Source organism: Flavobacterium odoriferum, from assembly GCF_025499515.1.
GTDB classification, from domain to species: Bacteria; Bacteroidota; Bacteroidia; order Flavobacteriales; family Flavobacteriaceae; genus Flavobacterium; species Flavobacterium odoriferum.
The window spans coordinates 57,672-173,014 of record NZ_JAMKFA010000012.1 but is presented as its reverse complement, the minus strand read 5'-3'; the positions used below and the strand labels follow the sequence as shown (position 1 = coordinate 173,014).

Genomic DNA, 115,343 nt, shown 5'->3' with positions numbered 1-115,343 from the left:
AGCAATGGGAGTTCGTAAAAGAGAAGTTGCGGATGCAAGAAAAGAGGCTAATAAGTCTATTGCATTTGCTAAATTAAATAACTGTCCAACTTCACCTAGAAAAATGCGTTTAGTTGCAGATTTAGTAAGAGGTCAGAAAGTTGAACTAGCTCTTAATATTTTAAGATTTAGTCAAAAAGAAGCTTCAAGAAAATTAGAGAAATTGTTGTTATCTGCCATAAATAATTATGTACAGAAAAACGAAGATGCTAATTTAGAAGAAGCAGGCTTATTTGTAAAAACGATTACAGTTGATGGCGGAATGATGTTAAAAAGACTTCGTCCAGCACCACAAGGTCGTGCACACAGAATTAGAAAACGTTCTAACCACGTAACAATCGTGTTAGGATCAAATAATAACACACAAAGCAATTAATAAACAGTATGGGACAAAAGACAAATCCAATAGGAAATAGACTTGGTATCATCAGAGGATGGGACTCAAACTGGTATGGTGGAAATGATTACGGTGATAAAATCGCTGAAGATTATAAAATCAGAAAGTATATCCATGCTCGTTTATCTAAAGCAAGTGTATCAAAAATAATTATCGAGAGAACTTTAAAACTTGTAACCGTTACTATCACTACTGCTAGACCTGGTATCATTATCGGAAAAGGTGGACAAGAGGTAGACAAGTTAAAAGAAGAACTTAAGAAAATTACTGACAAAGAAGTTCAAATCAACATCTTTGAAATTAAAAGACCTGAACTTGATGCTTATTTAGTAGCTACAAGTATCGCTCGTCAAATTGAAAGTAGAATTTCTTACAGACGTGCAATTAAAATGGCTATTGCTGCTGCAATGCGTATGAACGCAGAAGGTATCAAAGTACAAATTTCTGGTCGTTTGAATGGAGCTGAAATGGCACGTTCAGAAAACTTCAAAGAAGGTAGAATTCCTTTATCAACTTTCAGAGCTGATATTGATTATTCATTAGGTGAAGCACATACTACTTATGGTAGAATGGGTATCAAAGTATGGATAATGAAAGGTGAGGTTTATGGAAAAAGAGATCTTTCTCCGTTAGTAGGAATGGACAAACAAAAGTCTAAACCTTCAGGATCTTCTGCTCCAAAAAGAGATGGAAATAAGCCAAACGCACGCAAAAGAAAGTAATTATTTAAACTAAAGAAAAATGTTACAGCCTAAAAGAACAAAATACCGTAAGGTACAGAAAGGTAGAATGAAAGGCGTTTCTCAAAGAGGACACGAGCTTTCAAATGGAATGTTTGGTATCAAATCTTTAGATTCTTCATTTATTACTTCTCGTCAAATTGAAGCAGCTCGTATTGCAGCAACACGTTTCATGAAAAGAGAAGGTCAATTATGGATCAAAATATTTCCAGATAAACCTATTACAAAGAAACCATTAGAAGTACGTATGGGTAAAGGTAAAGGTGCAGTTGAGTATTGGGCTGCAGTTGTTAAACCTGGTAAAATTATGTTTGAAGTTGGAGGAGTTCCTCTATCAGTTGCAAAAGAAGCTTTACGCTTAGCAGCTCAAAAACTTCCTGTTAAAACTAAGTTTATCGTTGCTAGAGATTTCGAAGCATAATCAAAATTTATTATGAAACAATCAGAAATTAAAAATCTATCTGCAGCTGAGTTACAAGAACAACTTAGTCAGTTAAAGAAAACGTATACCGACCTAAAAAATGCTCATGCAATTTCGCCAATCCAAAATCCTCTTCAATTAAGAGGTTTAAGAAGATCAGTTGCGAGATTACATACAGAGTTAACTAAAAGAGAGTTACAATAATTGTAGACTAGCTGAAAGATGGAAAAAAGAAATTTAAGAAAAGAGAGAATAGGTGTGGTGACTTCAAACAAAATGGAGAAATCTATTGTTGTGTCACAAACTACAAAAGTGAAACACCCATTATACGGTAAGTTCGTGTTAAAAACTAAAAAATACGTTGCACACGACGAAACAAACGATTGTAACATTGGAGATACAGTAAAGATCATGGAAACAAGACCTTTATCTAAATCAAAATGTTGGAGATTAGTTGAAATCATTGAAAGAGCTAAGTAATTATGGTACAACAAGAGTCAAGATTAAAAGTAGCAGATAATACGGGAGCTAAAGAAGTTTTAACTATCCGTGTTTTAGGAGGAACGAAACGTCGTTATGCCTCTGTTGGTGACAAAATTGTAGTTTCAATTAAAGATGCAACTCCAAACGGAAACGTTAAAAAAGGAGCGGTATCAACTGCAGTGGTTGTACGTACCAAAAAAGAAGTGAGAAGAGCTGATGGATCTTACATCCGTTTTGACGATAACGCATGTGTATTGTTAAACGCTGCAGGAGAAATGAGAGGAACTCGTGTTTTTGGTCCAGTTGCCAGAGAACTTCGTGAAAAACAATTCATGAAAATTGTATCATTAGCACCAGAAGTGCTTTAATTCTTATACAAATGATAAAGCTAAAAATAAAATCAGGAGATATCGTAAGAGTTATTGCTGGAGACCACAAAGGTTCTGAAGGTAAAATTGTACGTGTTCTTCGTGAGAAAAACAAAGCGATTGTTGAAGGAGTTAACATGGTTTCGAAACATACAAAACCAAGTGCAAAAAACCCTCAAGGAGGAATCGTTAAGAAAGAAGCTCCTATCCATGTGTCTAACTTGTCTTTAATTGACCCAAAGTCAAAAGAAGCAACTAAAGTTGGTTTCAAACAAGAAGGAGACAAGAAAGTGAGATTTTCAAAAAAATCTAATCAAGTACTATAGTTATGGCATATATTCCTAGACTAAAAGAAGAATATAAGAGCAGAGTAATTGCTGCTCTTACAGAAGAATTCGGTTACAAAAACGTAATGCAAGTTCCAAAACTTGAAAAAATCGTTGTAAGCCGTGGAGTTGGTGCAGCAGTATCTGACAAAAAGTTAGTAGACTACGCTGTTGAAGAAATGACAAAAATTACTGGGCAAAAAGCAGTTGCTACTATCTCTAAAAAAGACGTTGCGTCTTTCAAATTGAGAAAAGGTATGCCAATTGGTGCTAAAGTAACTTTACGTGGAGAAAGAATGTATGAATTCTTAGATAGATTGATTACTTCATCTTTACCACGTGTTAGAGATTTCAGCGGAATTAAATCTACTGGATTTGACGGAAGAGGAAATTATAACTTAGGTGTACTTGAGCAAATCATTTTCCCAGAAATTGATATTGATAAAGTAAACAAAATCTCAGGATTTGACATTACCTTCGTAACTTCTGCAGAAACAGACAAAGAAGCAAAAGCATTATTAGCGGAATTAGGATTACCTTTTAAAAAGAATTAAGATATGGCTAAAGAATCAATGAAAGCCCGTGAGGTAAAGAGACAAGCAGTTGTTGACAAATATGCAGAGAAAAGAAAAGCGCTTAAAGCTGCTGGAGATTTTGAAGCATTACAAAAATTACCAAAAAATGCATCACCAGTACGTTTACACAATCGTTGTAAATTGACAGGTAGACCAAGAGGGTATATGCGTCAATTCGGTCTTTCTCGTGTTACATTCCGTGAAATGGCTAACCAAGGATTAATTCCAGGTGTTAAAAAAGCATCTTGGTAATTTAAAAAAAAGTTATTACTTTTGCAATCCAAAAAATAATTTAACTGGTTAAAGGTTCAATCCGCTGAGGGCGGATTGAAAACCATAACCGCAAATATATACATATGTATACAGATCCAATTGCCGATTATCTTACGAGAGTTAGAAATGCAGTGAGAGCTAACCACAAAGTGGTTGAAATTCCAGCTTCTAACATGAAAAAAGAAATCACAAAGATTTTATTCGATCAAGGATATATCTTAAGTTATAAATTTGATGATAGTTCTGTTCAAGGAACAATCAAAATTGCACTTAAATATGATAAAGACACAAAAGAGTCTGTTATCAAAGATATCCAAAGAATTAGTAAACCAGGTTTACGTAAATATGCTGGTTCATCAGACTTACCTAGAATCTTAAATGGTTTAGGTATTGCTATTGTTTCTACATCAAAAGGATTGATGACAGGAAAACAAGCTAAGCAATTAAATGTTGGTGGCGAAGTTGTTTGTTACGTATATTAATTATAAAGACGAGACAATGTCAAGAATAGGTAAAAATCCAATTGCAATTCCAGCAGGAGTAACTGTAGAAGTTAAAGAAGCTGTAGTTACAGTAAAAGGAAAATTAGGCGAGCTTACTCAAGAATTTTCTGATGTAACCGTTAAAATCGAAGATAACCAAGTTATCGTTGAGCGTTCATCAGATCATAAAGATGAGAGAGCGAAACACGGACTTTATCGTTCATTAATCAACAATATGATTGTTGGTGTTTCTGAAGGCTTTACAAAAGAATTAGAACTAGTTGGAGTAGGTTATAGAGCATCTAATCAAGGTCAAAAACTTGATTTAGCTTTAGGATTCTCTCATAACATTGTTTTAGATGTTGTAAGTGAAGTTACTGTTGAAACAGTATCAGAAAAAGGTAAAAATCCGATAGTGAAATTATCATCATTCGACAAACAATTATTAGGTCAAGTAGCTGCGAAGATCAGAGGTTTCCGCAAACCTGAGCCATATAAAGGAAAAGGAGTTAAGTTTGTAGGAGAAGAACTAAGAAGAAAAGCAGGTAAATCAGCTTAAAAATTAAGACTATGTCATTAACGAAATCTGAAAGAAGACAAAGAATTAAGTTCAGAATCAGAAAGATTGTAAGCGGAACTGCTGCTCAACCAAGACTTTCTGTATTCAGAAGTAATAAAGAAATCTATGCGCAAATCATAGACGACGTAAACGGTACAACTTTAGTTGCTGCTTCATCGAGAGATAAAGAAGTTGCTCAAGGAACTGCTGTTGAAACTGCAAAAGCAGTTGGTAAATTAGTTGCTGAAAAAGCACTTAAAGCAGGTATTTCAACAATCTCTTTTGATAGAGGTGGGTATTTATACCATGGACGTGTGAAATCATTAGCTGAAGGAGCTAGAGAAGCTGGACTTAAATTCTAAGAAATTATGTATCATAATTATAAAAACGTAGAGATTGTAAAACCAGGAGGTCTTGAATTAAAAGACCGTTTGGTGAGTGTAAATCGTGTTACTAAAGTTACTAAAGGAGGTAGAGCATTTGGTTTCTCTGCTATCGTAGTAGTTGGTGATGAAAACGGTGTGGTTGGTCATGGATTAGGAAAATCTAAAGATGTTTCTGAAGCAATCGCTAAAGCGGTCGAAGATGCTAAGAAAAACTTAGTTAGAATTCCTTTACAGGGACAATCTGTTCCTCATGAGCAAAAAGGTAAATTTGGTGGTGCTAGAGTATTTTTAATGCCTGCTTCACACGGTACTGGAGTTATTGCTGGTGGTGCTGTTCGTGCGGTATTAGAATCTGTAGGTGTTCACGATGTATTATCTAAATCACAAGGTTCTTCAAACCCTCATAACGTAGTTAAAGCAACTTTTGATGCTTTATTACAAATGAGAAGCGCTTTAACGGTAGCTAAACAAAGAGGAGTATCTTTAGAAAAAGTATTCAAAGGTTAATCAACAGGAAATCATGGCAAAATTAAAAGTAAAACAAGTAAGAAGTAAAATCAATTGTCCTCTTGATCAAAAGAGAACTTTGGAAGCTTTAGGTCTTCGTAAAATGGGACAAGTTGTTGAGCATGATGCAAATCCTGCTATCCTTGGAATGGTAAATAAAGTTAAACACTTAGTTTCTGTAGAAGAAACTAAATAACACTATACAGTTATGAATTTAAGTAACTTACAACCAGCTGAAGGTTCTACGCACAATCAAAATAAAAGAGTAGGTAGAGGAGAAGGTTCTGGAAAAGGTGGTACCGCTGCACGTGGACACAAAGGAGCAAAATCTCGTTCTGGTTATTCTAAGAAAATTGGTTTTGAAGGTGGTCAAATGCCACTTCAAAGACGTGTACCTAAGTTTGGTTTCAAGAACATTAATAGAGTAGAATATCAAGGTATCAATCTTGATTCGTTACAATTATTAGTAGATAACGGTGTAGTTACCGATACAGTAGACTTTACTGTATTTGTAGATACTCGTTTAGCTACAAAAAATAGCTTAGTAAAGATTTTAGGAAGAGGTGAGCTAAAAACAAAACTTAAAGTTAGTGCTCACAAATTTACTGCATCTGCTAAAGCGGCTATAGAGGCTGCTGGTGGAGAAGCTGTAACTTTATAATCTTTTAGTAAAATGAAGAAATTTATAGATTCATTCATCAACGTTTGGAAAATCGAAGAGTTAAAAAATAGAATTTTATTAACTCTTGGATTATTATTAGTGTACCGTTTCGGTGCTCAAGTAACCCTTCCAGGGATTGATGCTACTAAATTGACAAATCTTACAAACCAAACTGATGAAGGTATTGGATGGTTAATTAATGTATTTACAGGAGGCGCGTTTTCGCAGGCTTCTGTATTTGCATTAGGTATCATGCCTTACATATCAGCTTCTATCGTAGTTCAATTAATGGGAATTGCGGTGCCATATTTACAAAAACTGCAAAAAGACGGTGAAAGTGGTAGAAAGAAAATTAACCAAATTACAAGATGGTTAACAATCTTAATTACCTTAGTTCAAGGTCCAGGTTATATCTATAACTTATATAAAACATTACCAAGTGATGCGTTTATGTTAGGAGCTGGTTCTTTTCCATTCTTATTTTCTTCTGTTCTAATTTTAGTTACAGGGACTATTTTTGCAATGTGGTTAGGAGAGAAAATCACTGATAAAGGTATCGGTAACGGTATTTCATTATTGATTATGGTTGGTATTATTGCTAGAATGCCTCAAGCATTTATTCAAGAATTTTCTTCAAGAACAGCACAGGCAAATGGTGGTGTTATGATGATTGTAATTGAATTAATCTTATGGTTCTTAGTAATTATAGCATGTATTTTATTAGTAATGGCTGTAAGAAAAATTCCAGTACAATACGCAAGACGTACAGTTTCTGGAGATTTTGAACAAGACATGAATGGTGCAAACAGACAGTTTATACCATTGAAGTTAAATGCATCAGGTGTAATGCCGATCATTTTTGCTCAAGCGATTATGTTTATTCCAGCTGCAGTTTCAGGTTTATCTAAATCTGATAGCGCAGTATCATTAGCATCAATGTTTAATGATCCATTTGGATTAGTATATAATATAGTTTTTGCTTTGTTAATCGTAATTTTTACGTACTTTTACACCGCAATTACTGTACCAACTAATAAAATGGCCGATGATTTAAAAAGAAGTGGTGGTTTTATTCCAGGTGTTAAGCCAGGAGTTGAAACAGGAGATTACCTAGATAAAATAATGTCATTAATAACTTTCCCAGGTTCGTTATTTCTTGCTTTAATTGCTGTGTTCCCAGCTATAGCAGTAAGTTTACTTGGTGTTCAAGGTGCATGGGGTTATTTTTATGGTGGTACTTCTTTGTTAATCATGGTTGGAGTTGCAATAGATACTATTCAACAAATAAATTCTTATTTATTGAATAAACACTATGATGGTTTGATGAAAAGTGGTAAAAATAGAAAAGCGGTAGCTTAATTTTTATGGCAAAACAATCAGCAATAGAACAAGACGGAACAATTATAGAAGCATTATCAAATGCTATGTTTCGTGTGGAGTTAGAGAACGGACACGTTGTAATTGCTCATATTTCTGGAAAAATGCGTATGCATTACATTAAATTGTTACCAGGAGACAAGGTAAAACTTGAAATGAGCCCTTATGATTTGTCTAAAGCAAGAATTACTTATAGATACTAAAGCTATTAAAATGAAAGTAAGAGCATCAGTTAAAAAGAGAAGTGCCGAGTGCATTATTGTACGTAGAAAAGGAAGATTATACGTTATTAACAAAAAGAATCCTAGATTTAAACAAAGACAAGGATAATTATGGCAAGAATTGCAGGGGTAGATATACCTAAACAAAAAAGAGGAATCATTGCTTTAACATACATATTTGGTATAGGTAGAAGCAGAGCTAAAGATATATTAGCTAAAGCTCAAGTGAGCGAAGACAAGAAAGTTCAAGATTGGAATGATGACGAGATCGGAGCAATTCGTGAAGCGGTGTCATACTTTAAAATTGAAGGAGAATTGCGTTCAGAAGTTCAATTAAACATCAAACGTTTAATGGACATCGGATGTCAAAGAGGTATTCGTCACAGAGCTGGACTTCCATTAAGAGGTCAAAGAACTAAAAACAATTCTAGAACTAGAAAAGGTAAGAGAAAAACTGTTGCTAACAAGAAAAAAGCAACTAAATAATAAGTAATAATATGGCTAAAGCAACTGCAAAAAAACGTAAAGTTATCGTTGAATCTTCGGGTGAAGCGCATATTAATGCTACTTTTAACAACATCATCATTTCTTTAACCAATAAGAAAGGTGAAGTAATTTCTTGGTCTTCAGCTGGTAAAATGGGCTTTAGAGGTTCTAAAAAGAATACTCCTTATGCAGCTCAAATGGCAGCAGAAGATTGTAGTAAAGTAGCTCTTGAAGCTGGACTAAAGAAAGTAAAAGTTTATGTGAAAGGACCAGGAAACGGAAGAGAGTCTGCAATCAGATCTATTCACAATTCTGGAGTTGAAGTTACAGAAATTATTGATGTAACTCCAATGCCACATAACGGATGTCGTCCTCCGAAAAGAAGAAGAGTATAATTTAAGTATAACACAGGTAGGTTTAAAATTATCGAAGGATATAGACCTGAATTCATAATTCCTACCTTTTTTAATTTTTTAAAATGGCAAGATATACTGGTCCAAAAACTAAGATTGCTCGTAAATTTGGCGAAGCAATATTCGGAGAAGACAAAGCCTTCGAAAAAAGAAATTACCCTCCAGGGCAACATGGTTTAGCTAAAAAGAGAGGTAAAAAATCTGAATATGCAGTTCAGTTAATGGAAAAGCAAAAAGCGAAGTACACTTACGGAATTCTTGAAAAACAATTCAGAAATTTATTTAAAAAAGCATCTGCTGCTTCTGGAGTAACAGGTGAAATTTTACTTCAATTATGTGAAGCTCGTTTAGATAATGTTGTTTACAGAATGGGTATTGCTCCTTCTCGTAGAGCAGCACGTCAAATCGTTGTTCACAGACACATCACTGTAAACGGTGAATTAGTAAACGTTCCTTCTTATCACTTAAAAGCTGGTGATAAAGTAGCTGTTCGTGAAAAATCTAAATCTCTTGAAGCTATCGACCGTTCTTTATCTAGTGCTTCTCAGGTTTATGAGTGGATTACTTGGAACAATGATACTAAAGAAGGTACTTTCGTTTCTGTACCTCAAAGACTTCAGATTCCAGAAAATATTAAAGAACAACTAATCGTTGAGTTGTATAACAAATAATAATTGACTTTAGTCGAAAGTATGGCAATATTTAATTTTCAAAAGCCCGATAAAGTTATCATGATCGATTCAACCGATTTTGAAGGTAAATTTGAATTTAGACCTTTAGAACCTGGTTACGGATTGACTGTTGGTAATGCACTTAGAAGAGTTTTGCTTTCTTCTCTTGAAGGATACGCAATTACATCAGTAAGAATTGAAGGTGTAGAACATGAGTTCTCTACAATTTCTGGTGTGGTTGAAGATGTTACAGAAATTATCTTAAATCTTAAACAAGTGCGTTTCAAACGTCAAATTGAAGATATTGATAATGAATCTGTTTCTATCTCTCTTTCAGGAAAAGATAAGATTACTGCAGGTGATTTTCAAAAATTCATCTCTGGTTTTCAAGTTTTAAATCCAGATTTAGTTATCTGTAATTTAGATAGCAAAACAACTTTAAACATGGAACTTTCTATCGAAAAGGGTAGAGGTTATGTTCCTGCAGAAGAGAACAAAAAATCAAATGCTCCAATTGGTACTATTTACACAGATTCTATTTACACACCAGTAAAGAATGTGAAATATTCAATTGAGAATTTCCGTGTGGAACAAAAAACGGATTATGAAAAATTAGTTTTTGAAATCATTACAGATGGTTCAATCCATCCTAAAGATGCATTAACTGAGGCAGCTAAAACGTTGATTCACCACTTTATGTTGTTTTCTGATGAAAGAATCACGCTTGAGGCAGATGAAATTGCTCAAACTGAGTCTTACGATGAAGAATCTCTTCACATGAGACAGTTATTAAAAACTAAATTAGTAGATATGGACTTGTCTGTTAGAGCATTAAATTGTTTAAAAGCAGCTGAAGTTGATACGCTTGGTGATTTAGTTTCTTTCAACAAAAACGACTTAATGAAGTTCCGTAATTTTGGTAAAAAATCATTAACTGAATTAGATGAGTTAGTGGCTAATAAAAACCTAACTTTTGGAATGGATCTTACTAAATATAAATTAGATAAAGAGTAATTGCTTCATATTTTGCGCTCCATTTTATGGATTGATGCAAGATGAAGATAAATAAAACACGTCATGAGACACGGAAAAAAATTCAATCATTTAAGTAGACAAAAAGGACATAGAAGAGCTATGTTAGCTAATATGGCTTGTTCTTTAATCGAACATAAGCGTATCAATACAACTGTTGCTAAAGCAAAAGCTTTAAAACAATTTGTTGAGCCGTTAGTAACAAAATCAAAAGAAGATACTACTCACAATCGTCGTACAGTTTTCGCTTATTTAAGAGATAAATATGCTGTTACTGAATTGTTCAGAGAAGTTGCTGCTAAAGTTGGTGACCGTCCAGGAGGATACACTCGTATCATCAAGTTAGGTAATCGTTTAGGAGATAACGCTGACATGGCAATGATTGAATTAGTAGATTTCAACACCTTGTACAACGGTGGTAAAAAAGAAGTTAAGAAAACGACTCGTCGTGGAAAAGCTAAAAAAGCAGAAGGTACTCCTGAAGCTCCAGCAGCTGAAACTTCTGAAAATACTGAAGCTACAGAATAATCATGAAACCATTCATGTAAAAATAATAAGGATAGACTTTTTTAAGTTTATCCTTTTTTTTGGTTTTACGAATCAAACAGTTGAAAAAAACAACTTTTATAACTAAATTTGCAACCACAACAACACAACACAACGCAATGAAATACAACAATCGTTCTAAAGCCGTTTTACTTCTTAAAGACGGTACTATTTTTCACGGAAAATCAATCGGAATTGAAGGTGTAACTTTTGGAGAAGTCGCTTTTAATACGGGAACAACAGGTTATCAAGAAATTTTTACAGACCCTTCTTACTTCGGACAAATCATGGTTACTACCAATGCACACATAGGAAACTATGGTGTAAATGATAAAGAAGTTGAATCTGATTCAGTTAAAATTTCAGGATTGGTTTGTAAAAATTTCAGCTTTAATTATTCGCGAGAAGATGCAACTGAAAGTTTGTTTGACTATTTAAGTAAACAAAATCTTATCGTAATTTCGGATGTAGATACAAGAGCATTGGTAAGTTATATCAGAGATAACGGTGCAATGAATGCAGTTATTTGTACGGACGGAACTCCAATCGAAGAATTAAAAGAAAGATTAGCGCAAGTTCCAGATATGAATGGCTTGGAATTAGCTTCAAAAGTTTCTACAAAAGAACCTTATTTCTTTGGTGAAGAAAAAGCAAAATATAAAATTTCAGCTTTGGATTTAGGAATTAAAACCAATATCCTTAGAAACTTAGCAAAGAGAGATTGTTACATCAAAGTTTTTCCTTACAACGCTTCATTTGAAGATTTGAAAGCATTCAATCCTGACGGTTATTTCTTATCAAATGGTCCTGGTGATCCAGAACCTTTAGAAACAGCTCAAGAAGTAGCAAAACAAATTCTTAATGAAAATAAGCCGTTATTTGGAATCTGTTTAGGTCACCAAATTATTGGTTTAGCTAACGGAATTTCAACTTATAAAATGTTCAACGGTCACCGCGGAATAAATCACCCAGTTAAAAATGTGATTACAGGTAAAGGTGAAATTACATCTCAAAATCATGGTTTTGCTATCGTAAGAGAAGAGTTAGACAAGCATCCAGATTTCGAATTAACACACGAACATTTAAATGATGGAACTGTGGCTGGAATGCGAATGAAATCTAAAAACTGTTTCTCAGTTCAATATCACCCAGAAGCAAGTCCTGGGCCACACGATTCAAGTTATTTATTTGACCAATTTATCGAAAACATAAAAACGGCAAGCAACTAAAACGTTATCGTTTATAAATTTTTTGAGTTTTTCAATATCATTATAGTTTAAATTATAAATTTGTTATTATTCACAAGATAGTAACTTAAAAAAATATAAAATGAGTATAATTATCAAAGTTCACGCAAGACAAATTTTAGATTCGCGTGGGAATCCAACAATCGAAGTTGATGTAGTTACAGATAACGGTATTTTAGGAAGGGCAGCTGTGCCAAGTGGTGCTTCTACTGGCGAGCATGAAGCAGTTGAGCTTCGTGATGGTGGTAAAGCTTTCATGGGAAAAGGTGTTTTAAAAGCGGCCGAAAATGTAAATACAAAAATTGCTGAAGCGATTGTAGGAATGTCGGTTTTCGAACAAAATTTAATCGACAAAATGATGATTGAATTAGACGGAACAGCAAACAAATCGAACTTAGGTGCTAATGCTATTTTAGGAGTTTCTTTAGCAGTGGCAAAAGCTGCGGCTAACGAATTAGGAATGCCATTGTATCGTTATGTTGGTGGTGTTTCTGCGAATACGTTACCAGTTCCAATGATGAACATTATCAATGGAGGTTCGCATTCAGATGCTCCAATTGCTTTTCAAGAGTTTATGATTATGCCAGTTAAGGCAAAAGATTTTACTCATGCTATGCAGATGGGTACTGAAATCTTTCATAATTTGAAAAAAGTATTACACGATAGAAATTTATCTACTGCTGTTGGTGATGAAGGAGGATTTGCTCCAAATTTAGCAGGCGGAACAGAAGATGCTTTAGATTCAATCAAATTAGCCGTTACAAATGCAGGTTATGTTTTTGGAGAAGATGTAATGATTGCTTTAGACTGTGCTGCTTCTGAATTTTATGTAAACGGAAAATACGATTATACTAAATTTGAAGGTGAAACAGGAAAAATCAGAACTTCCCAAGAGCAAGCGGAATATTTAGCAGAATTAGCAGCTAATTATCCAATTATTTCAATCGAAGACGGAATGTACGAAGACGATTGGGAAGGTTGGAAATTATTAACAGAGAAAATCGGAGATAAAGTACAATTAGTTGGTGATGATTTATTTGTAACCAATGTAGAAAGATTATCTCGTGGAATTAGCCAAGGTATTGCAAATTCAATTTTGATTAAAGTAAACCAAATAGGAACTTTAACCGAAACTATTGCTGCTGTAAATATGGCGCACAACGCTGGATATACTTCGGTAATGTCCCACCGTTCTGGAGAAACAGAAGACAATACGATTGCTGATTTAGCTGTGGCTTTAAATTGTGGACAAATTAAAACAGGTTCAGCTTCTCGTTCAGACCGTATGGCAAAATACAATCAATTACTAAGAATTGAAGAAGAATTAGCAGATGTAGCTTATTTTCCTGGTGCAAATGCTTTTAAAGTAAAAAAATAGTTACAATAAAAATGATAAAAAACCCTTTCAGAATGTAAATTTTGAAAGGGTTTTCTGTTTTCTATAAATTCTAATTCAAAAGCGTCAAATTCTCATTCAATCTCATTTTAATAAAACTAAAGCTTATTTTTGTTTATCAATTTATAAAGAATGAACAAAATCAGATTTCTGTATAGTATAGTATTACTCTCTTTTTTAGGTTTTGCCCAACAAAAATCTGCTGATAGTTTGATGCAAGTTTTGGGTAAAACCAAAAATGATATTGATAAAACTAACTTATTAAATGCTATTTCGGATAGTTATAAAGTTGTTGATCCAAAAAAAATGTTTGTTTTTGGTAATCAAGCTTTGGATTTAGCCAAGAAAATAAACTACACTATTGCTCAAGGAAATGCTTATTTGAATCTTGGGAACTCTAAAATTATTGAAGGAGATTACAAAGCAGCAATCAATTATTTTCAGCAAGCTCAGGAAATTTTCGAAAATGAAAACCCAACGCCAAATACAAAAGACGAAATTGCCTCAGGTTTAGCAAAATCGTATGGAAGTATCGGAATTGTTTTATCGGAACAAAGCAATTATGCAAAAGCACTTCAGTTTTATTTGAAATCGGTAAAAATTTATGAAAAATTAGATGACCAAGTACGTTGTGCAAAATTGTATAACAATATCGGTGTAATTTACAAATCTCAAAAATCTGACTTTAAAGCGTTGGAGTTTTTTGTAAAAGCCGAAAAAATTCAATCTAAATTAAAAGATGAAAATATTTCGATAACATTAACCAATATTGCAAATTGTTATTTGAATCAAAACAATCTTGAAAAAGCTAATTTTTACTATAACGAAGCAAAAAAAGTTTTAGACAAACATCCAAATCCAAGAGCTTTAGGTGAATGGTACAACAACAAAGGTTTGTTGAAAAAAGCAGAAAAGAATATTGTTGAAGCGATTGAAAATTGGCAAAATGCAATTATAACGTTTCAAAGTATTGATGATAAATTTGGTTTGGCCGATACATATTTGTATTTAGGTCAGTTGTATTTTGAACAGCAAAATTTAGATAAAGCACTTGAAAGCACAAATCAAGCATTGCAAATTGCAAAACAAATTGAAGTAGTTGAGCAACAAATGTTATGCGAAAAATTAATTAGTGAAATTTACAACAAGAAAGGAAACGCATCACAAGCTTTATTGCACTTTCAAAATTATAGCGCGTTAAAAGATAAATTGATTAATGAAGAAAATATCAGAAAATCTGTTGAATCTTCTATGAATTATGAATTTGAAAAGAAAGAATTACTTCAAAAAGAAGCGCAAGAAAAAAGAGAATTTCTAATTCAGGAAGAAGCAAAAAGTTTTAAACTCAAAATGCTTTTTGGAACTTTAATTGGTTTGTTAGTTTTAGGAATTATTTTCTTGATTTATAATCGAAACCAACTTAAAAAAACGCTTACACTTCAAAAAGAATTAGCAGAGTACGAACAAAAAGCGCTGCATTTACAAATGAATCCACATTTTGTATTCAACTGTTTAGGTTCAATTTCGAGTTTTATCGTGCAAAACGGAACCGATTCTGCGATTAAATATTTGGCAAAATTTTCAAAGTTAATGCGTCTAACATTAGAATATTCAAAAGAATCTCTTATTCCGATTGATAAAGAAATCGAAAGTTTGCAAAACTATTTAGAATTAGAACAATTGCGATTCAATAATAATTTTGATTTTTCGATTACAAAAAGTACTGAAATTGAAGATGATGTTGCTTTGCCACCGCTTTTATTACAACCATTTGTTGAAAATGCAATAATTCATGGGGTGATTCCTAAAAAGACAAAAGGCAAAATCAAAGTAGATTTTCAAATTGATAAAGAGAGCTTAGTTTGTACCATTGAAGACGATGGAGTAGGTTGTGAAACTTCGAAAAAAGTAAAGGAAAATTCGGTTTCTGTTCACAAATCAATGGCGATAGATATTATTAAAAAGCGATTAGAAATGATTGCTTCATCAACTCATAAAAATGCAACAATTTCTATCGAAGAAATAAATGCAAACAATAATAATTCGGGAACAAAAGTGGTTTTAAAATTACCAATTCAATACATACAATAATGATTTCAGCAATACTAATAGACGACGATATAAATTTAAGAAACGGCATGAAGGGTTTGCTTCAATTGTATGCGCCACAAATTACAATTATTGGTGAAGCCGATAGCGTGGTTTCTGGTGTTGAAGCAATAGAATCATTACAACCGCAAGTTGTTTTTTTAGATATTCAATTGAATGACGGAACTGGATTTGATATTTTAGAAAAAATTACAGCGTTAAACGGAACTACAAAAGCACACATTGTTTTTATTACAGCTCATGAGCAATATGCTATTAAAGCATTTCGATTTAGTGCTTTGGATTTTTTGCTTAAGCCAGTTGATCCTGATGAATTGCAGAAAGTAATTCAGAAAATTAAAGCTGAGATTGAAAAAAACGATAGTTCATCGCACATTGATTTATTGTTAGAAAATATTAGAAAAAAGGTAGATAATTTTAAACGAATTGCATTATCAACTTCAGATGGAATTCATCTTTTTGATGTGAGTGATATCATTAGATGTGAAAGTGAAGATAATTATACCAAGTTTTTTATCAAAAACTCAAAACCAATTTTGATTTCTAAAACATTAAAAGAATATGAGGAATTGTTAACCGAACACGGTTTTGAACGCATTCATCAATCGCATTTGATTAATTTGAATTATTTAAAATCCTATATAAAGAAAGATGGAGGTTATGTAGTAATGGCAGATGATAGTCATTTGCCAATTTCGCAAAGAAAAAAGGAAAGATTACAAGAAATATTAAAGAGTTTTTAGCGAATTCTAAGTTAGAATATAGCTTTACTCAATTGCTGAAAATTTAAGATTAATAGTTTTTTACTTTTATATCGTATTAAAGAAAAACAAAAAACAAACACTATGAAAAAAATATTTTTACTATTGTTATTTATATCAACAATTGCTCAATCCCAAATTGTAAATATTCCAGATGCAAATTTTAAAGCTAAATTAATTGATCTTGGAGTTGACACAAATTCTGATGGGAATATACAATTTAGTGAAGCTATAGCTATAAATTCGTTATCAATTTCGAATTCAAATATTGGAGATTTAACTGGGATTGAAGCTTTTTTAAATTTAGATTTTTTAGATTGTACGTTTAATAATTTGCAAATATTGGATTGTATGGCAAATTCAAATTTAACTGCAATTTATTTTATTGGTAATCCTCTACTGCATACGGTTTTAATTAAAAATGGGAGTAATGAATCTTTGAATATGGATTACGGAAGTTGGACAGAAAACTGGATGCCTTTTAATAATCCAAGTATTCAGTATGTTTGTGTTGATGAAAATCAGTATAGCAATGTACTTTCTTTAGTTGGTCCAGGTGTTCAAGTAACAGATTACTGCTCTTTCACACCAGGAGGAGATTATAATACAATTACAGGAGCAATAATTTACGACCAAGCAAATGATGGTTGTAATGCATTTGATTTAACACAAAATTATATCAGAGTAGATATTAATGATGGAACTAATACTGGGGCTTCCTTTACAAACGCCACTGGAAATTATTCTTTTTATACTCAAGCTGGTAATTTCACATTAACACCTAATATTGAAAATCCTACTTGGTTTAACTTTTCTCCTATATCGGCTACAATTCCTTTTGCGGATAATAATAACAATATAGCTACTCAAAACTTCTGCATTACAGCAAACGGAGTGCATCCAGATTTAGAAATTGTAATTGCTCCAATAGTTCCAGCAAGACCCGGTTTTACAGCGGAATATCAAATTGTGTATCGCAATAAAGGAAATCAAGTAATGTCCCAATTATATGGAGTTAACTTCTTCTATAATCAAAATTTAATGTCTTTTGTTTCTGCTACACAAGTACCAAGTAGTATTGTTTCTGGAGGAATGTCTTGGGATTTTGCAAACTTAATGCCATTTGAAAGTCGTTCAATTAACGTGATAATGCAAATAAATGCTCCAACCGATACTAATCCTGTAAATATTGGTGATGTTTTACAATTTACTTCTTCAATTATGCCAATGGCTGGCGATGAATCTACAGTTGATAATTTGTTTCAATTAAATCAAACCGTTGTAGGTTCGTATGATCCAAATGATATTACTTGTATTGAAGGCGATGTAGTTGCACCAAGTTACATAGGTGATTTTTTACATTATGTAATTAATTTTGAAAATACAGGAACAGCTCCAGCTGAAAATGTTGTAGTTAAAATTGAAGTAAATCCAAGTGATTTCGATATTAATTCGTTGCGCATTTTAGAAGCATCACATAATGCTACAATTAAAATTACCAATAATATCTTAGAAATTATTTTTCAAACCATTATGTTGGATACTGGCGGTCATGGTAATGTACTTTTGAAAGTGAAGTCTAAAGAAAATTTGGTTACTAATGATATTGTTACAAAAAACGCAAAAATATATTTCGATTATAATTTTCCAATTTTAACAAATGATGCCAATACAACTTTTCAAGTGTTAAGTAATTCAATTCCAACGAAAGATTTAGCAATTAGTTTGTATCCAAATCCAACTTCTTTGTTGATAAATATTAAAGCTGAAAATGTAGTGAAATCTATTGAAATATACGATGTGCAAGGAAGAGTAATACAAGTTAACAAAACAGATTCTAAAGAAGTTGTTTTGGATGTATCTACTTATAATTCAGGAATTTATTTTGTAAAAGTTAGTACAGATTTTGGAAGTCATATAGAAAAAATAGTTAAAGATTAAGTTAAATAATTTTTTTTAAGCGAAGAAACTCAAAAAAGTAAAATTTTTTGGGTTTTTTTTATGTATATTATTTAACCATAAATTATAATAAATTTCTTTATTGTTAAAGGATAATTTGTTAAATTCGCAAAATACATAAATATTTATCAAAAAATACATTATAATAATATGTCAAAAACTGCAATATTAGAGCTTGATGGCAAAAAGTATGAGTTTCCAGTTATCGTAGGAACTGAAAATGAGGTTGCTATCGACATCGACGCCTTACGTAGTGCTTCTGGCGCTATCACAATTGATCCGGGATATAAAAACTCGGGTTCATGTAAAAGTGAAATTACTTTTTTAGATGGTGAAGAAGGAATTTTACGTTACAGAGGATATTCAATCGAAGATTTAGCAGATAAAGCTGATTTCTTAGAAGTTTCTTATTTGTTGATTTTTGGAGAACTTCCAACAGCAGCACAATTAGAAAAATTCGAAAACGATATTCGTAAATATACATTGGTTAATGAGGAAATGAAAAACATCATTGATGGTTTCCCAAAAACAGCTCACCCAATGGGCGTTTTAGCTTCGTTAACAAGTGCTTTAACTGCTTTTAATCCTAAGTCTGTGAATCCTCACAACGAAAAAGAAATGTATGAAGCAGTTTGTAAAACTATGGGTAAATTCTTAGTAATTGCTACATGGACTTACAGAAAAACTATGGGTTATCCTTTAAACTATTACGATAATACAAAAGGGTATGTTGAAAATTTCATGCGTTTAATGTTTGAATTACCTACCGGGCCATACAAAGCAGATAAAAAAGTTATTGATGCATTGGATAAATTATTTATTCTTCACGCCGATCACGAACAAAACTGTTCTACTTCTACGGTAAGAATCGTTGGTTCTTCTCATGCAGGTTTGTTTGCTTCAATTTCTGCAGGTGTTTCTGCACTATGGGGACCACTTCATGGAGGTGCTAATCAAGCAGTTTTAGAAATGTTACAAGAAATCCATGATAATGGTGGTGATGTTGCTAAATTCGTTTTAAAAGCAAAAGACAAAGACGATCCATTCCGTTTAATGGGATTTGGTCATAGAGTTTACAAAAACTTTGATCCAAGAGCAACAATCATTAAAAAAGCAGCTGATGATGTTTTAGCAGCTTTAGGTGTTGATGATCCATTATTAGATATTGCAAAACAATTAGAAAAAGTAGCTTTAGAAGACGAGTATTTCAAAGCAAGAAATTTATATCCAAACGTAGATTTCTATTCAGGAATTATTTATCGTGCGATGGGAATTCCGGTTGAAATGTTTACCGTTTTATTTGCTATTGGTCGTTTGCCAGGTTGGATTGCGCAATGGAAAGAAATGCGTATCAATAAAGAGCCAATAGGACGTCCAAGACAAGTGTATACAGGTTATACTTTACGCGATTTTAAAGAAGTTAAAGACAGATAATCATAAAAAAATCCCACTAAATTTTAGTGGGATTTTTATTTTTTGTTGATTCGCGATTTATTCAGCAGGTTTTTCAGCAGCTTCGTCATTAGCTACATCCTCAACTTTATCGTCAGCTTTTTCAACTACATTTTCTACAGCTTCTTTAGCTTGATGTGCTTTTTCTTCAACCCATTCTGTTGCATCTGCTACTTTTTCTTTTGCAGTTTCAACAAAATCAGCTACTTTTTCAGAAACGCCCATTTCATCTAATTTTTGAGAAGCCGTTTCAGCAACATTTTCTACAGTTTCTTTAACTTCAGTAGCAACTTCTGTTACTTTTTCCATTGCATTATCAGCAACTTCACTTAAATTTTCTTTTGCATTTTCAGCAGTTTGTTTGGCTTTTCCAAAAAGTGAGCTAAAAAAATTTGATAATCCCATGATATTTTATTTTTAAGTTTTATCAAATGTAGTAAAATATTGTGAAATAGATAGTTGGATTTGATAAATTATACGACACCACGCAATTACTATATCGTTTGCTTTTGCTATATTTGTCTTTATAGCATAAAACCAATAAACGTAAATAAAAACTAAAGTTATGTTGCAATTAAATGTAAAAAACGAAACAGCACGTTTGAGGGCAGTGGTGTTAGGAACTGCTGTTAGCAATGGTCCAACACCTACAATCGAAGAAGCTTATGATCCAAAATCATTGGAGCACATAAAAGCTGGAACTTACCCTGTGGAAGCAGATATGGTAAAAGAAATGGAAGCATTTAATGCGGTTTTTCAAAAGTATGATGTCAAAGTTTTTAGACCAGAAATCATTGAAAATTACAACCAAATTTTCGCAAGAGACATTGGATTTGTAATCGATGATATTTTTATCAAAGCCAACATTTTACCAGATAGAGAGCGCGAATTAGACGCCATTCAATACGTAATCGATCAAATTGACCCAAAAAAAGTAGTGCGTCCGCCTGAAGAAGTACACATTGAAGGTGGTGATGTAATGCCTTGGAATGATTATATCTTCATTGGAACATACAAAGGTTCAGATTACAAAGATTACATTACTGCAAGAACCAATTGGCAAGGTGTAGATTATATTAAAGACTTGTTCCCAAATAAGATTGTGAAAGCATTTGATTTAGTAAAATCGAAAATTGAGCCTCGTGATAACGCTTTGCATTTAGATTGCTGTTTTCAACCAATAGGTACCAATAAAGGGATTATTTACAAAAGCGGTTTTCGTGAAGAAGCAGATTATATGTTTTTAGTGAATTTATTCGGAAAAGAAAATTTATTCCATATCGAAAGAGAAGAAATGTATCACATGAATTCAAACGTGTTTTCAATTGCTCCTGATGTTGTAGTTTCTGAAAAGAATTTTACCAGATTAAATAATTGGCTTCGCGAAAACGGATTTACAGTTGAAGAAATTCCGTATGCTGAAATTGCAAAACAAGAAGGATTGTTGAGATGTTCAACTTTACCATTAATTAGAGATTAAATAAAAAGTTGTCTGTTTTCAGTTTTTTAGTGTTGTGTAAAAAGTTGCTTATGAAGAGTTATGAAGATTTGGATATATACAAGATGAGTTTGTCTTTGTTTTATGAAGTTCATCCTGCATCACTTTTGTTACCAAAGTATGAATTATATGAATTAGGTAGTCAATTAAGAAGGTCGTCAGATTCAGTTAATTCTAATATAGTAGAAGGTTATGGAAGAAAACGATATAAAGCAGATTTCATTAAGTTTTTAGTTTATTCACATTCAAGTTGTTTAGAAACGAAAGGACATTTGTTAAAAATAAAGAATTTATATGCTGGTTTGATTCCAGAAATTGAAAGATTTATTAATGATTATGATGTTTTAGGAGCTAAGATTTTTAACTTTATAAAATATGTTGAAAAGAATTGGCAAACCTAACAACAATAATTTACATACAACCATTAGCACAGAGCTGAAAACCGATAACAAATAACGGATAACCGATAACATAAATAAAACATGAACCAAACAACTAATTCCATATTGATGATTCGTCCGGTAGCATTCCGTATGAACGAACAAACAGCGGTGAATAATTACTACCAAAAAGTGTTGGATAATTTAACACCAACTTCGGTTAATGCAAAAGCACAAGAAGAATTTGATACTTTCGTTCAAAAGTTAAGAATGATTGGATTAAATGTTGTGGTGGTAGAAGATACATTAAGTCCAGATACACCAGATAGTATTTTTCCAAACAACTGGATTTCATTTCATGAAAATGGTGATGTAGTTTTATATCCAATGTTTGCCGAAAATCGCCGATTAGAACGAAGAGAAGATGTTTTAGAACGATTAGAAGATGAAGGTTTTGTAATCAACGAAATCATGGATTACACTTCAGCTGAAGAAGACGAAGTTTTCTTGGAAGGAACAGGAAGTATCGTTTTAGATAGAGCTAATGGAAAAGCATATTGTGCTTTATCGCCAAGAGCAGACGAAGAATTATTCATTGAATTTTGTGAAGATTTTGAATTTACACCTGTAATTTTTGAAGCATTTCAAACCGTTAACGGAGAAAGAAAACACATTTATCATACCAATGTAATTATGTGTGTTGGCGAAACATTTGCAGTTATTTGCGCAGATTGTATCGACGACAAAAAAGAACGCAAAATGGTCTTAGATAGTCTAAAAGGTGATGAAAAAGAGATTGTTTTAATTACTGAAGACCAAGTAAATAATTTTGCAGGAAATATGTTAGAAGTAAAAGGAACTGATGACAGAAGATATTTAATAATGAGTGCATCGGCACATCAAAGTTTGACTAAAAAGCAAATTGCACAATTAGAAGAACATGTAACCATTGTAAGTTCAAGTTTAGATACAATTGAAGCTTGCGGTGGTGGAAGTGCACGTTGTATGATGGCAGAAGTTTTCTTGCCGAAAGAATAATTTACAACTATAAAATAGAAATCCCAAATTCCGAATCAAATTGGAATTTGGGATTTTTTATGTTTTTAGATTCAAAATTAAATACCTCTTATAATACTCAACACTGCACTAATAATATATTGAATACCAATAGCAATCGTTAAAAAGCCAATAATTCTCGAAATAGCTACAATTCCCGAAGCTCCTAAAATATTAGCTAAATAATGCGCACTTCTTAAAATTAGATAAATTGTTGCAGCTACCACTAAAATAGCTATGGAAGAAATGATGATTTCATTAGTAGTGTTGTGATCCTGATAAAAAGCAATTAATAACGAAATTGATCCTGGACCAGCTAACATAGGCATTGCTAAAGGTGTTAATGCAATATCATGACGATTTTCAACATCTTTTTGTACTTTTTTGTTGATTCCTTTATTTTTGCTAAAGTTTCCATTTAGTAACCCAAAGCCCGAACTTGTAATAATAATTCCTCCTGCAATTCGTAACGCAGTAATTGTAATTCCAAAAAATTGCAACACATATTGACCAATAAAAAACGAAATTATCAAAATGATAAATACATTAAAAGAAGTCAATAACGATACTTTTGAGCGTTCAGCTTTTGAGTAACCTTGGGTTAGCCCAACAAAAATAGGAACTGTTCCAATAGGATTTAGTACAGAAAATAAGGCTGCGAATAGATAAATAAATAATTCCATGTTTTTTTACAAAGGTATTTGAGCTTTTCTTTAAATACATTAAAATAATGTAAACTCAAAGTTATACTTATTATTTTAATTTACTAAATTTATAGAAAATATTATTCACATGAAAACATTAGTCATAGGCGCTTCAACCAATAAAGAACGTTATTCGTATAAAGCTATTCATAGTTTAGTAGATAAAAGTCATCAAGTTGTAGCCATTGGAGCAAAAAAAGGAATGGCATTTGATATTCCAATCGAAACTGAAAAAACAGATTTTCATGCAATTGATACAGTTACTTTATATCTAAATCCAAATGCCCAACAAGAGTATTACGATTATATTTTATCGTTGAAACCAAGACGAGTAATTTTTAATCCTGGAACAGAAAATCCTGAACTTTATAAAATATTACAAGTAAATAATATCAAATATGAAGTGGCTTGTACGCTAGTTTTACTTGCGACGAATCAATACTAAACCAATAAAAGTTAGTAATCCGTTTACGATTAAAATTTCAAATCCAAAGGCGAAACCAAACCAGGCTTCGCTTTTTAGGTTTAAAATAATAGAGGTAATAACAGATAATATCGCTACAATTGGAGTGAATTTGTCTTTTATTTGCCATTTTGTAAACAATCCAAAACTATACAATCCTAATAATGGTCCATAGGTAAATCCAGCAAATTTTAATACTTTATCAATAATACTTGAGTCGTTGAATGCGTACTTAAAGAAAAGTATTACTAAAATTGAAACAAAAACAAAACTCAAATGAATTCGTTTTCGAACAGCAACTTGTTTGGCAACATCATATTTTTTTTCAATTTCTAAAATATCAATGCTAAATGATGTGGTTAATGATGTTAAAGCACTATCAGCACTTGAATAAGCCGCAGCGATTAAGCCAAGAAGAAAACTGAAAGCAACAAAAATTCCTAAATGTTCATTGGCTAAAATGGGAAATAATTTATCTTGATGTGCGTCGATATTGTGTTTCAAAGCATATTCTGTAAATAAAAGCCCAAGAACTAAAAACATAAAATTCACAAAAGTTAAAACGACGGTAAACCAAAACATGTTTTTCTGCGCATCTTTTAAACTTCTACATGTTAGGTTTTTTTGCATCATATCTTGGTCTAAACCTGTCATTACAATCGCAATAAAAGCTCCTGAAATAAATTGTTTCCAAAAATAACTTGGCAAACTAGCATCTTCAAAAAAGAAGGTTTTTGAAAAATCACTATCAGCAATAAAACCAGAAATTGTATTGATGTTTAAGCCTAAATCTTGCGAAACAATCACAATGCAAATTCCAACCGATAAAAGCATGAAGAATGTTTGTAATGTATCGGTCCAAATAATAGTTTTAATTCCCGATTTAAAAGTATACACCCAAATTAATAAAATGGTAACCGAAACAGTAACCCAATACGGAATTCCTAGTGGTTGAAAAACTAAAGTTTGTAACACATCAGCAACCAAAAGCAATCGTAAATTTGAGCCAACAGTTCTTGAAAGAATAAAAAACCAAGCACCTGTTTTATAAGAATAGCGTCCAAATCGGTCACCCAAATAACTATAAATCGACGTTAAATTCAATTTATAATATAATGGCAATAAAACAGTTCCAATAACTAAATAACCAACAATATAGCCTAAGACCAATTGAAAATATACAAATTGTGAGCCTTCAACTTTTCCAGGAACTGAAATAAAAGTTACACCAGATAACGAAGCGCCAATCATTCCAAAAGCCACTAAATACCAAGGAGCTTGCTTGTTGGCTTTAAAAAAAGATTCGTTTGAATTATCGTCTTTTCTTCCAATAAAGTAAGAAAATAAGATAAGCATTGAGAAATAACCTAAAATTAATAATAGTATCGAAGATGGCTCCATAAATATATTCTTTAATCGCAAAGATAAAAGAAATCTTAAATGAATATAGAATTAGAGTTTGTTTTGTAATTTTGTCAAATGGAATTGCCTTCAAAATTAGTTGAAAATGCTGTAAACGAAATGTCCCAGCTGCCAGGAATTGGTAAACGTACTGCATTACGTTTGGTTTTGCATTTGTTAAAACAACCACTTGAACAAACAGAAGAATTAGCAACTGCTTTGGCTTCAATGCGAAAAGATATTCAGTTTTGCGCTACTTGCCATACGATTTCAGATGCTGAAATTTGCACTATTTGTTCCAATTCGTCGCGAGATAAATCAATTATCTGTGTGGTGGAAGATGTGCGTGATGTAATGGCAATTGAAAATACCAATATGTTTAAAGGTGTTTATCACGTACTTGGTGGGAAAATTTCGCCTATTGAAGGAATTGGGCCAAGTCAATTAAAAATTACTTCATTAGTTGAAAAAGTAAAAAAAGGGACTATTTCTGAAATAATTTTTGCGTTAAGTTCCACCATGGAAGGCGACACCACTAATTTTTACATCTATAAACAAATAAAAGAGTATCAAATAAAAACTTCTACAATTGCTCGTGGAATTGCAGTTGGCGACGAATTAGAATATGCTGATGAAGTTACTTTAGGCAGAAGTTTACTAAATAGAATTCCTTTTGAGACTTCAATCAAGCAATAAAAGATGAAATTTACATCAAATTAGATGAATAACTTCGTTTTTTTAATTGTAAAAACTATATTTGTTTCCTAAAATAGGTTAGTTTTTATTTTTATAAGTTTTATAAGATAATCTTACTAACTTTTATGTTATTTATCCGATGAAAAAAATATTTTTTATAGCAATAATTGCCTCTTTGTTTGTTTCGTGTATTCCAAATAAGGATTTAATATATCTTCAAAATAAAGATAATAAAACCAATTCTATTGAAGTAGCTCAAGAAGCTTCGAAACCTTATAGAGTTCAAACCAATGATATTATTTCAATCTCAATAAAATCATTGGATCAAAAATTGGTTGAAATGTTTAACCCTTCTCAAAGTGTTGGACAAGAAACAACTCAAGAGGGTCTTTATTTTTCTGGATTTACTGTAAATGATCATGGAAATATTCGTGTGCCAGTTTTAGGAGAAATAAACGTGCTTGGTTATACTTTAGATGAAATTAGACTTAAAGTTGAAAAGCAATTACTTGACGATTATTTTAAAGTTGAGGCAAATATTTTTGTAACGGTTAAGTTAGCAGGACTTCGATATACCATAAATGGTGAAATTGGTTCACCTGGAACTAATGTTTTGTTTCAAGATAAGGTTACAATTATGGAAGCTATAGCAAATTCTGGTGATATTACGATAACTGGAAACAGAAAAGATGTGCAAATTATAAGAAAATTCCCTCATGGTTTTGAGTCATATTCTTTAGATTTAACTGATGCAAAAGCAATGAACTCACCTTATTTTTACATTCAACCAAACGACTATATTGTTGTTAAACCACTAAAACAAAAATCTTGGGGAACAGGAACTACTGGTTTTCAAACGGTTACAACAATTATTTCTGCGTTGTCTATTGTTACCACCGCTCTTTTATTAAGTAAAAATCTATAAAACAATATGTTAGATACAAAAGATTTTAATTTTTTTGAATCACAAAATAGTTTTGATTTTAAAGGGTTTCTTTTAAAAATTTTAAGCTATTGGAAATGGTTTGTTTTGTCATTGGCAATTACTTTTTTTATTGCTTACAACGTTAATATTAGAAAAGAAAAAATTTACGGAATGGAATCTTTGATTGTAGTTGAAGATCAAAATAATCCATTGTTTACTTCAAATACAAGTCTAATTTTTAATTGGGGAGGAACTTCCGACAAAGTACAAACTATAATTACAGCTTTAAAATCTCGTTCTCACAATGAAATTGTTGTTGATAAATTACAGTATTATATAAAATATTTAAAACAAGGAGAATATTTTTTTCAAGACGCATATGGTGAAACACCATTTGTTGTAGAAATTGATAAAACAAAAGGACAATTATTTGGACAATTAATTAAGATAAAATTTGTTAGTCCAACACAATATGAATTAAGTGTTGATTTTGATGAAGCAACTACTATGTCATTAATGCACTATTCTGATTTATCTGTTTCTGAATATAATGTAAGAGAAAAACAATTTAAAAAAGTTTTTAAAATTAATGAAAGTGTTGAACTTCCGTTCTTGAATTTAAAATTATTAATAAAACCAAATGCAATTGAATATGTAAATTCAGAATATTTTATTCGCTTTGATGATTTTAATCAAACAGTTGCTGCTTACAAAGGAATTGATGTTTCTGCTGATGCAAAAGCGCTTTCTGTAGTTAGATTACAATTAGAGGGCTCTAATAAAAATAGATTGGTTGAATATTTGAATTCAACTGTTGATGTGTTGCGTAAAAATGAATTGGCCAGTAAAAATTTATTTGCCATCAACACTATTCGATTTATTGATAGCACTTTGGTTCAAATGGAAGACCAAATTAAAGATGCTGAAGGAGAATTAAGAGAATTCAGAAAAGGCAAAAATATATATGAATTAGAAGAAGGTGGTGGTGGAATTTTAACTGAAAAATTATCTACTTACGATATTGAAAAAGACGCAATTAGTAGAAAAATTGCTTATTTAAATTTATTAAAATCTTATTTAGAAAAAAGTACAGATTATTCAAAATTACCAGCACCAACAGTTGCAGGAATTGAAGATCCAAATATTATTACCAATGTTTCAAAATTAATTGGATTATCAGCAGAGCGATCAAGAATGGCTTACACAGTAAAAAATAAAGACATGTTCTCTGATTTTGATAGAGAAATGGCAGCTGTTAAAAGTGTATTGTTAGAAAATATATCTAGCTCTAAATCAGCATTAAGTATTGATCTTTCGATTGTAAATAAAAACATTGGAATTGCAGAAGGGCAAGCAAGCCTATTACCAGAACAAAAACAAGAGCATTTAAAAATAACAAGAAAATACAATTTAAAAGACAAAATATACAGTACATTTTTAGAAAAAAGGAGTGAAGCTGAGATTGTAAAAGCTTCTAATATTTCGGATATTAACTTTTTAGACAGAGCAAAAGATGTTGGAGGAGGCTTAAGAGGACCAAAAACCAGTGTCAATTATATTTTAGCCGCTTTATTAGGTTTTTTAATTCCACTTATTATTGTATTTATCATTACACTTTTAGATAACAATATTAATAGTGTCGAAGATATTCAAAAGCTAACAAAAATTCCTGTAATCGGAGTTATTGGTAAAAAGAATACAGATAATAATTTATCAGTTTTTGAAAAGCCAAAATCGCCTTTAGCAGAATCATTTAGAGCAATACGTTCTTCACTTCAGTTTTTGTATAAAAAACAGCAAAAAGAAGGTGCTAAAATTTTAATGTTGACTTCTTCTGTAAGTGGTGAAGGAAAAACATTTTGTTCCATTAATTTAGCAACAGTTTTTGCTTTAAGTGAAAAGAAAACGGTAATTGTTGGTTTAGATTTAAGAAAGCCAAGAATATTTGGAGATTTTAATATTGACAACATTACAGGTGTTGTAAATTATTTAATTGGTCAAAAAACAATTGATGAAGTAGTTCAAAAAACGCATATACCATTTTTAGATGTAATTCCTTCAGGGCCAATTCCGCCAAATCCAGCAGAATTATTAATGGGTGAAGCTATGGCAGAAATGATTGAAGAATTAAAACAAAAATACGATTACATCATTTTAGATACACCACCAGTTGGATTGGTATCTGATGCATTAGAATTGGCACATTTTTGTGATGCAACTTTATATGTAACAAGACAAAGTTTTACCAAAAAAGGAATGTTGAGCGTGGTAAATGAAAAACACAAACGAGGTGAATTACATAATATTAGCATTTTGTTTAATGGTTTTCAAAATAAAGCAAAATATGGTTATGGATATGGTTACGGCTATGGTTATGGATACGGAGCTTATGGAGAAGGATATCACGATGATAAAGTGGAACCAAAGGGTTGGAGAAAAATCCTTGAAAAGTTCAAAAAATAATTTTTTCAGAAAAGTTTCTAATGTCAAAAATTGTAAATAAAAAAATATTAATTACAGGCGGAGCGGGTTTTATCGGTTCCAATCTTTGCGAATATTTTTTAAAACATAATGAAGTCGTTTGTTTGGATAATTTTTCAACAGGATACCATCATAATATTCAATCTTTTCTTTCAAATCCAAATTTTACATTAATAGAAGGTGATATTCGAAATTTTCAAATTTGTGAAAATGCTATTTTAGGAGTTGATTATGTATTGCATCAAGCAGCATTAGGAAGTGTGCCCCGTTCCATAAATGATCCAATTACTTCAAATGAAGTAAACGTTGCTGGATTTTTAAATATGTTAACAGTTGCAAGGAATGCTAATGTAAAAAGATTCATTTATGCTGCAAGTTCGTCAACTTATGGTGATTCAGAAAAGTTGCCAAAAATAGAAGAAGTTATTGGAAAACCACTGTCGCCATATGCTGTTACAAAATATGTTAACGAATTGTATGCAGATGTATTCAGTAAAACTTATGGAATTGAAACTATTGGATTGCGCTATTTTAATGTTTTTGGAAGAAATCAAGATCCAAATGGTGCTTATGCAGCAGTAATTCCTAAATTTGTAGCCCAATTCCTAAATCATGAAAGTCCAGTAATTAATGGAGATGGAAATTTTTCTCGCGATTTTACATATATTGATAACGTGATTCAAATGAATGAGTTGGCAATGTTAACCGAAAATAAAGAAGCTATTAACACGGTTTACAATACTGCTTTTGGCGAAAGAACCACTTTAAATGAGTTGGTCAATTCTTTGAGAGAGTTTTTGTCAACCTATGATAATGAAATAGCTAATGTTCCCATTATTTATGGAGAAAATAGAATAGGAGATATTCCACACTCATTAGCAAGTATAGAAAAAGCAAGCAAACTACTAAATTACCAACCAAAATTTTCTATGAGAGAGGGTTTAAAAGAAGCGGTAAAATGGTATTGGAATAATTTAAAAAAATAAAAGATAATACAATGATTAAAAATATCTGTTGTATCGGTGCAGGATATGTTGGCGGGCCAACAATGGCGGTTATTGCTCAAAAGTGTCCGCATATTAAAGTTACGGTTGTTGACTTAAATGAAAAAAGAATTGCGGCTTGGAACGATAAAGACGTGAATAATATTCCTATTTATGAGCCAGGATTAAGTGATGTTGTGTCAGAAGCTCGTGGAAGAAATTTATTCTTTTCAACCGATGTAGATAAAGCAATCGATGAAGCAGATATGATTTTTATATCGGTAAATACACCAACTAAAACGTATGGTGTTGGAAAAGGTATGGCTGCCGATTTGAAATATATCGAATTATGTGCGCGTCAGATTGCCCGAGTAGCTAAAAATGATAAAATTGTAGTTGAAAAATCAACTTTACCTGTAAGAACTGCAAGTGCCATTAAAGATATTTTAGATAATACAGGAAATGGAGTTAATTTTCAAATTTTATCTAATCCAGAATTTTTAGCTGAAGGAACAGCAGTTGAAGATTTATTTGCACCAGACCGAGTTTTAATAGGTGGAGACACAACTCCAGAAGGTCAAAAAGCAATTCAACAATTAGTAGATATTTACGCTAATTGGGTTCCAAATGACAAAATTTTAACTACAAATGTTTGGTCTTCAGAATTATCAAAATTAACAGCAAATGCTTTTTTAGCACAACGTGTTTCTTCAATTAATGCCTTGAGTGAATTGTGTGAAAAAACAGGTGCAGATGTTAACGAAGTTGCAAAAGCAATTGGTTTAGATAGTAGAATTGGACCTAAGTTTTTAAAAGCATCTGTAGGTTTTGGAGGTTCTTGTTTCCAAAAAGACATTTTAAATTTGGTTTATATCGCTAAATCATATGGTTTAAATGAAGTGGCCGATTATTGGGAACAAGTAATCATTATGAACGATCATCAAAAACGTCGCTTCGCAAAAAATATAATCAAAACCTTATACAACACCGTTTCTGGTAAGAAAATAGCATTTTTAGGTTGGGCTTTCAAAAAAGACACTAATGATACGCGCGAATCAGCAGCAATTTATGTGGCAGATGATTTATTAAGTGAGCAAGCAACAGTAGTTGTATATGACCCTAAAGTAGGAGAAGAACAAATTCAATTTGATTTGAATTATTTAGAATCTCGTTCAGAAATAGATAATGCAAAAGGTGTTCAAGTAGCAATTAACGCTTACGATGCTTGCAATAATGCACATGCAATTGCTGTGTTAACTGAATGGGACGAATTTAAAACATACGATTGGCAAAAAATATATGACAATATGTTAAAACCAGCTTTTGTTTTCGACGGAAGAAATATATTGAATAAAGAAGAGTTAGAAAAAATAGGATTTATTTACCAAGGAATTGGATCAAGATAATGAGCGAAAAAATTGCAATTATAGGATTAGGATATGTTGGCTTGCCATTGGCACGACTTTTTGCTACCAAATTTTCAGTAGTAGGATTTGATATTAATCAACAACGTATTTCCGAACTAAATAATGGGATTGACTTAACGTTAGAAGTGGAAGAAGAGTTATTAAAATCAGTTTTAGTTGCTAAATCTTCAAATGAAATCGGCTTATACTGTTCTAATCAATTAACTGATATTGCCGATTGCAATTATTTTATTGTTACGGTTCCAACACCTGTAGATAAACATAATAAACCCGATTTAACACCACTTTACAAAGCAAGTGAAACTGTTGGTAAAGTGCTAAAGAAGGGCGATATTGTAATTTACGAATCAACAGTTTATCCAGGAGTTACAGAAGAAGAATGTGTACCGGTATTAGAAAAAATATCTGGATTAAAATTCAATGTAGATTTTTTTGCAGGCTATTCACCAGAACGAATTAATCCAGGTGATAAAGAGCATACGGTTGAAAAAATATTAAAAGTAACAGCAGGTTCTACACCGGAAATTGGTAAAAAAGTAGACGCTCTATATAACAGTGTGGTAACTGCAGGAACGCATTTAGCACCAACAATCAAAGTAGCAGAAGCTGCAAAAGTGATTGAAAACTCACAACGTGATATCAATATTGCTTTTGTAAACGAATTAGCTAAAATTTTTAATATTTTAGATATTGATACTAAAGCAGTATTAGAAGCAGCAGGAACCAAATGGAATTTCCTTCCCTTTAAACCGGGTTTAGTGGGCGGTCATTGTATTGGTGTTGACCCTTATTATTTGGCTCAAAAAGCATTAGAAGCTGGTTATCATCCCGAAATTATTTTGGCGGGTCGTCGTATGAATGATAGTATGGGCGAATATGTAGCTTCACAAGTTGTGAAGCTGATGATTAAAAAGGAAATTGTTTTACATGAAGCTGAATTATTGCTTTTAGGAGTTACTTTTAAAGAAAATTGCCCAGATGTTCGTAATACTAAAATTGTAGATATTGTTCATGCATTAAAAGAATATGGAATAAATATCACGATTTATGACCCTTGGGCAAAACCAGAAGAAGTACAACATGAATATGGCATCGAAACTACTCAAAAATTACCTGACTCTAAATTTGATGCGGTTGTATTAGGCGTTGCTCACAAAGAATTTGCAGCTTTAGATGTTACTTCTTTAACTAAAACAGCTAATGTAGTATATGATGTTAAAGGTTTTTTAACTGGAAAAGTAGACGGAAGATTGTAAAAATCTAATTTTGGAAACCAAATCAAATAGTTTATTAAAAAACACTCTGTTATACTCCATTGGGAATTTAGCCTCAAAAGGGCTTAGCTTCATTTTGGTTTTTTTTACTACATTTTATCTTTCAAGAGAAGATGTAGGTGTTTTTGATTTGTTTTTAACAACCATTAGTTTATTAACTCCTATAGTAACACTTCAATTAACGGATGCTGTTTTAAGATGGTTAATAGAAAATAATCAGTTTGAAAATAAAGCAAGGGTATTAACAACTTCGAGTTTTATTTTGCTAATTTCTATTTTTATAGCGATTGTTGGGGTTTTAATTTTCCAGAGCTTCTATCCTTTTTTATTTTATAAAGAGCTTTTGTTTTTATTAGGATTTCAGTCTTTTTTCTTGTTATTTCAACAATTTCAAAGGGCTATTGCAGACAATAAAGGATATGTTTTGTCTAGTGTTTTTTACACTTTTTTATATGTATTTCTTGCCATTCTTTTTTTGGTTTTTTACGATAAAAAAATAGAAGGATTGCTTTATTCTAATATTATTGCGGCTTTTTTTTCAACAGTATTTATTTTATTTAGAAATAAAGTGTTTGGCTACATTCATAGTAAATATTATAGTTTTCAAGTAGCAAAAGAATTACTCTATTATTCTATTCCGTTAGTACCAAATAGTTTGTCTTGGTGGGCAATATCTTCAGCAAATCGCTATTTGATTGTTCTTTTTTTAGGGGTGGCTTCAAACGGAATTTTTGCCATTGCATTTAAGTTTCCTACTATTGTTTTGTTACTTGTAAATGTGTTTTATTTGGCATGGCAAGAAAAAGCAATTGAAAATTATAATAGAGAAGATAAAGATGATTATTACAGTACCATTTTTAAAAAGTACATAAAATATTTATTTGTAATTTCGATTAACTTATTGTGCATTAATCAGCTGTTCTTGACTTATTTTGTTGATATAACGTTTTATGATTCATGGCGCTACACCTCTGTTTTATTGTTGGCTATCTTATTTAACGCATTAAGTGGTTTTTATGGAACCATTTATTTAGGTGCAAAAAAAACAAAAAGTATTTTTTTAAGCAGCCTAATAAGTGGAATAATTGTATTATTACTTTCGTATTTTCTTATACCAGTTTTAGAATTGTTAGGAGCAGCAATAGCAATATTTTTTGGTTATTTTTTCTTATTTCTTTTCCGATTTTTTGAGACCAAAAAGTATATTAAAATAGTATTTCCATTTGCTACATTTTTTGTTTTATTTGGTGTTTTTATGGTTTTATCTGTAATTATGTTTTTGGAATTACCCTACGGAATTTTTTGGCTACCTTTAGTAGCACTTGTAATCAGTTATTTTTTGTTACAATCAGAATTACAAATAGTTTACAATAAGTATTTGAAGAAATGGATGCGTTAAAAAAAATATTATTTATTCATCCCGACTTAAAAGGTGGAGGAGCCGAACGTGTTTTGGTTCATCTCGTTAATGCTTTACCTAAAGATAAATACCAGGTAACTTTATTCACTATTTTTAAAGAAGGAATTAATAAAAAGCTATTACATCCAGTCATCAACCATTTTTATTGGTTCTCAAAAGTGTTTAGAGGTTATTCTGTTTTGCAAAAAATAATTCCTGCTTCGTTTTTGGCAAATAGATTAAAAGTCAATGATTATGATATTGTAGTTGCTTATTTAGAACATGTTCCTACCCGAATTTTATCAGGAATCACAAATCCAAAAGTTAAAAAAATAGCTTGGTTACACACGAAAGCAACTCCCGAATTACTATCCAGAACTTTTAGAACTTTTGAAGAAACTAAAAATGCGTATCAGTCATTTAATCAGATTGTTTGCGTTTCTCAAGAGGTTAAAAATTCTTTGTTGCATATTTTTCCTCAATTAGAAAATAAAACACTTGTTATTGAAAATACGATAGATTTTAGTTTTATTCAGCAAAAATCGCAAGAAGTGAGTTTTGATATTGAATTTGATAGTAAAACCCTAAATATTGTTTCTATTGGCCGACTTATTGAAGTGAAAGGTTACGAGCGATTGATTCAAATTGTAAAACGAATAGCTTCTTCAACAGATATTAATTTCAAATTATATATAATTGGTGATGGAGAATTAGCTTCAAAATTAAATGCAACAATTAAAAAAGAAAATCTTGAGAATTATGTACAGTTGTTAGGGTTTAAAGAAAATCCGTACCCTTATTTGGCTAAAGCAGATTTGTACGTTTGCTCGTCTTTAACCGAAGGATATAACTCTGCAATAATTGAAGCATTAGCGTTAGAAATTCCAGTTTTAACAACCGATTGTCCAGGAATGAACGAAATTTTAGACAATGGAAAGTTTGGTAAAATAGTTCCCAATGCAACAGAAGATTTATACGAAGGATTAATAGAACTTATAACCAAATCTGAGGAATTAAATCAGTTAAAACTAAAGGCAAAAGAGAGAGCTATTTATTTAAAGGCTCAAAATTCAACACGTTCTGTTGAACATTTATTCGATACGATTTAATCATGAACACGAAATTAATTTCCATTATTTTACCCGTTTACAATGTAGAAATTTACATTGAAAAGGCGGTTTTGAGTGTTCTTCAGCAAACCTATGCAAATTTCGAATTGTTAATCATTAATGATGGAACAAAAGATAACAGCATTCAAAAAATTGAAAAATATACTTCAGATTCCAGATTGAAAATTTTTCATAAAGAAAATGGAGGTTTGTCTGATGCTCGTAATTTTGGATTAGAAAGAGCGCAAGGCGATTATGTGTATTTTATGGATAGCGATGATTTCATTGAATCAGATTTATTGGCTTTGTGTATTGATAAAATAGAGAAAGAAAATGCACCTGTTGTTGTTTTTGGTTATTTTTTAGATACAGAAGATAAAAGTGGAAATCTTATTTCTTCTGAATCAATTATTCATGAAAGTGAAGTAATAAATATTGAAAATAAAAATACAACTGTAACCAATAATACTATTGGATTATTAGGTTATGCTTGGAATAAATTTTACGCAATCGATTTTTTAAAGCAACATAATTTTAAATTTGAAAAAGGGGTTTCACTTGTTGAAGATATTTTGTTTAATGTTCCCGTTTTTTCTTCAGTAAATAGCATTCATTTTATAAATAAACCACTGTATCATTACGCAAACCGGCCAACGACAACGTTGATAAAAACATTTCATGCCAATTCATTTGACTTGTATTTGAAAAAGAATGAATGTTTAAAAAAGTTCTTTAATAAGTGGAAAATTAATCATTCTGATGAATTACTGGCGAATAGTTTGCTTTTAGGAATTCGATATTGTGCTAATAATTTGTTTGCATTTAAAAATAATTTAACTAAAAATCAAAAATACAATCATTTAAAAACCATGATTGTACATCCCGAAACGCAAAGATTAATACCGTTTTACAAGCCAAATAGTAAATTGGATTCTGTTTATAAAACTATTATTTCACAAAAAAGAGCTTTACTTTTGTACCTGATTTTAAAAATCATCAAATAAATGTTTTTGAAGAAATACATTCCTTACTATTTAAAAATTAGAATACTTCTTTTTTTACAAAAGTTTAAAAGTGCGACCATTTTCTCGTCTCAAAACTTAAAAAAAGAAGATTCAAAAGTTTTTATTTTTTTAGCAGCAAATTATAGTAATCTTGGCGATGTAGCCATTACTTATGCACAAGAAAAATTTATTCAAAACACGTTGCCCAATCATAAAGTAGTTCTTATTCCAATAAATAAAACTATTGAAGGAATCAGCTTTGCAAAATCTATTTTGAATCCGTCAGATTGTATTACAACTGTTGGTGGCGGAAATTTCGGAGATTTGTATGATCAAATAGAAACTTTACGTCAGTTAGTTATTGCGTCCTTTCCAAACAATAAAATTATTTCGTTTCCACAAACTTTTGATTTTTCAAATTCTCCTAAAGGGAAAAAAAGTCTAGCAAAAGCAATTTCTGTGTACAGTAAACTTTCTAACTTGAGTTTTTTTGTTAGAGAACAGCAATCTTTTGAATTAATGCAACGTCATTTTCCAAAAGTGAAAGTGTTTTTAACACCAGATATTGTGTTGAGTTTAGATAAATCGCAACCTCAAATGATACGCAATGGCGTTACAATAAGTTTAAGAGCAGATGACGAAAAATTATTAACTTCTGAACAGAATGAATCGCTAATTAATTGGGCAAAAGAAACTTTTTCTAATGTTTCATTTTATGATACTCATATTAATAAAGGGAATTTATCTGAGCAACAATTAGATGAAGAATTAAACAAAATTTGGAATCAATACAAATCTTCAGAGCTTGTAATTACAGATAGATTACACGGAATGATTTTTTCTTACATAACGAATACACCTTGTTTGGTTTTTTTAAATAACAACCATAAAATTAGTGCTTCATACGAATGGATCAAAGAGCAAGCGCCAATAATTTTAATTAAGAATTTCGATTTAGAAAGTATTAACGAAGCTTTTGAAAACTTAAATTCATCAAATACAAGTGCATATAAAAATTTGATGGAAAAATATTTACCTTTGAAACAACAGCTATTGTCTTAAATGTTTGATTTCATACCAATAGAACATTATACTTTTTTTTACTATCAAACTTTATTGGTTTTTTTGATAGGCATTTTGCTACACGCTGTTATTTTAGAAATTGATGACTTAAGAAATACACGATTTTTAAAAGTTTTTGGTTATTTGTCTCTGGTTTTTGTTCTGCTTTACATGGGTTTTAGGCCTATTCATAGTGTTTTTGTAGATATGACCATGTATGCCTATTCCTTTGAGCGATATTTAGATGGAAATCCCTTAGAAGTGACCGAAGATTATGGTTTTTATTGGTTTTTAGAGTTTTGCACTAAAGTTATGTCTGTTGAGGCTTTCTTTTTTACTTGTGCTTTAATTTATATCATTCCGCTTTATATTCTTTCTGTTAAATGGTTTAAAGCCTATTGGTTTTATGCGTTTTTTGCTTTAGTGGTTTCCTTTTCTTTTTGGGCTTATGGTACAAATGGAATCAGAAACGGTTTGGCAACGTCTCTTTTTTTATTAGCATTAGCTTTTAAAGACAAGAAAATAGTTTTATATGCCTTGTTACTAGTTGCAATTTCTTTTCATAAAACTATGGTTTTACCCGTTTTTGCATTTATAGTTTCAAGTTTTTATACCAAATCGCAAACCTATATTTTTATTTGGTTAACTACCATTTTAGTTTCACTAGCAGTAGGTAACTTTTTTGTGGAATATATAGAATCGTTAGGAATAAACGATAGAAGATTTGAGCAGTATTTTACAGATGAAATAGATGAAGCCATAACAAAAACAGGATTTCGTTGGGATTTCTTAATTTATAGTGCCACTGGAGTTTTCGCAGGTTGGTATTACCTGTTCAAAAAGAACTTTTCAGATAAGCTGTACGAACAACTTTTTAATATGTATTTGATAACTAATGCGTTTTGGGTTTTGGTTATTAGAGCTAATTTTACCAATAGATTTGCATATTTGTCATGGTTCATGCTAGCTATTATCATTTTTTATCCCATATTAAAAGAACAACTTTTTAAACAACATCATCGAATGGTTGGTACCGTATTATTGCTGTATTTTATGTTTACTTATATTTTTAACGTAATTCTAGTTAAGTAAAATGAAATTAAGTGTCATTATCCCGGTTTATAATGTTGAAAAATATGTAATTCGTTGCATTAATTCTGTCATTCAAAATGATTTGGAATCGTCAGCTTATGAAATTATTATTGTTGATGATGAATCACCCGATGATAGTGTGAAAACCATAAAGTCGTACTTTAAAGATGTTGCTAATTTAAAAGTTATATCCCAAAAAAACAAAGGACTTGGCGGTGCAAGAAATACAGGAATCTCAAAGGCTAAAGGAACTTATTTACTTTTCTTAGATGCAGATGATTATTTAGTTCCTAATACGTTAAGTCAAATTGTAAATCAAGCAATTGCAACTCAAGTTGAGGTTTTAGAATTTGGAGCTCATGGCGTTTTAGAAAATGGAGTCGTTTGTTATACCCTTTCTAATTCTTCAAACAATTTGATTTTTGATGGAATGGACTATTATCAAAAGGTTCGTTATGCTAATTCGGCTTGTAATAAATTATATAGCACAGATTTTTTGCGAAACAATCAACTTTTTTTTGAAGAACAGCTTTATATCGAAGATTTTGAATTTAACACTCGTGTTTTTCTTCAAGCGAAACGAATGTTAGCAGTTGAAACCATTGTTGGGCAATTTTTGCAAACACCCAATTCGATTACTCGAAATGTTAGTCTGGCTAAAAAAGAAAAAATGCAAAACGATATTGAACGCGTTATGGTGATTACCAATCAATTGTATTCAAAATCGGCCAATCAAGATGCTTTTTTTAAAGAGCGTTTGGGTTTTTTAACAGCTACTTTAGTTGTTCAAATGATTAAGAACCAATCAGATTATAAAACTATTCTTTTAAAAATTGAATATTTAAAAGCTAAAAAGTTGTTTTTTGTAAATCACAAACTGTTTGATCGTTCTAAAAATCTATTTCGAATCTTATTGTTAAAGCATTCTATACTTTTAAAATTAGCTTTACCTTTGTACCGATTTTTGAATAGAAAAAGTTAATGAAGAAAAAAATCTGTTTTGTAGTTTCGGCACCCATTACTGCCAAAGCATTTTTAATTAAGCATTTTGAATACCTTTCAAAAGAGTTTGATATTACTTTAGTAGCTAATTTTGAAACACAGGCTGATTTTGAAGTTCCGTTTGTAAAAAACACCAAACATATTGCAATTCACAGAAGCATCAATCCTTTGAAAGATTTCTTAGCTTTAATTCAGTTGTATTTTTTCTTTAAAAAAGAATCGTTTCATGTGGTTCATTCCGTTACGCCAAAAGCAGGTTTGTTGGCTATGATGGCTGCTTGGTTGTCTAGAATTCCAGTTCGAATTCATATTTTTACTGGACAAGTTTGGCACACACAATCAGGTTTAAAAAAACAATTTTTAAAGTTTTTAGACCGACTGTTGGTTTGGTTTACCACTCATATTTTGGTCGATGGTCAGTCGCAACGTCAATTTTTAATTGCTAATAAAATTATAACCGATAAAAATTCTAAGGTTTTAGGAAAAGGTTCCATTAGTGGAGTAGATGTGCAAAAGTTCAATCCTTCTTCAGAAATTAGAAATTTGTATCGCACTCAATTGAACTTTCAAAATAATGATGTTGTATTTGCTTTTCTAGGTAGAATGAATACCGATAAGGGTATTTTAGATTTAGCAAAAGCATTTCAAAAATTACATGCAGATTTTCCGAATGTGAAATTGCTTTTAATTGGATTTGATGAAGAACAGATGCAAGAGAAAATTCGTCAAATTCAAACAGAAAACATCATTTATTTTGGTCCTACTCCAAAGTCACAAGAAGTTTTACAAGCTGCAGATGTGTTTTGTTTACCAAGTTATAGAGAAGGTTTTGGGACAAGTGTTATAGAAGCTTCGTTGTTAGAATTACCAATAATTTGTAGTGATACCTATGGTTTAGCAGAAACTATTATCGAAAATAAAACAGGGTTACGTCATGAAGTTAAAAATGTAGACCAACTTTATGATCAAATGAAATTGTTGGTTCAAAACGAAGAGACAAGAACAGTTTTAGGTAAAAACGGAAGACAATATGTATTGGAACATTTTTCAGCAGATGAAATTTCGTTGCAATGGCTTACTTTTTATAAAGATATTTTAAAATAATGTATAAAAACATAGTAAAACCCATATTAGATTTTATTCTGGCATTGGTTGGATTTATCCTGCTTCTGCCTGTGTTTTTATGCATTACCATTTTGTTGTTTTTTGCTAATCAAGGGAAGCCTTTTTTTATTCAAAGACGACCAGGATTTAATGGTGCCATTTTTAGCATCATTAAGTTTAAAACTATGAATGATAGAAAAGATAAAAAAGGGAATTTGTTATCCGATGCAGAACGATTAACTGCTGTTGGACGTTTTGTTAGAAAAACATCATTGGACGAAATTCCGCAGTTGCTCAATGTTCTAAAAGGCGATATGAGTTTGGTGGGTCCAAGACCTTTATTAACGCAGTACATGCATTTGTATTCGCCTTATCAAAATCGTCGTCACGAAGTAAAACCGGGGATTACAGGTTGGGCACAAATCAATGGACGAAATGCAATTGATTGGGAAACCAAATTTGAATTGGACGTGTTTTATGTAGAACATATTTCTTTTGGTTTGGATTTAAAAATTCTTTTGAAAACAGTAAAAAAGATTTTAATTAAAGAAGGAATAAATGCTCAAAATTCGGCAACCATAGAACCTTTTAGTGGCACTACTTCAGTTTATGTTTTTGGAGCTGGAGGTCACGGAAAGGTGGTTTTAGACGTGCTTTTATCGGAAAATAAATATGTTGTCAAAGGAATTTTAGATGATGCACCCCAATCGGATTCGTTGTTTGAAATTCCTATCAAGAAAAATTTTAATAGAAAAAAATTACAAGCTCGAAATTGTATTGTTGCTATTGGCGATAATGCCATTCGAAAAAGAATAGTTACCACATTAGATACCAATTTTATTATGACCATTCATCCCAATGCTATTGTGTCCAAATTTGCCAAGATTGGACCTGGAACTCAAATTATGGCAGCTGCAGTTGTAAATCCAGCTGCTGTAATTGGAAATCATTGTATCATCAATACAGGAGCAATTGTAGAGCATGATTGTAAATTAGAAGATTATGTTCATGTAGCGCCAAATGCTTGTTTGGGTGGAAATGTTACAGTGGGAGAAAAAACATTAGTAGGTATTGGAGCCACTATTATACCCAATGTTAAAATTGGAAAAAATGTAAGTATTGGAGCAGGAACAGTAGTTTTGCAAGATGTACCAGACAATGCTGTTGTAGTTGGTGTACCAGCACGAATTATTAAATATCAAGAGAATTAAAATGGAAGAGAAAATTTGGCTTTCCTCTCCACACATGGGAGGAACGGAACAAAAATATGTGCAAGAGGCTTTTGATAGCAACTGGGTAGCGCCTTTAGGACCCAATGTAACGGGTTTTGAAAATGATTTGGTTCATTTCTTGGGCAACAATGTTCAAGTTGCTGCTTTGAGCTCTGGAACTGCTGCTTTGCATTTAGGTCTTATTTTGTTAGGAGTACATGCAGGTGATGAGGTTATTTGTCAATCGATGACTTTTTCTGCTTCTGCTAATCCAATTGTTTATTTAGGTGCAACTCCTGTTTTTATAGATAGTGAATTGGATACTTGGAATATGTGTTCTATTGCATTAGAAGAAGCTATTCAAGATAGAATTGCAAAAGGGAAGAAGCCAAAAGCAATTATTCCTGTTCATTTGTATGGAATGCCAGCCAAAATGGATGAAATGTTAGCCATTGCTAATCGTTATGAAATTCCTATTTTAGAAGATAGTGCCGAAGCTTTAGGTAGTTCATACAAAGGACAAAAGTGTGGCACGTTTGGAACGATGGCTGCCTTATCGTTTAATGGAAATAAAATTATAACTACTTCTGGTGGTGGTGCTTTGGTAACAAAATCAGATGTTTTAAAAGAGAAAGCCATATTTTTAGCCACTCAAGCAAGAGACGCCGCTCCACATTATCAACATAGTGAAATTGGTTATAACTATCGATTAAGTAATATTGCTGCTGGAATTGGTCGTGGTCAAATGGAAGTTTTAGAAAATCATGTAACTTTAAGAAGAAAATGGAATCAACGTTATCAAGATTTTTTTAAAGCAATTTCAAGTGTAACTGTTTTTAAAGAACCAACTGCTGATTTCATTTCTAATCATTGGTTAACGGCTATTCTGTTAGATTCTTTTGAAGAAAGAGAAGCCTTACGATTAAAGTTTGAATCTCAAAATATAGAAACACGCCCTTTATGGAAGCCTATGCATTTACAACCTGTTTTCGCATCTTATCCATATTATGGTCGTTCGGTTGCAGCCGATTTATTTGAGAAAGGATTGTGCTTGCCTTCAGGGTCTAACTTGTCTGATAATCAATGGGGAAGAATAATTTTGGTTCTTGAAGATTTTTTTAAATAACAAAAAAGAAACTAAATAAACGATTCTAACTTTAATAAGTTGTTGTATTTTTGTAGCCCCCAATCTGTTAAACAATTTTTAAGTGTCAAATAATCAGAATAATTCTTCAAAAAAATCGGTTATACAAAACATAACCCAAGATTTTTTTGAAAATCGATTTAGTAATTTAGCCTATTTACCAAGATGGGTTATCTTTTGTATTGATATTATTATTGTTTTATTTGCTAGCTTGGTTACCTATTTTATTGTAACTAATTTAACATATAAGTACTTTGATACTTATTCGGTTTCTATTCGTTATGTAATTACCATTTTTACTTACGCCTTTTTTTTCTTCGCTTTTAGAACCTATGCAGGAATTATAAGACATTCTAGTTTTATTGATGGTATGCGATTATTATTGGCTACTTCATTTGCTTTTTTCTCATTAGTAGTTTTAAATTATACCCATTATTTTATTCATGGTACTAAGATTTTCTTGCTGCCCGAATTATTTATTCACAGTGTAATTTCGTTTGTACTTTTATTTCTTTTCCGAATAGTGGTCAAGTTTTTATTTGAAACCTATATCGAATTAGAAAATATAGATAAAATTAAAAAAATTGTAGTTTTTGGAGTAGATGCCAATGCCTTTGCTTTAGCTAAAGCTTTAAATTCTGAACAACCAAAGCGATACAAAGTAGTTGCTTTTATCGAAAAAACATCGGCAAATAAGACCAAACAAGTTCTAGGTTTGCCAATTGTAGGTTTTAAAGGTAATGCGGCTGTTATCATTAGAAAGTTTAATGCTTCGGGAATTATTTTAAGTGATTCTTCTTTAACTAAAAGTGAGCAGTTGAAAATTGTTGATGATTGTTTAGAACACCAATATCAAGTACTATCAACTCAAACGGTAAAAAATTGGGAAGATCAAAAAAACATCACTAAAAGCATTAAGCAATTTGATATTAAAGATTTGTTAGAGCGTCAACCTATTGAGCTTCACAATCAAATTATTTCGGGTCAAATTAGCGGAAAAACCATTATGGTTACGGGTGCAGCAGGTTCTATTGGAAGTGAAATTGTACAACAAGTTTTAGATTTTAAACCATCAAAATTAATAGTTGTTGATCAAGCAGAAACGCCTTTGCATCAATTAGGATTGTTGATTGAGCCTATAATAAAAAATATTCCCTATTTGTCTTTTGTTGCTGATATAAAAGACGCTTTTATGATGGAGCAAATCATAGGAACACATCAACCCGATGTTATTTATCATGCAGCCGCTTATAAACATGTGCCGTTGATGGAATTAAATCCGTATCAGGCGGTTTTAACTAACGTTTATGGAACCAAAATCATTGCCGATTTAGCTTTAAAATACAAAGTGTCTTCTTTTGTGATGGTTTCCACCGATAAAGCCGTAAACCCAAGTAATGTAATGGGAGCTAGTAAGAGAATTGCGGAAATGTACGTGCAGTCTTTGTCGATGAATGCGCAAGCAAAGCAGTTAGAATCAACTAAATTTATTACTACTCGTTTTGGAAATGTACTAGGTTCTAATGGTTCTGTGGTTCCGTTGTTTACTAAGCAAATTCAAGAAGGAGGTCCAATAACCATAACGCATCCCGACATAATTCGTTATTTTATGACAATTCCTGAAGCTTGTCAATTAGTATTAGAAGCAGGTTCTATGGGTAACGGAGGTGAAATTTATATTTTTGATATGGGTGAACCTGTTCGTATAATTGATTTGGCTTATAAAATGATTCGTTTAGCTGGATTTACTCCAGAAGAAGATATTAAAATTGAAGTAGTAGGCTTACGACCTGGTGAAAAATTATATGAAGAATTGTTAAATGATGTAGCTAAAACACTACCAACACATCACGAAAAAATTATGATAGCACAAGAAGTAAGTGTTGCCAATTTTGATGATTTTCTTAATCAATTGCAACGATTAGTTCAAAGTGCTAAAGAAATGAAATCTGAGGAAACCGTTGTGCTAATGAAGAAAATTGTGCCCGAATTTAAGAGTAAAAATTCTGAATTTGAGCGTCTTGACCACTAATTTCTTTGCTTATTAGTAAAGTCCCTTATATTTGCATAAAATTTAGATTATGAAATTTGTAAAAATCACTCTTTTATCGTTGTTATTCGTTTTGTTTTTAACCACTTCTTGTGCTTCAAGAAAAGATTTGGTGTATTTACAAGGCGGTTCTAATGCAAAAGAGTTGGTTTCTTATGAGCCTGTTTTGCAACCTGATGATGTAGTAATGATTGTAGTTTCTTCTGAAAATCCAGAAGTTGCAGCACCTTATAATTTGAAAGTCATAACCGTTCAAGGTGATTCAGAGAATACCATTGGAACACAAAGAATGCAAACCTATATTTTGGATAAGGAAGGAAAAATTGAATTCCCATTACTAGGTTCTATTGCTCTTGGTGGATTAACAAAAACGCAAGCAGTAGCTAAATTAAAGGAGCTATTAAAAGATCATGTTAGTGATGCAGTAATCAATTTTAGAATTTTAAATTTTAAAGTTACGGTTTTAGGAGAAGTTCAAAAACCAGGAACTTATTCGGTTGCGAGTGAAAGAATTACATTGCTAGAGGCTATCGGAATGTCGGGAGATTTAACCATTTACGGAAATAGAACCAATGTTTTATTAATTCGTGAAAAGAATGGAACCAAAACTATGGAACGAATCGATTTAACAAAATCTGATTTTTTGAATTCTTCTGCTTATTATTTATCTCAAAACGATGTGGTTTATGTTGAACCAAATAAAACCAGAATCAATTCTTCAGCTATCGGACCTAATTTAACTGTAGGAATTTCAGCCCTTTCTCTAATTGTTACCATTATAGCTTTAACCGTAAAATAAGATGCAAAAACGCGAATTACATACTCCAACTTTATCCAGCAATTTTAACTTAAAAGAAGAAATTGAAAATTACATTTCGCATTGGAAATGGTTTGTTGTAGGTGTATTTGTTTGCTTTACTGTTGCTTATTTGTATTTGCGATATACAATTCCAAAATATAAAGCTACGTCTACTATTTTAGTGAAAGATGATCGAAAAGGAAGTATGGCTTCTGAATTATCTGCTTTTTCAGATTTGGGATTGCTCTCGGGTGTAAAAAGTAATGTTGATAATGAAATTGAAGTAATCAAATCAAGAACTTTAATTGCATCAACTATTAAAGATTTAGAACTTACTACCGCTTATTTGAATTTGGGAAGAGTAAAATCGGAAGAATTATATAAAGGAAGTCCCATTCAAATTTTCTTTTCTAAAACAAATGAAACTTTTTTAAATTCATTTCATAATTTCCGAATTTCTTCTGTAGATGCTAACCGATTTGATTTTTATGATGCTTCTGGGGTTAAAATAGGAACCTTTTCGTATGGAACCAAGTTTAAAGTTGATGCAGTTGAAGCTATCGTAATGAAATCTGGTGCTGATTTATGGAAAGAGGAGTTTAATATTGCTATTCAAGTTTATCCAATAAAATCGTTAGTTGAAAGTTTTAAAACGAGATTAACAGTGAGTTCGTTTGGAAAAAATACTAGTGTTATCGAATTAACCCTTGTTGATCCTGTACGTCCTAAAGCCGAAGATTTTTTAAATACTTTGGTAAAAAACTATAACCAAGATGCTATTTCTGACAAAAAATATATTGCTGAAAACACGTCAAAGTTTATAGAACAACGACTAAGTATCATCAGTGATGAATTAAAAGGTGTTGAGGCTGATGTAGAGTCGTTTAAGAAAGAAAATAAAGTAACGGATATTGTTTCAGAGGCAGGATTGTTTTTAGAAAATGCTACCGAGTTTGAAAAGAAAGAAATTGAAACCGAAACACAATTAAAAGTTGTAAGTAGTATTTTAGAGTACTTAAACTCGAATACTTCTTCAGAATTGATTCCTGCTAATATTTTACCTGCCGAGGAAGGTGCGAGTGCTTCCATAGCGCAATACAATCAATTGGTTTTAGAGCGCAATAAATTGTTGAAAACAGCTGGGCCAAAAAACAGTTTGGTTTTAAATTTAGAAGCAAAAATCAACACGTTAAAAAGTAGTGTTGCTTCTAGTTTGCTTCAGTTGCAAAGCAATTTAAAAATTAAGAAGAAAGATATTGCACGTCAAAATGCAATTTTGGGTGGAAAAATTTCTCAAATTCCTACTCAAGAAAAGATTTTTAGAGATATCGATAGAAAGCAAAATATCAAAGAAGCTTTGTATTTATACTTGCTGCAAAAAAGAGAAGAAACTCAAATTTCTCTTGCTGTAACAGCACCCAATGCTAAAGTAATTGATGCCGCAATTGCTTCAAAAAATCCGGTTTCGCCTAATCGCCAAGTTATTTATTTGGGAAGTTTGTTTTTAGGATTGTTAATTCCTTTTGCAATTCTTTATATCAGAAGATTATTAGATACAAAAGTTAAATCGCGATTAGATATTGAACAAGCCACTACGATGCCATTCATTGGAGATGTTCCAAAATCAGTTTCAAATGAAGCTATCATTTCAAGCAGCAGCAGAACAAGTACGGCAGAAGCACTTCGAATTGTACGAACAAATTTAGAGTTCTTACTTAATGAAGTTCCAGAAGGAGTTGCTAAGACTATTTTCTTAACATCAACTTTTCCAAAAGAAGGAAAAACCTTTATTTCGGTAAACTTGGCTTCCACTATTGCCTTGTCTGATAAGAAAGTTTTGTTATTAGGATTGGATATCAGAAATCCTAAATTAGAAGAATATTTAGACGTTCCTAAAGTAGGTGTCACTAATTATTTAGCTTCTAAAGACCATAAAAATAGTGCTGATTTTTTAACAAAAGTGGAAGGTTTTTCTAATTTTTATGTTATGCCTGCTGGTGTGATTCCTCCAAATCCTGCCGAATTGCTTATGGGTAAAAAAGTAGGTGAATTGTTTGAAAAATTAAAGCAAGAGTTTGATTACATCATCGTAGATACTGCACCAGTAAGTTTAGTAACCGATACTTTATTGATATCAAAATATGCAGATGCTTTTGTATATGTTACCAGAGCAAATTACTTAGACAAACGAATGTTGACTTTGCCAGAAAAATTATATCAAGAAAAGAAACTGCCTAATATGTCAATCTTAATTAATGATACCGATTCTACAAAAGGGTACGGATATGGCTACGGATATGGATATGGCTACGGAGTTGAGGTTGAAAAAAAATCTTTTTGGAAACGTTTTTTTAAATAGGTTCAGGTTTTAGGGCACTTTTTTGTCATTCCGCGAAAGTAGGAATCTCCTACAAAGTAGGTCAACATTTGAACGAAGCGAAAATAATTACCTATTGTTCTTGAACTTGCTTTTTTTATTTAAAAAACACATTTTTAGTCATGGTTTCCTCTAAGGTTTTGTGATTTTTAATTATCACCTTATTTTGAAAAGCCGCTACGTGATTTTTATGATGAATATCAGAACCCACAAAATCATACAAGTTTTCTTTTAAAAGATAATCGGCTGTTTCGGCAACATTTTTCCCATAATAACCTACAGTCGCTAACAAATTTAACTGAAATAAACACCCTGCTTTTTTTAGTTTTGCAAATTCTTTTTTGTTGGAATGAAAGTAATTGTAACGCTCTGGATGCGCTAAAACCAACTGATATCCTTTAAGTTGCAACTCAAAAAGAAAATCATATAACTGAATGGGTGCATTCAAATACGACATTTCAATTAGAATAAAATTATCTTTCAGTGTAAGTAGTTTTTCTTGTTGAACTAATTGCATTAAATTTTCATCTAAAAAATATTCCGAAGCACAATTAAGAGCTGCTTTTTTAGAAAGTTCAGGTAATTCATCTTGAACTAAATAATGCGCATTTTTTATAGTTTCAGTTGTATTATCCCATACGTTTTTCATAGTATGAGGTGTAGTAATCACTTTTGAAAAACCAAAATCAATCATCGATTCTAATAAAAATTCAGCATCTTTAATTTTTTGTGCGCCATCGTCTATTCCTGGTAAAACATGAGAATGAATATCTACATATCCTAAAGGAATTAATTCGGCTAATTTAGGCTTAGATTTGAAAAGCGATAACATGATTTGGAATTTGTTGCAAAGATAGTTTTTTTTGTGAATAGTATCTTTTGATATAGTTGTTCTGGTATTTTTAGATGGCTTATAAAATGCATTTTTAGGTATTTATTATCTATGCACTATCTATACACTATCTATGGAGTATCTATGGAGTATCTTCCTAGTTACATAAGTATTATTTTCTTATATGTTATTTTGATAGAGGTAAAAGTCGGTATAAAATTACTTATGCTTACCTGAGAGAAGAATGATTTGTAAAATTTAAATTAGGGAATTGTTATTTTAGTGCAGTTTTTTTATTTTTTAGTAGTGATGGTGTCATATTTCTTGAATTAATTTGTCTGCTGTTTAAAATAGTGTATTTTTGATATGGTAAAAATGAAAGTCCCCCGTATACATGAATAAAACCGAATTTTCAGAAGAGGAAAGTAATTTAAGCAATAAGTTTTCTTCTACACAAGAAACAGAAAATACCGAGCAATGGGATGCGGTAATAGAATCAAGACACAGTCTTTTGGATCTTAATTTAAAAGAATTGTGGCACTATCGTGATTTGTTGGTTTTGTTTGTAAGAAGAGATTTTGTAACGGTATACAAACAGACCATTTTAGGACCACTTTGGTTTTTTATTCAACCGATTTTAACAACAATTACGTTTACCATTATTTTTGGGAATGTTGCCCAATTGTCCACAGATGGAGCTCCTAAGTTGGTTTTTTATATGGCGGGTATTACGCTTTGGAATTACTTTTCAACTTGTTTAACAAGTGTTTCTGGAGTATTTAATGTTAATGCATCTATTTTTGGGAAAGTATATTTTCCTCGTTTGATTATGCCGTTAACTATTGTAATTTCCAACTTAATGAAGTTTGGTGTTCAATTTTTATTATTTCTCTGTTTTGTGGGTTATTATTATTCTCAAAATGAAATTAGACCAAATACATGGATTGCAGCAACACCAATTGTAATTATTTTAATGGCGTTAATTTCTATGGGAATAGGATTAATTTTATCTTCCATGACTACAAAATATAAAGATTTGAATCAGTTGATTGGTTTTGGAGTGCAGTTGTTTATGTATGCTACTCCAGTTATCTATCCAAGTTCAACGGTGCCTTTAGATTATCAATGGGTGGTTGAATTAAACCCCTTAGTAGGTTTGTTTGATTACATGCGATTTGCCTATTTAGGTGTTGGTGAGTTTACGATTTTAGATTTAGTTTATCCATCGATATTTTCAATTGTTATTTTAGCAATTGGAGTCTTGGTTTTTAACAAGACGCAGAAGACTTTTATGGATACGGTTTAGTGTTGTATAGTAAATAGAGAGTTGTGAATGATTAGTTTTAAATTATATAAAAAAGTAGTGAATAGAGAATAGTGCTTAGTATGGAAATCCAACTACTCACTATTCACTATTCACTACTCACTAAAATAAAATGAGTAAAGTAGTAATAAAAGCAGAAAATATATCCAAACAATATCGTCTAGGACTTGTGGGAACGGGCACGGTTAAAGACGATATGAAGCGTTGGTGGCATAATTTACGAGGCAAAGAAGATCCTTTTTTAAAAATTGGAGAAGCTAATGATAGAAGCAGCAAAGGTGAAAGTGATTATGTTTGGAGTTTACGCGACATTAATTTCGAAATCAATCAAGGAGATTCTGTCGGAATTATTGGTCGTAATGGTGCTGGGAAGTCCACTTTGTTAAAAATATTAAGTCAAGTTACACAACCTACTACAGGTAAAATATACACAAAAGGTCGCATTGCCTCATTGTTGGAAGTTGGTACTGGTTTTCATCCTGAAATGACGGGCAGAGAGAATATTTATTTGAATGGTGCTATTTTAGGTATGCGCAAACATGAAATCAAGCGTAAGTTTGATGAAATCGTAGCCTTTTCTGGAGTTGAACGTTATATTGATACGCCAGTTAAGCGTTATTCTTCTGGAATGTATGTGCGTTTGGCATTTGCTGTTGCGGCACATTTAGAATCCGAAATTTTGATTGTAGATGAGGTGTTGGCTGTTGGCGATGCTGAGTTTCAAAAAAAGTGTTTAGGCAAAATGAACGAGGTGAGCAAAGGAGAGGGAAGAACTGTTTTGTTCGTGAGTCATTCTATGGCAAGTGTAAAAAAGCTTTGTAATAAAGGAATTGTTCTACATAATGGAAAAAATGTTTTCAATGGAAATATTGAAAGTGTTATTAATTATTATGAAAATAATTTGATTTCAAATGATAGAAATTTATCCATTAAATATTCTGATTCGCCAAATTTACCAATGCAAATTAAAAGTGTAAATTTGTTAAATAATAGAGCAAATAAAATCTTTACAACTGATGATGAATTAATTTTTGAGTTTGAAGTTATAACACGTCAAATAGTAGAAGGAGCATATGTCACAGTTGATTTAAAAGACATCAACGACGAACTAATTTATTGGTCTGGTGATTATTCTAGTAAGCGGTTCAAAAGTAATATAATTGGGGATTCTAAGTTACTATGTAAACTTCCTAGAAACATTCTTACCTCTGGTGCCTATAATGTTACATTTGCAATTTATTCCCCTGTTAAAGGAGTAGTGCAAAATGAAATTTCAAATGTAATTACATTTGAAATAGAAGAAAGTCAACATTCTTATTTAAGTCAATATAATATTAATTACCCAGGTAAAATCGGGGTTCCTAGTCAGTGGGAATATATAGAGTAAACTATGAATAACCAAATAAAAAATAAAGTACTATTAATAACTGGTGGAACAGGTTCTTTTGGAACCGCAGTCCTAAACCGGTTTTTAAATACCGACCATTTTAAAGAGATTCGCATTTTTTCTAGAGATGAAAAGAAGCAAGATGACATGCGTAATCACTATAAAAATGAAAAAATTAAATTTTATATTGGAGATGTAAGGGATTTTACTTCCATTGAGTCAGCTATGTTAGGAGTCGACTATGTGTTTCATGCAGCGGCTCTAAAACAAGTGCCATCTTGTGAGTTTTTCCCAATGCAAGCGGTAAAAACTAATGTTGAGGGAACTCACAATCTATTGAGAGCTGCCATTCAAAATAAGGTGGAAAAAGTAATTTGTTTGTCTACAGATAAAGCAGCTTATCCAATTAATGCCATGGGAATGTCAAAAGCTATGATGGAAAAAGTAGCTATTGCAGAATCGAGAAATACCACAAAAACAACAATATGTTTGACCCGTTACGGCAATGTAATGGCTTCAAGAGGTTCTGTTATTCCTCTTTTCTTGAGTCAAATTGAAAAAGGAGAAGATTTAACGGTAACCGACCCAAGTATGACGCGTTTCTTAATGTCGCTTAATGATGCTGTTGAGTTGGTTTTGTTTGCTTTTGAGAACGCTAATCCAGGGGATATTTTTATAAACAAAGCACCAGCTTCCACTATTAACGATTTAGCAAAAGCAATTTTAGAAATTAAAAACGCTTCAAATCAAATCAAAGTTATCGGAACAAGACACGGAGAAAAATTATATGAGACCTTGTGTACCCGTGAAGAAATGGCGAAGGCTGAGGATATGGGCGGATTTTTCCGTATTCCTGCCGATAATAGAAATTTAAATTACAGCCAATATTTCTCTGAAGGGAAAGATATTTTACCTGAAATTCAGGATTATAATTCACATAATACTACCCAATTAGATGTTGAAGGTGTGAAAAATTTGTTGCTTACCTTAGAAGAATTTAAATGATTGACTGCAAATGAAAAAGTTAAAACTAGCAACAATATTAGGAACAAGACCTGAGATTATTCGATTAGCCGAATGTATCAAAAAAAGTGATATCTATTTCAATCATATTTTAATTCACACTGGACAAAATTATGATTATGAATTAAACGAAATCTTTTTTGAAGATTTAGGACTAAGAAAACCGGATTATTTTTTAAATGTAGCCGGAAGTCATCTTGGGGAAACTATTGGTAATGTTATCGCAAAATCCTACGAAGTATTATCAAAAGAAAAACCTGATGCGCTTTTGGTTTTAGGAGATACGAATAGCGTATTGAGTACGATTGCCGCTAAACGATTAAAAATTCCAATTTTTCATATGGAAGCAGGAAATCGTTGTTTTGACCAAAATGTGCCTGAAGAAATCAATAGAAAAATATCGGATCATATTAGCGATATCAACCTAACTTACACAGAGAATAGCAGACGTTATTTGTTAAGTGAGGGTTTTCGTAAAGACCATGTTTTTGTGATTGGTTCCCCATTGAAAGAGGTTTTACACGTTCATTCTAGTAAAATTAATTCAAGTAACGTTTTAGAACAATTACAACTTACCAGTAAAAAATATATTGTAGTTAGCGCACATAGAGAAGAAAATGTGGATATTGATGCTAATTTTAAAGCCTTAACGAATGCCTTAAATAAAGTAGCTGAGAAATATCAATTACCCGTTATTTTTTCAACACATCCAAGAACTAAAAAAAGAATTGATTCTCAAAAAATTACATTTCATCCATTGATTCAAAATGTAGCGCCACTAGGATTCTTTGATTATGTACAGTTGCAACAAAATGCATTCATCGTGTTGTCTGATAGCGGTACTATTAGCGAAGAATCAGCGATGATGAAATTCCCAGCGGTAAGTATTCGTACTAGCACTGAGCGACCAGAAGCCGTTGATGCCGGAACCATCATTTTAGGAGGAATTAATGAAGACGAAATCATAAATTCAATTGAAATTACAAAAGGATTATTCGATAGCGAAATCAAAATCCCATTAGAATATGAAGTTTTAAATAGCTCAGATAGGGTTATAAAAGCAATTATGAGTTACACTAAAATTGTAAATCTGGTAACTTGGAATAAATAATTTATGAAGAAAATTTTAATTATTGGTTCTAAAGGTATGGCAGGACATGTCATGCAAAGTTATTTTACTGCAATCGATACTTTCGAGGTGTTTACTGTTGCCAGAAACATTTCGGAAAATAAAAAAAGTTTTAATGTCGATGTAAGTGATAAGGAAAAGCTTCTAACCATAATTAATGAGCATCAATTTGATGTTGTAGTAAATTGTATTGGAATTTTAAACAAAGACGCCGAAGATCATCCGTCAAAGGCAGTTTGGTTCAATAGTTATTTTCCGCATTTTTTAGAGGAAATTACAAAGAATACCCAAACCAAAGTAATTCACATCAGTACTGATTGTGTGTTTTCAGGCAAAAAAGGAAATTACACGGAAGCCGATGTAAAAGACGGCATCGGGTTTTATGCCCAATCAAAAGCATTGGGAGAAATTGATAATCCAAAAGATGTCACCATCAGAACCTCAATCATCGGACCTGAAATTAATCCAAACGGTATCGGATTGTTGCATTGGTTTTTGAGTCAACCTTTAGACGCTAAGTTGAATGGTTATTCTAATGCCTATTGGACAGGTTTGACAACACTTGAATTAGCAAAAGTGGTTCATGAAATAATCAACCAAAACATTTCAGGAATTATTCAAGTGGTGCCAAACGAAAAAATAAATAAATACGAATTGTTGCAATTGTTTAATTCTGTATTTCGAAACAACCAATTGGAAATTGTGGATTACGATGCTTATAAAGTAGACAAGAGTTTACTATTTACAAGTCAAGATTTTGACTACCACGTTCCCACTTACGAACAAATGTTAATAGATTTGAAAGCTTGGATTTTAAGCCAAAACACCCTATACAAACACTATTCATTATAATATGATATCTGTAGTTACTGCTTATTACAACCGAAAAAAGTTATTTACTCGTACTTTAAAAAGTATGTTGCCTTATTATGGTAAAATCAATTTTGAAGTTATTGTAGTAGATGATGGTAGTGATGAAGTAGAGCGATTAGAAGATTTACAAACCGATTTTCCTTTTCTAAATGTTATTCGTTTAGAAAAACAAAACAAATGGTATAAAAATCCTTGTATTCCTTTTAATATAGGCTTTGAAGCGGTTAAAGGTGATAAAGTTATTATTCAAAATCCAGAATGTTATCATTTTGGTGCCGTTTTAGAATATGTGGATGCTCATTTAAAAGAAAACGAATATTTGAGTTTTGGATGTTTTTCAATGGATAAATTGAATACTGACGATGATGCGCTTTTTTTTGATGAAAAGAACATTGTTAAACTTATCGAAAACAATAATAGATCATTCACTACTGATGGCGATTTAGGCTGGTACAATCACTCAAAATTTCGCCCAGAAGCCTTTCATTTTTGTGCAGCGCTAATGAGTACTGATTTATTTGATTTGGGAGGATTTGATGAGCGCTATGCAAAAGGAGTAGGATATGATGATGATGAATTAATTTGGCGTATCAAAAATAAAAATATGCAAATTAAATTCATTGATGATACCATTGTGTTACACCAAAACCATTACGTTGCGCCTAATGATTTAGTAGAAGCTAACAAGAGAAGATTTGAAAGCTATAAACGAAACAAATTCATCTTTGAACAAATTACAAAATGCAATTCGCATTGGAAGGTAAATTACATTGAAAATGTTCACTGTAAAGATTCAAAAGAAAATAAAACAGAAAGCAATTATTTTTTTGAATTTAATACCTTAACCAATGCCATTATCAAGAATAAACTTAAAAGAAAAATAGGTTTAAAGCTATTGAAAATATTGGCTAAAATTTAAAAATTGAATATCTCCGTCATCATCCCCGTTTACAACGCTGCTGCTTATATTGAAAAAGCGGTGACTTCGGCTTTGTTTCATAACGAAGTAAAAGAAGTGGTTTTAGTAAACGATGGAAGTACGGATGATTCTTTAGCTATTCTTCAGAAATTACAACAATCCGATGCTAGAATTAAAATCTATCATCATGAAAATAAGGTTAATAAAGGACGTTCTGCAAGTCGTAATTTAGCCTTGCAAAAAGCAACCCAACCTTTTATTGCCTTTTTAGATGCCGATGATTTTTACTTGGAAAATCGTTTTGAAACCGACCGCAAAATTTTTAGTAGCGATACTACAATTGACGGTGTTTACAATGCTATTGGAGTTCATTTTTATAGAGATTTTTCAGATGAAGAACACCAAGAATTATCTTTAACTACCGTTACAGAGGCTATTCCGCCGCAAGAATTATTTGGCTATTTATTAAACGGTAAAAAAGGCTATTTTTCTATTGATGGTTTAACTATCAAAAAAGAAGTATTAACTAAAATCGGACTTTTTCAAGAGCATTTAGTTGTGGCGGAAGATACGGATTGGTTGCTTAAAATGGCACTAACCTCAAAATTAGTTGCTGGAAACATAAAAGAAGCCGTTGCTATGCGCGGTGTTCATGTTACGAATAGTTTTAATGTTAAAGAATTATATAAAAAATATTGGTTTAAGATGTATGAATCGGTTATTTATTGGGGTTTTCAAAATAACATCGAAAAAGCTAAAATCGATTTACTATTGAATTGGCTATTTTATTACCGCTACAAAGAAAAGTATAGCTTATTAACAGAGTTCAAGTATTGGTTTTATTTACTAAAATCAAATCCGAAACTAATTGCCTCAACTTTAGCTATTAAATACTGCCCAATTATTAGGAAAAGAAAGCAACTTTTCCCATTTTTGTTCCGATAAATACAAACGATTTGCAACCACTGGTTTCCATAATTATTCCCACGTTCAATAGCAGTAAGCACATAAAGGCAACTTTAAATAGCGTACTTTCACAAACTTATACGAATTGGGAATGTATTTTAGTAGATGATGGTTCTATAGATTTAACGGAAACTATTTCTGTGAATTATCAAGAAAAAGATAATCGTTTTCAATTGTATAAACGACCAGTAGATTTGCCCAAAGGGCCTTCTTCTGCTCGAAATTATGGTGTTTCCAAAGCCAAAGGAGATTACTTGATTTTTTTAGATGCCGATGATTTATTGGCGACGACTTGTTTAGAAAATCGAGTAGCACAATTCCAACAAAATCCAGAATGTGATTTTTTAGTGTTTCAAATGGAGCGTTTTGTTGAGGAACCCGATTTTTCTAAAAAAGAAATAGTAGTCGAACAAGATAAAACCCGCATTTTAGAATCTTTTATTCAATTGCACGGTCAGTGGCCCATTACGGCTCCAATTTATAAAACTGATTTTTTTAAAACCATCCATTTTAGTCCTAGTTTGGTCGTTTTTGAAGACTTAGAAGTAGCTATAAAAGCAATTGTAAAAGCAATCGATTTTCAGGTTTTCAACACTATTGATTGTTATTATAGAAACGATTCAAATTATCAAACCAAGTATAACTCTTTAGAGATTAAAACCAAAATGGTAAAATCTTTTCAAACACTATTATTAAGTGTTGTAGAGTTGGTGCGACAAAATCCTGAAAAACAGTTTAAAAATCAAGATATAAAATCTTATTTTATAGAATCCTATAAAAAAATATTTCGTTTTCAGATTTTAGAAAATACTGAAGCATTTAAAGGAGATAACAAGAAAATAGTACATTTGCTTGCAGCATATGGTTTTTTGGACAGTAAAACGGCTTTTAAATTCTTTTTGGTTGACCGTGTTTTATTGCCTTTTGCATCCATTAAAGGAAGTGGCATTGCTCGATTAATAAAAAAAATATATAACTAACATGGCAGATTTTAGTTTTCAAAATAAAAATGTTGTTATTCTTATTAAAGATGCTATTTTAGGTGGGGCAGAACGTCAAGCTTTGGGATTTGCAAAATATGTAAAAGACCACTATAATTGTTCGGTTTCAATTGTTGTAACGTATTCTAATGACCAATCAGATGAGTTTAAAAGTTTTCTTAACGAGATTGGAATTGATAAAGTAAATTATTTTGGTGAACCTTCATTGTCTGTAAAAAATGAATTATCTGTAAAGAATTTAAAAAAAGGGATAAGAGCTCTTAGATATTTAATAAAAATAACTCTCGGAATTAGAAAGTTAAAACCAGATGTTTTAGTCCCATTTATGAATGGACCTTCTAAAATAGCCTCATTAATTTATAATTTCACAGGAGCAAAAACCACTTTTTGGCATCAATTAGGTTTAGAAGTTTGTTTTTATGATTGGTTAGAAAGAATTGCAGTTGAAAAATCACCAGCAATTATTGCAAATGCAGAAAATGGTTTGCAAGTATTTAAAGAGTATTATAAAGTTCCTCAAGAAAAATTAAAAATTTTACCGCAATTTTTAGCAATTGAAAAGCAAGATTTAGATAAAGAAAATTTAAAAGAGCACTTATCAATACCGAAAGATTCATTTATTATAGGTATGATAGCACATTATAGAGAAGAAAAATATCAAGAGTTATTAATTGAAGCATTTTCTCATATCGCTTTAAATACTAACATTCATTTAGTACTATTAGGAAATAAAGATAACAACGAGAATACACTAAAAAAGTATAACAAACTAATTGAATTAATCAAAAAACTAGATATTGAAGATAAGGTTTCTTTGCTTTCAGGGGTTGACGTACATGAGGTGTTAAATGTTTTGGATATAGGAGTTTTAGTCTCCGAAATAGAAGGTACGCCAAATGTAGTTATGGAGTATATGTTGTATGGATTGCCAGTTATTGCATCGAATCATAAAGGTTGTTGTGCTCTTTTAGGAGATTCTCCTTTTTTAATTCCGAATGATAAAAATATTTTGATTCAGAAAATGAAAGAATTAATAGCGAATGAAAATTTAAGAAAAAATGAAGGAGAAAAGAACGCTAAAATGATTAGCCAAAACTCTGCTGAAAATTATTTTAAAGAATTACAAATAATATTGAACAATTAAAAATGAAAATCCTTTTACTATCAATGCATTCTATTCATGCTACTCGTTGGATTGAAAATCTGAAAGAATCGGATCATGAATTGTATTGGTTTGATATTTCAGGAAAAGGAAAAATAAATACACTTGAGTCTATTATTCAATTTACCGGATGGAAAAAAAGGAAATTACCTTACATAAAAGGAGAACATTGGTTTTCTAAAAAGTTTCCAAGCTTTTATCAATTAATTCGTCCGTTTTTAGAAGTAACAGAAAACGAAGCGTTAGAAAAAATAATCAAAAGCATTCAGCCTGATTTAGTTCAGAGTTTTGAAATGCAAAGTTGTTCTTATCCTATTGTAAAAACCATGTTGAAATATTCTAAAATCAAATGGTTATATAACTGTTGGGGTAATGATATTTTCTACTATCAAAACTTACCAAATCATAAATCCAAATTAAATCAAGTATTGTCGAGAGTAGACTATATGACTGCTGATTGTAACCGCGATGCTGTTTTAGCCAACCAAAATGGTTTTAAAGGGGAATTTCTCGGAGCAATTCCAACTGGTGGTGGTTATGATTTGTCTTTTTTTGAAAATTTTAAAAAACCTTTTGCAGATAGAAAAATAATCATCGTAAAAGGATATCACCATCTTTTTGGAAGAGCCTTGAATGTTATCAAAGCATTAGAAAGTGTCAGAGAGCAATTAAATGATTATACAGTTGTTGTGTTTGGAGCTCATAAAATTGTTGAAGATTACGTTAATAATAAAAAACTACCTTTTCAAGTCTATGACAGGCATGGTTTAAAGCAAGAAGATGTTTTAAAATTAATGGGTCAGTCTGCTATTTATATAGGCAATAATATTTCAGATGGAATGCCTAACACAGTATTGGAGGCTATGATTATGGGTGCTTTTCCTATTCAGTCAAATCCAGGCGGTGCAACAGCTGAAATTATAGATGAAGGTAATAATGGGTTTTTAATTCAAGATCCTGAGGATATTGAAGAAATTAGAAATTTAATTTTAAAAGCTATTCAAAATCAAGAATGGATTGCCTCAGCTTCAATGAAAAATTATAAATTAGCTAAAGAATACGTTGATTTAAAAACAAACCAACAAAAAATAGTAGCTTTATACCAACAAATTGAAAACGATACATGCGAGTAGGTTTCAACCCTAATAAAGATAAAGTTCTTTCAAAATCTGATTACAACCATCAGGTAATTGTTCCTGTTTATATTCCGCATCAAAACGATTATTTTAAAGATAGTTTTCAAATTTTGCAGTTGTGTTTGGAATCACTTTTTAAAACATGCCATGACAAAACTTACATTACTATTGTAAACAATGGAAGTTGTATTGAAGTAGTAAACTATCTGAATCAGTTACAACAAGAAGCCAAATTACAAGAAGTTATTCATACTACTGCAATTGGAAAATTAAACGCAATTTTAAAAGGATTGTCTGGACATCAATTTCCTTTAATTACCATATCAGATGCAGATGTTTTGTTCTTAAATAATTGGCAAAAAGCTACTTATGAAGTGTTTGAGATTTTTCCTCGAGCAGGAGTTGTTTCGCCAGTACCAAATCCTAAAAATTTAAGATACTATACAGCAAATATAATTGGTGAAACTTTTTTTTCAAAAAATACAGCTTTTTCACCTGTTGTTGCTAAGGCTGGGATGGAAGCTTTTGCAAAAAGTATTGGTAATGAATCCTTGTTTAAAGCTATACATTTAGAAAAACAATTAACTATAACAAGAGGAAGTACGACAGCTTTGATTGGTGCAGGACATTTTGTTGCCACATACAAAGGGGTTAGCTTTGATGTACTAAAACAACGTTTTTCAACTTATAGTTTAGGAGGAGATAGCGAAAAATTATTATTAGATAAACCCGCTACCGATTTGGGATTGTGGAGATTATCTACGCAAAATAACTACGCCTATCATTTAGGAAATGTGAAAGAAAATTGGATGCTGGATGAGTTTGACAATATAATTTCCGATTCCTCAACTTTTGAAAATAGTGTTGACAATAAAGTATATTCTGGAGTTTTGAATGATTTTTATATGAAATTTTTCTCGAGATTAATTTTTAGAAAACCTTTTTGGCAATTGTATTTGCGTTTCAAAGGTCTAACTTCAGAAGAAGCTAAACAGTATTAAAGATGAAAACAATAGCTATAATTCCTGCAAGAGGTGGTTCAAAACGCTTACCAGGAAAAAATATAAAACTATTAGGTAGTATTCCTTTGTTGGCGCACAGTATTTTGTATGCACAACAACACAAATTTATAGACGCAGTTTATGTTTCCACAGATGATGAAGCAATAAAAAAAGTAGCGTTACAATATGGCGCTTTGGTAATCGATAGACCTCAATCACTTTCAGGGGATTTTGAACTTACTGTTTCTGCTCTAAAACATGTTTTAGAATCAATTGATGGAGTAATTGAAAATGTAATTCTTTTGCAAGCTACTAATCCACTGCGTCCAGATAATTTATTACAAGACGCCTTTGTTCTTTTTCAAGAAAAACAAGTGAACAGTTTGTTTACCGTTTCACGAAGTCATCATAAATTAGGAAAAATTACAAACCATAAATTCATTCCTTACAATTATGAAGTAGGGCAACGCAGTCAAGATTTAGAACCTTTGTATTATGAAAATGGGTTGCTTTACATTACAAAAGCATCTGTAATATTAAATAATGAAATCATTACAAAAGATGCTTTTCCGTTAGAAGTAAATCATCCTTTTGCTAATGTAGATATTGATACACAAGAAGATTTTGATTACGCACAATTTCTTTTAAATAAAACTAAACACTAATTACTATTCACTAATCACTAAATATATGAATCCCTATATAGAAATTTCAGGAAGAAAAATTGGTCAAGATTTTCCACCATTAGTCATTGCAGAAATCGGAATCAATCACGAAGGTTCTTTGCAAGTAGCCAAAGAAATGGTTGATGCAGCACATAGAGCTGGCGTTGAGGTAGTCAAACACCAAACACATATTGTTGCCGACGAAATGAGTGGCGCGGCTAAAAAAGTAATTCCAGGAAATGCAGATGTTTCCATTTATGAAATTATGGAGCGTTGCGCTTTAAATGAAGACGACGAATTAGAATTAAAAAATTATGTAGAAAGTAAAGGTATGATTTTTATATCTACTCCATTTTCTCGTGCTGCTGCCGAACGTTTAAAAAAGTTTGATATACCTGCCTATAAAATTGGTTCTGGAGAATGTAATAATTATCCTTTATTAGAACATATTGCCTCTTTTGGAAAACCAGTCATTTTAAGTACAGGTATGAATACAATTGAAAGTATTCAAAAAGCAGTAGCCATTTTTGACAAACATAATGTTCCTGTGGCTTTATTACATACTACTAATTTATATCCAACACCTATTCATTTAGTTCGATTTGGCGCCATGATGGAAATGCATCAAGCGTTTCCTGATAAGGTTTTTGGATTATCAGATCATACCTTAAATAATAATGCTTGTTTAGGTGCAGTTGCATTAGGTGCATCCATTTTAGAGCGACACTTTACAGATCACATGAACCGAACAGGTCCAGATATTGTATGTAGTATGGATGAACAAGCTACAAAAGAATTAATCATCAATAGTGCCGAAATGGCTCAAATGCGTGGTGGAACCAAACAACCTGCAGATGAAGAGCAAGTAACGATTGATTTTGCTTTTGCAACAGTTTGTTCTATTGCCTCTATTCAAAAAGGCGAAATCTTAACCAAAGAGAATATTTGGGTAAAGCGACCTGGAACTGGTAAGATTCTAGCAGAGCATTTTGATTCGTTATTAGGTAAAAAAGCGACAAGAGACATTGCAAATGATGAGCAATTGGATTTTGGTGATTTTGAGTAGATTTTTATAGTTCTTTTAAATTTGTAATTTCACCTTTGTCAAGCTGAGCCTGTCGAAGCCTAATGAAAATATATATTGCTACAAATGACTTCGACAAGCTCAGTCTGACATAGGAGTCAATTAGTTTCAGTTGAAAAGTAAGTTATTTAAATTTGTAATTTCACCTTTGTCAAGCTGAGCCTGTCGAAGCCTAATGAAAATATATATTGCTACAAATGACTTCGACAAGCTCAGTCTGACATAGGAGTCAATTAGTTTCAGTTGAAAAGTAAGTTATTTAATTTTGTAATTTCACCTTTGTCAAGCTGAGCTTGTCGAAGCCTAATGAAAATATATATTACTACAAATGAATTTGACAAGCTCAGTCTGACATCAGAGTCAATTAGTTTCAGTTGAAAAGTAAAGTTCTTTAATTTTGTAATTTCACCTTTGTCAAGCTGAGCTTGTCGAAGCCTAATGAAAATATATATTACTACAAATGAATTTGACAAGCTCAGTCTGACATCAGAGTCAATTAGTTTCAGTTGAAAAGTAAAGTTCTTTAATTTTGTAATTTCACCTTTGTCAAGCTGAGCTTGTCGAAGCCTATTGAAAACGGTTTTATATTACATCTTATGAAATTATTCTATGTTTATATTTTAAAATGTAAAGATGATTCCTTTTATACAGGAATCACTAATAGTATTGAAAGAAGATTATATGAACATAACGTAGGAGTTGATAAAGACGCTTATACTTATTCAAGAAGACCAGTTGAATTAGTTTGGTTTGAAATGTTTACTGATCCTACTCAAGCAATTATGGTTGAAAAAAAAATTAAAGGATGGAGCAGAAGAAAAAAACAAGCTTTAATTGATGAAGATTGGGATAAACTAGTAAGATTTTCTAAGAATTACACTCAGTTTGGGAAAGAAGATTAGTGCTACTAAGAACTTCGACAAGCTCAGTCTGACATTCTAGTAAGTAAGATGAATTGAATTTCAGTTGTATTTAGATTAAAAAAGAATTAATCAAAAGCCATATATTTGCAAACCTATATCAATTAATAAAATGTCCAAAAAAATCCTCTTTCTTACGGGTACTCGTGCCGATTTTGGTAAAATAAAATCCTTGATTCAAATTTTGGAAGCACATCCCGAATTTGAGCCTTTTATTTTTGTTACGGGTATGCATTTGCAAAAGGAATACGGCTTTACTTTGTTAGAAGTGGAAAGATGTGGATTTTCGAATATTCACACGTTTGAAAATCACACCCATGAAACCACGATGGATTTAACTTTAGCCAAAACTATTGAAGGATTATCTGCTTATGTAAAACAGTGTGAACCCGATATGATTGTAATCCATGGTGATAGAGTAGAAGCATTAGCTGGTGCTATTGTTGGAAGTTTGAATAATATTTTAGTGTCACATATTGAAGGTGGTGAAGTTTCGGGAACTATTGATGAGTTGATTCGTCACTCTACCAGTAAAATGAGTCACGTACATTTTGTTTCTAACAAGCAGGCAAAAAAACGTTTGATTCAAATGGGTGAATTAGAAAATGCCATTTTTACAATCGGTTCTCCTGATGTCGATATCATGTTTTCTACTACACTGCCTAATTTAGAAACAGCAAAACAGTATTATGAAATTGCATTTGATACCTATGCAGTTGCAATGTTCCATCCAGTGACTACAGAAGTCAAATTTATGCAGGAATATGCGGATAATTTTGTAGATGCTTTATTAGAAGATTATCATAATTATGTGGTAGTGTATCCTAATAACGATTTAGGAAGTCAAACCATTTTGAAAGCATATGAAAGATTAAAAGGAAATCCTCGTTTTCGAATTTTCCCATCTTTGCGATTTGAATATTTTTTAACTTTATTAAAAAAATCTCAGTTCATTATTGGAAATAGTAGCGCAGGTATTAGAGAAGCACCTTATTACGGTTTACCCATTATCAATATTGGTACACGTCAACAAAATAGGGCACTTCACGCAGATATTATCAATGTGGATTATACATCGGAAAGTATTTCTAATGCTCTAAATGTTATAGATACTCATAAAGTACAACCAACAGAAAGCGATTTTGGAAAAGGAAATAGTGCCGAATTATTTTTGAAATCCCTTTTAAATGAGGATATTTGGCAATTAAATCATCAAAAACAATTTAGAGATAGTTAAATGTTCTTCAACTCCTTATCCTTCGCCATTTTTTTGCCCATTGTATTTTTACTGTATTGGTTGGTGTTTAATAAAAATAAAACCACTCAAAATGCGGTATTAATTGTCGCGAGTTATTACTTTTATTCCTGTTGGGATTGGCGTTTTCTATTCTTATTAGTGTTTTCTACCTTATTGGATTACTTCAGTGCTATTATGATGGAAAACAGCTCTTCGGATAAAAAACGAAAGTTATGGTTGTGGATTACTATCGGAATCAACTTAGGGTTTTTAGGGGTTTTTAAATATTATGATTTTTTTGCACAATCGTTTGCCGATTTATTACAAGGTTTCGGATTTCAAGCGAATCCTGTTTTACTAAAATTAATTCTTCCTGTTGGAATTTCATTTTATACGTTTCATGGCTTGTCATACGTGATTGATATCTATTACAAGCGTATTACCGCCGAACGCAATTTTATAGATTATTCGTTATTCGTGAGTTACTTTCCACTTTTGGTAGCTGGTCCCATCGAAAGAGCCACACATTTATTACCACAGGTAAAAATCAAACGTCACTTTAATTTTGAAAAGGCAAAAGAAGGTGTTTATCAAATTATTTGGGGATTAGTGAAGAAAGTAGTGATTGCTGATAGTTGCGCTACGTATGCGAATGCTGTTTTTGACAATTACGAATCTATGAATTCGTTGTCGTTAGCGTTAGGAGCTGTTTATTTTGCCTTCCAAATTTATGGCGATTTTTCAGGGTATTCAGATATTGCACTAGGAACATCTAAATTGTTTGGAATCGATTTATTAAAGAATTTCAATTACCCTTATTTTTCTAGAGACATTGCCGAGTTTTGGCGTCGTTGGCACATTTCGTTATCTTCCTGGTTCCGCGATTACTTGTATATTCCGTTAGGTGGCAGTCAAGGTGGTATGTGGATGAAAGTTAGAAATACATTTATCATTTTCCTAGTGAGCGGATTTTGGCATGGCGCCAATTGGACGTTTATTATTTGGGGATTATTGAATGCGATTTACTTCTTACCTTTATTACTTCAAAATAAAAACCGTTCCAATATGGGCGAAATTGAAATGGGTTGGGATTTAGGTAGTGTAAAAACCATTTTAAATATTTTAGGCACATTTGCCTTAACTACAATTGCTTGGATTTTTTTTAGAGCTAAATCGATTTCAGAAGCAGTAGGTTATATACAAAAAATGGTAACCGATTTACACTTTAAATCGGAGTATTTGAGTAACGAAAGGTACAACTTTGAATTGGTGCTTTTGGTGTTGGCTTTTGTTGTGGTTGAATGGTTCAATCGTTCAAAAGTAGAACCCTTATCGGGTAAAGCAAGTTGGGTAAAAGTAACTTTGGCCATTATGGCATTATTAGCTTTAGGTGTGTATTCCGATTATAAAGAATTTATTTATTTTCAATTCTAATGAAACAATTTTTAATCTTTATCGGAAAAATATTGATAGCATTATTAGCTTCTGCATTAATATTGGATTTTGGATATACCTATATTTATTCAAATTCAATTGGAAGAAACAAAGTTGAAAACGTTATCAATACCAACAATAAGAAATTTGATGTAATTATGATGGGTTCGTCAAGAGCTAATAATCATTTTGTTTCTCAATTGTTTATCGATAAAGGTTATAAAGCATTTAATTATGGCATAAGTGGTTCTAAATTGCAAGAAACAGCATTGTTGTTACAATTAATGATAAATAATGATTATGAAATAAAAAATCTTATTTTGGAAGTAGATTTGAATATAAATTCAGACAGTTTTTCCTTTGGAAATCAAGCTAAATACATGCCTTTTATTACTACTAATTCATTAGTCTCTAATTATTATCAGAATAAATTATCAGATTATAACTATGTTAAATACATTCCTTTTTATCGGTACATAAAATATGAACCTCAAATTGGTTTTAGAGAAATGTTTTTTTCATTGATAAAAAGACCTTCTAATAGTTTACATAATTATGGTTTATTTCCACTAATGAATGAAGGAAAAAACATGAGTCATGATTTGACGGATAAAACTCCCAAAAGAAATTTGTCTTATGAATTAATAAAAAAAACGTGTAAAGAGAATAATATTAAGCTTATAGTTGTAACTACTCCAGTTTGCGAAAACACAAAGGGAATTGATTATTTTAGAAAAATTAATACAATTTATCCTGAAATTTTAAACTATGAAAATTCTGTAGTTGAAGACAAATATTTTTCTTCTTGTGGTCATTTAAATTATGAAGGTGCTAAATTGTTAACATCAAAAATCATCAACGATTTTTTCTAATACAATTAGATGAAACAGTTTTTAGTTTTTATCGTAAAAATAGTAGTAGTGCTTTTGCTAGTTGCTTTTGCATTGGATTTCATTTACACTACTGTTTTTGTTCAATCGAAAACAAGAAACAAGGTTGAAAACGTTATCAATTCGGAACCTCAAAACTATGATGTTGTTATTTTAGGAACATCGCGAGCGAATAATCATTTTGTATCGGAATTGTTTGAAAAAGAAGGTCTGAAAACCTTTAATTACGGTATGAGTGGTGCGCATTTATTTGAAACTTCACTTATGTTAAAATTGATGGTTGAACGCGGTTGGAACATCAAAAACATCATTCTGGAAACCGATTTGAATCTGTCAAATGAAAAACGAGATGATGGTACTTTTGGACGTTTTATGCCGTTTATGCACCAATCGAATACTATTACAGAACATTTTAAAAACGAACCCGATTTTATCGAATTGTATTATGTGCCGTTTTACAGATACATTCAATTTGATAGTAAAGTTGGATTTCGGGCTTTTTATAAATCGTTACAGCAAGAGCCAACAAATACATTAGCAAACAAAGGTTATTATCCGTTAGGATTTAACCCAAAAGCCAATATGAAAAATAATATTGAAAGTTTAGTGCCTTTGCGTAATCGTTATTTCGAAGAAATTAAGCAAATTTGTAAAAGCAATAACATCAATTTGATTGCTGTAACCACGCCAATATGTTCTAATGTAAAAGGAATGGACTATTTCAAAAAAGTGAAAAAGCTGTATCCAGAAATCAAAGAATATGAACATTTTGTTGAAGGAGATCACTATTTTTCATCTTGTGGGCATTTGAATGACAAAGGGGCAAGGGCATACACCTCAAAAATCATTGAAGATTTAGAATTTAAAAGAGAATAATTAAAATATATTAATTTTGTTAACCGTAAGTAATTATCATTATATAAGAGAAGATTTTTCTGCTCCTTATTCGAGTATTTTTGGAGTTACTCCTATGGGATTTAAACATCAATTAAAATTGCTTAAAAATGAAGGCGATTTGATTACACCTTCTGAATTTTTAGCTAATTATGAAGAATTAGTAGCATCAAAAGACAATTTTTTCTTTATTACTTTCGATGACGGTTTAAAAGAGCAATTTGATTTTGCTTTGCCTATTTTAGACGAATTGGATATGCAAGCCATTTTCTTTGCTAATTCCATGAATACAGAGGAAGGTCAAGTGAGTACCGTGCATAAAATTCATTTATTACGTTCGGTTATTCCATCTCATGTGTTATTGGATTATCTAAAAGAGCAGAAAATTGGGATGTTATCACATGATGAATTACATCAAGCAAAAACCAATTATAGATTTGATGATGCAGTGAGTGCCGAATTAAAGTATTTGCTTAATTTTAAAATCTCATTTGATGTACAAGAATTGTTAGTGCAATCAATTTTTGAAAAGCATTTTTCAGAAAGTGAAATTTTAGAATCACTTTATATGTCCAAGTCTCAATTGCAGTATTTGGCTGATATTGAATGTTTGGGAAGTCACACACACACACATTATCCATTAGGATTGTTGCGTGAAGACAAATTGATTTATGAATTAGAACATAGTAAAAACTATTTGGAACAACTATCGGGTAAAGCTATTCAAATGATTGCTTATCCTTATGGAACGCCAGAAGCTTGTACTGATTTAGTAGCTGAAACTGCTAAAAAAGTCGGATATTTGTATGGTTTTACTACAAAAAAAGGAATTATCGAGGAATCTCAAAATAAATTGCTTTTAAACCGATTTGATTGCAATGATGTAATTGGAGGAAAAAACTATAAGTTATGATTACAAGAGAGGCGAGTATAAATGATTGGGATAAATTATTTATATTTTTTAATAAGATCTATAGAAAAAATCACCCGCTTCAAAATAAAGAATTTTGGGAGTGGCAATATGGTAATCCAAAATTTGGACGTTCTTTTATCTGCTTAAATGAGAATAACGAGGTGGTTGGTCATGTTGGAGCTAATTTTGGTGGCAATGTAGCATGGGTTATAAATGTATATCTTGAAGAAGAGTGCAGAGGTAAGGGAATTCTTTCCAGATTATATGAATTAGCTAGAGCATATTATCCACTTGCCGCAACAGCTGCAAATGAAGCTGGTTTAGGGTTATATAGAAATATGAGGTGGTATAGATATTATGATTTGGTTAGATATGTTAAAATAAACCCCAAGTTTAATATTCCTTCTTTTGAAAAAGTTTGTTCACCTTGTGAAGTTGAGGTTAATAATTATTTAAAAAAAGACACCCATTTTTTTCAACAACCTGGAATTAAAGGGTTGCTGTTTGAAAATGGCTCAAGGGCCGTCAGTCAAAGTGAAGTAGGAGGTTTAAGAGTGGTGGATATTTTAAATTTAAATGAGTTAGAAAATACAGCATGGAGATTAGGGTATAATTGGATGGATTACATTACATCATGGAATGATTTAAAAAATAAAGATTTAGAAAAAGAAGGATGGGTAATAGATTCAAAATCGATAATTCCATGGAGATTAAATCCAATTGAAAAAGGGTATTTCTGTGATATTACTTTTTTATCAGAAGAACCTCTTTCTAGGGAGTTTGTTGTTCATCGTTCATTCTCTGATCATGGTAGAGTAGGTAGTTTATGAAAAAAATCGTATTAATAGTACCCGATGGTGTAGCAGTTAGAAATTATTTGTATTCGAGTTTTATAAACGAATTGCAAGCAAAAGGTGTTGAAGTAATTCTATACCATCAAATATCAGATTTGGCTATTGAGGAAGTAAAAAAGGTACAACCCACTTTGACAGAAATCAAAGCAATCTCTCATTTTATAGAAAAACCAAAAGCCCGACTTTTAAGAGAAAGTTTGGCTTATGCCCGTTTAAAGGTCAATACTAAAAAATTAAAGAATCCTACTGTGATGGATTTTTGGAATCGCAACCAAAAAAGCTTGAAACAGAAAGTATTGTATCGATTAGCAGAAGTCTTAGGAACCGTTTTTTCTTGGAATTACAATTTGATTTTAAAAATGGAAGCAAAGTATGATACTGAAATTACTAAAGATGCTATTTTCGAAAAGATTACAAAAGATATCGAGCAATTAAATCCCGATTATATTTTAAACTTACATCAACGTGCCCCAATAAGCGCTCCAATTATTGCTGTTGCCAAGAAGAAAAAAATTCGAACAGCAACTGTAATTTTTTCATGGGACAATGTGCCTAAAGCACGTTTGATTTCAAGATATGATACCTATTTGGTTTGGTCTGAGATTATGAAATCTGAATTGTCATTGCTTTATCCAGAAATCGAAAAAAGTAGTATTCAAGTTGTAGGAACTCCACAATTTGAATTTTATTTTGAAGAAAAGTATAGCAAAAGTAAAGAAGTGTTTTTTTCTGAATTTGGATTAGATAGTAATAAAAAGACGATTTGTTTTTCTGCGAATGATTTGTCTTCTCCTTATGAAGCCAATTATCTAAAAGATGTTTGTGAAGCCATTTCAAAAATGGATAAAGAAGAAAGACCTCAGTTGCTTTTTAGAAGATGTCCAGTAGATAAATCTGCAAGATTTGATAGAGTATTAGAAAAATATAAGGATATTGTTTTTGCTGTTGATCCAGATTGGAGAACTGAAAAGGTAAATGGAGAATCTTTTGTGAGTATTTATCCAACCTTAAATGATGTTTCTTTATTAGTAAATACTGTTAAACATTGTGATGCTGTTATAAACTTAGGAAGTACAATGGCTCATGATTTTGCAGTTTACAACAAACCTTGTCTATACTTGAATTATAATCCAGTAAATAATTCTACTTTTAAGGTAGAAATGTCTTATAAATTTCAACATTTTAGATCAATGAATACTTTAATTCCAGTAGGTTGGATTAATAGTAAAGACCAGATAGGTGAGTTAGTTAAACAAGTTTTATCAACACCAGATGAAATTGGTAAAGATAGAATCCTTTGGATGAAAAATATTGCACAATATCCATTAGAAAATAGTAGTAAAAATATTGTAAACTCAATTATTAAAATTTAAATAGAATTAAATACCTCTTTTATCTCATTTAGTATTTCTTTACTAATTGGTTTTGAAATAAATTTTTTGATGCAGTGATAATCATTCGATTTTGATTTTTCATATTCACTGGTAGAAGAAGTGAGTAAATAAACCATAAAGTTGTTTGGATGAATAGTGGTTTGAATGTTATCTAAAAATTCCCAACCATTCATAACAGGCATGTTGATGTCTAAAAACACACAATATGTGTCAACTGATGTGTAGTTTTTAGAAAAGAAATTTAAGGCTTCATTACCATTATAAAACACCATTGGGGTTTCTAAAAAATCAGCATTGCTTAGCATTTTTTTTAAAATTAATACAGAGACTGCATCGTCATCTATGATAAATAGGTGCTTCATTGGAATTACTCATTTAAAGAAATTTCTTTTGATTTGGTTATAATTTCTTGGATGATTTTATCTAATTCTTTTGCAGAATTATTCAAAATAATGATTAGCTCTTTTGTTTCCTGAGTTGTTTCTTTATCGTCTAAAATTAGTTGTGTTAAGCCTAGAATTTGTGATAACGGAACCCTAACAATATGCGATTGCTTCCAAGCAATTTCTTTGAGTTTTTGATTTTGTAACTCAATTTCTCTGATGTGATTTAAACTTTTTGTGATATCATTTGACAGGATTATTTTTGCCTTTTTACCATTAAAAGTGATGGTGTTACTTCGACTATCAACAAAGATAATTTCTCCATTTTTTTTCTTGTGAGTCATTATTTTTGAAGCAATTTCTTCTGTTTTATCAATTTCTTCATCATGAAAAATGTCGTCAACTTTGAGATTTAAAAATTCAGAATGGCTATGTCCGTATAAGTTGACTGCTGCTTCGTTTACATCAATAAAAAGTAAGGTTTCTATGTCGTAAACACAAATTGGAAGTGGGCTTAGTTGAAATAAATCAGAATATAATTGTTCAGATTCGCGAATTTTGACTAAGTTTTTATTTCGTTCAATGTTGTAGATAATGCTTTTATAGAGTGTTGTACTATTAAGGTCATCTTTTAATAGATAATCTGAAATTCCTAACGCAAGCGATGTAGTTGCAAATGATTCATCACTATAGCCAGTAAGTACAATTATAGGAATTTGCTTTGAGATTTTTTGTACTTCGATGATTAAATCTAATCCGTTTTTATCGGGTAAAGAAAGGTCAAGAAAAATTATATCAAAATCAGGGGTTATTTTATCTTGAAAGTCATTTAAATCTTTAAATCTTTCAAAATGAAATAGTGTTGGGTTTTCAATTTTTTCGTTTAAATATTCTTCAAACAAAATAAAATCTCCTATGTTGTCTTCAACGACGATTAATTTATAATTTTTCTTGTCTTTCAGCATATTATTGTTGAGTGGGTAATTTTGCAATTTTGAACCAAAACTTGCTTAACGAATTTATTACGTCAAAAAACTCGTTGATGTCAGCTGGTTTTGTAATAAAACAATTTGCATGGTTATCGTAAGTTGCATTTATATCATTTGATGATGATGACGTTGTTAAAATTATTACAGGAATGTGTTTTGTAAACTTATTTTGTTTGATGTGATGTAAAACTTCGTGGCCATTTAGTAGGGGTAAATTAATGTCCAAAAGTATTAAATCGGGCAAATTCAAACTTGAGTTCCGCCCTTCAAGTGCTAAATAGTTCAGTGCTTCTTTTCCATTTCGTGCTACAATTAAATTAGTTTTAAAATCAGCTTCTTCAAATGCTTCTGTAGTAAGAACGATGTCCCCTTCGTTATCTTCTACTAGTAGAATTTTTGATTTTCTCATGTAGTTTGTTGTGTTTTGAGGTTGTTTGTTTAGTATAAAGGTACAAAATATCTCACAATTTGTAGAACTTGTTCTACAAAATCACAAAAAAACACATATATAATTATTTTAAAACAATGTTTTTATTCGTTTTTTGGTAGTCTTAAAAAGAAATTACTTCCTTTATTTACTTCTGAATGAACCCAAATTGTTCCTCCTAAGTTAGTTACAATTTTTTTTACAATTGCTAAGCCACTTCCAGTTCCTTGATGGTTTGTATTATTTAGTTTTTGAAATAAAACAAAAATTTTATCATAATATTCGGGTTCAAATCCAATTCCATTGTCACTTATTTTAAAAATCCAGTTATCTTTTTTTTCTTTTGCTTCAATAGTGATTGTTGCTGGCTCTTTTTCTTTTTTAAATTTAATGGCGTTATCAATTAAGTTTTTAAAGATAATTTGGATAAGTTCTGAATCGTTTTTTATAGTTGGTAAATCAGTGTAAGTTATTAAAGTATTGGTTTCAGTAATTGTTTCTTTAAATTGTTCTTCAATTTCATCAATAGTATCGTTTAGGTTTACGGTTTCAATGACGCCACTTTTATTAATTTTAGAATATTCGAGAAGATCTAAAATTATTTTTCGCATTTTGTAAGCGCCTTCTATCGCAAATTGAATGTATATTTTGCCTTTTTCATCTAATTGTGATTCGTATTTTTTTTCTAAATTGGTTAGGAAACTAATTACGGTTCTGTTAGGCTCTTGTAAGTCATGTGAAGATAAATTGATGTATTGTTCTAATTCTTGGTTGGTGTTTTTTAATGCTTTTGCATTTTTTTTCAACTCCTTCATTTTTTGATTAATTGCATCATTGTGCTTTTTTAGCATGAAGTAAAGAAACAAAGCAGTAGATAAGATATAAAAAGTTCCTTTTATGTTTTGAAAATAGGTTATTGATTCAATGTCATTTTTACTCATGAAAATCAATATAACTTCATCGCTAATAAAAATCCAGAGAATTCCTATTAAGATGTAAAGCAAGGTAACTTTTAGTTCTTGTTTCATGCTACGCCATTTTAAGTGTTTTTAGCTATTGTAAAATAGAATGTGCTGCCTACATCTTTTTTAGATTCTACCCAAATTTTACCACCTAGGTTTTCTACAATTTTTTTAATAATGGCTAAACCCATTCCGTTTCCAGAATCATCTTCTCGAGTAGTTAATCGTTGAAAAAGGATGAATATTTTTTCAAAATACTTTTCTTCAATTCCAATTCCGTTATCCTCAACTGCAAATCCCCAATGATTTTCATCTTCTTCAAATTGTCGAATGGTAATAATTGTTTTTTCATCTTTTTTAGCATATTTAATAGAGTTGCTAATAAGGTTTTGAAAAATTTGTATAATGGGTGATTTATAACATACTATAGTAGGAAGATGCTCGTAGTTAATACTAACTTTTTTACTGTCAAAAGTATTTCGATGGTAACCGACTATTTCAGCTATTAAATTATTTACATTAATTTCAGTGGGTTCTTCGTTGTATTTTCCTACTCTTGAAAATTCTAAAATGTCTAAAATTATTGTTTTCATTCTTTTAGAACCATCAACGGCATAGAAGATGTATTTTTTTCCTCTTTCATCTAAAACAGTATTGTATTTTTTTTCTAATAGTGTTAAAAAGCTCGAAATCATTCGTAACGGTTCTTGTAAATCGTGCGAAATGATGTAAGCAAAATATTCCAATTCTTTATTAGTAGATGAAAGTTCATCAGCTCTTTTGTTTAAGACAGCATTTAATTTTTCTAAGTCTTGAGTTTTTTCATCAACTAATTTTTTTAATCGAATAGGTTGTTCTGCTAATTGTTTAATAAAAAGCGATATAATAATGCTTAATATTAGTCCGAAGAAACTAAAAATTAAAGCTCTATCTAAAAAAGTAGAATCTTTTAGTTTTACATGTAAATACCAATCTCCTGATGGAATGTAGGTTTTGTGTGTTATACCTTTACTAAAATTTATATTGTTTTTAAAAAAATCTTTTTTGTTTTTTCCGGTTATTTGGTAATGAAATCTTTTTTTACTTCCAGTACTATCAATTCCTATGGCTTTCAATAAAGTTTCTTGTTTTATTAATACGGCAGAAAATCCCCATAATTTGCCTTTTTTGTATATAGGTTCTCGACCAATAATTCCAATGCCACCTTGTATTAAATTTAATGGCCCTTCAAAAAATATTTTATTTTGTTTGATAGATTTACTAATAGCTTCTTTATGTATATCTCCAGAGGCTATGTTGAAGCCGATGGTTGCTTCGTTACTTTTTAAAGGATATGTTTTAATTATGGTGCAATCTTTTACCAATTGGAGTGCATCTATAAATTTATTTTTTGATAATAAATCTTTTGAGACAATATCGAAATTTTTTTCTTCTAAGTCACGCTCAACTAAAAAACCAATAATTTTAACTGCATTATGACTAAAATTTATAGCATTATCAAGTTGGTTTTTAATGTGATTGGCTTCTTCTTTTACTAATAATGTTTCGTTTTCTTTTTCAACGGTAAAAATTTTAAAAGCAATAGTTTGGGTAATTATGAACATGGCAAAAAATGCCATCAAAGCCAATTGATTTGGCCAGTAATCTAATAATGCACTTATTTTTTTTATTATTTTCATTTAATAGGTATTGTAAAATAAAAAGCGCTTCCTTTATTAATTTCAGATTCTACCCAAATTTCTCCACCCAAATTTTCTATCAATTTTTTAACAATTGCTAATCCCATTCCAGTTCCGCTGTATTCACTTTTTGAGTGCAATCTTTGAAAGATTACAAAAATCTTTTCCAAATATTCTTTTGGAATACCGATTCCATTATCAGTTACTTTAAATTGCCAAACTGAATCTGTTTTTTCGCAGGAAATGTTTACTACAGGTTTGTTATTGCCTGTCTGATATTTAAGCGCATTGCCAATTAAATTGTGAAATATTTGTATTAAAGGTGATTTGTAGGCGTATATTTCAGGTAATTCTTCGAAAACTATTTTGGCTTTTGTTTCTTCAATAATTTTTTGATTTATTTTAGCTACTTCATTTAATATTTCATTGATATTAATTAGCTCTTTTTCTTCGTTTGTTGATTTACCTACTTTTGAATATTCTAGAATATCTAATATAATGTTTCGCATTCTATTAGCGCCATCAACAGCAAAATTTATGTACTGTTTACCTTTTTCGTCAAGAACATTCTGGTATTTATTTTCTAATTGCGTTAAAAAGCTTGTAACCATGCGTAATGGTTCTTGTAAATCATGTGATGCAATATAAGCAAATTGTTCCAATTCTTGATTTGAATTGATTAAATCTTTTGTTTGAATTTCAAGTTTTTTATTTAAAATTTTTAGCGATTCTTCATTTTCTTTTCGTTCAGTTATATCTTGCAATGCGCCAACAATCCTTGTGGCTATTCCAGATTCATTTCTTATAATTACACCACGGTTAATTACAAAAGCATATTTTCCGTTGGCTTTTACATATCTGTATTCTTTTTCCCAGTTGTTTTTTTTTGGATTTTTAATTGTTTTTATTAATGATGCAATAACTTCTTCGGCTTCATCTATGTGAATTCTTGACTTGATTAAATTTAGAACATCTATGTCATATATTTTATCGGGAACTGCATAACCAAATAATTTTTTAAAACCATTTCCTCTATAAATTGATTTTTCTTCTATGTTCCAATCCCAAATAGCATCATTTGTTGCTAAAGTAGATTTTTCAAATCGTTCATTTGAAGCACGAAGTTCTTCTTCATATTTTTTTGTAGTTGTAATGTCTTTATAATAAACAGAAAGACCTTCTTTTGATGGATAGGCACTAACATCTAGCCAAACATTTAGGGAATCAAAATAATCTTGAAAATAAACGCTTTTATTTGTTTTAACAGATTTGTGATAATTTATGTCATATAAACCACCTTCTAATTGAGGGAAAAATTCCCAAAAATTCTTACCAATTAATTCTTGTCTTTTGACTCCTGTAATTCTTTCAGATTCTTTGTTCCAATAAGTGACAATCCAGTTTCTGTCTAACGTAAAGAATGCATCTCCAATACTTTCTAATATATTGTTTCGTTCTTTTAATGTTTTTTCTAAATCTGATTGCACTTTCATTCTATGGATTTTGGCTGCTAAATTTGAAGTAACGTTGTGCAAAAAAGATATTTCGCTGTATTTCCAATTTCTTTCTTGAGAGCAATCGTCAAATCCAATGAATCCGTGTAATGAATTATTTATGGTTACAGGTAAAATGAGTACAGATTTAATTTTTTGAATGGTTAGTGATTCTTTGAGTTCTCCTTTTGGTAATTTTGAGACAATTGTTGTAAATGGTTCTCCTTTTGATAGCGGAGTAAAAAAATCTGAAAAGGCATCTAATGGAATGTTTTGCCACATTGGATTTTCAATTTCTGGTTCTATGTGATCTTGTGTCCATTCAATCTTTTGGCTACAGCTTGGAGCATTGGTTTTTGGATGATTGTGTATTTCAAAATAATATACTCGGTCTACATTAATTGTTTTTCCAGCAATTTTGAAAACATTATTTAACGATTCATAACAGTTGTTTGATTGTAATAATTCGGTAATAATATCAGTTAGAGCTGATAAATAATTATTCTTTTTAGCGATTTCAATCTCATTTTGTTTCTGCTTATTTATGTCTTGAATACTTCCCGAAATTTTAACGCATTTGTCGTTACTATCTCGTTCAGATTGACCAATGCATCTTATCCATTTATTCTTGCTATTTATAGTTTGGATTAAAAATTCTTTATCAAAATTTTCATTTAATTCAATTAATCTTTTGAAACATTTTCTGATTTCATTTTTACTTTCTTCTGTAAATAAATTAAAAAAATCTTGATAAGTTACTTTTGATTTTGGGTCAATTACACAAATTTTTTTGGTTATGTTTGATAGATAAATGTCTTTATTATTATCTAAATTGTATTCCCAGCTTCCTACTTTGGCAAGTTTAGCAGTTTCAAGTAATAATTGTTGTAATTCTTTTAGATCAGATATGTTTCTACCATATGCAAATACTTGACCTTCTTCGCCAAAAACATCTGATGAACTCCATGAAATCCATTTATAATCCCCATTTTTTGTGCGATATCTATTGGTAAAATTATTTGAATTTCGTTCACCGGTGATGGTTTCTTCGTATTCTTTATTAGTATTGTCTAAATCTTTTGGGTGTAAAAAATAAGTATAAGGATGGTTCATTAGTTCTTGCTCTGTGTAGCCTAATAGTTTGCAAAATGTAGGATTTACTTTTGTAAAATAACCATTTGTGTTTACAATAGCTAAAATATCTGAAGAGCTTTGAAACATAAGATATAACATTTCTTCCTGTTCTTTTCTTTTTATTTCAGCTCCAAGGAAATTACCTAATGATAAAAAAGGTTCAGTTCTTATACAATCATATTTTAATTCCTCGTTAGTACTTAGAATTAAAGTTCCAATAAAAACATTATTGTGTAAAAGTGGAATTCCTAAAATTGATTTAATGTTTAAAGAGTTTGCTAAACTTGTGCGTTTAAATTTTTCTTTGATTTCGGTTTTATCCCATATTTCAGGTTCTTGTTTGTCCCATATAATGCCTGGCAAACCTTCTCCTTTTGAAAAATTATATATAGAATTTGTTTTAGCATATATTGCTTCTACTTTTTTATCCTTTGTAAGTGATTGAATTAAATTTATTTTATTTTTATCATTATTAAGAATCCATATTTCTGCTGTTAAAAAATCGCCTTCTGTAATTAAATATTGCAAAGTAGATTTTAAAATATTCATTAAACGAATATCTTCTTTAAAAAAAGTAGCGAGTTGGTTTTCTATTCTTTTTTTTATTTCAGAATTTTTTTTAATGTTATTGTTTTTTATGCTCCCAATAACCTTTTGAGGCAATCCTTCATGATCTCTAATTACAAAAGCGGTATCTTCTACGTATAAATATGTATTGTCATGTTTTTGCATACGATATTCATCCGTCCATTTGGTTTCATTTTTATTAGATAAAAAGGTATCCCAACTTTGTTTTACCTTTTTATAGTCAGAAGGATGAATTAGTGTTTTCCAATCTTCAAGGTTAAATCCTTTAGTTTTGAATTCTGAACTAAAATGATTGTAAAAATTATCACTAAAATCAAATAAATTAGTTGAAAAATTACCTTCATAGATGATATTGTCATTAATTTTATTAAGAAAATCTAATCGCTCGTTGTTTTTCTCTAATTTGTTTTGGGTTTCGATTAAATTAGTTACATCTGAACTATTAATGACATAACCGTTAATTAATGGATCGTTGATGTGATTTGAAATTAAGCAATTAAGCCAAATCCATGTATTTTTTTTTGTTTTAAATCGATAGGGCGTACAATGTTGTTCTTCATTTGAATTAATTTTTTCAAATTCAACTTTCACAAAGTGTATGTCTTCAAGGTGAATAAATTCGAAAATACTTTTTCCGATTATTTCTTCTTCTTTATAACCCGTTATTTTTTTACAATTTGGACTTATAAAATGGTAGTTGTAATCTGAATCAATAATGGCTGTTAATTCTAAACTTTTTTGATTGATGGTTTCATATCTTTTTTGACTAAGAACTGTATTGTTTTCAATCGCTTTTTTTTTGGGCATAGCTTAAAAATAATTTAAAAAGGGATAAAGATTAAAAAACAAAAAAAAATAGGTGGTTAACGTCTTTTAAGAATTAAATGGTTTGTTGGGGTGCTCTGTAAAATTAGTAAAAAAAATAATAAATACTTGTGTATTTGTAAATAAAATAAAGCTTTGAATGTTATTTTGTCAATACTTTGTGTTATATCTAACCATTTTGTAAATAGTTCTTCTTTAAAAAGTACATAATGTTTTAAAATCATAACACTTATTAATAAAATCGTACCACTTGTTAATAGTTGATTGATTTCCGGATTTAGTTGAGTGAAATTTGTTTTATCAAAAAAGCAGAATAACCTTAATTAAATGATTATGAGAACAAAACTACTTACTTTAATTGCTAAAACTAGCATACTTGTTCTTTTATTGTCAAATATGGGAGCTTTTTCACAATGTGTGAATGGAGCCATTAGACCAGCAGATAATTTTATTGTTGGTACCTATTCGCCAAGATGTCATAATGGTAATGATGGAGAACTTCGTTTTTCAAATATTTTTAGTACTGTTGGTGTTAATGATTTTACAAACCAGCAATATGCTGTTCGAATCTTAAGTGGACCTTCTGGAGCATCAACACACTTAATTCCAATGAATTCATCGGTTTTTGTAGTAACAGGATTAATTGCTGGCGTTTACACCGTTGATATAATTGATCAATGCGGAGGAAATAGTGCAGATAAGGTTATTGCTATATATGCTACTTTGCCAAATATTCCTTCAATAATAACTACTATAACACATATAGATAAATATTCTTCCGAAAGTAATTGTGGAGATATTCTAAAATTTAAAATAACAACAAACTCAGGAAGTACTTCTGGAAGTGTGACGTACACTTTTGTAAATAATTTGGGCGCAACATTAACGTTCATAAACACTATACCGCAAACAGCTAACTATACTTTTACTCAATTTAAAACTGATATAAGTATTCCAATTTCATTTTTTAATGGTGGGAACATAACTTATGAAGGATATAATAATTGTGGAACCATTACTGGAGGTTCATTAGAATTACCAACTGTTCAGGACATTGTTTTTGATTCGCCAAGAATATTAAGTGTTGAAAATATGGATGATGTTTGCTCTCTAGGATATGATGTAAAAATGTTTCGTGTAAATGTGACAAATCCTGTTCAAGTTACTGTTGCAGAAGCTTCAAATCCAGAAGGAGTTGCATTAGATGTTAATGGTCAACCCATTTTATCTCAATTAGTAAATTTGTCACATATTAAATCTGTACCAATGGGTGGTTCAGTGCCAATTGCATTAGGATTAAGATTTGATATTGACTATGTAATTACATTAGTAGATGCTTGTGGTGTTACTATTCAAAAGACAATAACTCAACAAAGTGTTCCTTTTCAACCATCTGTTTCATGCCATAGTAGTATTTGGACAGGAGATAGTTTTTTCTTCGATGATATTACATTTTTGAATTTAAATGAGTTGCCTATTTCTAGTTTAGCTATTGCTCCTTTGACAATAACTTTTAATTCAGGTCCTACAACCTATTCAACACAGTCAGGAACAGGAGTTGTTAACACATCTTCAATTATTAATTATCCTTTTTCAACAACAATAAATACACCTAATATACCTTCGCCTATAGTAATTGATGCTGTGAAATCATTTCCTCCTGGAACATATAATTTTACAGTAACTGATGCCTGTGGAAAAACAAGTACATTCGACTATAATACTACTTGTTCAAGAAGCTTAGAGGTTAGTCATACCTTAGATTATTGTGGTATGGTTACAGAAGATGTAATGGTTTATTTATCTGTACCAGCGGTATTTTCAGGAACAACTGCTGCTGTATACAAATCTGATGGGACTTTGCTTTTTTCTGGGATTATTGGATTTGGTCCTCCATTTAATTTTAGTGCAGTTTGGGGAGGATATCAGGTTTCATTTAGTTTGCCAAATGATGAAACTTATTATTTTAGATATGGAGGAGTTACTTCTCACAATAATCCTATAGAACCAGCACAATTTGGTGGAGTAAACGGATTGCCAAGACTTGCTGGTGGATATTTATATGAATACCCATTTAATGTTGATTTAAGTCCATTTTATTTTGCTTCTATTGATGCTTGTGATACCAGTGTTAATATGATAGCAACTGGAGGAAAAGCACCTTACACATATGCATTGTATGACGCTACAGCTACAACACAAATATTTCCATATCAATCTTCATCAGTATTTACAGGATTAACGCCAGGTACTACTTATACAGCAAAGTCATTAGACTCATGTGGTAGGGAGTTTGCTCAAGTTTTCTATGTATATGAAGCTCCACAGCCAATAATTATGGAACTTGTTCAGCCAACTTGCCAATCATCAATAGGGTCGGTTATGTTTGGTAATTTACCAGCAAATTGGTCAATAACAGAACTTGTAACTGGAGCAACTTTTACTGGTTCAACTTCAACATTTGTTCATTCTAGTTTATCGGCCGGTAACTATAATTATACTTTTACCGATACAGATACTAATTGTGCGAATCAAGTAGCATTATCAGTTCAAATAGTTGCTTATGTAAATTGTCCAGTTGCTTCTGATGATATAGTTTTATGCTCAGTTGGATTGGCTTCGATTATAAATGTATCAGGGAATGATGTTTTAGGTTCTTTAATTAATCCAATTTCTGTTAGATTAATTGCTCCTACTTTTGCAAATAACATTGTATTGTGCCCTTCTGGTGAAGTAATTGGATTTTCAATTCTTAATGAAGGAATATGGTCTGTTGAACTTTCTACTGGTTTAGTAACTTTTACTCCAGATGATAGCTTTACAGGCGTGCCAAATAGTATTTTTTATACAGTTCGCGATTTTAATAATAATATTGCCAATGCATCTATTTCGTTTGATTGTTTACCTATCGCGGTTGATGATGCAATTTTTTACACACCAGGCTCTTCAATTACAATTGATGTTCCCTTTAATGATGTTGTGGGTGATTTAGTAGATGTTCAAACTGTTGTTTTACAATTGCCTTCAACTGCAAGTAGTTTTTCTACTAGTACTTCTATGTTTGTTTCAGGTGAAGGACACTGGAATGTAAATTCAATAACAGGTGCTGTAACCTTTACCCCAGTTGCTGGTTTTTATGGAGATCCAACTCCTGTAAATTATACGATTAATGATTTTCAAGGAAATATTTCAAATTTAGCTTTAATCACACTTTCATCTCAATGTGAATTGGAAGTTACTTGCCCAAATTTTGGAATAACATCGGTACAATGTTATGATGAAATCCCTACAGCAACTATTTTAACACAAGTAGAGTTTGAACAGTTAGGGGATGGTTTAGGTAAAATAGGTGATTCTATGTGTGGCATTGTGGTTATCACTGCAACTAATAACGAATTTAATGGATGTAATTCAGATGTAATACGAACTTATACCATTTCAGTTTATGCAGATTATAATTTAAATGGAGTAAGAGAAGCGAATGAAAATACGGTTATGAATACAGTAACTTGCTCAGAAACATTTCATGTAAACGATACCATTGCTCCAGTTTTTTCTGGGACATTACCAGTAGATGTTGTGGTAGAATGTAATGCTATTCCAGTTGCCGAAAATGTTCAAGCAACCGATAATTGTAGTGAAGTAATAATCACTTCTCAAGATGAAATTACATTAGGGGCATGTGCTAATTCTTATACTATTGTAAGAAAATGGATTGCAACTGATAGCTGTGGAAATTCTGTAATTCACATCCAAAATATTACGGTTCAAGACACTACACCGCCAGTTTTTAGTTCAGTTATCCCTACACAATTAACGATTGAAAATACTGCTGAAATTCCAACTTATACAATTACAGCTTCAGATAATTGTGGCGTGGTTACTATTGTATATGAAGAAGAAACTATTCAAGGAAATTGTATAGGAAATTACGAAATCATAAGATATTGGACAGCTTCAGATTCTTGTGGAAACGAAGAAATGATTTCACAAGTTGTCACAATTGTTGATATTACTGCACCAGTTTTTACAGAAAACATACAAGAAGTAATTTATGTAGACTGTGGTAATGTTCCAGTTGCTCCACAATTGAATGCAAGTGATAATATAAGTGAAGTAACAATCACTTTTGAAGAAACTACCGAGCAAGGTGATTGTACAAGTTTGTCAAGAATCATTAGAAAATGGACAGCTGTTGATGCTTGTGGCAATAGTTCAATTTTTACTCAAGTATTAAACATGGCTTGTGAAATAACAATTTTTAATGCAATAACACCTAATAACGATGGTAAAAATGACATTTTTTACTTAGAAGGAATTGAATGTTATCCAAATAACTCGGTAGAAATTTTCAATAGATATGGTGCAAAAATATACGGTGTAAGAGGATATGACAACGTTAGCAATGTGTTTTCTGGTAAATCAGCAACAGATTTAAACGTTTCTGGAGATGTTTTGGCAACAGGAACATATTTCTACATCATCAAATATGACTATGTTGTTGAAAACTTAGGTGAAAGAAAAGACGTTCAAAAAACAGGATATCTATATGTAAATAATAATTATTAAAGAATAGTTGAGTTTTTTAAGTTCAATTTTGGGGCTTATTACCATGAAAGGAGTGTTGTAACTCCTTTCGGGTAATAAGATTAAAGAACCAAATATAACTGCAAACCAATTAAGTTCTTTAAAAAAAACTCCCAAAAATTGACATTATGAATTATTTAACTCAACTAATAAAAGTAACCCCCATTTTACTTTTATTTTTGACTGACACTGTATGTGCACAGCAAGACCCTCAGTATACAAATTATATGTATAATACCATGAATGTTAATCCGGCATATGCGGGTACAAAAGAAGTTTTGAGTATTTTAGGTATGTATAGAGCACAATGGGTTGGTTTAGATGGAGCGCCAGTAACCAGTACTTTTTCGTTGCATTCTCCTATTGGATTTTCTAATATTGGACTTGGATTGTCTTTTGTAAACGATAAAATTGGTCCTTCAGATGAGAATACAATCTCTGTTGATTTTTCTTATCGACTTAATTTTGATAACCTTTCTACGTTAGCTTTAGGAATAAAAACAACAGCAAATCTATTAAATGTCGATTATACAAAATTGAGTATTTATGATCCTACTGATCCTCAATTTCAAAATAACGTAGATAATCGATTTTCTCCAAATTTTGGTGCAGGAGCTTATTGGTATTCTGATAAACATTATGTTGGATTTTCTATTCCAAATTTTTTAGAAACCAAGCATTATGATGATAACGATAGAAATAGTCTAGCCAAAGAAAAAATGCATTATTATTTCATGGCTGGATATGTATTTGATCTTACATCAGAAATTAAAATGAAACCAGCTTTTCTTTCAAAAATGGTTGCAGGTGCTCCTTTACAAATAGACATGACAGCAAATTTCTTATTTTTTGAAAAGTTAACGGTTGGTGCAGCCTACAGGTTAAATGCTTCTGTAAGCGGATTGGTAGCTTTCCAATTATCAGATAAGTTGTTAGTTGGGTATTCTTATGATGCCGAAACCACAAAATTAGCACATTACAATTCGGGCTCTCATGAAATCTTTTTAAGATTCGAAGTTTTTAGAGAAGCAGAAAAAATATACTCACCAAGATTTTTTTAATCTTATTCACTGCTTATAGTATTTTAAACGCCAATTTTAATAAATTTTTATCTAAATTTATAACTTTAGTGTCTTGTTGGAAGAAATTAGTATTCGAAGTCACTTATTTAAAATTTAATTATATTTAAGATGATACATCAAGACGAACAAGAAAAAAGATTAAAAGCGCTTAAAGAATATAATATTCTGGATACAATACCTGAGGAAATTTATGATAATATTACTCAAATAGCTTCTTCAATTTGTAATATGCCAGTTGCTATGATTAGTTTGCTTGATAAAGAGCGCCAATTTTTTAAATCCCGAATTGGTATTGATATTTCTGAAACACCAATAGAACAGGCGGTGTGTTATGAAGCAATTCTTTCAGAAGAAGAAATTTTTGAAGTGCCCGATTTGAGAATTGACGACCGATTTAAAAAGTTTTCTTTGGTAACAGATGACCCTCATTTAGTTTCCTATTTTGGCGTTCCGTTATTAAATCCTCAAGGAATAGCTTTTGGTACATTGTGTGTTGTGAGTAAAGATGAGGTAAAAACTATTTCACAAGAGCAAAAAAATACTTTAAAGAAGTTAGCAAAACAAATCATTTACATCCTTGAGCTTAGAAAAAAGCAAGAAGAATTAGCTATTTACCATGAAAAAGTAGAAAAATACGCACAAGAGATGGAAGTATTTGCGTTTACTGCTGCACACGATTTGAGATCACCATTAAGAACAATTAGTTCTTTTTTAAAAATGATTGAAGGTAAAAATAGCCAGACTTCTGATGAAAAAGAAAAAGTATATTTCAAATTTATTTTTGACAGTGTAAAAAGAATGGACAAATTAATTGTTGATTTATTAGATTATGCCAAGTCAAATAAAAAACTCATCGATAAAGAATCAATTAATATAAATCAATTGGTTTCTGATGTTTTTGAAAGTTTAATTCACGATAATAATTCGCTGAAACCAATTTTAGTTACAAATAATTTACCAGAAATCACGACTTCTAAAATTGCAATTAATATGATTTTTCATAACCTGATTGATAATGCTCTAAAATATCAAAAGAAAGATAATATTGCCCAAATAACAATCAATTATATTGAGACACCACAACAACACACTTTTGAAATTATTGATAACGGAATTGGTATTAATCAAGAATATTTAGATTTGGTATTTCAGCCTTTCAAAAGATTGCATACACAAGCCGAATATTTAGGCAGCGGGTTAGGATTAGCTTCTGTTAAAAAAATGGTTGAAAGTATAAATGGTGAAATATCCGTTAGCTCGATAGTTGATAAAGGTTCTATTTTTACGTTTTCAATTCCTAAATAAATGCTTTTTTCAATTTTTATTGCTACATTTAAACTTTATTAAGTTAATTAATTCAATATTAATTCAGTATAATTTATGAAGTTAATAAAAGCGATGTTAATAGATGATGATTTAGAAGCAATTCAACAAATTAAAAAATTTGGTGAAGAAAATGCTGTAATCATCTCTATTTGTGGGCATTCAAACACACTTCAAGAAAGTATTGAATTTATTAAAGAAGCAAAACCCGAACTCATTTTTTTTAATCCTTCAGAGAATAATCTTACTCATTTTAACTTACTTAAAGAATTAGATTTTAGTATTCCAAAGTTTATTTTTATTTCCAAAGATGAAAAAGATGCCTATCAAGCGTTTAAACACAATGCTATAGATTTTTTAAAAAAACCACTAGATTTTAATGATTTGATAGTTTCGCTCTATAAAGTTTTTAAAAATATAGAAATGGAAATTAGTTTTCAAGATCAAAAATTAAATCAGATCAATTCAATAAATTTTGCAAATCAGAATAATGGAATTTTAGCGATTTCGTCTACCGATAAAATTGAATTAATTAAAGTAGATGATATTGTTTATTGTAGAGCTGATGGAAAATATACAGAGTTTGTATTGAGCAATGGAACTAAAATATTGTCCAGTAAAAACTTGGGAGAATATAATAGTGTATTATCGTATAGTTACTTTTTTAGAATTCATCATTCCTATGTCATAAACATCAAACACATTTCTAAAATCACTAAAAAAGATGGTTTATATTGTGAATTTACAAACGGTGTAGCGCTTCCAATTGCTAAGAGAAGGCAAGAAGAATTTATTAAATTTATCAAACTATAATGCAAAAATATATTTATAAGTTATGAACCAGAAGTTAAAAAAAATAATGATAGTTGACGACAATGAATTTGATTGTTATATAACGTCAAAATTAATTGCGAGCTTTGATTCGTCAATTGATATTATGGAATTTAATTCCTCGGTAACTGCTATTCAGTACCTTGAAGAATATCAAGAAGATTTAGAAAAGTTGCCAAAGCTAATTTTTTTAGACATTTATATGCCTATTTTAGATGGTTTTGAATTTATAGAGAAATTTAAAACACTATCAGAAAATATTAAAAATTACACTAAAATTTGCATATTATCTACCACTGTAGATGATTTTCATATTCATAAAGCAAAAGAAAACGAAAATGTGTTTTTTACGAGTAAACCCATAACAATGGAGTTTATACAAAGTATAACGTTTTAATCAAATCTTTTTATAATTCTATTTTGTATAAATGTATTATTTTTACAGCTTAAAATCATTTTTTGATTAGTTGCTAAAAAAAATGAAAAAAGGTGATTATTTATTCACTTTAATACATTTAATCCATATCTCATAACCATGCACATTTGTTTCTTAACTAACGAATATCCAAAAGAAGGATTTCCGCATGGCGGTTTAGGCACTTTTGTAAAAACAATTGCAGAAGAGCTAGTGTCAAAAAATATTCAAGTATCGGTTGTGGGTCTAAATTATAATCCAATTGACGAAACCGAACAGTTGAATGGTGTTACGGTTATTCGTATCAAAAGAAGTAAAGTAAAAGGATTAGCTTGGTTCTTTAATTCAAAAAATATTGGTAAAACCATTGACGCAATCCATAGAAAAGCTCCAATGAATATTATTGAAGGACCAGAGTTGTCTTTAGCATTTCTACCTAAAATAAAAGATATAAAATACATCATTCGCTTACATGGCGGACATCATTTTTTTGCAGAAGCGGAAAATAGGGGTATTAACTGGTGGAAAGGTTTTCAAGAAAAACGCTCGTTTAAGAAAGCTGATGCTTTTATCGCGGTTTCTAATTATGTTAAAAGCCATACAGCAAATTATTTGAGTTATCATAACAAGCCAATTGAAGTTATTTTTAACCCAATTAATAATCAACTATTTCAATGTCAAGAGGTTGCAATTGAAGTGGATAATATCACTTTTGCAGGAACTATTTGTGAGAAGAAAGGCGTTCGTCAGCTAATTCAAGCTTTTCCATTGGTAAAAGAAAAATTTCCAAGTGCAGTTTTGAATTTGTATGGAAGAGATTGGTTATTTCCAGACGGCAGTTCGTATATTAAAATGTTGCAAGAAATAGAATTACCAAAAATAGGGGATATTTCTAAAGATATCATTTTTCATGGTGCGGTTTCATATAATGAAATCCCATCAGCCTATGCAAAAGCAGCGGTTTGTGTATTTCCATCACACATGGAAACCTTAGGTTTAGTTGCGCCAGAAGCAATGGTAATGGAAAAACCCGTAATTTTCACAAAATTAGGACCAGGTCCAGAAGTGATTGCAGATGGTGAAACTGGTTGGTTATGCAATCCCCACAAGCCAAAAGAAATTGCTAGTACGATCATTCAAGTTTTAAGTAATCCTCAAAAAGCCAATGAAATAGCAAAAAAAGGAAGACTATCGGTTTTGCAACAATTTGAAATCAAAACTATTGTCTCAAAAAATATAGAATTTTATAATAAAATTAAAAGTTAATAGCACATTCTCAATAAAGTAATTATAAGGAGTTCCCTCCTTGAGGAGGGTTAGGGAGATGTAAAATTTAATTCCTAAAGAAGAATGTAGTCCTATGAGCACTATGTCAAGTGCAACGTCCGAAGCTTCAGACTAAAATCAACACAAAGTCAAACTAATGTGTCTATGTGTTTAAAAAAAACCATTTCCCATCCGCGTTCCCATCGATTCAAAATTAAAAAACCTGTAACAAAAAAGTCCCAACAAAAGTTGAGACTCTTATAAATCAAAATACTTAAAACTTAAACGATATCAATCAAGTTCAATACATTAAAAGCTCCATTTCGTAAAGGATATTGTACGCCATTTACTTCTTGAAAAAACTCAATAAGCAATAAGTACAATTGTGTTCCAGTGCCTGTTGGAACTTCAGTTGGAGTTAACGTAATTGTAGTCGGATTCATATCAAGTACTGTATTTACAACAGGACTATATTGCATGTCAAACTCGCCCGATACAAAATCCAAATTAATAAAAGCACTACGAAAAGATACATGTGAGGCACCTTCGGGAATCTGTAATTGATCTAATGGAACAAAATTTGAAATAGTAACAACCCCAGTTGCTGTGTCCAAGCTATAAGGAGCATGAAATACAGCTTGTAAGGCAGCACGATTATTAAAATCAAATCCTTTCAATAATTGTTTACCACTAGAAGTTAAGATACCTTCACTAACCACTCGTTCTCCTCTCGCAGAATTACTATCTAATTGTCGAACTTTACTCAAAATACCCATCATGCGACTACTCATACGTGGATCTTTTGCTCGATTAAGCATGGTGCCAATGGCATTGCGTAATAACTTACCCGATTGTGCTGTTGTGCCAAACTCAGCAATATTCTCTCTTGTTCTAATGTAGGCAGGATCATTCATAATTCTACCTTTTGAAACTCCTCCTTTAGTGCGCACCAAGTGCCCGTCTACACTTTTATAAAAAGTTAGACCATCTAGCGTTCCCGCTACTTTCAAAAATGACTGTTGCTTTGCCATAATTTTTAATTTTTAAATGATTTATAAAAAGTTTTGTAAATCAGGCGCCTTGATTTCGATTTCAAAACTATAACGACTTTTACAAACAAAAAAAAGTTAGGTTCCGTTTGCATTCAAATGTGCCGTTTTGTTCCATTTTATAACATTATAACCGCTAAAATTGGTAATCAAAATCTATCAAACCGAGTTTACTAGACTTTTCTTTCAGTTATAGCTAAATTTCAACGCTACCTACTTCTAAACTCCTTCGTGTTACTTAGTGTGAAAACTTTGCGAAACTTTGTGTTACAGCCTCCATTTGTCATCATTTAATCTATTGGTCTCCCATACATATCCCGTACGTATCCCATATATCTTCAAATACAATGAAGTATAAATAAGTTCGATTTTTTTTCAGGAACAGGGAGATCGTCTAAGAAAAGTTTTCAACAGTAAAAATTATAAGATTTAGAGGCTTTTGTGGCAAATCCGCAAACCCCAAACTATACTCACTACCACAAATCACCACAAATTGCAACAGTAGTAATTGTAAGCAATTATCCAAATAAATTTATCAACACACCTAATATCGGCAGCGGGGTTAGAACAATTAAAAGTTCAAGTAAATTAGCAATTGAGAAGTAAAAATAAACTGTCCTATTTTTTAAAAGAGTAAGAAATTAAGTTTGCAAAATGAATTTTGTTTCATGTCACAACTTTAGAAAAAGTGGTGTATTTAATTTGTAAGAGTAAATTAAAATAGTGCAAAACAAACTGTCCTATTTTTTAAAAAAGGGTGATTTTACTTTTGTGCTATGAAATTTTAAATGGCTAAGTTTTCACGTTACACATTTTGACTGTAGCAAGTTTTTAATTTGAAATAAAAATAAAAAAGTATTAATTATAAAAAGAATAATTATGTTACGATTAATTATCACACCAAAGGACGTTGAGGTTATTTTAGGAGTTAGTTCTAGCTATGCGAGAAGAGTAGTAAGAATAATCAAAAGAAAAAATAACAAAGAAAAACATCAAAAGATAACGGTAAAAGAATTTTGTAGGTACATGGGGTTAGAGGTAAAAGAGGTGGTGTTGGAATTGAAAGAATTTTACAGAGGAAAATAATACTTTTAATTCAGGTTAATTGTATATTTACTTTTTTAAATCTATTAAAAGTAAATGAATTTTTTACAGTTAATTTTATCTGATTACAAAAAATACAGAAAGTATGGAGGTAACTTTATTACCATCCTATTTTTTACGCAAGGATTTTGGGCTAGTTTCCAATACCGAGTAGCGCATGCAGTTCACATGATGTCGATTCCTATTCTAAAGCAATTGTCGCAATTATTGTGTTTGATTTGGCAAAAAATAATTGAAATTTCCACTGGTATTTCAATTCCAGCTTCAGCTCAAATAGGGCATTCGTTCTATATAGGGCATTTTGGAGGAGTTATTTTAAATGCTAAGACAATTATTGGAAACAATTGCAATATATCACAAGGTGTAACCATTGGGATTTCTGGACAAGGTAAAAACAGAGGTGTTCCAAAAATTGGTAACAATGTTTATATTGGAGCAAATGCTGTTATTGCTGGAAGCATAATTATTGAAGATAATGTTTTAATAGCTGCTTGTTCATTAGTTAATACTAATGCTACTAGTAATAGTGTAATGCTTGGTGTTCCTGCAATTAAAGTATCAGAAAAAAGTTCGGAGGGCTACATTTAAAATGAAGTTAGTTGTAATTTCATCAGCACCAATAGTTCAAAAAGAAGGAGAAAACTATCTATATGCACCTTACGAAAAGGAAATGCAATTATGGGCTAAACATGCTAATTCAATTCAGTTTTGTTGTCCAATTTGGAAAGAAGATAAAAAGTTGTTAATTGCTCCAATCTCTTTTGAAACTACTCCAACCATTGAGTTGAAAGAATTTGATATTACGTCATTTTCAAATATGTTGCGAGCCATTCCAAATGCTTTTGTTGATTTGATTCGAATATTTGAAGCAATGAAAAAAGCAGATCATATTCATTTAAGATGCCCTGGAAATATGGCATTATTAGCAGCAGTTGTTCAAATATTTTTTCCTAAAAAAGTAAAAACTGCTAAATATGCGGGCAATTGGGATCCAAAAGCAAGACAACCTTTTACCTATAAATTACAACGTTGGATTTTAAGTAATACAATCTTAACAAAGAATATACAAGTCTTGGTTTATGGAGACTGGGAAAATCAGACAAAAAATATAAAGCCTTTTTTTACGGCGACTTATAGTGAAAGCGAAATTCTGAATGCTAATTTCAGAATTCAGAATAAAGATCAAGAATCTATAAAATTTCTTTTTGTGGGAACATTGTCTAGAGGTAAACAACCTTTGTATGCAATTCAAATTGTAGAAGAGTTATTTAAAAAAGGAAAAAATGTAACGCTTGATTTATTTGGCGATGGTGCCATGAAAAGTGAAATAGAAACATATATTAGAAATAAGAATTTAGAATCTATAATTCAATTAAAAGGAAATCAATCAAAAGATGCAATTTTAACAGCTTATCAAAATAGTCATTTTCTTATTTTACCATCTAAAAGCGAAGGTTGGCCAAAAGTTGTTGCTGAAGCCATGTTTTGGGGTTGTGTGCCAATAGCTTCTCCTGTTTCTTGTATTTCCTATATGATGGGAAATGGAAGTAGGGGTATACTACTTCATGAAAAAATACAAGAAGATATAAACCAAATTGATATGGTAATAAATAATCAAGATTTTTATCATAAAATAGCTTCAGAAGGACAATCGTGGTCTCAACAATTTACAACTGATAGGTTTGAAGCTGAAATTAGTAAGTTGCTAAATGGATAATTAATTTAGTTAATATTTTTATGCAATTTGTAATTGAACTTATACTTGCGCTTGCCTTTCTTTTTCTATATTTACACGATTATTAATTCATACGTGTGAAATCAGTTCAAGATATTAGAGTCATTCAATTAATTGATAGTTTAGAGCCAGGTGGCGCTGAACGAATGGCTATTACTATTGCAAATACTTTTGGAAATGAACTCCCTTTTTCTGGATTAGTGGTTACACGTTTAGAAGGTAGTTTAAAAGATACCATTAACTCCAAAGTGAATTATCTTTTTTTAAAAAAGAAAAAAGCATTAGATTTTTCAGCATTATTACGGTTAAGAAAGTTTGTAAAAAATAACAAGGTTTCGGTTGTTCATGCACACGGTAGTTCTTATTTTTTTGCTGTATTATTAAAATTTACTATTCCATCAATAAAAATTTTTTGGCACGATCATTTTGGAAATAGAGTAGAAAAAAGTAAGGCAAATTTACCTATAAAAATAGCGTCTTATTTTTTTAGTGGCGTTTTTACAGTGAATCAAGAACTTCAAAATTGGGCTTTAAAGCATTTAAAAACAAATAACATCCATTTTATTCCAAATTATATTGAAGAAAAAGCAATAGAAAAAGCAGTTACTTTTTTAAAAGGTGAAGAAGGAAAAAGAATTGTTTTATTGGCTAATTTGAGAACACCTAAAAATCATCTTTTAGCAGTTTCTGCCTTTTCTCAAAGCAAAATGGCAACTTTAGGATGGACATTACATTTTATTGGAAAAGATAATTTAGATGAATATTCAAATAATTTAAAGAAAAAAATCACTGCTGAAAATTTAACAGAAGCTGTTTTTATTTATGGTTCTTGTACAGATATTCAACATATTTTAAATCAATCAAACGTAGGGCTTTTAACATCTACTTATGAAGGTTTTCCTGTTACTTTATTAGAATATGGAAGAGCAAATATTTTAGTGATTTGCTCAAATGTGGGTTATTGTGGTCAAATTATTAAAAATAATGAAACAGGAATTAGTTTTGAATCTGAAGATGAAAAAGGATTAATCCAAGTTTTAAATGAAATTTCAAATAAACCATCTGAAAATGAACGATTGGCTTCAAATTTGAATATTTTTGTAAATCAAAATTATTCGGCTAAACAGGTAATAAATAAAATATTGGTTGCCTATCAGAAAGCGTTATGAAAACAAGCGAATCAAGTCAATATATTAAGTTTGTAATCATCCATTTACTAATTGGGTTGCTGATTTATTTTGTGCCTTTTGTATCAAAATTATATGCTATTTCAATAATTTTAGTTGGGTATCGATATGTTGTATTGAGAAAAAACGCAAATAACGAAGCACTTTTTGTTGCTGCTTATATTGTTGGTGCCGAAGTATTTTTGAGGATGACTGAAGGAAATTTATTCGAGCAATTTGCAAAATATGGTGTGATGGGAATTTTGTTAATTGGTATGATTTACAGAGGATTTTCTAAAAACGCATTGCCATATTGGATTTTCGGGTTGTTATTATTGCCAGCAATTTTCCTGTCTTTTTTTACTTTAAATTTTGATACAGATATTAGAAAAGCAATTACATTCAATATTATTGGACCTATTACACTAATGGTTAGTGCAATTTATTGTTATCAAAGAAAAATTTCCTTTGAGCAAATAAAAACGATAATAAATATGTTAGCCTATCCATTAATGGCTACTTTAGTTTATATGTATCTATATACTCCAAGTGTAAAAGATGTTGTAACTAATACGGAATCAAATTTTGAAACATCGGGTGGTTTTGGCCCCAATCAAGTGTCAACGATATTAGGCTTGGGAATTTTTCTTTTTTTTGTGAAAATTGTTTTGAGTTCTAAAACTGTTTTAATAAGAAATATCAATGTTTTATTTTTTGTTATTATTACATTTAGAGGTATTGTTACCTTTTCAAGAGGAGGTGTTATTACAGGATTTGTTATGATTATTATTGTAGTGCTTTTACTTTTATACTACACTAAATCTCAAGCAAAATCAAAAGTAGTAATGTTGGTTGTGTTTGGACTATTTGCGTTAGTGGGAATATGGTCTTATAGTTCTATTCAAACCAGCGGATTAATTGATAAACGATATGCAAATCAAGATGCAAGAGGTAGAGAAAAACTTAGTAAACTTACTGGTAGAGAACGATTAATTGAATCAGAATTTAAAATGTTTTTAGATAATCCAATTTTTGGAATAGGTGTTGGTAAAAATAAAGAATATCGTTTAGAAACCACAGGGATTGATGCAGCATCACATAATGAAATTACGCGAATGTTAGCAGAACATGGAATGTTTGGACTTTTTGGTTTGATAATATTATTAATAACTCCAATGGTTTTATACCTAAATAATCAACAAAACATTTTTGTTTTTTCGTTTGTTGTTTTTTGGATTTTAACTATCAATCATGCTGCCATGCGATTGGCCGCTCCTGCATTTGTTTATGCTTTATCACTTTTAAAAGTTAGTTTTGTAGATGAAAAATCAACTGCTATATCTGGGCAATCGACTGTCTAAACATGGTTTAAATAAAACTACAATAGAAACCTTAGGACTACATTTAGAACACGAGGATTTCTCGGTTTTTTATGCTTCAGATAAAAAATCATTTCCATTTCGAATGATGGATATGATGAAAGCTGTTTTCCAATATAGAAACAAAGTTGATTATATTTTAATAGATACCTATAGTACTAAGGCTTTTTGGTATGCTTTTGTTTGTAGTCAGTTGGCTCGATTTTTTAAAAACAAATACATTCCAATATTACATGGTGGTGATTTGCCTAATCGGTTGAAAAGGAATCCTCAGTTATGTAGAATGGTTTTTGCAAATGCGTATCAAAACATAGCACCTTCTGGATACTTAAAACAAGCTTTTGAAAGTGCTGGCTTTACAAATGTAATTCACATTCCCAATTCAATTGAAATTGAAAAATACGAGTTCAAGCAAAGAGAAATAATAACTCCAAAATTGATTTGGGTTCGCGCTTTTGCATCTATTTATAATCCAACAATGGCTGTAAAAGTGGTGGCTGAATTGCAAAAAATATATCCAAATGCAACACTAACTATGGTTGGGCCAGATAAGGATGGTAGTTTAGAAACAACAAAATTATTTGTCAATTCTATTAATACAGTGGTTAATTTTACAGGAAAATTAACAAAAGAAGACTGGTGGAAATTAGCCTCAGAACACGATATTTTCATCAATACCACTCATTTTGACAATACACCCGTAAGTGTAATGGAAGCGATGACGCTTGGTTTACCTGTGGTAAGTACAAATGTAGGAGGAATTCCATTTTTACTTTCAGACAACGAAAATGCTTTATTAGTTGATGATAATGATACAAAAGCTATGGTTGAATCTGTTCAAAAATTAATCGAAAATCCTGAAAAAGCTATTTTTTTAGCAAATAATGCAAGAAATTTTATAGAACAAATGGATTGGCAAGTGGTTAAAAAACAATGGGCAGATTTGTTACAATAGAAAAAATATTTTTTTTAATAATTTCTAACATTTATTTGTTACTTTGCATGGAATAATTCCCAAATTATGCGACCTACAAAAAGAATCCATTTTGAAATTTCTGAACGTAAAATTCTTTTACGTACTATGGATGTGTTTTTTGTTGTACTAATTTTAGCATTGATTGGACATTTCTTACAATTTGATTATTTTAAAGTTTCAAAAAGTAATTTCTATTGGACTTTAGTATTGGCCTTATACATCAATTTTTTCGGTACTATTTTCGAAATGTATAATTTACAAACTGCGAGTAACCGATTTCAAATATCAAAAAGTATAATTCTTACAACAGCTTTAACTACTTTATTATATTTGTTAACGCCTTTTTATACGCCAATTTTGCCTTCTAATCGTTTGCAAATTATTTTGTTTTTCTTCGCTATTTTCTTTGCATTGTTAGTTTGGCGCAACATTTATATTATATTTTTAGCATCTAATAGATTTGTAAAAAAAGTTTTATTTATTGGGAATAGTAAAGAAATAGATCAATTAGTTGCCGAGTTGTTTTCGGTTAATCCACATTATAAAGTGGTGGGGTATGTGGCTACAGATGAGGAACCACAAAAAACTAAAATTGATTTAGTAGATGAAACCAATTTAGAAGATTTTATTTATAACAATTATGTTTCTGAAATTGTGGTTTCGCAAATAAAAAATAAACATAACGCAGTTGAATTATATTCTGAATTATTGAGCTATTTGGAACGAGGAGTTGTAATTAGACAGTATAAAGAAGTCTATGAAAATAGCACGTATCGATTACCAATTAATTTCGAAAGTAAAGAATTATACAAATTTTTCCCATTTAGCCGAAGCAATCAAAATAAGTTATATGTGTATTATAGTAGAATTTTTGACATAGCTTTTTCATTAATTGGATTAGCAGGTTTCTTTTTAATCGCACCAATTTTATGGGTTATTAATCTTTTTGCAAATAAAGGCAGTTTCTTTTACACACAAGAGCGAGTAGGTAAAAATGGTATGCCTTTTACAATTTACAAGTTAAGAACAATGGTTCAAGATGCCGAAAAAAACGGAGCTGTTTTTGCTACTGCTAACGATAATAGAATAACACCTTTTGGAAAATTTCTCAGAAAAACGCGTTTAGATGAATTACCCCAATTTATAAACGTGCTAAAAGGAGACATGGCAGTAATTGGTCCAAGACCAGAGCGACCAGTATTTGTTAATGAAATTTCGGCGACCATTCCGTTATATCAAACACGACATGTTATTAAACCTGGGCTTACGGGTTGGGCTCAAGTAAATTATTCGTATGGTTCAAACCTTGAGGATAGTTTAATGAAATTACGCTACGATTTGTATTATATCAAACACCGAAGTTTGTTTTTAGATATGAACATTGTTGTAAAAACAATGAGTACGGTTTTATTTTTTAGAGGACAGTAATTAGTTTAGATGGTAAAATTTTTAAGAGTTTAAAAAGGTTTATGATTGTTTTGTTTTCTTACTCAGCAAAACGATTTTTCCAATCCAATAAAAATGAAGTGCAATAAAAGGCCACACAATTTCTAAGTGTATTTTGTTCAGCATATAAACAAAATAAGCCAATAAAAAACCTAAGCAAATTTGTCCAAAAAGAATAATTTTTACCCGATTACCTTTCCAATAATGCCAAGCAAAAACCAATAATAAAGGATTGAATAACAAAATGTTGTAATTCCATAATATTTCTTCATGTAACGAGTATAATCCTACTAAAGAGAAGAAAACACCTAACAATCCAGCAAAGATTAAATAGCTAATTTTTAGCCACTTTTTCCCTAAAATAACTAAAAGAAAAAGCACTCCGATTAAAGAATAAATTGAATTTAGCCAATTGAATGGAATGTCTGTTTTTCTCGCTTCTAAAATGGTTTTATTCGATTGTTCAATCGTGGTTCCATTTACTTTTGTATTCGAAATTGCTTTTTTAAATTCATAAGGTAAAAATAAGCGAGTGGCAGGTTCATCTACTTTTGCTCCAAAAATCAATTGAATGCCTAATTTCATGTAAAAATCACTCATGTACGGATACAAAATTTCTCTATACGATTGATTAGAAGTTTGTGATTTTATGTATTCACTTCCTAATGTACTATTGATTTTATCCACAACCATTGTGGTGCAATTTCTATCAATAAATTTATAAGTGTAAAAGCGATCATCACTATAAACCGAGGCATTTAATTGCTGAAACAATTGGTTAATTTGTGCGGGAGAAAGTGCTAAATCTTGTTCAATAATTTCTCTGTTTTCTGCCTGATAATTGTAGTAAAAATCGATGTAACTTCCATTGGTGACAAAATATTGCAAATCACCTTTTACGAATCTTCCGATAAAATTAGGAGTGTCAAAATCAAATGCACCATAATTATATACAACATCAATTTGTTGTGAAACATCTTGAATTCGAATTCCAGTGTGACCATACATTGCATACGATTCTGGTCCAGTGCCACACGTTAAAATACTAACTTTTGCTTGGTTTGAAAGAGATATATTTTGGGAAAACCCATGAAAAGAAATTAAAATAAGTAAAGCGAAAAGTAGTTTTTTTATCATTCTATGTTTTGTTTCAAGTTTAACTTTCTGCATCCATCTTCCAACTTCCTGCATCCATCACCCAACATCTATCATCTAAACAATTCCCAATCTACTTTTATCGAAAAAATATTAGAATATAAAGCAGCACTTTGGTCACCTAAATCGGTTAAAGCATAATCTACTTGAATGCCTTTGTATTTGAATCCTAATCCAATATTAGGTTGAAAACTTAATTTTTTTGAATCATCAATTTGTGTAATTTGTTGAAAATTCCCAACACCACCTCGTAAATAAACCAAATCAATATAACCAAATTCAAAACCAACAGCAGGGTCAATACTTACTGCATTTGTTGAAATAATGTCGTTTGTTCGGGCAAATTGCATATTTAAATTTGTTGCCGCTAACAAACTATAATCGTGTCTAATAATCCATTTTTTTGACATTCCCAATTGTGCTTTTGGCAATGTAATTTCGCTGGTTTCAGGCAATTCTTGATTTTCTCCAGGAATAGCATCTGCAATTTCTTGGTATTTTTCTTCGTCGATGGTCCAAGTATTGTATGTAGTAGTAATATCGCGAATCATTAAACCAAATTTCCAATCCTCGTCATCACTAATATACTGAATTCCTAAATCCAATCCAAATCCCCAAGAATTAGCAAAATCCCCAATTATTCTTCGGATCACTTTCGCATTTACGCCATAATTTAAACCTTCAATTGGTAAACTTCTGGCATAGGAAACTGTTAATCCATAATCGGCTGTAGAAAATAGTGAAATTCTGTTATAGTCAATATTCCCTTCGCTGTCAATTAGTTGAGTGGTGTTTAAAATGTCGTCTACACCAAAACGAATTAACGAAATCCCAACTGCACTTCGGTTATCAATTGGCATTGCAAAAGCAGCATAATCATATTGAGCAATATTTGCAAAATAACTAGCGTGCATCAACGAAAATTGTTTGTCTTCTAATTTTAGTAAACCCGCTGGATTCCAATAACCAGAATTAACATCGCTAGTATGAGAAACCACAGCATTAGACATTCCTAATGCAGCAGCATCTACACCAATACTCATAAACTCATTCGAGTATTTTCGAACGGTTTGCGCATAGTTTATAGTAGTTAAAAAAACAAATAGAAATAAAAAGGTCTTTTTCAACGCCAATTTTTTTTACAAAGATGAAATAAATTTCTTAAATACTAAACTCTAAATGTATTAACTTATTGTATTACATTTGCTGTAAATTATTTGAGTCGCTACTTTTGACTATTTTAAACGTATTTGTATGCAAATTAAAAAACACATTCCAAACACTATTACTTTATTAAATCTTGCAAGTGGTTTATTAGCAGTTATTGCCGTTTTTAAAGGCTATTATGACGAAGCTTTTATTTTTGTTTGCTTGGGTATCTTTTTTGATTTTTGGGACGGATTTTTAGCAAGAAAATTTAAAGTTTCAGGTGAATTAGGTTTGCAATTGGATTCGCTTGCCGATGTGGTTACTAGTGGAGTTGTACCTGGATTGATGATGTTTAAGTTGTTTCAAGATATTCAAGAAGACGATACTTCAAAATACTTTTTGACGGAAGAATTTTATTATATGGGATTTGTACCTTATTTAGGTTTTATTATTACTTTGGCTTCGGCTTATCGTTTAGCAAAATTTAATATTGATACACGTCAAACGGATTCTTTTATTGGTTTGCCAACGCCTGCAAATGCATTGTTGATTATGAGTATTCCGATGATTCAATATGCAGGAACGCATGAATGGTTGGTTGAAGCCTTGTATAATCCATTTATTTTACTTGCAATTACCATATTGAGCGCTTACATGTTAAATGCCGAAATTCCACTTTTTTCACTAAAAATGAAAGATTTTAGTTGGGAGAAAAATAAATTACAAGTCATTTTTTTAGCTTTATCGGTTGTTTTATTGTTTCTAATAGGTTTTACAGCTTTACCTGTAATAATTTTACTTTATGTTGCGTTATCGGTTATAAACAATACTGTTTTGGCTAAAAAATAATGGCACAACCTATACGAAGAAAAAGAACTGTTAAGAAAAATAAACCGCGTTTTTTTGGAAAGTGGTTTTTGGTTGTTTTTTCTTTTTTTCTGTTACTAATTATTACGATTGGTATTTATAAATTTCGAGATGGTTTTTTATATTATTTGGGTTTTAAAACCGATAAATATGCCAACGAATTATCTGCTGATGAACGAAAATTAACAGATATTCGAATCTACGAAGTGCTTCATAAACACGATAATAAAGCTATTGGTTTTGATGTTTCAGAATACCAAAGTGAAATCGATTGGGAGCAAACCTACCATATTGATGAAGCGTTTGAACTATCATTTGTTTTTATTCGTTCCACCGCTGGAAAAGACAAAATTGATTCTAAATTTAAAGAAAATTGGAAAGCTGCAAAAGAGCGTCAATTGATTCGAGGTGCCTATCATTATTATCGTCCCAACGAAAATTCGATCGAACAAGCCGAAAATTTTATTAAGACTGTGAAATTGCAAAAAGGCGATTTGCCTCCAGTTTTAGACATTGAAAAATTACCCAAATCACAATCGATTGATAGTTTAAAAGTTGGTTTACGTCGCTGGTTAAATAGAATTGAAAAGCATTACAAAGTAAAACCAATCATTTATTCGGGAGAGAGTTACTATACCGATTTCTTAAAAGAAGAATTTTCAGAATATCCGCTTTGGATTGCCAATTATAATTTTTGGCGAAACGATTTAGAATCCGATTGGCAGTTTTGGCAATTCACCGAAAAAGCACAAATCGAAGGTATTAAAGGTATGGTAGATATAAATATTTTTAATGGCGATAAAAATAAGTTGCTGTTGAAATGTATTCGATAACGGAAATGAAATAAAAAAATCCCTCAAATTGTTGAGGGATTTTTTTATTCTTCTTTATTTAAATTCAATTCTCCTTTACCGTGAATGATAGTTGTTTTAGGTGCTTCGAAGTCGATTTTAGTTTTACGTAATTCAAAGTTTTGCCCAAGGTAAACACGTCTTACCATTTCGTCTGCTACTAATTCTTCTGGTTTTCCAGCTTTAAGAATTCCTCCTTCAAACATTAAGTAGGTTTTATCGGTAATTGCTAATGTTTCTTGAACATTGTGGTCGGTAATTAAAATCCCGATGTTTTTATTTTTTAATTGCGCTACAATTCGTTGAATATCTTCTACTGCAACTGGGTCAACTCCAGCAAATGGTTCGTCCAAAAGAATGAATTTTGGATCAGTTGCTAAAGCACGTGCAATCTCAGTACGACGACGCTCACCTCCTGAAAGTAAATCACCTCTATTGGTACGAATGTGTTCCAATGCAAACTCTGCAATTAATTCTTCCATTTTAGCTTCTTGTTCCGCTTTTGAAAGTGTGGTTAATTGCAAAACACTCAAAATGTTATCTTCGATACTTAATTTTCTAAAAACAGAAGCTTCTTGTGCCAAATAACCAATTCCATTTTGTGCGCGTTTGTACATAGGAAAGTTGGTAATATCCATATCATCAAGATAGATATTTCCGCTATTTGGTTTTACTAAACCTACAATCATGTAGAACGAAGTGGTTTTACCGGCACCATTTGGACCCAATAAACCTACGATTTCTCCTTGATTTACTTCAACGGAAATTCCTTTTACTACACTTCTTTTTTTATAGGTTTTAACTAAATTTTCTGCTCTTAATTTCATGATTTTAATTTGAAAATTTGAAGATTTGAAAATAAGTAAATGCTCAAAATCATATCTTAAATAGTATCAATAAACAAATAAAGTAAAAATAATCAATAGAATAAATGAATTAACAAATAATTACATTTTCAAATTTTCAAATTGATTAATTTTCAAATAAACTAATTGTTTTCCAAAGCTTCCCAAAACTCATATGCTCTTCTTAAATGAGGAATTACAATGGTTCCGCCTACTAAAGTAGCAATTCCCATGCTTTCCATCATTTCTTCTTTAGTCACGCCATTTTTGTAAGCAGTTTCTAAATGGTATTTGATACAATCATCACAACGCAATACTGCGGAAGCTACTAATCCTAAGAGTTCTTTTGTTTTTACATCTAAAGCGCCTTCCATGTAAGCATTGGTGTCTACGTTGAAAATTCTTTTGATGACTTTGTTGTTATCTGCTAATAATTTTTCGTTCATTTTAGAACGATAATCGTTGAATTCTTTTACTAAATCTGACATAGCTTATGCTTTTAATTTTTCTTTTTCTTGATTTTTCACGACTAAAACACTAATCAAAATACTTACTTCATACAATACCATAATTGGAATGGTAACAATAATTTGACTCAAAACATCGGGTGGTGTTATAATTGCGGCAATAATTAGTACGATTATCAACGTGTATTTTCGGTATTTTCTTAAAAACTCTGGATTTACTAATCCAATTTTTGTCAAAAAATAAATTATGATAGGCAATTCAAATAATAAACCACTTGCAATAGCTGATGTTTTCATTAAACTAATATACGAATCCATATCAATTGCATTGCTGATTTCTGGACTGATGATATAACTTGCAAAAAATTGAACCGATAAAGGTGCAATTAAATAATAGCCAAATAAAACACCTAAAAAGAACAATATCGATGAAACAATGATGAACGAAATGGCATATTTTTTTTCATTATCATACAAAGCTGGGCTAATAAATTTCCAAATTTCCCATAATATAAAAGGAAAAGCAAAAATAAATCCAACAGTAATTGATGTCCACATGTGCATCGAAAATTGTCCGCCCATTTCTCTGTTTTGAATAGGAAGATTTATTTCGGTAATACACATTGTGTCAGCCATATCAAATTGTTTTCCCAATTCACAGAAAAAATGATACGTTATAAAATCGGGACTTTTTGGTCCAAAAATAATTTCATTAAATATAAAATCGCTAAAGAAAAAAGCCACCACGGCACATACTAAAATAGCAATCGTACTTCTAACTAATAACCAACGCAATTCCTCGAGATGATCTAAAAATGACATCTCTTTTATTTTTTTATCTGCCATTATACAATGCCTTCTTTTAAAATATCGTGTAAATGTAAAATTCCTTTGTATTCATTGTTGTCAATTACAACTAATTGCGTAATAGAGTTGTTCTCTAAAATATCCAATGCTTCAGAAACCAAAATACTCGAGTTGATGTTTTTTGGATTTTTTGTCATAATGTCTTTTGCTGTTAAATCAGTAAAAGTATCACGATTGTTTAGCATTCTACGAATATCTCCATCAGTTACAATACCTATTACTTGATTGTTTTCAATAACTGCTGTTACACCCAAACGTTTTTCTGAAATTTCCATGATTACTTTTTTGATTGATGCATCTGGAGTAACCATTGGTTTGTGCGTCGTATCTAACATGTCTTTAACGCGAAGTAATAATTTTTTACCTAAAGCGCCACCGGGATGATAAACTGCAAAATCTTCACTTTTAAAGTTGCGCATTTCCATTAAACAAACTGCTAAAGCATCTCCAAGTACTAATTGAGCTGTAGTGCTATTTGTTGGTGCTAAGTTATTAGGACACGCTTCACTTTCAACATAAGCATGTAAAATATAGTGTGATTCTTTCCCTAAGAAAGAGTTTTTATCAGCTGTCATTCCAATTAAAGTATTTCCAAAACGTTTTAGTAACGGAGCTAACACTTTTATTTCAGGACTATTTCCACTTTTTGAAATACAAATTACAATATCTTCAGGCTGAACCATTCCTAAATCACCATGAACTGCTTCTGCTGCGTGTAAAAACATAGAAGGTGTTCCAGTTGAATTTAAAGTGGCAACAATCTTTTGAGCGATTAATGCGCTTTTTCCAATTCCGGTTACCACCAATCTTCCTCTGGTGTTGTATATTTCGGTAACACTTTTTGCAAAGTCATCGTCCAAGTAATTTACAAGAGTTTCAATGCTTTTGCTTTCAGATAGAAGTGTTCTTTTTGCGGTTGCTAAAATAGTTTCAGTTGTGCTCAAAATAGAAATATTAAAAAATTTGTGTGTATTAAAGAAAATCGTATCTTTATGTTTGCAAATTTAGGTAAAATCATATTAATAGAGAATGAATCCACACGAAATTGATTTACATAAAGAATTAAAGAAATATTTTGGTTTTAACCAATTCAAAGGTCTTCAAGAACAAGTAGTTAAGAGTATCATCACAGGCAATAATACATTTGTGATTATGCCTACTGGTGGTGGAAAATCATTGTGTTATCAATTACCAGCTTTAGTATTAGACGGAACTGCAATCGTAGTTTCGCCGCTTATTGCTTTGATGAAAAACCAAGTTGATGCTATTCGAAGCTTAAGCTCAGAGCATGGTATTGCTCATGTATTGAATTCTTCATTAAATAAAACCGAAGTAAATCAAGTAAAAAAAGATATCACTTCTGGCGTTACAAAATTGTTATATGTAGCACCAGAATCACTTACTAAAGAAGAGTATATTCAATTTTTACAATCGGTAAAGTTATCGTTTGTAGCAATCGACGAAGCACATTGTATTTCAGAATGGGGACATGATTTTAGACCAGAATATCGAAATTTAAGAAACATTGTGCGTCAGTTAGGCGATGTGCCTATGATTGGATTAACAGCAACAGCAACACCAAAAGTACAAGAGGATATCTTGAAAAACTTGGACATGCCAAATGCGAATACCTTCAAGGCTTCATTTAATCGTCCTAATTTATATTACGAAGTACGAACAAAAACTAAAAATATTGAATCGGATATTATTCGATTTATCAAACAACATAAAGGAAAATCAGGTGTTATTTACTGTTTGAGTCGTAAAAAAGTGGAAGAAATTGCACAAGTTTTACAAGTAAACGGTATTAGTGCAGTGCCTTATCATGCTGGTTTAGATGCTAAAACGAGAGCAAAACATCAAGATATGTTTTTGATGGAAGATGTAGAAGTTGTTGTAGCAACTATTGCTTTTGGTATGGGAATTGACAAACCTGATGTGCGTTTTGTAATCCACCACGATATTCCAAAATCATTAGAAAGTTACTATCAAGAAACAGGTCGTGCTGGTCGTGATGGTGGCGAAGGTCATTGTTTGGCGTATTATTCATACAAAGATATTGAAAAGTTAGAAAAATTTCTTTCTGGAAAACCAGTTGCCGAACAAGAAATTGGATTTGCATTGTTGCAAGAAGTGGTGGCTTATGCTGAAACTTCGATGTCGCGTCGTAAATTTTTATTGCATTATTTTGGTGAAGAATTTGACGATGTAAATGGTGATGGAGCTGATATGGATGACAATGTTCGTAATCCAAAATCTAAAGTAGAAGCCCAAGACCAAGTAGTTACTTTGTTGAAAGTGGTGCGAGATACAAAACAATTATTCAAATCTAAAGAAGTTATTTTTGCTTTAGTGGGCAAAATCAATGCGGTGATAAAAGCTCAGAAAATAGACACGCAACCTTATTTTGGTAGTGGTTCTAAATTCGATGAAAAATATTGGATGGCATTAATTCGTCAAGTATTAGTCGATGGATTGCTATCAAAAGACATTGAAACCTATGGAGTTTTAAAATTAGCGCAAAAAGGTGAGGCATTTATAAAAAGACCAACATCGTTTATGATGTCGGAAGATCATGAATACAATGAAGAAGAAGATGAGGCAATTGTAACAGCTGCAAAATCAACGGGTGTTGCTGATGAAGCCTTAATGGGTATGTTGCGTGATTTACGTAAAAAAGAAGCAAAGAAATTAGGTGTTCCTCCATTTGTTATTTTTCAAGATCCTTCATTAGAAGACATGGCTTTAAAATATCCAATTTCTATTGACGAATTAAGCAATGTGCATGGAGTTGGTGAAGGCAAAGCAAAAAAATATGGAAAACCATTTATCGATTTAATTATCAGATATGTAGAAGATAATGATATTATTCGTCCGGATGATTTGGTGGTTAAGTCTACGGGAGCAAATTCAGGATTAAAATTATACATTATTCAAAACGTTGACAGAAAATTAGCCTTAGATGATATTTCTAAAGCAAAAGGTTTATCAATGGACGATTTGTTGAAAGAAATGGAACAAATTGTGTATTCGGGGACTAAATTAAACATCAGTTATTGGATTGATGAAATTTTAGACGAAGACCAACAAGAAGAGATTCATGATTATTTCATGGATTCTGAATCGGATAATATCAAAGACGCTTTAAAAGAATTTGATGGCGATTATGACATCGAAGAACTTCGTTTAATGCGAATTAAGTTTATTAGTGAAGTAGCGAATTAGTATTAGATTCCAAAAATAAAAATCCAAACTCCATTTAAAAAGAGTTTGGGTTTTCTTTTACACCGAATAATCCTTAAACATATAAATCCAAATGATTCGAGATAATTTGATGTTGACTAAGGTTAAACTTAAAATCACAACTCCAATTATTGGGATGATTCGTAAATCGAAAGTTTCTTCAAAAAACGGCATGCAAATAAAATAAGTTATTAAAGCTTCGCCAACACCTAGTCCGTAACTAACAAACATAGCACCAAAGAAAAAGCCAGGTTCTTTTTCAAATTTTGTTCCGCAATTTGAACAGTTTTTATGCATTTTCGGAAAACTAAAACTAAAATGCAACAATCCTTTTTCAAAAATCTTTCCTTTGTTGCAATTTGGACATTTGTTTCCAAACATGCTTATAATGGTTTTTAACATTTGTTTTTATTTTCAGCAAATTTAGAAGATTATAATTTAAAATTGGTTTCGTATTTTCGCTTATTATAATACAAAAAGGACATTTGATTATGGAAAGAGATGAAGTTTATGAAATTAAGAAATTCAAGCATAATTTCTTTCATCATAATTTATACGTGAATACGTTTCAAAATCACTTGAAAGAACATCGTTTTATAGAGTCGTTGCACCGACATGATTTTTATGTTTTGGTTTTATTCACAAATGGAACTGGATTGCATAAAATTGATTTCGACACTTTTGATATAACTAAAGGAAGTCTTTTTTTGATGCAACCTGGACAAATTCACTTGTGGGAACTTTCGTCTGATATTGATGGATATATTGTTTTCTTTTCTAAAGAGATTTATAATTTGCATTTTAGAGATAAGAAAATTGAGGAATATTTGTTTTTTCAATCGTCTAAAAATAAACCAGAATTGGTTTTGAATATTGATGAAATGAAACAAATTGAACCTTTTTTTGAATTAATTGTAAATGAAAATCAAGAAGATCAACTTCAAAAGAAAGATAAAATGCTTAATTTACTAGATTGTATTTTAGTTGAAATTTTAAGGATTTACAATATAGAATCCAATCATTTAACTTCAACATACAATCATAAGTTAAAAGAATTTGAAATACTATTAGAAGAGTATTATAAAATCGAAAAATCACCTTCCTTTTATGCAGATAAAATGTCCATTACATTAAAACATCTTAATAGAATATCTAAGAATATATTGAATATAACTATTACAGAGTTAATTACAAGAAGAGTAATTTTGGAAAGTAAGCGAATCATGGTTGATAAAAACAAGAACATTGCTCAAATTGCTGATGAATTAGGCTATTCCAATTATTCTTATTTTTCAAAATTGTTTAAAAAAAATGTTGGGATGACTCCAACAGAATTCGTTAATCAATTAAAAAATTAATCTTGGTAAACTTCACCTCGGTGCGGTTTTAAAACATCTCTAAAGGTAATCATGTCTTTTTCTTCTACCACAATAAAAGCAATAGCGTGCATTTCATTTATGATTTCAAATCCCGTTTTTTCTAACGTTATTTTTTCCTCATCTAAATATTCTTTTAAATGAATATCGTGATGCTCTGCAGTTTTAGCAGCTGCTTCACCTCTAAAATCCCAAATCAGTTTTATTTTTCGCATTTTATAAGTTTCAAAGAAGCAAAGTTACAAAGTCAGCTATCAAATTACTATTTTTGCATCATAATTAACAAGAACAAAATATGCCACGCGAATTTCAATTTCAAGTTTCACCAGAAGTAGCGGCAAACGAAAGTTTGTTAGCCCAACATGTAGCCAAGTTATTTCAGGTTAGCCCAAAAGAAATTCAAAAAGTAGATGTTTTAAAACGTTCTATTGATGCGCGTCAGAAAGCCATTAAGATGAATATTAAGGCGAATGTGTTTTTAGTTGGTGAAGAATATAAAGCCCAAAAAATAGAATTACCCGATTACCCAAATGTTGCCAACAAACAAGAAGTAATTGTAGTAGGAGCAGGTCCAGCCGGATTATTTGCTGCTTTACAATTAATCGAATTAGGTTTAAAACCTATCGTTTTAGAACGTGGAAAAGATGTTCGTGGTCGTCGTCGCGATTTAAAAGCGATTAATGTGGACCATATCGTAAACGAAGATTCTAATTATTGTTTTGGCGAAGGTGGTGCAGGAACGTATTCGGATGGAAAATTATATACACGTTCTAAAAAACGTGGTGATATCGACAGAATTTTAGCGCTTTTAGTTGGTTTTGGAGCTACGCCAGATATTATGGTAGAAGCACATCCGCATATCGGAACTAATAAATTACCACAAATTATTCAAGATATTCGAGAAAAAATAATTGAATGTGGTGGTCAAGTACTATTTGAAACTCGTGTGACCGATTTTGTAATCAAAAACAACGAAATGCAAGGCGTTGTAGTTCAAAATGGCGATGTGATTTCGGCAAACAAAGTTATTTTGGCTACAGGACATTCGGCTCGTGATATTTTTGAATTGTTGCATAAAAAAGGTGTTCATATTGAAGCGAAGCCTTTCGCATTAGGTGTTCGAGCAGAACATCCACAGGAATTAATTGACCAAATTCAATATTCGTGCGATTTTAGAGGTGATTATTTGCCTCCAGCACCGTATTCTATTGTAAAACAAGTCAATGGTCGTGGCATGTATTCGTTTTGTATGTGTCCGGGTGGTGTTATTGCGCCTTGTGCTACAGCTCCTGGTGAAGTAGTTACCAATGGTTGGTCGCCTTCAAAACGTGATCAAGCAACAGCAAATTCTGGAATTGTGGTGGAATTAAAACTGGAAGATTTTAAACCTTATGAAAAATTCGGACCGTTAGCTGGAATGGAATTTCAAAAAGCCATCGAGCAAAGAGCATGGCATTTGGCTGGAGAAACTCAAAAAGTTCCTGCACAAAGAATGGTTGATTTTACTCAAAATAAAGTTTCAAAAGATATTCCTAAAACTTCTTATGTTCCTGGTACAACTTCGGTTGAAATGGGACAAGTTTTTCCTGGATTTTTATCGCAAATTATGCGAGAAGGTTTTGTGCAATTCGGAAAATCGATGCGCGGTTACATGACGAATGAAGCGATCTTACATGCGCCTGAAAGTAGAACGTCATCACCTGTTCGTATTCCAAGAGATAACTTTTCTTTGGAACACGTTCAAATTAAAGGCTTGTATCCTAGTGGAGAAGGTGCTGGTTATGCTGGCGGTATTATTTCTGCAGCAATTGATGGTGAAAAATGTGCGTTGAAAATTGCGGAGAGTTTACAAGTTTAAAATTCTACCAATCGGCAAAAGAAATTCCTATTCCTAAAGTAGTTTGTCTATGGTTATAATCAATCATGGTTTCTCCATATCCGTCAAACAATTGAATTTGACCACGTAAATGTCCTTTTATTGGGAACACATAATTCAATTGAATGCTTCCGCCTTCCCAACTAGAAAATGGGTGTGTAATGATGGTGTAAAATTGATGTCTGTTGTAGGTATAAGCCACATTTAGTTCTCCATCTCCAATATATTTGGTAATTTTTGGATTTTCATCCTCATCATCCGATAGTCGAATCCATGGATTTAATGTTATAATCCAATTGTCTATTTCGTATCCGGTGTGAAAAATAACTCGGTTCCAGCTTCTAGAAGTAGGTAAGTTTTTTCCGTTCGATTGATGATTTAAAGTAACGCCAACCGATTTGAATTGGCCACCTAAAAAATTAAATCGCATAGGATATTTAAAAATGATTTCGGGTTCGTAATTTAACTCTCTAAATGCTCTCGAAATATCGCTATTGTAAATTTGCCAATGTGCTTTTTGTGTATATCCTATCCAAATATCTCCTTTTCCCCACAATAAGTCTTGAACCACTTTTGTTTTAAAACTCAATTGAAATTTTGCTTCAACATTATTGTAAGGCGAACTTTCAGTTGCAGAATAATCCGGATTTTCGCTTTTAGGTTGTTTGTTTGGATAGCTAGAAATTCTTCCTGCAGTAATGTAAATAGGTTTGTACGACATTAATCGAAAAGTTCCATTCTTGTCAGCATCATTTAATTCCCATCGTTGCGAATATGTTTTTGTAATTATAATAGTGTCATTTTCATTTTCTTGACCAAAAGCAATCGACGAAAGCAAAAACAAAATCAATGAGAATTTATACATGAGTATTTTTATTTAACGAATGGAAATTTACGAATAAAAGCTATTCTAAAAACAAAAAATCACAGTGAAAACTGTGATTTTGTTTATATATCTTAAAAAGAATTATATTTTCTTAACTCTAACGGCATTCATTCCTTTAGCACCTTTTTCTAATTCATAGGTAACTAAATTTCCTTCTTTAACATCGTCTAATAAACCACTGATATGAACAAAGTATTTTTCGCCAGTTTCAATTTCTTTAATAAATCCAAAACCTTTAGATTCATTGAAAAAATCAATTGTTCCTCTTCTGTCAACAGGTGCTTCATCAGCTTCCGTTCTTCTTGAAGTATTAATTTCGATGCTATCCACATCAACAATAATTTTTTTAGAAGGATCTGGTGGTGTGTTAGTTAAGTGTCCGTTTTCGTCAACATACACATAAATATCCTCTCCAGACAATTTTGGATTTGCTTTTCGAGCTTCCTTTTTTTCTTGTTTTTCTTTCTTTTTCTTAGCTCTAAGTTTCTCTTGTTCTTTTTTGTTAAAAGTTTCCTGTGGTCTAGCCATTAAATGTAAACGTAATTAAATTAATATTATGTAAAAGTATAAGGATAAAAATACACAAGCTAAATAAACAAAAATGTATAAAGTACTTTGAGTCAAAGTTTTGCAAGAAGAAATTATTATCATTACCAATGATACAAAAGTAGTGAAAATATAGTAAACTTTTTCATTTTACACGTTTCTTTTGCATTTTACTTTGAAAAAGTTATAATTATTCAACAGACGTTAAACTTTTCACAAACAAAAAAACAACGGTTTTGTCCTGACTTTTTTCGTATTTTTGACAAGTATATAAAAAGCTATGAAAGAAGAACAAGTGATATTGGTGAACGAAAATGATGAACCAATTGGACTAATGAACAAGATGGAAGCGCATGAAAAAGCAGTTTTGCATAGAGCTTTTTCGGTTTTTGTTTTGAATGATAATAATGAAGTGATGCTTCAACAACGAGCACATCACAAATACCATTCTCCCTTATTGTGGACAAATACTTGTTGTAGTCATCAAAGAGCCGGAGAAACAAATATTGAAGCTGGAAAACGTCGTTTGTTTGAAGAAATGGGTTTTGAAGTGGAGCTAAAAGAATTGTTTCATTTTATATACAAAGCACCGTTTGATAATGGTTTAACCGAACACGAACTGGATCACGTTATGATTGGTTATTACAACGGAGAACCAATTATTAATGATGACGAAGTAGAAAGTTGGAAATGGATGAAAATTGAAGAAATAAAAGATGATATGATTCAAAATCCAACTATTTACACGGTTTGGTTTAAAATTATATTCGACGAGTTTTATCATTATTTAGAAGAACATAAGATTTAAAATTAAAGCATTAACCAAAACCTTTCACCTTTTACCCAAAACCCATCAACATGAGAGTAACCGTTTCAAGAAAAGCCCATTTTAATGCCGCGCATCGATTGTATCGAAAAGATTGGTCTATGGAAAAAAATCAGGAAGTTTTTGGTAAATGCAACAATCCAAATTTTCATGGTCATAATTACGAATTGATTGTTTCGGTAACTGGTGAAGTAGATAAAGAAACTGGATATGTTATTGATACGAAGATTTTGTCTGATTTAATCAAAGAACATATTGAAGAAGCTTTTGACCATAAAAATTTAAACGAAGACGTTCCCGAATTTAAAGATTTGAATCCAACAGCCGAGCACATTGCTTACATTATTTGGAACAAACTTCGCGTTTTGATTGCTAGTGATAAAGAGTTAGAAATAACATTGTATGAAACACCAAGAAACTTTGTAACCTATAAAGGAAACTAATTATGTCAATTCAAATAGGTGATAAATTACCACATTTTACAGCTGTCAAACAAGACGGAACCGCTTTTGATTCTAATTCGATTCAAAATAAACCGGTTGTAATTTATTTTTATCCAAAAGACAATACGCCAGGTTGCACCACACAAGCCTGCAGTTTTAGAGATGCTTATCAAGATTTTCAAGATTTGGGTGCCGAAGTAATAGGTGTTAGTGGTGATTCGGTTAGTTCTCATCAAAATTTTCAACAAAAACATAAATTACCTTTTGTTTTACTTTCTGATTCTGATAGAAAATTACGCAAGTTATTTGGAGTTCCTACTGCGCTTTTTGGTTTAATTCCGGGTAGAGTTACTTATGTTTTTAATGCTTCTGGAAAGGCAATTTATATTTTTGATAATATGAGTGCTAAAAATCACATTATAAAAGCTTTAGACTCTATTAAAAAGTCTAAATAATATATTTTCTGATAAAACTAAGTTAATCAATTTTAGTAATTGGGTAGATTTTCGCATCTTTGTTGTTCACTATTTTGAATATGAAATTTTATCCACTAACATTCACGCCTATATTAAAAGACCGTATTTGGGGCGGAACGAAGTTAAAATCGTATCTTAATAAATCAATCGTTTCTGAAACAACAGGTGAAAGCTGGGAAATTTCAACTGTACCTGGTGATATTAGTGTAGTTGCATCTGGTGTTTTTGAAGGTAAAAACATCAACGAAATCATCGATTTACATCCAACAGAAATTTTAGGAAAATCGGTTATAGCTCGTTTCGGAAAACAATTTCCATTATTATTCAAATTTATTGATGCTAAAGAAGATTTGTCAATTCAATTACATCCCAATGATGAATTAGCAAAACAACGTCATAATTCATTTGGAAAAACCGAGATGTGGTATGTGATGCAAGCCGATGAAACAGCTCGTTTAGTAGTTGGATTTAAAAATGATTCCAATCCAAAAGAATATTTAGAAAAATTAGCCGATAAAAAACTGATTTCTTTATTAGAAGAATATCCTGTAAAAAAAGGAGATGTTTTCTTTTTAGAAACCGGAACCATTCATGCTATTGGCGCAGGCGTTGTGTTAGCAGAAATTCAGCAAACTAGTGATGTTACGTATCGTATTTACGATTGGGATAGAGTAGATGTCAACGGAAAAGGTAGAGAATTACACACCGAATTAGCTCTAGAAGCTATAAATTACTACAAAACACATTCAAAAATTGATTATTTCGAAGAACCAAATCATTCTTCAGTTGTAGTGGATTGTCCTTACTTTAAAACAAATATTATTGCTTTGCAAGATCGTTTTATTTGGAAAAAATCAAAAGACGCTTTTACCGTTTTTATGTGTACCAATGGGCAATTTGAATTGATTTTAAATGGCGAAATTATGCGATATCAAATGGGAGATACGATTTTGATTCCGGCAATTATTGATCATTTAACCTTGAAAGGAAAAGCTACAGTATTAGAAATTTCGATATAATTTGCTGAGAACAAAATATATTATGTAATTTTGTACCAAATTTTAA

General features: G+C 31.2%; 115 protein-coding genes and 1 pseudogene. 95 read left to right on the top strand and 21 right to left on the bottom strand.

Annotation, left to right across the window (positions count from 1 at the left end):
- Positions 1-4: 4 nt before the first annotated feature.
- The 29 genes from rplV (at position 5) to M9Q43_RS10375 (ending at position 19,869) form a co-directional block, all read left to right on the top strand.
- Positions 5-415 (top strand): 50S ribosomal protein L22, encoded by a 411-nt coding sequence (rplV, locus tag M9Q43_RS10515; RefSeq protein ID WP_133609598.1) that lies wholly within the window; start codon positions 5-7, stop codon positions 413-415.
- 8 nt (positions 416-423) lie between these two features.
- On the top strand, positions 424-1,158 hold the full coding sequence (gene rpsC, locus M9Q43_RS10510) for a 30S ribosomal protein S3 (RefSeq protein WP_133609600.1): 735 nt from the start codon (positions 424-426) through the stop codon (positions 1,156-1,158).
- A 19-nt stretch (positions 1,159-1,177) separates the two neighbouring features.
- Entirely contained in the window at positions 1,178-1,597 is a 420-nt protein-coding gene (rplP, locus tag M9Q43_RS10505) for a 50S ribosomal protein L16 (protein WP_008254483.1), read from the top strand.
- A gap of 12 nt (positions 1,598-1,609) precedes the next feature.
- Entirely contained in the window at positions 1,610-1,801 is a 192-nt protein-coding gene (gene rpmC / locus M9Q43_RS10500) for a 50S ribosomal protein L29 (protein ID WP_008254482.1), read from the top strand.
- 18 nt (positions 1,802-1,819) lie between these two features.
- Positions 1,820-2,077: a 30S ribosomal protein S17 gene (rpsQ, locus tag M9Q43_RS10495; RefSeq protein WP_008254481.1), complete on the top strand. Its 258-nt coding sequence runs from the start codon at positions 1,820-1,822 to the stop codon at positions 2,075-2,077.
- 2 nt (positions 2,078-2,079) lie between these two features.
- Complete coding sequence (rplN, locus tag M9Q43_RS10490) at positions 2,080-2,448, top strand: 50S ribosomal protein L14 (RefSeq protein WP_007803649.1); 369 nt, start codon at positions 2,080-2,082, stop codon at positions 2,446-2,448.
- Between the two features lie 11 nt (positions 2,449-2,459).
- The gene (gene rplX / locus M9Q43_RS10485) at positions 2,460-2,774 is read left to right on the top strand and encodes a 50S ribosomal protein L24 (RefSeq protein ID WP_133609602.1); all 315 of its coding nucleotides are present in this window, start codon (positions 2,460-2,462) and stop codon (positions 2,772-2,774) included.
- A 2-nt stretch (positions 2,775-2,776) separates the two neighbouring features.
- A complete protein-coding gene (gene rplE, locus M9Q43_RS10480; RefSeq protein ID WP_133609604.1) occupies positions 2,777-3,328 on the top strand; it encodes a 50S ribosomal protein L5 in 552 nt (183 codons plus the stop codon).
- A gap of 3 nt (positions 3,329-3,331) precedes the next feature.
- Entirely contained in the window at positions 3,332-3,601 is a 270-nt protein-coding gene (gene rpsN / locus M9Q43_RS10475) for a 30S ribosomal protein S14 (RefSeq protein WP_008254474.1), read from the top strand.
- A gap of 104 nt (positions 3,602-3,705) precedes the next feature.
- Positions 3,706-4,104, top strand: a complete 399-nt coding sequence (gene rpsH / locus M9Q43_RS10470) for a 30S ribosomal protein S8 (protein WP_262318869.1) — start codon at positions 3,706-3,708, stop codon at positions 4,102-4,104.
- Positions 4,105-4,120: 16 nt separating this feature from the next.
- Positions 4,121-4,663: a 50S ribosomal protein L6 gene (gene rplF / locus M9Q43_RS10465; protein ID WP_262318868.1), complete on the top strand. Its 543-nt coding sequence runs from the start codon at positions 4,121-4,123 to the stop codon at positions 4,661-4,663.
- Between the two features lie 11 nt (positions 4,664-4,674).
- On the top strand, positions 4,675-5,025 hold the full coding sequence (rplR, locus tag M9Q43_RS10460) for a 50S ribosomal protein L18 (RefSeq protein ID WP_026725631.1): 351 nt from the start codon (positions 4,675-4,677) through the stop codon (positions 5,023-5,025).
- A gap of 6 nt (positions 5,026-5,031) precedes the next feature.
- The gene (gene rpsE / locus M9Q43_RS10455) at positions 5,032-5,556 is read left to right on the top strand and encodes a 30S ribosomal protein S5 (RefSeq protein ID WP_133609610.1); all 525 of its coding nucleotides are present in this window, start codon (positions 5,032-5,034) and stop codon (positions 5,554-5,556) included.
- 13 nt (positions 5,557-5,569) lie between these two features.
- A complete protein-coding gene (rpmD, locus tag M9Q43_RS10450) occupies positions 5,570-5,752 on the top strand; it encodes a 50S ribosomal protein L30 (protein ID WP_111566953.1) in 183 nt (60 codons plus the stop codon).
- 12 nt (positions 5,753-5,764) lie between these two features.
- Entirely contained in the window at positions 5,765-6,217 is a 453-nt protein-coding gene (rplO, locus tag M9Q43_RS10445) for a 50S ribosomal protein L15 (RefSeq protein WP_133609614.1), read from the top strand.
- Between the two features lie 12 nt (positions 6,218-6,229).
- Positions 6,230-7,576: a preprotein translocase subunit SecY gene (gene secY, locus M9Q43_RS10440; protein WP_262318867.1), complete on the top strand. Its 1,347-nt coding sequence runs from the start codon at positions 6,230-6,232 to the stop codon at positions 7,574-7,576.
- 5 nt (positions 7,577-7,581) lie between these two features.
- Complete coding sequence (gene infA / locus M9Q43_RS10435; RefSeq protein WP_026725626.1) at positions 7,582-7,797, top strand: translation initiation factor IF-1; 216 nt, start codon at positions 7,582-7,584, stop codon at positions 7,795-7,797.
- 10 nt (positions 7,798-7,807) lie between these two features.
- Positions 7,808-7,924 (top strand): type B 50S ribosomal protein L36, encoded by a 117-nt coding sequence (gene ykgO / locus M9Q43_RS10430; protein WP_002987490.1) that lies wholly within the window; start codon positions 7,808-7,810, stop codon positions 7,922-7,924.
- A gap of 2 nt (positions 7,925-7,926) precedes the next feature.
- Positions 7,927-8,301, top strand: a complete 375-nt coding sequence (rpsM, locus tag M9Q43_RS10425; RefSeq protein ID WP_026725625.1) for a 30S ribosomal protein S13 — start codon at positions 7,927-7,929, stop codon at positions 8,299-8,301.
- An 11-nt stretch (positions 8,302-8,312) separates the two neighbouring features.
- Positions 8,313-8,696 (top strand): 30S ribosomal protein S11, encoded by a 384-nt coding sequence (gene rpsK, locus M9Q43_RS10420; RefSeq protein WP_008254446.1) that lies wholly within the window; start codon positions 8,313-8,315, stop codon positions 8,694-8,696.
- 83 nt (positions 8,697-8,779) lie between these two features.
- On the top strand, positions 8,780-9,385 hold the full coding sequence (gene rpsD / locus M9Q43_RS10415; protein ID WP_262318866.1) for a 30S ribosomal protein S4: 606 nt from the start codon (positions 8,780-8,782) through the stop codon (positions 9,383-9,385).
- Between the two features lie 21 nt (positions 9,386-9,406).
- On the top strand, positions 9,407-10,399 hold the full coding sequence (locus tag M9Q43_RS10410; protein ID WP_262318865.1) for a DNA-directed RNA polymerase subunit alpha: 993 nt from the start codon (positions 9,407-9,409) through the stop codon (positions 10,397-10,399).
- 63 nt (positions 10,400-10,462) lie between these two features.
- On the top strand, positions 10,463-10,945 hold the full coding sequence (gene rplQ / locus M9Q43_RS10405; RefSeq protein WP_133609620.1) for a 50S ribosomal protein L17: 483 nt from the start codon (positions 10,463-10,465) through the stop codon (positions 10,943-10,945).
- A 137-nt stretch (positions 10,946-11,082) separates the two neighbouring features.
- Positions 11,083-12,192 (top strand): glutamine-hydrolyzing carbamoyl-phosphate synthase small subunit, encoded by a 1,110-nt coding sequence (gene carA, locus M9Q43_RS10400; RefSeq protein WP_262318923.1) that lies wholly within the window; start codon positions 11,083-11,085, stop codon positions 12,190-12,192.
- Between the two features lie 100 nt (positions 12,193-12,292).
- On the top strand, positions 12,293-13,588 hold the full coding sequence (eno, locus tag M9Q43_RS10395; protein ID WP_262318864.1) for a phosphopyruvate hydratase: 1,296 nt from the start codon (positions 12,293-12,295) through the stop codon (positions 13,586-13,588).
- Between the two features lie 150 nt (positions 13,589-13,738).
- Positions 13,739-15,697 carry a tetratricopeptide repeat-containing sensor histidine kinase gene (locus M9Q43_RS10390; protein ID WP_262318863.1) on the top strand — a complete coding sequence of 653 codons (1,959 nt, stop codon included), beginning with the start codon at positions 13,739-13,741 and terminating at the stop codon, positions 15,695-15,697.
- A complete protein-coding gene (locus M9Q43_RS10385; protein ID WP_262318862.1) occupies positions 15,697-16,458 on the top strand; it encodes a LytR/AlgR family response regulator transcription factor in 762 nt (253 codons plus the stop codon). The genes M9Q43_RS10390 and M9Q43_RS10385 overlap by 1 nt, the downstream gene beginning before the upstream one ends.
- Before the next feature lie 102 nt (positions 16,459-16,560).
- Complete coding sequence (locus M9Q43_RS10380) at positions 16,561-18,417, top strand: DUF7619 domain-containing protein (RefSeq protein WP_262318861.1); 1,857 nt, start codon at positions 16,561-16,563, stop codon at positions 18,415-18,417.
- Positions 18,418-18,585: 168 nt separating this feature from the next.
- On the top strand, positions 18,586-19,869 hold the full coding sequence (locus tag M9Q43_RS10375) for a citrate synthase (protein ID WP_262318860.1): 1,284 nt from the start codon (positions 18,586-18,588) through the stop codon (positions 19,867-19,869).
- Positions 19,870-19,926: 57 nt separating this feature from the next.
- On the opposite strand, the gene M9Q43_RS10370 is transcribed toward M9Q43_RS10375, so the two are convergent.
- Positions 19,927-20,292 carry a hypothetical protein gene (locus M9Q43_RS10370; RefSeq protein ID WP_262318859.1) on the bottom strand — a complete coding sequence of 122 codons (366 nt, stop codon included), beginning with the start codon at positions 20,290-20,292 and terminating at the stop codon, positions 19,927-19,929.
- 160 nt (positions 20,293-20,452) lie between these two features.
- On the opposite strand from M9Q43_RS10370, the gene M9Q43_RS10365 reads away from it, so the two are divergent.
- From M9Q43_RS10365 to ctlX, 3 genes are all read left to right on the top strand, one after another.
- On the top strand, positions 20,453-21,367 hold the full coding sequence (locus tag M9Q43_RS10365) for a dimethylarginine dimethylaminohydrolase family protein (RefSeq protein WP_262318858.1): 915 nt from the start codon (positions 20,453-20,455) through the stop codon (positions 21,365-21,367).
- A 50-nt stretch (positions 21,368-21,417) separates the two neighbouring features.
- A complete protein-coding gene (locus M9Q43_RS10360; RefSeq protein WP_262318857.1) occupies positions 21,418-21,786 on the top strand; it encodes a four helix bundle protein in 369 nt (122 codons plus the stop codon).
- Between the two features lie 81 nt (positions 21,787-21,867).
- Complete coding sequence (gene ctlX / locus M9Q43_RS10355; protein ID WP_262318856.1) at positions 21,868-22,803, top strand: citrulline utilization hydrolase CtlX; 936 nt, start codon at positions 21,868-21,870, stop codon at positions 22,801-22,803.
- 77 nt (positions 22,804-22,880) lie between these two features.
- Here the strand turns inward: ctlX and M9Q43_RS10350 are convergent, their stop codons facing one another.
- Complete coding sequence (locus M9Q43_RS10350) at positions 22,881-23,504, bottom strand: MarC family NAAT transporter (RefSeq protein ID WP_262318855.1); 624 nt, start codon at positions 23,502-23,504, stop codon at positions 22,881-22,883.
- A 109-nt stretch (positions 23,505-23,613) separates the two neighbouring features.
- Between M9Q43_RS10350 and M9Q43_RS10345 the strand changes: the two genes are divergently transcribed.
- Positions 23,614-23,970, top strand: coding sequence for a CoA-binding protein (locus M9Q43_RS10345; protein ID WP_262318854.1), 357 nt, complete (start codon positions 23,614-23,616; stop codon positions 23,968-23,970).
- Here M9Q43_RS10345 and M9Q43_RS10340 read toward each other — a convergent pair.
- On the bottom strand, positions 23,947-25,389 hold the full coding sequence (locus tag M9Q43_RS10340) for a sodium:solute symporter (RefSeq protein WP_262318853.1): 1,443 nt from the start codon (positions 25,387-25,389) through the stop codon (positions 23,947-23,949). The two genes, M9Q43_RS10345 and M9Q43_RS10340, sit on opposite strands and share 24 nt — an antisense overlap.
- A gap of 78 nt (positions 25,390-25,467) precedes the next feature.
- Between M9Q43_RS10340 and recR the strand changes: the two genes are divergently transcribed.
- From recR to M9Q43_RS10245, 19 genes and pseudogenes are all read left to right on the top strand, one after another.
- Positions 25,468-26,085 (top strand): recombination mediator RecR, encoded by a 618-nt coding sequence (recR, locus tag M9Q43_RS10335; RefSeq protein ID WP_262318852.1) that lies wholly within the window; start codon positions 25,468-25,470, stop codon positions 26,083-26,085.
- A gap of 139 nt (positions 26,086-26,224) precedes the next feature.
- Complete coding sequence (locus M9Q43_RS10330; protein WP_262318851.1) at positions 26,225-27,010, top strand: polysaccharide biosynthesis/export family protein; 786 nt, start codon at positions 26,225-26,227, stop codon at positions 27,008-27,010.
- Between the two features lie 6 nt (positions 27,011-27,016).
- On the top strand, positions 27,017-29,473 hold the full coding sequence (locus tag M9Q43_RS10325) for a polysaccharide biosynthesis tyrosine autokinase (RefSeq protein WP_262318850.1): 2,457 nt from the start codon (positions 27,017-27,019) through the stop codon (positions 29,471-29,473).
- Between the two features lie 20 nt (positions 29,474-29,493).
- Entirely contained in the window at positions 29,494-30,477 is a 984-nt protein-coding gene (locus M9Q43_RS10320; RefSeq protein ID WP_316044632.1) for an SDR family oxidoreductase, read from the top strand.
- 11 nt (positions 30,478-30,488) lie between these two features.
- Positions 30,489-31,880: a UDP-glucose 6-dehydrogenase gene (locus tag M9Q43_RS10315; RefSeq protein ID WP_262318849.1), complete on the top strand. Its 1,392-nt coding sequence runs from the start codon at positions 30,489-30,491 to the stop codon at positions 31,878-31,880.
- A complete protein-coding gene (locus tag M9Q43_RS10310) occupies positions 31,880-33,157 on the top strand; it encodes a nucleotide sugar dehydrogenase (RefSeq protein ID WP_262318848.1) in 1,278 nt (425 codons plus the stop codon). The genes M9Q43_RS10315 and M9Q43_RS10310 overlap by 1 nt, the downstream gene beginning before the upstream one ends.
- A gap of 10 nt (positions 33,158-33,167) precedes the next feature.
- Positions 33,168-34,574, top strand: coding sequence for an oligosaccharide flippase family protein (locus M9Q43_RS10305; RefSeq protein ID WP_262318847.1), 1,407 nt, complete (start codon positions 33,168-33,170; stop codon positions 34,572-34,574).
- A complete protein-coding gene (locus M9Q43_RS10300) occupies positions 34,562-35,683 on the top strand; it encodes a glycosyltransferase (RefSeq protein ID WP_262318846.1) in 1,122 nt (373 codons plus the stop codon). The genes M9Q43_RS10305 and M9Q43_RS10300 overlap by 13 nt, the downstream gene beginning before the upstream one ends.
- A gap of 2 nt (positions 35,684-35,685) precedes the next feature.
- A complete protein-coding gene (locus tag M9Q43_RS10295) occupies positions 35,686-36,687 on the top strand; it encodes a glycosyltransferase family 2 protein (protein ID WP_262318845.1) in 1,002 nt (333 codons plus the stop codon).
- Entirely contained in the window at positions 36,688-37,749 is a 1,062-nt protein-coding gene (locus tag M9Q43_RS10290) for a polysaccharide pyruvyl transferase family protein (protein WP_262318844.1), read from the top strand.
- Complete coding sequence (locus M9Q43_RS10285; protein ID WP_262318843.1) at positions 37,750-38,841, top strand: EpsG family protein; 1,092 nt, start codon at positions 37,750-37,752, stop codon at positions 38,839-38,841.
- A gap of 1 nt (position 38,842) precedes the next feature.
- Complete coding sequence (locus tag M9Q43_RS10280) at positions 38,843-39,823, top strand: glycosyltransferase family 2 protein (RefSeq protein ID WP_262318842.1); 981 nt, start codon at positions 38,843-38,845, stop codon at positions 39,821-39,823.
- A complete protein-coding gene (locus M9Q43_RS10275; protein WP_262318841.1) occupies positions 39,823-40,947 on the top strand; it encodes a glycosyltransferase family 4 protein in 1,125 nt (374 codons plus the stop codon). The genes M9Q43_RS10280 and M9Q43_RS10275 overlap by 1 nt, the downstream gene beginning before the upstream one ends.
- Positions 40,947-41,543, top strand: a pseudogene (locus M9Q43_RS10270) (sugar transferase); the annotation flags it as partial. The gene M9Q43_RS10275 and the pseudogene M9Q43_RS10270, both read left to right, overlap by 1 nt.
- Entirely contained in the window at positions 41,526-42,158 is a 633-nt protein-coding gene (locus M9Q43_RS10265; RefSeq protein WP_262318921.1) for an acetyltransferase, read from the top strand. The pseudogene M9Q43_RS10270 and the gene M9Q43_RS10265, both read left to right, overlap by 18 nt.
- A gap of 1 nt (position 42,159) precedes the next feature.
- Positions 42,160-43,284 (top strand): aminotransferase class I/II-fold pyridoxal phosphate-dependent enzyme, encoded by a 1,125-nt coding sequence (locus M9Q43_RS10260; RefSeq protein ID WP_262318840.1) that lies wholly within the window; start codon positions 42,160-42,162, stop codon positions 43,282-43,284.
- Positions 43,285-43,366: 82 nt separating this feature from the next.
- Complete coding sequence (locus tag M9Q43_RS10255; RefSeq protein ID WP_262318839.1) at positions 43,367-45,334, top strand: polysaccharide biosynthesis protein; 1,968 nt, start codon at positions 43,367-43,369, stop codon at positions 45,332-45,334.
- A 49-nt stretch (positions 45,335-45,383) separates the two neighbouring features.
- Positions 45,384-46,151, top strand: a complete 768-nt coding sequence (locus M9Q43_RS10250) for a polysaccharide biosynthesis/export family protein (protein ID WP_262318838.1) — start codon at positions 45,384-45,386, stop codon at positions 46,149-46,151.
- A 1-nt stretch (position 46,152) separates the two neighbouring features.
- A complete protein-coding gene (locus M9Q43_RS10245) occupies positions 46,153-48,510 on the top strand; it encodes a GumC family protein (protein WP_262318837.1) in 2,358 nt (785 codons plus the stop codon).
- A gap of 115 nt (positions 48,511-48,625) precedes the next feature.
- Here M9Q43_RS10245 and M9Q43_RS10240 read toward each other — a convergent pair whose 3' ends face one another.
- Positions 48,626-49,360 (bottom strand): tyrosine-protein phosphatase, encoded by a 735-nt coding sequence (locus M9Q43_RS10240; protein WP_262318836.1) that lies wholly within the window; start codon positions 49,358-49,360, stop codon positions 48,626-48,628.
- A 394-nt stretch (positions 49,361-49,754) separates the two neighbouring features.
- Here M9Q43_RS10240 and M9Q43_RS10235 point away from each other — a divergent pair, with 394 nt between their 5' ends.
- From M9Q43_RS10235 to M9Q43_RS10135, 21 genes are all read left to right on the top strand, one after another.
- Complete coding sequence (locus M9Q43_RS10235) at positions 49,755-50,666, top strand: ABC transporter permease (protein ID WP_262318835.1); 912 nt, start codon at positions 49,755-49,757, stop codon at positions 50,664-50,666.
- Between the two features lie 130 nt (positions 50,667-50,796).
- Positions 50,797-52,071: an ABC transporter ATP-binding protein gene (locus tag M9Q43_RS10230; RefSeq protein ID WP_262318834.1), complete on the top strand. Its 1,275-nt coding sequence runs from the start codon at positions 50,797-50,799 to the stop codon at positions 52,069-52,071.
- Between the two features lie 3 nt (positions 52,072-52,074).
- The gene (locus M9Q43_RS10225) at positions 52,075-53,076 is read left to right on the top strand and encodes a polysaccharide biosynthesis protein (protein ID WP_262318833.1); all 1,002 of its coding nucleotides are present in this window, start codon (positions 52,075-52,077) and stop codon (positions 53,074-53,076) included.
- A gap of 10 nt (positions 53,077-53,086) precedes the next feature.
- Positions 53,087-54,205 (top strand): non-hydrolyzing UDP-N-acetylglucosamine 2-epimerase, encoded by a 1,119-nt coding sequence (gene wecB / locus M9Q43_RS10220; protein WP_262318832.1) that lies wholly within the window; start codon positions 53,087-53,089, stop codon positions 54,203-54,205.
- Between the two features lie 3 nt (positions 54,206-54,208).
- Positions 54,209-55,075: a dTDP-4-dehydrorhamnose reductase family protein gene (locus M9Q43_RS10215; protein WP_262318831.1), complete on the top strand. Its 867-nt coding sequence runs from the start codon at positions 54,209-54,211 to the stop codon at positions 55,073-55,075.
- A gap of 1 nt (position 55,076) precedes the next feature.
- A complete protein-coding gene (locus tag M9Q43_RS10210) occupies positions 55,077-56,015 on the top strand; it encodes a glycosyltransferase family 2 protein (RefSeq protein WP_262318830.1) in 939 nt (312 codons plus the stop codon).
- Between the two features lie 3 nt (positions 56,016-56,018).
- On the top strand, positions 56,019-56,960 hold the full coding sequence (locus tag M9Q43_RS10205) for a glycosyltransferase family 2 protein (RefSeq protein ID WP_262318829.1): 942 nt from the start codon (positions 56,019-56,021) through the stop codon (positions 56,958-56,960).
- A gap of 11 nt (positions 56,961-56,971) precedes the next feature.
- Positions 56,972-57,961, top strand: a complete 990-nt coding sequence (locus M9Q43_RS10200) for a glycosyltransferase family 2 protein (RefSeq protein WP_262318828.1) — start codon at positions 56,972-56,974, stop codon at positions 57,959-57,961.
- A 1-nt stretch (position 57,962) separates the two neighbouring features.
- Entirely contained in the window at positions 57,963-59,126 is a 1,164-nt protein-coding gene (locus M9Q43_RS10195) for a glycosyltransferase (protein WP_262318827.1), read from the top strand.
- A 2-nt stretch (positions 59,127-59,128) separates the two neighbouring features.
- Entirely contained in the window at positions 59,129-60,277 is a 1,149-nt protein-coding gene (locus tag M9Q43_RS10190) for a glycosyltransferase family 4 protein (RefSeq protein ID WP_262318826.1), read from the top strand.
- Positions 60,268-61,281, top strand: coding sequence for a glycosyltransferase family A protein (locus M9Q43_RS10185; protein ID WP_262318825.1), 1,014 nt, complete (start codon positions 60,268-60,270; stop codon positions 61,279-61,281). Before M9Q43_RS10190 ends, M9Q43_RS10185 begins: the two co-directional genes overlap by 10 nt.
- Before the next feature lie 2 nt (positions 61,282-61,283).
- A complete protein-coding gene (locus M9Q43_RS10180; RefSeq protein WP_262318824.1) occupies positions 61,284-61,946 on the top strand; it encodes an acylneuraminate cytidylyltransferase family protein in 663 nt (220 codons plus the stop codon).
- Positions 61,947-61,971: 25 nt separating this feature from the next.
- Complete coding sequence (gene neuB, locus M9Q43_RS10175) at positions 61,972-63,012, top strand: N-acetylneuraminate synthase (RefSeq protein WP_262318823.1); 1,041 nt, start codon at positions 61,972-61,974, stop codon at positions 63,010-63,012.
- A gap of 614 nt (positions 63,013-63,626) precedes the next feature.
- A complete protein-coding gene (locus tag M9Q43_RS10170) occupies positions 63,627-63,932 on the top strand; it encodes a GIY-YIG nuclease family protein (protein ID WP_262318822.1) in 306 nt (101 codons plus the stop codon).
- A gap of 130 nt (positions 63,933-64,062) precedes the next feature.
- Positions 64,063-65,187 carry a UDP-N-acetylglucosamine 2-epimerase gene (gene neuC / locus M9Q43_RS10165; protein ID WP_262318821.1) on the top strand — a complete coding sequence of 375 codons (1,125 nt, stop codon included), beginning with the start codon at positions 64,063-64,065 and terminating at the stop codon, positions 65,185-65,187.
- The gene (locus M9Q43_RS10160; protein ID WP_262318820.1) at positions 65,188-66,621 is read left to right on the top strand and encodes an MBOAT family O-acyltransferase; all 1,434 of its coding nucleotides are present in this window, start codon (positions 65,188-65,190) and stop codon (positions 66,619-66,621) included. It abuts the gene before it with no gap.
- On the top strand, positions 66,621-67,493 hold the full coding sequence (locus M9Q43_RS10155) for a hypothetical protein (RefSeq protein ID WP_262318819.1): 873 nt from the start codon (positions 66,621-66,623) through the stop codon (positions 67,491-67,493). Before M9Q43_RS10160 ends, M9Q43_RS10155 begins: the two co-directional genes overlap by 1 nt.
- A gap of 9 nt (positions 67,494-67,502) precedes the next feature.
- Positions 67,503-68,387, top strand: coding sequence for a hypothetical protein (locus M9Q43_RS10150; protein ID WP_262318818.1), 885 nt, complete (start codon positions 67,503-67,505; stop codon positions 68,385-68,387).
- A 16-nt stretch (positions 68,388-68,403) separates the two neighbouring features.
- Positions 68,404-69,318, top strand: a complete 915-nt coding sequence (locus M9Q43_RS10145) for a polysaccharide deacetylase family protein (protein WP_262318817.1) — start codon at positions 68,404-68,406, stop codon at positions 69,316-69,318.
- Positions 69,315-70,148 carry a GNAT family N-acetyltransferase gene (locus M9Q43_RS10140; RefSeq protein WP_262318816.1) on the top strand — a complete coding sequence of 278 codons (834 nt, stop codon included), beginning with the start codon at positions 69,315-69,317 and terminating at the stop codon, positions 70,146-70,148. Before M9Q43_RS10145 ends, M9Q43_RS10140 begins: the two co-directional genes overlap by 4 nt.
- On the top strand, positions 70,145-71,545 hold the full coding sequence (locus M9Q43_RS10135; RefSeq protein WP_262318815.1) for a hypothetical protein: 1,401 nt from the start codon (positions 70,145-70,147) through the stop codon (positions 71,543-71,545). The genes M9Q43_RS10140 and M9Q43_RS10135 overlap by 4 nt, the downstream gene beginning before the upstream one ends.
- Here the strand turns inward: M9Q43_RS10135 and M9Q43_RS10130 are convergent.
- From M9Q43_RS10130 to M9Q43_RS10105, 6 genes are all read right to left on the bottom strand, one after another.
- A complete protein-coding gene (locus M9Q43_RS10130) occupies positions 71,542-71,928 on the bottom strand; it encodes a response regulator (RefSeq protein WP_262318814.1) in 387 nt (128 codons plus the stop codon). The two genes, M9Q43_RS10135 and M9Q43_RS10130, sit on opposite strands and share 4 nt — an antisense overlap.
- 5 nt (positions 71,929-71,933) lie before the next feature.
- Entirely contained in the window at positions 71,934-72,914 is a 981-nt protein-coding gene (locus M9Q43_RS10125) for a response regulator (RefSeq protein WP_262318813.1), read from the bottom strand.
- Position 72,915: 1 nt separating this feature from the next.
- Positions 72,916-73,347 carry a response regulator gene (locus M9Q43_RS10120; RefSeq protein WP_262318812.1) on the bottom strand — a complete coding sequence of 144 codons (432 nt, stop codon included), beginning with the start codon at positions 73,345-73,347 and terminating at the stop codon, positions 72,916-72,918.
- A gap of 122 nt (positions 73,348-73,469) precedes the next feature.
- Complete coding sequence (locus M9Q43_RS10115; RefSeq protein ID WP_262318811.1) at positions 73,470-74,393, bottom strand: sensor histidine kinase; 924 nt, start codon at positions 74,391-74,393, stop codon at positions 73,470-73,472.
- Between the two features lie 11 nt (positions 74,394-74,404).
- The gene (locus tag M9Q43_RS10110; RefSeq protein ID WP_262318810.1) at positions 74,405-76,006 is read right to left on the bottom strand and encodes an ATP-binding protein; all 1,602 of its coding nucleotides are present in this window, start codon (positions 76,004-76,006) and stop codon (positions 74,405-74,407) included.
- The gene (locus M9Q43_RS10105; protein ID WP_262318809.1) at positions 76,003-80,028 is read right to left on the bottom strand and encodes a PAS domain S-box protein; all 4,026 of its coding nucleotides are present in this window, start codon (positions 80,026-80,028) and stop codon (positions 76,003-76,005) included. The genes M9Q43_RS10110 and M9Q43_RS10105 overlap by 4 nt, the downstream gene beginning before the upstream one ends.
- 351 nt (positions 80,029-80,379) lie before the next feature.
- On the opposite strand from M9Q43_RS10105, the gene M9Q43_RS10100 reads away from it, so the two are divergent.
- The 6 genes from M9Q43_RS10100 (at position 80,380) to M9Q43_RS10075 (ending at position 89,550) form a co-directional block, all read left to right on the top strand.
- Positions 80,380-84,615 (top strand): T9SS type B sorting domain-containing protein, encoded by a 4,236-nt coding sequence (locus tag M9Q43_RS10100; RefSeq protein WP_262318808.1) that lies wholly within the window; start codon positions 80,380-80,382, stop codon positions 84,613-84,615.
- Positions 84,616-84,761: 146 nt separating this feature from the next.
- Positions 84,762-85,694 carry a PorP/SprF family type IX secretion system membrane protein gene (locus M9Q43_RS10095; protein ID WP_262318807.1) on the top strand — a complete coding sequence of 311 codons (933 nt, stop codon included), beginning with the start codon at positions 84,762-84,764 and terminating at the stop codon, positions 85,692-85,694.
- Between the two features lie 129 nt (positions 85,695-85,823).
- Positions 85,824-87,020: a sensor histidine kinase gene (locus M9Q43_RS10090; RefSeq protein WP_262318806.1), complete on the top strand. Its 1,197-nt coding sequence runs from the start codon at positions 85,824-85,826 to the stop codon at positions 87,018-87,020.
- 75 nt (positions 87,021-87,095) lie between these two features.
- Entirely contained in the window at positions 87,096-87,851 is a 756-nt protein-coding gene (locus M9Q43_RS10085) for a LytR/AlgR family response regulator transcription factor (RefSeq protein ID WP_262318805.1), read from the top strand.
- 22 nt (positions 87,852-87,873) lie between these two features.
- Positions 87,874-88,266: a response regulator gene (locus tag M9Q43_RS10080; RefSeq protein WP_262318804.1), complete on the top strand. Its 393-nt coding sequence runs from the start codon at positions 87,874-87,876 to the stop codon at positions 88,264-88,266.
- A 138-nt stretch (positions 88,267-88,404) separates the two neighbouring features.
- On the top strand, positions 88,405-89,550 hold the full coding sequence (locus M9Q43_RS10075) for a glycosyltransferase family 4 protein (protein ID WP_262318803.1): 1,146 nt from the start codon (positions 88,405-88,407) through the stop codon (positions 89,548-89,550).
- 281 nt (positions 89,551-89,831) lie between these two features.
- Here M9Q43_RS10075 and M9Q43_RS10070 read toward each other — a convergent pair whose 3' ends face one another.
- A complete protein-coding gene (locus M9Q43_RS10070; protein ID WP_262318802.1) occupies positions 89,832-90,464 on the bottom strand; it encodes a hypothetical protein in 633 nt (210 codons plus the stop codon).
- A 1,014-nt stretch (positions 90,465-91,478) separates the two neighbouring features.
- Here M9Q43_RS10070 and M9Q43_RS10065 point away from each other — a divergent pair.
- From M9Q43_RS10065 to M9Q43_RS10035, 7 genes are all read left to right on the top strand, one after another.
- The gene (locus tag M9Q43_RS10065; protein ID WP_262318801.1) at positions 91,479-91,685 is read left to right on the top strand and encodes a hypothetical protein; all 207 of its coding nucleotides are present in this window, start codon (positions 91,479-91,481) and stop codon (positions 91,683-91,685) included.
- A 54-nt stretch (positions 91,686-91,739) separates the two neighbouring features.
- Entirely contained in the window at positions 91,740-92,291 is a 552-nt protein-coding gene (locus M9Q43_RS10060) for a serine O-acetyltransferase (RefSeq protein ID WP_262318800.1), read from the top strand.
- Between the two features lies 1 nt (position 92,292).
- Entirely contained in the window at positions 92,293-93,420 is a 1,128-nt protein-coding gene (locus M9Q43_RS10055) for a glycosyltransferase (RefSeq protein ID WP_262318799.1), read from the top strand.
- A 95-nt stretch (positions 93,421-93,515) separates the two neighbouring features.
- Positions 93,516-94,607 carry a glycosyltransferase gene (locus M9Q43_RS10050; RefSeq protein ID WP_262318798.1) on the top strand — a complete coding sequence of 364 codons (1,092 nt, stop codon included), beginning with the start codon at positions 93,516-93,518 and terminating at the stop codon, positions 94,605-94,607.
- Positions 94,604-95,965: an O-antigen ligase family protein gene (locus M9Q43_RS10045; RefSeq protein ID WP_262318797.1), complete on the top strand. Its 1,362-nt coding sequence runs from the start codon at positions 94,604-94,606 to the stop codon at positions 95,963-95,965. The genes M9Q43_RS10050 and M9Q43_RS10045 overlap by 4 nt, the downstream gene beginning before the upstream one ends.
- A complete protein-coding gene (locus M9Q43_RS10040) occupies positions 95,925-96,938 on the top strand; it encodes a glycosyltransferase family 4 protein (protein WP_262318796.1) in 1,014 nt (337 codons plus the stop codon). The genes M9Q43_RS10045 and M9Q43_RS10040 overlap by 41 nt, the downstream gene beginning before the upstream one ends.
- A 66-nt stretch (positions 96,939-97,004) precedes the next feature.
- A complete protein-coding gene (locus M9Q43_RS10035) occupies positions 97,005-98,387 on the top strand; it encodes a sugar transferase (RefSeq protein WP_262318795.1) in 1,383 nt (460 codons plus the stop codon).
- Positions 98,388-98,426: 39 nt separating this feature from the next.
- Here M9Q43_RS10035 and M9Q43_RS10030 read toward each other — a convergent pair whose 3' ends face one another.
- A complete protein-coding gene (locus tag M9Q43_RS10030) occupies positions 98,427-99,542 on the bottom strand; it encodes a DUF4105 domain-containing protein (RefSeq protein ID WP_262318794.1) in 1,116 nt (371 codons plus the stop codon).
- Positions 99,543-99,613: 71 nt separating this feature from the next.
- Complete coding sequence (locus tag M9Q43_RS10025; protein ID WP_408611255.1) at positions 99,614-100,687, bottom strand: putative type IX sorting system protein PorV2; 1,074 nt, start codon at positions 100,685-100,687, stop codon at positions 99,614-99,616.
- A 127-nt stretch (positions 100,688-100,814) separates the two neighbouring features.
- On the opposite strand from M9Q43_RS10025, the gene M9Q43_RS10020 reads away from it, so the two are divergent.
- Complete coding sequence (locus tag M9Q43_RS10020) at positions 100,815-101,558, top strand: CDP-alcohol phosphatidyltransferase family protein (protein WP_262318793.1); 744 nt, start codon at positions 100,815-100,817, stop codon at positions 101,556-101,558.
- Positions 101,558-102,409, top strand: coding sequence for a glycoside hydrolase family 25 protein (locus tag M9Q43_RS10015; RefSeq protein WP_262318792.1), 852 nt, complete (start codon positions 101,558-101,560; stop codon positions 102,407-102,409). Before M9Q43_RS10020 ends, M9Q43_RS10015 begins: the two co-directional genes overlap by 1 nt.
- Before the next feature lie 44 nt (positions 102,410-102,453).
- Here the strand turns inward: M9Q43_RS10015 and lptB are convergent, their stop codons facing one another.
- From lptB to M9Q43_RS09995, 4 genes are all read right to left on the bottom strand, one after another.
- Positions 102,454-103,254, bottom strand: coding sequence for an LPS export ABC transporter ATP-binding protein (gene lptB / locus M9Q43_RS10010; protein ID WP_262318791.1), 801 nt, complete (start codon positions 103,252-103,254; stop codon positions 102,454-102,456).
- Between the two features lie 161 nt (positions 103,255-103,415).
- Entirely contained in the window at positions 103,416-103,760 is a 345-nt protein-coding gene (locus M9Q43_RS10005; protein ID WP_262318790.1) for a carboxymuconolactone decarboxylase family protein, read from the bottom strand.
- Between the two features lie 3 nt (positions 103,761-103,763).
- Positions 103,764-104,585 carry a twin-arginine translocase subunit TatC gene (gene tatC / locus M9Q43_RS10000; protein ID WP_262318789.1) on the bottom strand — a complete coding sequence of 274 codons (822 nt, stop codon included), beginning with the start codon at positions 104,583-104,585 and terminating at the stop codon, positions 103,764-103,766.
- A complete protein-coding gene (locus M9Q43_RS09995; RefSeq protein WP_262318788.1) occupies positions 104,585-105,550 on the bottom strand; it encodes a KpsF/GutQ family sugar-phosphate isomerase in 966 nt (321 codons plus the stop codon). Before M9Q43_RS09995 ends, tatC begins: the two co-directional genes overlap by 1 nt.
- Positions 105,551-105,635: 85 nt before the next feature.
- Between M9Q43_RS09995 and recQ the strand changes: the two genes are divergently transcribed.
- Entirely contained in the window at positions 105,636-107,831 is a 2,196-nt protein-coding gene (gene recQ / locus M9Q43_RS09990) for a DNA helicase RecQ (RefSeq protein WP_262318787.1), read from the top strand.
- Positions 107,832-107,888: 57 nt separating this feature from the next.
- On the opposite strand, the gene M9Q43_RS09985 is transcribed toward recQ, so the two are convergent.
- Positions 107,889-108,251, bottom strand: a complete 363-nt coding sequence (locus tag M9Q43_RS09985; protein ID WP_262318786.1) for a DUF983 domain-containing protein — start codon at positions 108,249-108,251, stop codon at positions 107,889-107,891.
- Between the two features lie 89 nt (positions 108,252-108,340).
- On the opposite strand from M9Q43_RS09985, the gene M9Q43_RS09980 reads away from it, so the two are divergent.
- Positions 108,341-109,207 (top strand): AraC family transcriptional regulator, encoded by an 867-nt coding sequence (locus M9Q43_RS09980; protein ID WP_262318785.1) that lies wholly within the window; start codon positions 108,341-108,343, stop codon positions 109,205-109,207.
- Here M9Q43_RS09980 and M9Q43_RS09975 read toward each other — a convergent pair.
- Complete coding sequence (locus M9Q43_RS09975) at positions 109,204-109,440, bottom strand: hypothetical protein (RefSeq protein WP_262318784.1); 237 nt, start codon at positions 109,438-109,440, stop codon at positions 109,204-109,206. The two genes, M9Q43_RS09980 and M9Q43_RS09975, sit on opposite strands and share 4 nt — an antisense overlap.
- Before the next feature lie 80 nt (positions 109,441-109,520).
- Between M9Q43_RS09975 and M9Q43_RS09970 the strand changes: the two genes are divergently transcribed.
- Positions 109,521-111,083, top strand: coding sequence for an NAD(P)/FAD-dependent oxidoreductase (locus M9Q43_RS09970; protein ID WP_262318783.1), 1,563 nt, complete (start codon positions 109,521-109,523; stop codon positions 111,081-111,083).
- Positions 111,084-111,087: 4 nt separating this feature from the next.
- Here M9Q43_RS09970 and M9Q43_RS09965 read toward each other — a convergent pair whose 3' ends face one another.
- Positions 111,088-111,966 (bottom strand): phospholipase A, encoded by an 879-nt coding sequence (locus M9Q43_RS09965; protein WP_262318782.1) that lies wholly within the window; start codon positions 111,964-111,966, stop codon positions 111,088-111,090.
- 102 nt (positions 111,967-112,068) lie between these two features.
- On the bottom strand, positions 112,069-112,515 hold the full coding sequence (locus M9Q43_RS09960) for a cold-shock protein (RefSeq protein WP_262318781.1): 447 nt from the start codon (positions 112,513-112,515) through the stop codon (positions 112,069-112,071).
- 298 nt (positions 112,516-112,813) lie between these two features.
- On the opposite strand from M9Q43_RS09960, the gene idi reads away from it, so the two are divergent.
- The 4 genes from idi (at position 112,814) to M9Q43_RS09940 (ending at position 115,297) form a co-directional block, all read left to right on the top strand.
- Positions 112,814-113,341 (top strand): isopentenyl-diphosphate Delta-isomerase, encoded by a 528-nt coding sequence (gene idi, locus M9Q43_RS09955; RefSeq protein ID WP_262318780.1) that lies wholly within the window; start codon positions 112,814-112,816, stop codon positions 113,339-113,341.
- Positions 113,342-113,391: 50 nt separating this feature from the next.
- Positions 113,392-113,802, top strand: coding sequence for a 6-pyruvoyl trahydropterin synthase family protein (locus tag M9Q43_RS09950; protein ID WP_262318779.1), 411 nt, complete (start codon positions 113,392-113,394; stop codon positions 113,800-113,802).
- Positions 113,803-113,804: 2 nt separating this feature from the next.
- Positions 113,805-114,257, top strand: coding sequence for a peroxiredoxin (locus M9Q43_RS09945; protein WP_262318778.1), 453 nt, complete (start codon positions 113,805-113,807; stop codon positions 114,255-114,257).
- Between the two features lie 74 nt (positions 114,258-114,331).
- Positions 114,332-115,297 (top strand): type I phosphomannose isomerase catalytic subunit, encoded by a 966-nt coding sequence (locus M9Q43_RS09940; protein WP_262318777.1) that lies wholly within the window; start codon positions 114,332-114,334, stop codon positions 115,295-115,297.
- Positions 115,298-115,343: the final 46 nt, after the last annotated feature.

What these genes read in the sequence shown, in the direction of transcription:
- M9Q43_RS10360 (WP_262318857.1), top strand. Translation starts at nt 21,418, where the DNA reads ATGAAGAGTTATGAAGATTTGGATATATACAAGATGAGTTTGTCTTTG.
- M9Q43_RS10060 (WP_262318800.1), top strand. Translation starts at nt 91,740, where the DNA reads ATGAATTTTTTACAGTTAATTTTATCTGATTACAAAAAATACAGAAAG.
- M9Q43_RS10195 (WP_262318827.1), top strand. Translation starts at nt 57,963, where the DNA reads ATGGCAGATTTTAGTTTTCAAAATAAAAATGTTGTTATTCTTATTAAA.
- M9Q43_RS10375 (WP_262318860.1), top strand. Translation starts at nt 18,586, where the DNA reads ATGTCAAAAACTGCAATATTAGAGCTTGATGGCAAAAAGTATGAGTTT.
- M9Q43_RS10240 (WP_262318836.1), bottom strand. Translation starts at nt 49,360, where the DNA reads ATGTTATCGCTTTTCAAATCTAAGCCTAAATTAGCCGAATTAATTCCT.
- M9Q43_RS10035 (WP_262318795.1), top strand. Translation starts at nt 97,005, where the DNA reads ATGCGACCTACAAAAAGAATCCATTTTGAAATTTCTGAACGTAAAATT.
- M9Q43_RS10300 (WP_262318846.1), top strand. Translation starts at nt 34,562, where the DNA reads ATGGATGCGTTAAAAAAAATATTATTTATTCATCCCGACTTAAAAGGT.
- M9Q43_RS10280 (WP_262318842.1), top strand. Translation starts at nt 38,843, where the DNA reads ATGAAATTAAGTGTCATTATCCCGGTTTATAATGTTGAAAAATATGTA.
- rpmC (WP_008254482.1), top strand. Translation starts at nt 1,610, where the DNA reads ATGAAACAATCAGAAATTAAAAATCTATCTGCAGCTGAGTTACAAGAA.
- M9Q43_RS10390 (WP_262318863.1), top strand. Translation starts at nt 13,739, where the DNA reads ATGAACAAAATCAGATTTCTGTATAGTATAGTATTACTCTCTTTTTTA.
- M9Q43_RS10340 (WP_262318853.1), bottom strand. Translation starts at nt 25,389, where the DNA reads ATGGAGCCATCTTCGATACTATTATTAATTTTAGGTTATTTCTCAATG.
- M9Q43_RS10350 (WP_262318855.1), bottom strand. Translation starts at nt 23,504, where the DNA reads ATGGAATTATTTATTTATCTATTCGCAGCCTTATTTTCTGTACTAAAT.
- M9Q43_RS10160 (WP_262318820.1), top strand. Translation starts at nt 65,188, where the DNA reads ATGTTCTTCAACTCCTTATCCTTCGCCATTTTTTTGCCCATTGTATTT.
- M9Q43_RS09985 (WP_262318786.1), bottom strand. Translation starts at nt 108,251, where the DNA reads ATGTTAAAAACCATTATAAGCATGTTTGGAAACAAATGTCCAAATTGC.
- M9Q43_RS10150 (WP_262318818.1), top strand. Translation starts at nt 67,503, where the DNA reads ATGAAACAGTTTTTAGTTTTTATCGTAAAAATAGTAGTAGTGCTTTTG.
- M9Q43_RS10125 (WP_262318813.1), bottom strand. Translation starts at nt 72,914, where the DNA reads ATGCTGAAAGACAAGAAAAATTATAAATTAATCGTCGTTGAAGACAAC.
- ykgO (WP_002987490.1), top strand. Translation starts at nt 7,808, where the DNA reads ATGAAAGTAAGAGCATCAGTTAAAAAGAGAAGTGCCGAGTGCATTATT.
- M9Q43_RS10320 (WP_316044632.1), top strand. Translation starts at nt 29,494, where the DNA reads ATGTCAAAAATTGTAAATAAAAAAATATTAATTACAGGCGGAGCGGGT.
- M9Q43_RS10085 (WP_262318805.1), top strand. Translation starts at nt 87,096, where the DNA reads ATGAAGTTAATAAAAGCGATGTTAATAGATGATGATTTAGAAGCAATT.
- M9Q43_RS10245 (WP_262318837.1), top strand. Translation starts at nt 46,153, where the DNA reads ATGCAAAAACGCGAATTACATACTCCAACTTTATCCAGCAATTTTAAC.
- secY (WP_262318867.1), top strand. Translation starts at nt 6,230, where the DNA reads ATGAAGAAATTTATAGATTCATTCATCAACGTTTGGAAAATCGAAGAG.
- M9Q43_RS10385 (WP_262318862.1), top strand. Translation starts at nt 15,697, where the DNA reads ATGATTTCAGCAATACTAATAGACGACGATATAAATTTAAGAAACGGC.
- M9Q43_RS10275 (WP_262318841.1), top strand. Translation starts at nt 39,823, where the DNA reads ATGAAGAAAAAAATCTGTTTTGTAGTTTCGGCACCCATTACTGCCAAA.
- neuC (WP_262318821.1), top strand. Translation starts at nt 64,063, where the DNA reads ATGTCCAAAAAAATCCTCTTTCTTACGGGTACTCGTGCCGATTTTGGT.
- rpsM (WP_026725625.1), top strand. Translation starts at nt 7,927, where the DNA reads ATGGCAAGAATTGCAGGGGTAGATATACCTAAACAAAAAAGAGGAATC.
- carA (WP_262318923.1), top strand. Translation starts at nt 11,083, where the DNA reads ATGAAATACAACAATCGTTCTAAAGCCGTTTTACTTCTTAAAGACGGT.
- M9Q43_RS10130 (WP_262318814.1), bottom strand. Translation starts at nt 71,928, where the DNA reads ATGAAGCACCTATTTATCATAGATGACGATGCAGTCTCTGTATTAATT.
- rpsH (WP_262318869.1), top strand. Translation starts at nt 3,706, where the DNA reads ATGTATACAGATCCAATTGCCGATTATCTTACGAGAGTTAGAAATGCA.
- M9Q43_RS09970 (WP_262318783.1), top strand. Translation starts at nt 109,521, where the DNA reads ATGCCACGCGAATTTCAATTTCAAGTTTCACCAGAAGTAGCGGCAAAC.
- M9Q43_RS09980 (WP_262318785.1), top strand. Translation starts at nt 108,341, where the DNA reads ATGGAAAGAGATGAAGTTTATGAAATTAAGAAATTCAAGCATAATTTC.
- rpsQ (WP_008254481.1), top strand. Translation starts at nt 1,820, where the DNA reads ATGGAAAAAAGAAATTTAAGAAAAGAGAGAATAGGTGTGGTGACTTCA.
- M9Q43_RS10410 (WP_262318865.1), top strand. Translation starts at nt 9,407, where the DNA reads ATGGCAATATTTAATTTTCAAAAGCCCGATAAAGTTATCATGATCGAT.
- M9Q43_RS10170 (WP_262318822.1), top strand. Translation starts at nt 63,627, where the DNA reads ATGAAATTATTCTATGTTTATATTTTAAAATGTAAAGATGATTCCTTT.
- M9Q43_RS10235 (WP_262318835.1), top strand. Translation starts at nt 49,755, where the DNA reads ATGAATAAAACCGAATTTTCAGAAGAGGAAAGTAATTTAAGCAATAAG.
- recR (WP_262318852.1), top strand. Translation starts at nt 25,468, where the DNA reads ATGGAATTGCCTTCAAAATTAGTTGAAAATGCTGTAAACGAAATGTCC.
- M9Q43_RS10285 (WP_262318843.1), top strand. Translation starts at nt 37,750, where the DNA reads ATGTTTGATTTCATACCAATAGAACATTATACTTTTTTTTACTATCAA.
- M9Q43_RS10135 (WP_262318815.1), top strand. Translation starts at nt 70,145, where the DNA reads ATGAAAAAAATCGTATTAATAGTACCCGATGGTGTAGCAGTTAGAAAT.
- M9Q43_RS10040 (WP_262318796.1), top strand. Translation starts at nt 95,925, where the DNA reads ATGAAAAATCAACTGCTATATCTGGGCAATCGACTGTCTAAACATGGT.
- M9Q43_RS10110 (WP_262318810.1), bottom strand. Translation starts at nt 76,006, where the DNA reads ATGAAAATAATAAAAAAAATAAGTGCATTATTAGATTACTGGCCAAAT.
- lptB (WP_262318791.1), bottom strand. Translation starts at nt 103,254, where the DNA reads ATGAAATTAAGAGCAGAAAATTTAGTTAAAACCTATAAAAAAAGAAGT.
- ctlX (WP_262318856.1), top strand. Translation starts at nt 21,868, where the DNA reads ATGAACCAAACAACTAATTCCATATTGATGATTCGTCCGGTAGCATTC.
- M9Q43_RS10210 (WP_262318830.1), top strand. Translation starts at nt 55,077, where the DNA reads ATGATATCTGTAGTTACTGCTTATTACAACCGAAAAAAGTTATTTACT.
- M9Q43_RS10065 (WP_262318801.1), top strand. Translation starts at nt 91,479, where the DNA reads ATGTTACGATTAATTATCACACCAAAGGACGTTGAGGTTATTTTAGGA.
- M9Q43_RS10055 (WP_262318799.1), top strand. Translation starts at nt 92,293, where the DNA reads ATGAAGTTAGTTGTAATTTCATCAGCACCAATAGTTCAAAAAGAAGGA.
- M9Q43_RS10045 (WP_262318797.1), top strand. Translation starts at nt 94,604, where the DNA reads ATGAAAACAAGCGAATCAAGTCAATATATTAAGTTTGTAATCATCCAT.
- M9Q43_RS09965 (WP_262318782.1), bottom strand. Translation starts at nt 111,966, where the DNA reads ATGTATAAATTCTCATTGATTTTGTTTTTGCTTTCGTCGATTGCTTTT.
- M9Q43_RS10155 (WP_262318819.1), top strand. Translation starts at nt 66,621, where the DNA reads ATGAAACAATTTTTAATCTTTATCGGAAAAATATTGATAGCATTATTA.
- M9Q43_RS10260 (WP_262318840.1), top strand. Translation starts at nt 42,160, where the DNA reads ATGGAAGAGAAAATTTGGCTTTCCTCTCCACACATGGGAGGAACGGAA.
- rpsN (WP_008254474.1), top strand. Translation starts at nt 3,332, where the DNA reads ATGGCTAAAGAATCAATGAAAGCCCGTGAGGTAAAGAGACAAGCAGTT.
- M9Q43_RS10100 (WP_262318808.1), top strand. Translation starts at nt 80,380, where the DNA reads ATGAGAACAAAACTACTTACTTTAATTGCTAAAACTAGCATACTTGTT.
- M9Q43_RS10310 (WP_262318848.1), top strand. Translation starts at nt 31,880, where the DNA reads ATGAGCGAAAAAATTGCAATTATAGGATTAGGATATGTTGGCTTGCCA.
- rplN (WP_007803649.1), top strand. Translation starts at nt 2,080, where the DNA reads ATGGTACAACAAGAGTCAAGATTAAAAGTAGCAGATAATACGGGAGCT.
- M9Q43_RS10005 (WP_262318790.1), bottom strand. Translation starts at nt 103,760, where the DNA reads ATGTCAGATTTAGTAAAAGAATTCAACGATTATCGTTCTAAAATGAAC.
- M9Q43_RS09945 (WP_262318778.1), top strand. Translation starts at nt 113,805, where the DNA reads ATGTCAATTCAAATAGGTGATAAATTACCACATTTTACAGCTGTCAAA.
- M9Q43_RS10365 (WP_262318858.1), top strand. Translation starts at nt 20,453, where the DNA reads ATGTTGCAATTAAATGTAAAAAACGAAACAGCACGTTTGAGGGCAGTG.
- M9Q43_RS10105 (WP_262318809.1), bottom strand. Translation starts at nt 80,028, where the DNA reads ATGCCCAAAAAAAAAGCGATTGAAAACAATACAGTTCTTAGTCAAAAA.
- rplF (WP_262318868.1), top strand. Translation starts at nt 4,121, where the DNA reads ATGTCAAGAATAGGTAAAAATCCAATTGCAATTCCAGCAGGAGTAACT.
- rplE (WP_133609604.1), top strand. Translation starts at nt 2,777, where the DNA reads ATGGCATATATTCCTAGACTAAAAGAAGAATATAAGAGCAGAGTAATT.
- M9Q43_RS10120 (WP_262318812.1), bottom strand. Translation starts at nt 73,347, where the DNA reads ATGAGAAAATCAAAAATTCTACTAGTAGAAGATAACGAAGGGGACATC.
- wecB (WP_262318832.1), top strand. Translation starts at nt 53,087, where the DNA reads ATGAAAAAGTTAAAACTAGCAACAATATTAGGAACAAGACCTGAGATT.
- rplO (WP_133609614.1), top strand. Translation starts at nt 5,765, where the DNA reads ATGAATTTAAGTAACTTACAACCAGCTGAAGGTTCTACGCACAATCAA.
- M9Q43_RS10140 (WP_262318816.1), top strand. Translation starts at nt 69,315, where the DNA reads ATGATTACAAGAGAGGCGAGTATAAATGATTGGGATAAATTATTTATA.
- tatC (WP_262318789.1), bottom strand. Translation starts at nt 104,585, where the DNA reads ATGGCAGATAAAAAAATAAAAGAGATGTCATTTTTAGATCATCTCGAG.
- M9Q43_RS10315 (WP_262318849.1), top strand. Translation starts at nt 30,489, where the DNA reads ATGATTAAAAATATCTGTTGTATCGGTGCAGGATATGTTGGCGGGCCA.
- M9Q43_RS10095 (WP_262318807.1), top strand. Translation starts at nt 84,762, where the DNA reads ATGAATTATTTAACTCAACTAATAAAAGTAACCCCCATTTTACTTTTA.
- M9Q43_RS10090 (WP_262318806.1), top strand. Translation starts at nt 85,824, where the DNA reads ATGATACATCAAGACGAACAAGAAAAAAGATTAAAAGCGCTTAAAGAA.
- eno (WP_262318864.1), top strand. Translation starts at nt 12,293, where the DNA reads ATGAGTATAATTATCAAAGTTCACGCAAGACAAATTTTAGATTCGCGT.
- M9Q43_RS10080 (WP_262318804.1), top strand. Translation starts at nt 87,874, where the DNA reads ATGAACCAGAAGTTAAAAAAAATAATGATAGTTGACGACAATGAATTT.
- M9Q43_RS10345 (WP_262318854.1), top strand. Translation starts at nt 23,614, where the DNA reads ATGAAAACATTAGTCATAGGCGCTTCAACCAATAAAGAACGTTATTCG.
- M9Q43_RS10290 (WP_262318844.1), top strand. Translation starts at nt 36,688, where the DNA reads ATGTTTTTGAAGAAATACATTCCTTACTATTTAAAAATTAGAATACTT.
- M9Q43_RS10075 (WP_262318803.1), top strand. Translation starts at nt 88,405, where the DNA reads ATGCACATTTGTTTCTTAACTAACGAATATCCAAAAGAAGGATTTCCG.
- M9Q43_RS10295 (WP_262318845.1), top strand. Translation starts at nt 35,686, where the DNA reads ATGAACACGAAATTAATTTCCATTATTTTACCCGTTTACAATGTAGAA.
- M9Q43_RS10330 (WP_262318851.1), top strand. Translation starts at nt 26,225, where the DNA reads ATGAAAAAAATATTTTTTATAGCAATAATTGCCTCTTTGTTTGTTTCG.
- recQ (WP_262318787.1), top strand. Translation starts at nt 105,636, where the DNA reads ATGAATCCACACGAAATTGATTTACATAAAGAATTAAAGAAATATTTT.
- M9Q43_RS09975 (WP_262318784.1), bottom strand. Translation starts at nt 109,440, where the DNA reads ATGCGAAAAATAAAACTGATTTGGGATTTTAGAGGTGAAGCAGCTGCT.
- M9Q43_RS09950 (WP_262318779.1), top strand. Translation starts at nt 113,392, where the DNA reads ATGAGAGTAACCGTTTCAAGAAAAGCCCATTTTAATGCCGCGCATCGA.
- M9Q43_RS10070 (WP_262318802.1), bottom strand. Translation starts at nt 90,464, where the DNA reads ATGAATGATCCTGCCTACATTAGAACAAGAGAGAATATTGCTGAGTTT.
- M9Q43_RS10185 (WP_262318825.1), top strand. Translation starts at nt 60,268, where the DNA reads ATGCGAGTAGGTTTCAACCCTAATAAAGATAAAGTTCTTTCAAAATCT.
- rpsE (WP_133609610.1), top strand. Translation starts at nt 5,032, where the DNA reads ATGTATCATAATTATAAAAACGTAGAGATTGTAAAACCAGGAGGTCTT.
- M9Q43_RS10190 (WP_262318826.1), top strand. Translation starts at nt 59,129, where the DNA reads ATGAAAATCCTTTTACTATCAATGCATTCTATTCATGCTACTCGTTGG.
- rpsK (WP_008254446.1), top strand. Translation starts at nt 8,313, where the DNA reads ATGGCTAAAGCAACTGCAAAAAAACGTAAAGTTATCGTTGAATCTTCG.
- rpsC (WP_133609600.1), top strand. Translation starts at nt 424, where the DNA reads ATGGGACAAAAGACAAATCCAATAGGAAATAGACTTGGTATCATCAGA.
- rplR (WP_026725631.1), top strand. Translation starts at nt 4,675, where the DNA reads ATGTCATTAACGAAATCTGAAAGAAGACAAAGAATTAAGTTCAGAATC.
- M9Q43_RS10180 (WP_262318824.1), top strand. Translation starts at nt 61,284, where the DNA reads ATGAAAACAATAGCTATAATTCCTGCAAGAGGTGGTTCAAAACGCTTA.
- M9Q43_RS10230 (WP_262318834.1), top strand. Translation starts at nt 50,797, where the DNA reads ATGAGTAAAGTAGTAATAAAAGCAGAAAATATATCCAAACAATATCGT.
- rpmD (WP_111566953.1), top strand. Translation starts at nt 5,570, where the DNA reads ATGGCAAAATTAAAAGTAAAACAAGTAAGAAGTAAAATCAATTGTCCT.
- M9Q43_RS10225 (WP_262318833.1), top strand. Translation starts at nt 52,075, where the DNA reads ATGAATAACCAAATAAAAAATAAAGTACTATTAATAACTGGTGGAACA.
- idi (WP_262318780.1), top strand. Translation starts at nt 112,814, where the DNA reads ATGAAAGAAGAACAAGTGATATTGGTGAACGAAAATGATGAACCAATT.
- rplV (WP_133609598.1), top strand. Translation starts at nt 5, where the DNA reads ATGGGAGTTCGTAAAAGAGAAGTTGCGGATGCAAGAAAAGAGGCTAAT.
- M9Q43_RS10020 (WP_262318793.1), top strand. Translation starts at nt 100,815, where the DNA reads ATGCAAATTAAAAAACACATTCCAAACACTATTACTTTATTAAATCTT.
- rplX (WP_133609602.1), top strand. Translation starts at nt 2,460, where the DNA reads ATGATAAAGCTAAAAATAAAATCAGGAGATATCGTAAGAGTTATTGCT.
- M9Q43_RS10370 (WP_262318859.1), bottom strand. Translation starts at nt 20,292, where the DNA reads ATGGGATTATCAAATTTTTTTAGCTCACTTTTTGGAAAAGCCAAACAA.
- rpsD (WP_262318866.1), top strand. Translation starts at nt 8,780, where the DNA reads ATGGCAAGATATACTGGTCCAAAAACTAAGATTGCTCGTAAATTTGGC.
- M9Q43_RS10030 (WP_262318794.1), bottom strand. Translation starts at nt 99,542, where the DNA reads ATGATAAAAAAACTACTTTTCGCTTTACTTATTTTAATTTCTTTTCAT.
- M9Q43_RS10325 (WP_262318850.1), top strand. Translation starts at nt 27,017, where the DNA reads ATGTTAGATACAAAAGATTTTAATTTTTTTGAATCACAAAATAGTTTT.
- M9Q43_RS10250 (WP_262318838.1), top strand. Translation starts at nt 45,384, where the DNA reads ATGAAATTTGTAAAAATCACTCTTTTATCGTTGTTATTCGTTTTGTTT.
- M9Q43_RS09960 (WP_262318781.1), bottom strand. Translation starts at nt 112,515, where the DNA reads ATGGCTAGACCACAGGAAACTTTTAACAAAAAAGAACAAGAGAAACTT.
- M9Q43_RS10380 (WP_262318861.1), top strand. Translation starts at nt 16,561, where the DNA reads ATGAAAAAAATATTTTTACTATTGTTATTTATATCAACAATTGCTCAA.
- infA (WP_026725626.1), top strand. Translation starts at nt 7,582, where the DNA reads ATGGCAAAACAATCAGCAATAGAACAAGACGGAACAATTATAGAAGCA.
- neuB (WP_262318823.1), top strand. Translation starts at nt 61,972, where the DNA reads ATGAATCCCTATATAGAAATTTCAGGAAGAAAAATTGGTCAAGATTTT.
- M9Q43_RS10215 (WP_262318831.1), top strand. Translation starts at nt 54,209, where the DNA reads ATGAAGAAAATTTTAATTATTGGTTCTAAAGGTATGGCAGGACATGTC.
- rplQ (WP_133609620.1), top strand. Translation starts at nt 10,463, where the DNA reads ATGAGACACGGAAAAAAATTCAATCATTTAAGTAGACAAAAAGGACAT.
- M9Q43_RS10115 (WP_262318811.1), bottom strand. Translation starts at nt 74,393, where the DNA reads ATGAAACAAGAACTAAAAGTTACCTTGCTTTACATCTTAATAGGAATT.
- rplP (WP_008254483.1), top strand. Translation starts at nt 1,178, where the DNA reads ATGTTACAGCCTAAAAGAACAAAATACCGTAAGGTACAGAAAGGTAGA.
- M9Q43_RS10015 (WP_262318792.1), top strand. Translation starts at nt 101,558, where the DNA reads ATGGCACAACCTATACGAAGAAAAAGAACTGTTAAGAAAAATAAACCG.